The 80784-nt window shown below is 74.6% G+C and carries 67 protein-coding genes and 1 pseudogene; 34 read left to right on the top strand and 34 right to left on the bottom strand.

Annotated features, from left to right (window positions below; translation table 11 throughout):
* Positions 1–42: 42 nt before the first annotated feature.
* Positions 43–312: pseudogene (locus ABWU78_RS09850) on the top strand (hypothetical protein); the annotation flags it as partial.
* Here ABWU78_RS09850 and ABWU78_RS09845 read toward each other — a convergent pair.
* Complete coding sequence (locus tag ABWU78_RS09845; RefSeq protein ID WP_253051738.1) at positions 288–926, bottom strand: response regulator; 639 nt, start codon at positions 924–926, stop codon at positions 288–290. The pseudogene ABWU78_RS09850 and the gene ABWU78_RS09845 sit on opposite strands and share 25 nt — an antisense overlap.
* A 77-nt stretch (positions 927–1003) precedes the next feature.
* Entirely contained in the window at positions 1004–2377 is a 1374-nt protein-coding gene (locus tag ABWU78_RS09840; protein ID WP_439158227.1) for a sensor histidine kinase, read from the bottom strand.
* A gap of 245 nt (positions 2378–2622) precedes the next feature.
* Between ABWU78_RS09840 and ABWU78_RS09835 the strand changes: the two genes are divergently transcribed.
* Together ABWU78_RS09835 and ABWU78_RS09830 are read left to right on the top strand one after the other, a co-directional pair.
* Positions 2623–4479 (top strand): cation:proton antiporter, encoded by a 1857-nt coding sequence (locus ABWU78_RS09835; RefSeq protein ID WP_353707051.1) that lies wholly within the window; start codon positions 2623–2625, stop codon positions 4477–4479.
* 61 nt (positions 4480–4540) lie between these two features.
* Positions 4541–5341, top strand: a complete 801-nt coding sequence (locus tag ABWU78_RS09830) for a MerR family transcriptional regulator (protein WP_253051742.1) — start codon at positions 4541–4543, stop codon at positions 5339–5341.
* A 13-nt stretch (positions 5342–5354) separates the two neighbouring features.
* Here ABWU78_RS09830 and ABWU78_RS09825 read toward each other — a convergent pair whose 3' ends face one another.
* The 3 genes from ABWU78_RS09825 to ABWU78_RS09815 are packed head-to-tail and all read right to left on the bottom strand — an operon-like array spanning position 5355 to position 7290.
* Entirely contained in the window at positions 5355–6086 is a 732-nt protein-coding gene (locus ABWU78_RS09825) for a zf-HC2 domain-containing protein (protein WP_353707052.1), read from the bottom strand.
* Positions 6083–6589: a sigma-70 family RNA polymerase sigma factor gene (locus ABWU78_RS09820; RefSeq protein WP_353707053.1), complete on the bottom strand. Its 507-nt coding sequence runs from the start codon at positions 6587–6589 to the stop codon at positions 6083–6085. The genes ABWU78_RS09825 and ABWU78_RS09820 overlap by 4 nt, the downstream gene beginning before the upstream one ends.
* Before the next feature lie 20 nt (positions 6590–6609).
* A complete protein-coding gene (locus ABWU78_RS09815) occupies positions 6610–7290 on the bottom strand; it encodes a YceI family protein (protein ID WP_353707054.1) in 681 nt (226 codons plus the stop codon).
* A gap of 173 nt (positions 7291–7463) precedes the next feature.
* Here ABWU78_RS09815 and ABWU78_RS09810 point away from each other — a divergent pair, with 173 nt between their 5' ends.
* Entirely contained in the window at positions 7464–8042 is a 579-nt protein-coding gene (locus ABWU78_RS09810) for a COG4315 family predicted lipoprotein (RefSeq protein WP_353707055.1), read from the top strand.
* 105 nt (positions 8043–8147) lie between these two features.
* On the opposite strand, the gene ABWU78_RS09805 is transcribed toward ABWU78_RS09810, so the two are convergent.
* Positions 8148–8930: a deoxyribonuclease IV gene (locus ABWU78_RS09805; protein WP_353707056.1), complete on the bottom strand. Its 783-nt coding sequence runs from the start codon at positions 8928–8930 to the stop codon at positions 8148–8150.
* Between the two features lie 170 nt (positions 8931–9100).
* Here ABWU78_RS09805 and ABWU78_RS09800 point away from each other — a divergent pair, with 170 nt between their 5' ends.
* Positions 9101–10690, top strand: a complete 1590-nt coding sequence (locus ABWU78_RS09800; RefSeq protein ID WP_439158226.1) for a GH39 family glycosyl hydrolase — start codon at positions 9101–9103, stop codon at positions 10688–10690.
* Positions 10691–10781: 91 nt separating this feature from the next.
* The gene (locus ABWU78_RS09795) at positions 10782–11999 is read left to right on the top strand and encodes an ROK family transcriptional regulator (protein WP_439158225.1); all 1218 of its coding nucleotides are present in this window, start codon (positions 10782–10784) and stop codon (positions 11997–11999) included.
* Between the two features lie 23 nt (positions 12000–12022).
* Here the strand turns inward: ABWU78_RS09795 and ABWU78_RS09790 are convergent, their stop codons facing one another.
* The 5 genes from ABWU78_RS09790 to ABWU78_RS09770 all read right to left on the bottom strand — a co-directional run bounded on the left by ABWU78_RS09790 (position 12023) and on the right by ABWU78_RS09770 (position 16919).
* On the bottom strand, positions 12023–13060 hold the full coding sequence (locus tag ABWU78_RS09790) for a hypothetical protein (protein ID WP_439158224.1): 1038 nt from the start codon (positions 13058–13060) through the stop codon (positions 12023–12025).
* Positions 13053–13688, bottom strand: coding sequence for an ABC transporter ATP-binding protein (locus tag ABWU78_RS09785; protein ID WP_087470562.1), 636 nt, complete (start codon positions 13686–13688; stop codon positions 13053–13055). Before ABWU78_RS09785 ends, ABWU78_RS09790 begins: the two co-directional genes overlap by 8 nt.
* A gap of 4 nt (positions 13689–13692) precedes the next feature.
* Positions 13693–14754: a peptidoglycan-binding domain-containing protein gene (locus ABWU78_RS09780; RefSeq protein ID WP_439158223.1), complete on the bottom strand. Its 1062-nt coding sequence runs from the start codon at positions 14752–14754 to the stop codon at positions 13693–13695.
* 32 nt (positions 14755–14786) lie between these two features.
* Positions 14787–15269: a hypothetical protein gene (locus tag ABWU78_RS09775; protein ID WP_439158222.1), complete on the bottom strand. Its 483-nt coding sequence runs from the start codon at positions 15267–15269 to the stop codon at positions 14787–14789.
* 288 nt (positions 15270–15557) lie between these two features.
* Positions 15558–16919: an enolase C-terminal domain-like protein gene (locus ABWU78_RS09770; RefSeq protein ID WP_439158221.1), complete on the bottom strand. Its 1362-nt coding sequence runs from the start codon at positions 16917–16919 to the stop codon at positions 15558–15560.
* Positions 16920–17089: 170 nt separating this feature from the next.
* Here ABWU78_RS09770 and ABWU78_RS09765 point away from each other — a divergent pair, with 170 nt between their 5' ends.
* The 9 genes from ABWU78_RS09765 to ABWU78_RS09725 all read left to right on the top strand — a co-directional run bounded on the left by ABWU78_RS09765 (position 17090) and on the right by ABWU78_RS09725 (position 30576).
* The gene (locus ABWU78_RS09765; RefSeq protein WP_439158220.1) at positions 17090–18502 is read left to right on the top strand and encodes an ABC transporter substrate-binding protein; all 1413 of its coding nucleotides are present in this window, start codon (positions 17090–17092) and stop codon (positions 18500–18502) included.
* Positions 18499–19479, top strand: a complete 981-nt coding sequence (locus ABWU78_RS09760) for a carbohydrate ABC transporter permease (RefSeq protein ID WP_439158219.1) — start codon at positions 18499–18501, stop codon at positions 19477–19479. The genes ABWU78_RS09765 and ABWU78_RS09760 overlap by 4 nt, the downstream gene beginning before the upstream one ends.
* A complete protein-coding gene (locus tag ABWU78_RS09755) occupies positions 19479–20375 on the top strand; it encodes a carbohydrate ABC transporter permease (RefSeq protein WP_439158218.1) in 897 nt (298 codons plus the stop codon). Before ABWU78_RS09760 ends, ABWU78_RS09755 begins: the two co-directional genes overlap by 1 nt.
* 62 nt (positions 20376–20437) lie before the next feature.
* Positions 20438–21403 carry an NAD-dependent epimerase/dehydratase family protein gene (locus ABWU78_RS09750; RefSeq protein WP_353707063.1) on the top strand — a complete coding sequence of 322 codons (966 nt, stop codon included), beginning with the start codon at positions 20438–20440 and terminating at the stop codon, positions 21401–21403.
* 49 nt (positions 21404–21452) lie between these two features.
* Positions 21453–25700, top strand: a complete 4248-nt coding sequence (locus tag ABWU78_RS09745; RefSeq protein WP_439158217.1) for a discoidin domain-containing protein — start codon at positions 21453–21455, stop codon at positions 25698–25700.
* A gap of 112 nt (positions 25701–25812) precedes the next feature.
* Entirely contained in the window at positions 25813–26826 is a 1014-nt protein-coding gene (locus ABWU78_RS09740) for an aldose 1-epimerase family protein (protein WP_439158216.1), read from the top strand.
* Positions 26827–26918: 92 nt separating this feature from the next.
* The gene (locus tag ABWU78_RS09735) at positions 26919–27659 is read left to right on the top strand and encodes a ThuA domain-containing protein (RefSeq protein WP_439158215.1); all 741 of its coding nucleotides are present in this window, start codon (positions 26919–26921) and stop codon (positions 27657–27659) included.
* A complete protein-coding gene (locus tag ABWU78_RS09730) occupies positions 27656–28831 on the top strand; it encodes a Gfo/Idh/MocA family protein (RefSeq protein WP_439158214.1) in 1176 nt (391 codons plus the stop codon). The genes ABWU78_RS09735 and ABWU78_RS09730 overlap by 4 nt, the downstream gene beginning before the upstream one ends.
* Before the next feature lie 59 nt (positions 28832–28890).
* Positions 28891–30576 carry a hypothetical protein gene (locus tag ABWU78_RS09725; RefSeq protein WP_439158213.1) on the top strand — a complete coding sequence of 562 codons (1686 nt, stop codon included), beginning with the start codon at positions 28891–28893 and terminating at the stop codon, positions 30574–30576.
* A 6-nt stretch (positions 30577–30582) separates the two neighbouring features.
* Here the strand turns inward: ABWU78_RS09725 and ABWU78_RS09720 are convergent, their stop codons facing one another.
* The 3 genes from ABWU78_RS09720 to ABWU78_RS09710 all read right to left on the bottom strand — a co-directional run bounded on the left by ABWU78_RS09720 (position 30583) and on the right by ABWU78_RS09710 (position 33564).
* Complete coding sequence (locus ABWU78_RS09720; RefSeq protein WP_253051759.1) at positions 30583–30870, bottom strand: hypothetical protein; 288 nt, start codon at positions 30868–30870, stop codon at positions 30583–30585.
* Between the two features lie 263 nt (positions 30871–31133).
* The gene (locus ABWU78_RS09715; RefSeq protein ID WP_439158212.1) at positions 31134–32267 is read right to left on the bottom strand and encodes an RDD family protein; all 1134 of its coding nucleotides are present in this window, start codon (positions 32265–32267) and stop codon (positions 31134–31136) included.
* Positions 32268–32328: 61 nt separating this feature from the next.
* On the bottom strand, positions 32329–33564 hold the full coding sequence (locus tag ABWU78_RS09710) for an MFS transporter (protein ID WP_439158211.1): 1236 nt from the start codon (positions 33562–33564) through the stop codon (positions 32329–32331).
* 66 nt (positions 33565–33630) lie between these two features.
* On the opposite strand from ABWU78_RS09710, the gene ABWU78_RS09705 reads away from it, so the two are divergent.
* The gene (locus tag ABWU78_RS09705; protein WP_439158210.1) at positions 33631–34038 is read left to right on the top strand and encodes a MerR family transcriptional regulator; all 408 of its coding nucleotides are present in this window, start codon (positions 33631–33633) and stop codon (positions 34036–34038) included.
* A gap of 4 nt (positions 34039–34042) precedes the next feature.
* Here the strand turns inward: ABWU78_RS09705 and ABWU78_RS09700 are convergent, their stop codons facing one another.
* The 4 genes from ABWU78_RS09700 to ABWU78_RS09685 all read right to left on the bottom strand — a co-directional run bounded on the left by ABWU78_RS09700 (position 34043) and on the right by ABWU78_RS09685 (position 37793).
* Entirely contained in the window at positions 34043–34378 is a 336-nt protein-coding gene (locus ABWU78_RS09700) for a YnfA family protein (RefSeq protein ID WP_087470594.1), read from the bottom strand.
* A 391-nt stretch (positions 34379–34769) separates the two neighbouring features.
* A complete protein-coding gene (locus ABWU78_RS09695; RefSeq protein ID WP_253051766.1) occupies positions 34770–35405 on the bottom strand; it encodes a sugar O-acetyltransferase in 636 nt (211 codons plus the stop codon).
* A 126-nt stretch (positions 35406–35531) separates the two neighbouring features.
* Complete coding sequence (locus ABWU78_RS09690; RefSeq protein WP_439158209.1) at positions 35532–36257, bottom strand: HEAT repeat domain-containing protein; 726 nt, start codon at positions 36255–36257, stop codon at positions 35532–35534.
* Positions 36258–36335: 78 nt separating this feature from the next.
* Complete coding sequence (locus ABWU78_RS09685; protein ID WP_353707077.1) at positions 36336–37793, bottom strand: NAD(P)/FAD-dependent oxidoreductase; 1458 nt, start codon at positions 37791–37793, stop codon at positions 36336–36338.
* Positions 37794–37984: 191 nt separating this feature from the next.
* Between ABWU78_RS09685 and ABWU78_RS09680 the strand changes: the two genes are divergently transcribed.
* Positions 37985–38446: an Lrp/AsnC family transcriptional regulator gene (locus ABWU78_RS09680; protein ID WP_253051769.1), complete on the top strand. Its 462-nt coding sequence runs from the start codon at positions 37985–37987 to the stop codon at positions 38444–38446.
* 35 nt (positions 38447–38481) lie between these two features.
* Here ABWU78_RS09680 and ABWU78_RS09675 read toward each other — a convergent pair whose 3' ends face one another.
* A complete protein-coding gene (locus ABWU78_RS09675; protein WP_439158208.1) occupies positions 38482–40035 on the bottom strand; it encodes a class I adenylate-forming enzyme family protein in 1554 nt (517 codons plus the stop codon).
* A gap of 151 nt (positions 40036–40186) precedes the next feature.
* Here ABWU78_RS09675 and ABWU78_RS09670 point away from each other — a divergent pair, with 151 nt between their 5' ends.
* On the top strand, positions 40187–40918 hold the full coding sequence (locus ABWU78_RS09670; protein WP_439158207.1) for a TetR/AcrR family transcriptional regulator: 732 nt from the start codon (positions 40187–40189) through the stop codon (positions 40916–40918).
* Between the two features lie 86 nt (positions 40919–41004).
* A complete protein-coding gene (locus ABWU78_RS09665; RefSeq protein WP_439158206.1) occupies positions 41005–42747 on the top strand; it encodes an acyl-CoA dehydrogenase family protein in 1743 nt (580 codons plus the stop codon).
* Positions 42748–42760: 13 nt separating this feature from the next.
* On the opposite strand, the gene ABWU78_RS09660 is transcribed toward ABWU78_RS09665, so the two are convergent.
* On the bottom strand, positions 42761–43408 hold the full coding sequence (locus tag ABWU78_RS09660; protein ID WP_439158205.1) for a response regulator transcription factor: 648 nt from the start codon (positions 43406–43408) through the stop codon (positions 42761–42763).
* The gene (locus ABWU78_RS09655) at positions 43399–44562 is read right to left on the bottom strand and encodes a sensor histidine kinase (protein ID WP_439158204.1); all 1164 of its coding nucleotides are present in this window, start codon (positions 44560–44562) and stop codon (positions 43399–43401) included. The genes ABWU78_RS09660 and ABWU78_RS09655 overlap by 10 nt, the downstream gene beginning before the upstream one ends.
* 130 nt (positions 44563–44692) lie before the next feature.
* On the opposite strand from ABWU78_RS09655, the gene ABWU78_RS09650 reads away from it, so the two are divergent.
* The 3 genes from ABWU78_RS09650 to ABWU78_RS09640 all read left to right on the top strand — a co-directional run bounded on the left by ABWU78_RS09650 (position 44693) and on the right by ABWU78_RS09640 (position 46514).
* The gene (locus tag ABWU78_RS09650; RefSeq protein ID WP_439158203.1) at positions 44693–45406 is read left to right on the top strand and encodes a DedA family protein; all 714 of its coding nucleotides are present in this window, start codon (positions 44693–44695) and stop codon (positions 45404–45406) included.
* Between the two features lie 20 nt (positions 45407–45426).
* Positions 45427–45867, top strand: a complete 441-nt coding sequence (locus tag ABWU78_RS09645) for a protein-tyrosine phosphatase family protein (protein ID WP_439158202.1) — start codon at positions 45427–45429, stop codon at positions 45865–45867.
* A 71-nt stretch (positions 45868–45938) separates the two neighbouring features.
* Positions 45939–46514 (top strand): DUF4240 domain-containing protein, encoded by a 576-nt coding sequence (locus ABWU78_RS09640; RefSeq protein ID WP_439158201.1) that lies wholly within the window; start codon positions 45939–45941, stop codon positions 46512–46514.
* A 36-nt stretch (positions 46515–46550) separates the two neighbouring features.
* Here ABWU78_RS09640 and ABWU78_RS09635 read toward each other — a convergent pair whose 3' ends face one another.
* Together ABWU78_RS09635 and ABWU78_RS09630 are read right to left on the bottom strand one after the other, a co-directional pair.
* Positions 46551–47939 (bottom strand): FAD-binding oxidoreductase, encoded by a 1389-nt coding sequence (locus ABWU78_RS09635; protein ID WP_439158200.1) that lies wholly within the window; start codon positions 47937–47939, stop codon positions 46551–46553.
* A 116-nt stretch (positions 47940–48055) separates the two neighbouring features.
* A complete protein-coding gene (locus ABWU78_RS09630; protein ID WP_253051787.1) occupies positions 48056–48853 on the bottom strand; it encodes an alpha/beta hydrolase in 798 nt (265 codons plus the stop codon).
* A gap of 172 nt (positions 48854–49025) precedes the next feature.
* On the opposite strand from ABWU78_RS09630, the gene ABWU78_RS09625 reads away from it, so the two are divergent.
* Positions 49026–50084 (top strand): iron-siderophore ABC transporter substrate-binding protein, encoded by a 1059-nt coding sequence (locus ABWU78_RS09625; protein WP_439158199.1) that lies wholly within the window; start codon positions 49026–49028, stop codon positions 50082–50084.
* Between the two features lie 43 nt (positions 50085–50127).
* On the opposite strand, the gene ABWU78_RS09620 is transcribed toward ABWU78_RS09625, so the two are convergent.
* Complete coding sequence (locus tag ABWU78_RS09620) at positions 50128–51144, bottom strand: 5'-3' exonuclease (RefSeq protein ID WP_439158198.1); 1017 nt, start codon at positions 51142–51144, stop codon at positions 50128–50130.
* Between the two features lie 123 nt (positions 51145–51267).
* Here ABWU78_RS09620 and ABWU78_RS09615 point away from each other — a divergent pair, with 123 nt between their 5' ends.
* Complete coding sequence (locus ABWU78_RS09615) at positions 51268–51558, top strand: hypothetical protein (RefSeq protein WP_115943461.1); 291 nt, start codon at positions 51268–51270, stop codon at positions 51556–51558.
* A 12-nt stretch (positions 51559–51570) separates the two neighbouring features.
* Here the strand turns inward: ABWU78_RS09615 and ABWU78_RS09610 are convergent, their stop codons facing one another.
* Together ABWU78_RS09610 and ABWU78_RS09605 are read right to left on the bottom strand one after the other, a co-directional pair.
* Entirely contained in the window at positions 51571–52437 is an 867-nt protein-coding gene (locus ABWU78_RS09610; protein WP_439158197.1) for a lysostaphin resistance A-like protein, read from the bottom strand.
* Between the two features lie 117 nt (positions 52438–52554).
* Complete coding sequence (locus ABWU78_RS09605) at positions 52555–52917, bottom strand: ArsR/SmtB family transcription factor (protein WP_353707089.1); 363 nt, start codon at positions 52915–52917, stop codon at positions 52555–52557.
* Between the two features lie 83 nt (positions 52918–53000).
* On the opposite strand from ABWU78_RS09605, the gene ABWU78_RS09600 reads away from it, so the two are divergent.
* On the top strand, positions 53001–54419 hold the full coding sequence (locus ABWU78_RS09600; RefSeq protein ID WP_439158196.1) for an FAD-dependent oxidoreductase: 1419 nt from the start codon (positions 53001–53003) through the stop codon (positions 54417–54419).
* Between the two features lie 48 nt (positions 54420–54467).
* Here ABWU78_RS09600 and ABWU78_RS09595 read toward each other — a convergent pair whose 3' ends face one another.
* Genes ABWU78_RS09595 through arsB form a run of 3 tightly spaced genes read right to left on the bottom strand, consistent with a single transcriptional unit; the run spans position 54468 to position 57065 of the window.
* On the bottom strand, positions 54468–54905 hold the full coding sequence (locus tag ABWU78_RS09595; protein WP_439158195.1) for an arsenate reductase ArsC: 438 nt from the start codon (positions 54903–54905) through the stop codon (positions 54468–54470).
* Between the two features lie 34 nt (positions 54906–54939).
* On the bottom strand, positions 54940–55941 hold the full coding sequence (locus tag ABWU78_RS09590) for a metalloregulator ArsR/SmtB family transcription factor (RefSeq protein WP_353707092.1): 1002 nt from the start codon (positions 55939–55941) through the stop codon (positions 54940–54942).
* A complete protein-coding gene (gene arsB, locus ABWU78_RS09585; RefSeq protein ID WP_253051804.1) occupies positions 55938–57065 on the bottom strand; it encodes an ACR3 family arsenite efflux transporter in 1128 nt (375 codons plus the stop codon). Before arsB ends, ABWU78_RS09590 begins: the two co-directional genes overlap by 4 nt.
* 160 nt (positions 57066–57225) lie before the next feature.
* Between arsB and ABWU78_RS09580 the strand changes: the two genes are divergently transcribed.
* From ABWU78_RS09580 to ABWU78_RS09570, 3 genes are all read left to right on the top strand, one after another.
* Positions 57226–58695, top strand: a complete 1470-nt coding sequence (locus ABWU78_RS09580; protein ID WP_439158194.1) for a DUF1254 domain-containing protein — start codon at positions 57226–57228, stop codon at positions 58693–58695.
* A 62-nt stretch (positions 58696–58757) separates the two neighbouring features.
* On the top strand, positions 58758–59201 hold the full coding sequence (locus tag ABWU78_RS09575) for an acetyltransferase (protein ID WP_439158193.1): 444 nt from the start codon (positions 58758–58760) through the stop codon (positions 59199–59201).
* 89 nt (positions 59202–59290) lie between these two features.
* A complete protein-coding gene (locus tag ABWU78_RS09570) occupies positions 59291–59668 on the top strand; it encodes a VOC family protein (protein ID WP_439158192.1) in 378 nt (125 codons plus the stop codon).
* Between the two features lie 89 nt (positions 59669–59757).
* On the opposite strand, the gene ABWU78_RS09565 is transcribed toward ABWU78_RS09570, so the two are convergent.
* The 3 genes from ABWU78_RS09565 to ABWU78_RS09555 all read right to left on the bottom strand — a co-directional run bounded on the left by ABWU78_RS09565 (position 59758) and on the right by ABWU78_RS09555 (position 63307).
* Entirely contained in the window at positions 59758–60432 is a 675-nt protein-coding gene (locus ABWU78_RS09565) for a response regulator (RefSeq protein ID WP_439158191.1), read from the bottom strand.
* Complete coding sequence (locus ABWU78_RS09560; protein ID WP_439158190.1) at positions 60429–62441, bottom strand: sensor histidine kinase; 2013 nt, start codon at positions 62439–62441, stop codon at positions 60429–60431. The genes ABWU78_RS09565 and ABWU78_RS09560 overlap by 4 nt, the downstream gene beginning before the upstream one ends.
* Before the next feature lie 170 nt (positions 62442–62611).
* A complete protein-coding gene (locus tag ABWU78_RS09555; protein WP_115941637.1) occupies positions 62612–63307 on the bottom strand; it encodes a hypothetical protein in 696 nt (231 codons plus the stop codon).
* 218 nt (positions 63308–63525) lie between these two features.
* Between ABWU78_RS09555 and ABWU78_RS09550 the strand changes: the two genes are divergently transcribed.
* The 5 genes from ABWU78_RS09550 (at position 63526) to ABWU78_RS09530 (ending at position 77257) form a co-directional block, all read left to right on the top strand.
* The gene (locus tag ABWU78_RS09550) at positions 63526–64608 is read left to right on the top strand and encodes a DUF389 domain-containing protein (protein ID WP_439158189.1); all 1083 of its coding nucleotides are present in this window, start codon (positions 63526–63528) and stop codon (positions 64606–64608) included.
* Between the two features lie 108 nt (positions 64609–64716).
* Positions 64717–66606: an alkyl/aryl-sulfatase gene (locus ABWU78_RS09545; RefSeq protein ID WP_439158188.1), complete on the top strand. Its 1890-nt coding sequence runs from the start codon at positions 64717–64719 to the stop codon at positions 66604–66606.
* Positions 66607–66705: 99 nt separating this feature from the next.
* Positions 66706–68595: an alkyl/aryl-sulfatase gene (locus ABWU78_RS09540; RefSeq protein WP_253051822.1), complete on the top strand. Its 1890-nt coding sequence runs from the start codon at positions 66706–66708 to the stop codon at positions 68593–68595.
* A gap of 228 nt (positions 68596–68823) precedes the next feature.
* The gene (locus tag ABWU78_RS09535) at positions 68824–76773 is read left to right on the top strand and encodes a DUF5979 domain-containing protein (protein ID WP_439158187.1); all 7950 of its coding nucleotides are present in this window, start codon (positions 68824–68826) and stop codon (positions 76771–76773) included.
* Between the two features lie 64 nt (positions 76774–76837).
* Positions 76838–77257, top strand: a complete 420-nt coding sequence (locus tag ABWU78_RS09530) for a phage holin family protein (protein WP_353707103.1) — start codon at positions 76838–76840, stop codon at positions 77255–77257.
* A 42-nt stretch (positions 77258–77299) separates the two neighbouring features.
* Here ABWU78_RS09530 and ABWU78_RS09525 read toward each other — a convergent pair whose 3' ends face one another.
* Positions 77300–77920, bottom strand: coding sequence for a PAS and ANTAR domain-containing protein (locus ABWU78_RS09525; RefSeq protein ID WP_439158186.1), 621 nt, complete (start codon positions 77918–77920; stop codon positions 77300–77302).
* A 353-nt stretch (positions 77921–78273) separates the two neighbouring features.
* Positions 78274–80070 carry a SulP family inorganic anion transporter gene (locus ABWU78_RS09520; protein ID WP_439158185.1) on the bottom strand — a complete coding sequence of 599 codons (1797 nt, stop codon included), beginning with the start codon at positions 80068–80070 and terminating at the stop codon, positions 78274–78276.
* Positions 80071–80256: 186 nt separating this feature from the next.
* Between ABWU78_RS09520 and ABWU78_RS09515 the strand changes: the two genes are divergently transcribed.
* Positions 80257–80754: a DUF1269 domain-containing protein gene (locus tag ABWU78_RS09515; protein ID WP_115941642.1), complete on the top strand. Its 498-nt coding sequence runs from the start codon at positions 80257–80259 to the stop codon at positions 80752–80754.
* The last annotated feature ends 30 nt before the right edge of the window (positions 80755–80784 follow it).

Here is an 80784-nt window from a genome sequence, read left to right as displayed (position 1 = left end):
ACGGCGCGGTCTCCATCGCCATGACCTCCCGCGCACCAGGACTGGATGACGCGCAGCTTCGCGCTCACCTATGCCGGCGTGACCCTCCGGCTGTGGACGACGGCGCTCGTCGTCGTCCAGGCGCTCGCCCTCGGCGACGCGGTCGACCCCGACGTCGCGTTCGATCGCGCGTACGCGCTCGCACCGTTCCTCTCCTGGGTGCCCAACCTCGTCGTCTCCGAGCTGCTCGTCCGACGGCGACGCGCCCGCCGGGGCTCGACGGCGGTCAGGTCGGCGGTCCGGGCCGCTCAGCGCACGAGCCCCGACTCGTAGGCCGCGACGACGAGCTGGACGCGGTCCCGGCAGCCGGTCTTGCGCAGCGACTCCGAGACGTGGGACTTCACCGTCGTCTCCGAGATGAACAGCTCCGCCCCGATCTCAGCGTTGGACAGCCCCCGCGCCACGGCGAGCACGACCTCCCGCTCGCGCGCCGTGAGGTCGTCCACGCCGGGGAACGGGCGGGTCGCGGCGCGTGCCGCGAAGTCACCGACGAGGCGGCGCGTGACGTTCGGTCCGAGCAGCATCGAGCCGTCGGCGACGAGCCGCACCCCCTCCACGAGGCGCGGCGCCGGCACGTCCTTGAGCAGGAACCCGCTCGCCCCGGCGCGCAACGCGTCGTAGACGTACTCGTCGAGGTCGAACGTCGTGAGCACGAGGACGCGCGTGCCCGGGTGCCGCGCCACGAGCTCCCGCGTCGCGCCGAGACCGTCGAGCCGGGGCATGCGCACGTCCACGACGGCGACGTGGGGCTCGACCCGCGCGACGACCTCGAGGAGCTCGTACCCGTCGCCCGCGGACCCGACGACCTCCAGCCCGTCCGCCGCGTCGAGGATCGCGGCGAACCCGTGCCGGACGACGGGCTGGTCGTCCGCGACGACGACGCGCACCGGGGCGTGGGGCGGTCGGGACCCAGGGTCCGCGGCGTCTGCGGACCCTGCGCCGCCCGCCCGGCCCGCGTGCGGGCTCACGCGCTCGCCACCGACGCGGACGCCGCGGGGCTCGCGACCCCGACGAGCAGGATGCGGGCCTCGACCACGAACGTCGCACCGTCGTCGCCCACGCCGGTCGAGAGCGTCCCGCCCAGGGCCTCGACCCGCTCGCGCATCCCGGCGAGGCCGCGCCCCGTGCCGGCCACCCCGCCCGGCTCCCCGCGCTCGACCGGGTTGCTCACCCGCAGCACCGCCGTCCGGTTCCCGTCCCGGCCGACGACGCGCGCGTCGACCACGACCGGCTTCCCCGGCGCGTGGCGTCGCGCGTTGGTCAGCGCCTCCTGCGCCGCGCGGTAGAGCGCGTAGCCCGGGGCCGCGGGCACGGCCTCGAACCCGCCCGTGAGCGTCACGTCCTGGCCTGCCGCCCGCGCCGCCTCGACCAGCCCGACGACGTCCCCCGCCCCCGGCTGGGGCGCCAGGTCGGGCGCGGCGTCCTCGCTGCGCTGGAGCACCGCGAGCACCTGGCGCAGCTCGCCGAGCGCCTCGCGCGCGTCCGTCGCGATGTCGGCGAGCACGGCGCGCGCGGTGTCGTCGAGCCCCGGGTGCACGTACGGCGCCGACTCCGCGCGCACGGCGACGAGCGAGACGTGGTGCGCGACGACGTCGTGCAGGTCGTGCGCCACGCGCGCCCGCTCCGCGGTGACCGCCTGCGCCTCGGCGGCGCGCCGCGTCGCGACGGCCGCACGACGGGCGTCGGCCCGCCACCGTGTCAGGGTCCCCAGGAGCGCTGCGACGGCGACGACGATCGCGACCCAGACCACGTAGACGAGGGACTTCATCGACCGCTCGACGGTCTCGGGAAGGCGGGTGACCGTGCCGTCCTCAGTCGGCATGTCCGTCGAGACCGCCCAGACGGGCCCCACCGGGAGGAAAGCCACCAGACCGATCCACACGAACGCCGTCGCGATCCCGACGGCGATCAGAGCCGGCGCGAGCGCGCGCCGCCAGCCGTCGACGGCGGCCACGGCCGCGACGCACAGCAGCCCGAGCCACCACCCCCACACGAACGCGCCCGTGAACACGACCGTGGCGAAAGGGAGCGTCGTGAGTGCCGTGCCGAGCACCGGGGAGCGCCGGGCGACGAGCACGCCACCGACCACGCACAGGTCGAGCAGCGGGAGCACCAGCCCCGCGCCGAGCAGCACGTCCCCCGTCAGCCACGGGACGTCCCGCCAGAGCGCGGGGCCCATGGAGTAGCCCCACGTCGGTGTCAGGAGCAGGAAGATCCCCACGACGAGCGCGAGGAACCCCGGCAGCGCCCAGGGCTGGAGCCGGACCCACCGGTCCGACGGGGCGGGCGTGGTGGTCGTGGCGGGAGCGTCCTGCGGCCGAGCGGCGACGGCGTTCATGCCGCCGATCCTCGCGCGCCCGACCCGGCGGCGGCCACCGTCCTGAGAAGGACCCGCCGTCGACCATACGCAGGGTGCCGAACCCTGGATCCCTCCCCATGATCGGCCCGCCGTGAGGAGCGACCCCGGGTTCGACGGAGTGGGGTGACGTCGGGCGCAGGGTCCGACGGCGGTCCGGCGGTTAGCGTTGTCCCGTCCCCCCGCGCGCCGACCCGGGCGTGGCGCCGTGGTAGCCGGAGGTGCCGATGGAGTTCCCGTTCAGCCTCACCGAGGAGCAGATCCTCTCGCTCATCGTCGTGGGCACGCTCGCGGTCGTCGCGATCGTCGGCGTGAACATCCTCGCGCCCAAGGCGGGGGTGGCGGCGCCGCTGGTCCTCGTCGCGGTGGGCGTCGCGGTGAGCTTCGTCCCCGCGGTGCCGGAGATCGAGTTCGAGCCCGAGTGGATCCTCGCGGGCATCCTGCCGCCGCTCCTGTACTCCGCGGCGGTCGGGCTGCCGACGATGGACTTCCGGCGGGACTTCACGGCGATCAGCGGGCTCTCCGTGGTCCTCGTCCTGCTCAGCACGGTGCTGCTCGGGTACCTCTTCACCTGGCTGATCCCCGGCATCCCGCTCGCCGCCGGGTTCGCGCTCGGCGCGATCGTCAGCCCGACGGACGCCGTCGCGACGTCGATCGTCAAACGGCTCGGGGCGTCGCCACGCGTCGTCACGCTGCTCGAGGGCGAGAGCCTGCTCAACGACGCCTCCGCGCTCGTGCTCCTGCGGTCGGCGATCGCCGCCATCGCGCTCACGGTGGCCAGCGACGGGGTCGCCCCCGCGTTCTCGCTGTGGGCGGTCGCGGGCGACTTCGTGTTCGCCGTCGTCGTCGCCGTGATCGTGGGGTTCCTCGTCGGGTTCCTCGGCCTCACCGTCCGGCGCCGGCTCGCCAACCCGGCGCTGAGCACCGCCGTCTCGTTCGTCGTGCCGTTCATCGCCTACCTGCCCACCGAGGAGCTCGGCGCGTCGGGCCTCGTCGCGGTCGTGACGGCCGGGCTCGTCACGGGCAACGGTGCCGCCAAGTACCTGCGGCCGCAGCACCGCCTCGCCGAGGAGTCGAACTGGCGCACCGTCGAGCTGCTCCTCGAGGGCACGGTGTTCCTCCTCATGGGCCTGGAGCTGTTCGCCCTCGTCACCGACGTGCAGGAGGCGCAGGGGAGCCTGTGGCGGGCCGTCGGCATCGCGGCGCTCGCGGCGGTCGTCATCCTCGTCGTGCGGTCGGCGTACGTCGCGACGCTCCTGCGGTCCCTCGCGCGCAGGGCACGCCGAGGAGAGTCGCTGCGCGGCGTGATCCAGGGCATGCAGGAGAAGATCGACGCACGGTTCGGTCCGGCCGAGTCGCCCCTCGAGACGTACGAGCCCTCGGGGCGCCACCGCGGCGCCCCCCGGACGGGCGGACCGAAGGAGGTCCCGCAGGCCCGCGTCGGGCGCATCCGCACGTCGTTGCGCCGCCGCGCGGCCGACATCGACTACCTCACGGCCGAGCCGCTCGGGTGGCGCGAGGGCACGCTCCTCGTCTGGGCCGGCATGCGCGGCGTGGTGACGCTGGCCGCGGCACAGACCCTGCCCACCGACACGCCGCAGCGCTCGTTCCTCGTGCTCGTCGCGTTCGGCGTCGCCGCGGGCACGCTCGTCGTCCAGGGCGGGACGCTGCCGTGGGTCGTGCGCCGCCTGGGGCTGGCGGGCGGGTCGACCCGCGCCGACGAGGACCGCGGCGCCGTCCGCGCCGAGCTCGACGCCGCCGCCGTGGCCGTCATCGACGCGCCCGACCTGCGCCGCGACGACGGCACGACGTACGACGGCGACGTCGTCGCCCGCGTGCGGCGCGACGTCGTGCGGGAGCTGGAGAACCGCGACACCGACGCCGCGACGTCGGCCGACCTCTTCGCCCAGTACAAGGAGCTGCGCCTGCGCGCCATCGCCGCGCAGCGGGTGGCGCTGCTCGACGCACGGACCTCCGGCGCGTACAGCTCGCAGGCCCTGCGGCACGCGCTCGACCTGCTGGACGCCGAGCAGATCGACCTCGAGCTGCGCCGCGGACCCTACGTCCCGGGCGACGACGACTGACCGGCCGGGCCGCCGCCCGGTGCTTGCGCCTTCCCCAGGGGAAGGACCTAGCGTCGCGGGCATGGACGAGCACACGACGGGGCAGGTGGCCCGGGCGACGGGGCTGAGCGAGAAGGCGGTCCGCCTGTACGCGGACCGGGGGCTGCTCGCCGCCCGGCGGGCCACCGACGACGGGCCGCGCCTGTTCGACGACGGCCAGGTGGCGCGGGCGCGGCTGGTGCGGCTCCTGCGGGGCGTCGAGCTGTCGCTCGCCGACGTCGGGGAGGTGCTCGGCGCACCGGACGCCGTCGCGGCCTTCGACACGGTGTGGGGCGCGCGGCGGTCCTCGCTCCCGGGGTCGCTCGCGGCCGGGGAGTACGTCCGGTCCGTGCTCGCCGGGGCGCCACGCCTCGACGTGGAGGTGCGCCGGCGCGCGGTGGCGGAACGGCTCGTGCTCGGGACCGTGCGCCGCGCGACCCTTGAGGAGCTCCCGCGCGTGCTCCCGGAGGCGACCGCGGCCGTGTTCGACGTCCTGCGCACGGCCGGCGTGCCGCTCGCCGGGCACCCGTACGTCGAGTACCACGAGCGCGCGACCGAGGGGTTCGCCGCGCGCGTCACCGTGCAGGTCCCCGTGGCCGAGGCCGTGCGGCCACCGCAGGGGTTCGTCCTCACCACGGACGGCCCCCACGACGAGGCGTACGTCGCGCTGACCGCCGCGGAGGTGGAAGACCAGGCCGGGCTCGTCCTGGTCCACGACCACCTGTCGTCGGGGCGCGCCCTCGCCGACGGCGCACCCGCGGGCGACAACCGCGAGATCTACCTGCCCACGTGGGCGACGCGCGGTCCCGGCCCTGTCGTCGAGGTTGCGGTGCCCGTGGCCTGACCCGGTCTCGGGTTCAGACGTCGGCGGCGGCCAGCGCGCCGTCGACCCCCACGACGCCGAGCTCGAGGCGCGCGATCCCGTCGACCGGGACGGCGGACGACGCCCCGAGCCCGTCGGAGCTCCCCGCCTCCGTGGACGACCACGTGGCGACGACCTCCCGGGTGCCGGCGTCGTCCACGAGGACGAGCTGGTACGTCGCGCCGTCCTCCCACTCCCCGACGGGGTACGAGCACGACCAGTCGAGGCGGGTCCCCCACGCGGCCGGGGTGAGCGTGAGGTCGGCGTGCACGTCCGCCGCGCCGACCGGCTCCAGCGCGACCTCCGTCGTCCCGGCCGCGACAGGCGGCGGTGCGTCGTCCGGGCGGGTGACGGCCACGCCGCCCGCGACGCCCGCCACGACCAGCCCGACGGCGGCCGCCCCGAGCAGCGCCCGGCGTCGGACCTGACGACGCCGCGCACCGGCCGCGACGACGGCGAGCGGGACGACGACGCCGTCGTCGGACCCGTTCCCCGTGCCGCTCCGGACGCCCGCGTCGCCCGTGCCGTCCACGAGCGCGTCGGCGTGCTCCGCGGTGAGCATGCCGAGGATCCCGGGCATGCCGGCGAGCTCGCCGACGGCCTCGCGGCACGCGGCGCACGTGGACAGGTGCTGCTCGAACGCGCGGCGGTCGCGCGGGCTCAGCGCGCCCAGCACGTAGGCCGCGTCCCACTCGCGGTACGGGTCCGGGGGAGGGGTGGCGGTCATGACGAGACTCCCTTCTCCTGCAGCGCGAGCCTCAGCGCGCGGAGCGCGTAGTGCATGCGGGACTTGACGGTCCCGGGCGGGACGCCGTGCGCCGACGCCATCTCGGCCACGGAACGCCCGTGGTAGTACGCGTCGACGACGACGGCCCGGTGCTCGGGCGAGAGCGACACGAGCGCGTCCGCGACGAGCCACGCGTCGAGGACGGCCTGCGTCGCGTCCGCCTCGCCGCGGTCGGGCACGTCGGCGCTCGTGAGCTCGCGGCGGTGGTGCGCGCTGCGCAGCTCGTCCACGACGAGGTTGCGCGCGACCGTGAAGAGCCACGCGCGCACCGAGCCCTCCGGCCGTTCGAGCACCTCGGGGTGGCGCCACGCGCGCAGGAGCGTCTCCTGGACCACGTCCTGCGCCTGCGCCGGGTCGTGGGTGAGGCGCGCGACGTAGCGCTCCAGCGCGGGACCGTGCGCGGCGTGGACCGCCCGCAGCAGGTCGTCGGCGTCGGCGCGCACGCGCGGCACCTCCCCGTCCGTCACGACCCGGACGCCGGCACGAGGTCGAGGCCGAACTCGACGCTGCCCGCGTCGTCGACCGTGACGAACCCGAGGCTCGGTGCCTCGACGTCGAAGTCGGAGAACGTGATCGGCACGCTCCCGACGACCTGGACGCCGCCGGCGGTCGTGCCGACCTGCGCCTCGACCGTGACGGCCTGCGTCACGCCGTGGATCGTCAGGTCTCCCGCGAGCTCGACGTCCGCCGAGCCGGTGGGCAGCTGGACGGGGGACGTGAGCGCGAACGTCGCCGTCGGGTAGGTCCCGACCTCGAGCGCGTCGCCTCGGAAGTACGCGTCGCGCGGCGGCTCGTCGGTCGCGACGCTCGCCATGTCGACCTCCACCGTCGCCGCGGTGAGCGTGCCGTCGGCGACGGTGAACGACCCTGTGACCTCGTCGGTCCTGCCGGTGACCGTGACGTCCTCGCCCTGGAGCACCTCGTGGACGCGGTACCCGGCGTAGGAGCCGTCGGCCACGGTCCAGTCGCCCGCGAGGCTCGCCGGGTCGAGCGCGCCCGCGTCGCCCGACGGCGCGTCGAGCGTCGGCTCCTCGGCCGCGGCCCGGTTGGACCAGTCCGCGTACAGGCCGGGGCCGACCACGACCGCGGCACCGCCCAGCACCACGACACCGACCCCCACGAGCACCTTCGTCCTCCTGCGCACGTCCGCTCCTCCCGATCATCCTCCGTCGACCCCGTCACCCAGGGAGACGAGGCAGCCGCCCGATCGGTTCAGTCGAGTCTCGCCGTGCGATCGGATGAACCGCACGGCGAGCCGCGTCGTCGTGAGAGTAGGGGCCGTGCTCGCGACCCCGACCGTCCTCTCGAGGAGTCGACATGCGACGCACCCTGACCACTACCGCCCCGGCCCGGACCGCCCGCGCCGCCCCCGCCGTCGTGCTCGTCGCCGTGCTGGTCGGCGTGCTCGGCGGGTGCTCCGGCGGGGGAGGCGGCCTCTACGGCGGGGGCGGGAGCAGCCCGTCCACGGACTCCGGCACGACGAGCGACGGCGCGACCGGCGACGGCACGGGGTCCGGGCCGGCCCTCGGGACGGCAGACTCCTCGCTCGGCACCATCGTGGTCGACGGACAGGGGATGACCGTCTACTACTACGACAAGGACACGAAGGGCTCCGGGACGAGCGCGTGCGAGGGCGAGTGCGCCGCCGCGTGGCCCGCGGTCCACGCGGCGAGCGCGGAGCCCGAGGTCGAGGGCGTCACGGCGGAGGTCGGCACGATCACCGGCGTCGACGGCGAGCTCCAGGTCACGGTCGACGGCCGCCCCGTCTACACGTACGCGGCCGACCAGGCCGAGGGAGACGTGTCAGGTCAGGGGGTCAACGGCGTCTGGCACGTCGTCGCGCCGGACGGCACCGAGATCATGGACGCGGCCCCCGCCGCCGGGTCGGGCTACTGACCGACGCCCGGTCCTGGCCCGGACGGGCCCCGCGCCGGCCCGGTCACGGGTGGTCGAGCGGCGGCGAGCTCAGGCAGAACGGGTGGCCGTCCGGGTCCGCCGTGGTCAGCCGACCTGCTCGCGCAGCCACGCGACGTCGGTCGGGACGTCGGCGTGCGTCTCGCAGACGACCGACGTTCCGGCCGCCCGGACGACGCCGAGCAGGGCCTCGGGGTCGATCGTGCCCGCCGTGAGGCCGGCGTGGCGGTCGGCGCCCGACCCGGCGGTGTCGCGGCTGTTGTTGAGGTGCACGAGGTCGACGCGGCCGGTGATCGCGCGCACGTCGTCGACCGCCGTCGTGAGGTCGATGCCGCCCGCCCACGCGTGGCACGTGTCGAGGCAGAACCCGACGTTCTCGGCGCCGTCGGCCTGCTGCACGGCAGCCCACAGTCCCTCGATCCGGTCGAGGCGGCGGGCCATCGAGAAGTCGCCCCCGGCGGTGTTCTCGATGTACACGGTGACGTCCGTCTGGAGCGCGTCGATCGCCTTGCGCCAGTTGTCGAACCCCTTCTCCGGGTCCTCCTTCGCGGTGACGTGCCCGCCGTGGACCACGACGCCCGTGGCGCCGACCGCCGCGGCGCCGTCGACGATCTGCTGGAGCAGCTTGCGGCTGGGGATGCGGATGCGGTTGTTGGGGCTCGCGACGTTGATGACGTACGGCGCGTGCACGACGAGCTCGAGGTCCGCCGCCGCGGCCGCGGCCTTCAGCGCCTCCGCGCCGCCGGGAAAGGTGAACTCCGGTCCCTTCCAGGACTGGGGGTCGCCGAGGAAGATCTGGACGACGTCCGCGCCGATGCTCGCTGCCTGCGCGATGACGTCCGACTGGTCGAGGTGGGCTCCGATCCGCATGGGGACCAACCTACGCGGAGCCGCCCACGGGCGCGGAGCGGGCCGGGAGACGGTCGGCCCGGCACCGTCGAGCAGAAAATCCATCAGTTTGATTTATACTCGCTCCCACGGCGCGAGCGCGTCGAGCGCCCGTGCGTCGGCACGTCGCGCGCACCCGACGAGGAGGACGAGTGGCCGAGCCGATCACCCTGCACGCGAGCGCGACGGAGGCGGGGCGACCCCTGACCCACTTCTGGAGCACGGTCGTCGGCGCCGGGCGCGCGAACGAGGGGCTGCGCGCCGACTGGCAGCGCCACCTCGCCGCGGTGCGGTCCGAGTGCGGGTTCGAGTACGTGCGGTTCCACGGCCTCCTGCACGACGACATGTTCGTCTACACCGAGCGCGAGGACGGCACGCCCGTCCTCAACTTCCAGTACGTCGACGCGCTCTTCGACGCGCTGCTCGACGCCGGGGTGCGGCCGTTCGTCGAGCTCGGCTTCAGCCCGCGCGCGCTCGCCCGTGAGACGGAGACCGTGTTCTGGTGGGGCGCGCACGGCGCGCCGCCCGTCGACCTCGACCGGTGGTCGTTCCTCGTGCGCTCGCTCGTCGAGCACTGGGTCGCGCGCTACGGCCTCGCCGAGGTCCGCGAGTGGTACTTCGAGGTCTGGAACGAGGCCAACCTGCGCGGCTTCTTCCGCGGCACGCGCAGCGAGTACCTCACCCTCTACGCCGCGTCGGCCCGGGCCGTGAAGGCGGTCGACGAGCGCCTGCGCGTCGGCGGGCCCGCGACGTCGAACTTCGTGCCCGACGCGCGCTTCGACGGCGAGACCGAGGACTTCCAGGTGCACGAGGCGACGCTCGGGGCCGACCTCGACTCCCTCGACTGGAAGCCCGTGTGGCTCGACGCGTTCCTCGACTTCTGTGAGCGTGAACACCTGCCGGTCGACTTCGTCTCGACCCACCCGTACCCCACCGACTGGGCGCTCGACGAGCACGGTCAGGGCGCGCGCCTGACCCGCGAGGTCGACGCGACCCCCAAGGACCTCGCCCTCCTGCGCCGCCTGGTCGACGCGAGCGCGTTCCCCGACGCCGAGATCCACCTCACCGAGTGGAACTCGTCGTCCTCGCCCCGCGACTTCACGCACGACACCGTGCCCGCCGCCGTCTACGTCGTCCGGTCCGTGCTCCGCTCGATCGGGACCGTCGACTCGCTCGCGTACTGGACGTTCACGGACGTCTTCGAGGAGGGCGGCGCGGGCGACGAGATGTTCCACGGTGGGTTCGGCATGATCACGCTCCAGGGTGTGCCCAAGCCGACGTTCCACGCCTACCGCATGCTGCACGCGCTCGGCGACACCCTCCTCGCGACGGCCGACGACGGCGTCGTGACGCGCCACGACGCGACCGGCCGCGTCACGGCCCTCGTGCACCACTACCCGGCCGAGGTCACGCGCTCGGTCCCCGCCTCGTTCGACGACCGCACCGTCGCCGACGAGACGGAGGCGGCCGGCCCGCCCCGCGACGTCGCGCTCGTCGTCGAGGGCCTGGCGCCCGGCGCCGTCGTCGAGCTCGAGACGCTCGACCCGGAGCACGCCAACCCGGTGGCCGCGTGGCGGGCGATGGGCGCGCCGTCGTCCCCGACGCGCGAGCAGACCGCGCTCCTCGACGCTGCGGCCCGCGACACGCGGCGCGAGTCCGTCGTCGTCCCGGCCGACGGCGTCCTGCGGGTCGAGCGGACGCTCGCCCCGTGGTCGCTCCTCCTCGCCCGTCAGGTCGCGTGAGGGACCGGATCGTGCGCGTCGGTGCGAGGATGTGGCGGGGCGGGCGCCCGGCCCGGTCGTCGTCGACCGGACGCGAGCAAGGAGGCAGGCCGTGACGATCGACCAGGCGGAGCAGCAGGCGGGGGCGCAGTCCGCGGTGCGCCGCGGCACGAACCTGCCGCGCATGGGCGACTTCAACGAGTCGGTCATCCTCGACGCGATCCGGCGCGCGCCGGAGGGGCTGAGCCGCGTCGAGCTCGCCGGAGCGACGGGCCTGTCGGCCCAGACCGTGTCGAACATCTGCCGCCGGCTCCTGGAGGCGGGCCTGGTCGCCGAGGCGGGCAAGAAGAGCGGCCGTGCCGGCAAGCCGCGCACGGTGCTCCAGATCGTGCCCGGCGGCCGGTACGCGCTCGGCGTCCACCTCGACCCGGCGGTCATCACGTACGTCGTGCTCGACCTCGCCGGGCGCGTCGTCCACAGCGTCCGGCGCCCCACGCCCGCCGTCGTGGACCAGGAGTCGACCATCGCCGCGATGGCCGAGACGATCGACGCCGTCATCGACGCGTCCGGCGCCGAGCGGGACCGCATCCTCGGGCTCGGTATCGCCGTGCCGGGACCGATCGACCTCGCGAGCGGGGCCGTCGTCGACCCGCCCCGCCTCGAAGGGTGGGGACGGGTCCCGCTGCGCGACCGCCTCGCCGAGGCGACCGGGCTCCCCGTCCTCATGGACAAGGACGTCATCGCCGCCGCCGTCGCCGAGCGGTGGGCGGGCGCGGCGACCCACTCCGGCAACTTCCTGTTCTTCTACCTCGGCGCCGGGTCGGGCATGGGCGTCGTGGTCGACGACGTCGTGCTGCGCGGCGCGTCCGGCAACGCCGGAGAGGTCGGCGGCCTCGACGCCAACTGCACCACGCGCGCCCTGGTCAACGAGGCGGTCTCCGCGGGCGTGCTCGACGCCGTCCCCGGCCGCGGCCCGAGCGTCGAGGGCGAGCAGCTCGCCCGGCTCGTCGACCTCGCCGCGGCGGGGGAGCGCGGCGCGCAGGTCATCATCGACCGGTGGGCGCGCCGCGTCGGCACGGGCGTCGCCGCCGCCGCGGCACTCCTCGACTCCGAGCTCGTCGTGTTCGGCGGACCCAACTGGCCGCTGCTCTCACGCCGGTTCTTCGCGACGGTCGAGCCGATGATCTCCAGCTCGCCGTTCGTCGACAAGATGCACGACATCCGCGTCGTCAGCACGCACCTCGGCGAGGACGTCGGCGCCGTCGGCGCGGCCTGCCTCGTGCTCGACCAGACCCTCTCGCCCCAGCCCCAGGCTCTCCTCCTCGGCTGAGGGCGAGGTCCGGCCGAACGGGGTCAGCGGTCCTTCGCGAGGTCCGTCGGGCGCCGGACAGCGAGGTCCGCGGTCGCGGCGAGGGTGACGACGGCCCAGGTCCCGGCGAGGACCAGTCCCCACAGGACGGGCGTCGTCGGATCGAGGTACCGGGCGTGGAGCACGACGGCGGCCAGCGTCGTCGCCGTCGCGGCGACGCCCGCGACGAGGAGGGTCTCGAGCGCGACGAGGACGAGGAGAGAGCGTGCGGACGTGCCCGAGAGCCGGTACACGGCGAGCTCGCTCGCGCGCAGCCGGTACGTGACGGCGGTGGTGACGGCGCCCAGGAGACCCAGGAGGACGGGCAGGAAGCGGCTCGGACGGTCGAGGAACGCCTGCACCGGGTCGCTCGTCGCCCGCAGCGCCTCGGTGCCGACCACGGCGTTGCCGCTCACGTGCAGCGAGGCGATCTGGGTCGCGGCGACGTCGTCGAGGGCCACGAGGGGGTCGAGCACGACGACGCAGCGCTCGACCTGGGCGTCGTCGGGTCGGAGGGGCACCGTCAGGGAACGGCCCGTCCCGACCCCCTCGCGCAGGACCGGGGTCCGCGCGGAGTCGAGCGCCTCGTCGCCGACGAGCACGCGCTGGTCCGCGGGCCCGGTCCGGTCGAGCAGGCCCGCGCCGACGAGGGCGTCGACGTCGGCGAGCCCGGGGACGAGGGTGGTCGACGCACGCTGCACGGGGACGTCCGGCCCGACGGGTACGACGAGCGCGCTGCCGCTGGGGACGACCGCTCCCGCGGCCTCGACCCCCGGCGCTCCCGCGAGCGCCTCGCACGACGCACGTGAGACGAGGGCGGGCTGGTCGGGGTTCGCCTGCATGTAGCTGACGACGCCGCGCCCGCGTTCGGCGAGGTCGTCCAGCTCGTCCTGGAGCGACGCGGTCTCGAGCGCGACGAAGGCGGCGGTGCCCGACCCGAGCACGACGGCGAGCGCGACCACGGGAAGCAGCCGTGCCGAGCGACCGAGGGTGTTGCGCAGGGCCTCGCGCGCGAGGTCGGCGACGCGCCAGCCGTCACGCACGGACGACCGCCTCGCGCCGGAGCGGGACGGTCGCGTCGGCGGCGGCGACGAGCACGGGGTCGTGGGTCGCGACGACGATCGTCGCGTGCGACACGAGCCCCGCGAGGATCCGGGCGACGAGCTCGGTGTTGGCGGCGTCCAGGTTGGCCGACGGCTCGTCGGCGAGGATGAGCTCCTTGCCCGACGCGAGGGCGCGCGCGAGCGCGACCCGTTGGAGCTCGCCGCCGGACAGGCGCCGGGCCTGCTCGTCGGCCCGGTCCGCGAGCCCGACCTGGTCGAGCGCGGCGCGCGCGGTGTCCCGGGCCTCTCGTCCGGGGCGGCCCGCCGCGAGCGGCGCGACGAGGACGTTGTCGAGGACCGAGCGGCGCCCCAGCGCGTTGGATCCCTGGGGGACCCAGGCGACGACGCCGGGCGAGGGCGGTCGGGGCGCTCCGTCGATCCCGTGGAGCTCGATCCGTCCGGTCGCGAGCGGCTGGTACCCCGCGACGGCAGCGAGGAGCGACGACTTGCCGCTGCCGGACGGCCCGACGAGCGCGGTGACGCGCGCGGGCTCGAACGTCGCGGTCAGCCCGGCGAACACCGGGACGGGCCCGAACGCGATGGCGGCGTCGATCACGTCCACGCGCACGCCGCTACCCGCACCCTGACGTACCGGTGGCCTGCGTCGCGTCGCGCAGCACGCGGGCGCCGACGAGGTCGGCGTCGACGAGCACCGTCGCGAGCTCGTTCCCGGGTTCCGCGACCTCGAGCCGGCGGGGCTGCGCCGCGGCCGTGGAGCCGTCGCTCAGCAGGACGCACGTCGTGCCGTCGTGGTCCACGCGCACGGCCGTCGAGGGGACGGCACCGCGCTCCGCAGGGTCCTGGAGCGCGAGGATCGCGCCCCGGTAGCGCACGGTCGCGGTCGCCTCGTCGACGACCCGCTCGAGCGTGCCCGCGGCCGCGGCCTCCTCGAGCGCCGCCACGACGCCGTCCAGCTCGGCGCCCTGGGGCGCCGCGCTCGACATCGGTACCTCGACCTCGCCCAGGCGCAGCACGACCGGCTCTCGGGCGAGCCGGCCGAGACCGCCGCCCTCGGCGATCGGGGCCACGGTCAGCGCCTCCACGGGCTGCGAGCCCTCCAGCACCGCGTCGCCCGCCTCGACCCGGTCCCCCAGGCCGACGAGGGGACCGGTGACCGCCGGCACGGCGTCGTCGACCCGCACGACGTACGAGAGGCGGAACTCCCCGTCCCGGGGAACCCCGAGGCGCTCCTGGAGCGCCCGGACCGCCTCGCGCGTCGCCGGGCCGAACCGGTCGTCGACGCCGACCGCGTCCAGGTACCCGAGCGACACGAGGTAGTCCCCGAGCGCGCGCACGTCCGCACCACGGTCACCCGGGCGCAGGTCGCGCCACAGCGGGTCGCCGCGGTACGCGAGCACGTCGACGCCGTCGACGGCGAACAGCGCCTGCCCGGCCACGACGGGACCCGCCTCGGTGAGCGCGGTGACGACTCCCCCCGCGGGAGCACGGACCTCGGGAGCCACGGCGCGCACCGTCGCGACCTCGACCGCGGTCCGTCCGTCGTCGGAACGGGCGCCGACCTCGACGACCGTCGGCGCCGGCACCGCGACGCTCCGCTCCTCCGCCGCGTCGACGAGCGGGAACGCCACGACGACCGCGACCACGGGCACGGCCCACAGCGCCACCAACGGCACCAGGCGCACCCAGCCACGGGACCGGTCGCTCCTCACAGGGCGTCGTACTCCGCGACGCACGACGCCTCGTCCAGCCCGGCGCCGGCCACGGCGCGCTGCGCCTCCGCGAGCGTCGACGGGACGCCTAGCCCGCGCTCCTGCAGGCAGTACCTCAGCGCGTCCAGCAACGACGACTCGTCCTGGTTCGAGGTCTGCCAGACGACGTCGACGAACTTGAAGTCGCGGTCGTAGCAGGTCTTCTCGACGCCGGAGTCGACAGCCTCCGCGGGGATGCCCCCCTGCCACACCACCCCGACGAGCTCGACGTCCCGCAGCTCGTAGCCCTCAGCGCGCAGACACGCTCGAAACCGCTCGAACCCTGCCATGTACTCGTCCTGGGTCACCTCACCGTCCGACAGCGCCTCGCGCTGCTCCGGACCAGCAAGAGAGAGGTCCTCGTCGTCGTTGATCGCGTCGAACTGCGGGACGTCGTCGGAGCCGGTGCCGCCGCAACCGGCCAGCAACAGCGTCCCCACGAGGACTCCGACGAAGGCCCCCGCACGACGGGAGGGGCGCACCATCACACCGCGGCGGGCACCGAGGCCCGCGTCGTTCCGGGACGAGTCACTGCTTCCTCTCAACGTTCGTCGTCGAACATCGGACAGTGGGGCTCAAGGTAGGGGCTCGCACCATATTGCACAACCCCGCAAAACAAAACGTCGAGCTCTCCCGCGGGCGCGACGCAGCGGCCAGAGCCCCGCGCTCGACGTGCGCCGGGCAGTCCGACGGGACCCGGCCTGCGGGCACCGGGTCCCGTCGTCGCGTCAGGCGCGGTGGGCGCTGCCGTCGGTGGCGCGCAGGAGCGCCCAGCGGTCGTGCTCGAGCGGGGCGCCGACGGGGTACTTCCGCGCCGCGGCCTCGTCGAAGTCGACGCCGAGGCCGGGGGCCTCGGGGGCGAGCAGGTGGCCGTCGGTCGGCACGGGGGCGCCGGGGAACACCTCGAGCGTCGCGTCGCGGAAGGTCGCGGCCTCCTGGACGCCGAACGCGGGGGAGGAGATGTTGAGCGCCATGTTGGCCGCCATCCCGACGGGCGTGACGTCGCCCGGCCCGTGCGGCGCGGTGCGCACGCCGAACATCTCGCACACGGCGACGAGCTTCCGCGTGGGCGTGAGCCCGCCGAGCGTGGGGATGCGGAGGCGCGCGAAGTCGATCGACCGGCCCGCGACCAGTGGGAGGTAGGCGCGGGGGTCGTGGTAGAGCTCGCCGACCGCGAGCGGGGTAGTGCCGGCGGCGCGCAGCTCGGGGAAGTGGGCGGCGTCCTCCGGCGCGAGCGCGTCCTCGAGGAAGAACAGGTGGGCCTCCTCGACGGCGCGCACGAACTGCCGCGCCTCGGCGGGGGTCATGCGCTCGTGGGCGTCGTGGAGCAGCTCGACGTCGGGGCCGACGCGGTCGCGCACGTCGGCGAGGATGCCGGGCACGTGGCGCAGGTAGGCGAGCGTGTCCCAGCGGTCGGTGCGGGCCCGACGGCGCGCGGCCTCGGCCTCGTCCCGGGGTGCGGTGCCGTAGGTGTCGCGGCCGGGGACGGCGACCTGGACGCGCACGTGCCGGTAGCCGCGCTCGACGGCGGCGAGGACCTTCTCGGCGACCTCGGCGGCGTCGGCACCGTCGACGTGCGTGTACGCGTCGGCGTAGGCGCGGGCCTTCCCGCCGAGGAGCTGGTGGACGGGGAGGCCGGCGACCTTGCCCTTGAGGTCCCAGAGCGCGACGTCGACCGCTGCGAGGGCGTTGTGCTCGATGGAGCCGCCGCGCCAGTAGCCGCTGTTGAGCAGCAGGCGGTGGAGGTCCTCGATGTCCGAGGGGTCGCGACCCACGAGCATCGGGCCGAGGTACTCGTCGATCACGGTGCGCGTCGCGAGGGGGCGCTGCGGGTCGCTGCCGTCGCCGAGCCCGTAGAGGCCGGGCTGGTCGGTCTCGACCCGCACCACGACGTACGGGCAGCCCTGCGGGCCCGTGAGGAACGTGCGCACCGCGGTGATCCGCAGGCCCTCGTCCCCGGAGCCCGAGCGCTCGGGCGTCCATGGCGCAGGGGCGAGGACCTCCCGGGCGACCTCGCGGACGGCCTCGGATCCCACCTCGGGGAGGTCGGCTCCGGTGCCGTCCGTGCCGGGCTGCTGCGCTGCTGTCATCGGTGACCTCGTTCCGCGGGTTGAGGGACGCGCGGGGCCTTCCGCGCGACGGTGGACGGGCCGGGAACGGGGGTGTCCGGTCGCCGTCGTTGACACTGTACATCGAATTGATTTATGTTTCCGGAACCGCGACGCTGCCCCGGCGTCGCCCGTGGACCGAGAGGCTTCCCGTGAACCGACACCGACGTCGTCCGTTCCCCGCCCGCATCACCGCGACCATCGCCACCTCCGCCCTGCTCGCCGGCGCGCTCGCCGCGTGCAGCGGGCCGGCCGGTGGCGGCGGCAACGGCGGCGGCTCCGGCGAGGGCGACCCCGACAGCCTGACCATGTGGACCTTCAAGCAGTCCCACGTCGAGCCTCTCCAGAACGCCGCGAAGACGTTCGAGGAGGAGACCGGGATCTCGGTCGACGTGCAGGCGTACACCCCCGACGACGCGTTCATCACCAAGGTCCAGGCGGCCGCGCAGACGGGCGACCTGCCCGACGTCATGGAGGTCCACACGCACGGCGACGACTTCACGTTCGGGGGCGCCGGGCTGCTCGAGGACCTGTCCGACGACGTCGACGACGACTGGAGCTCGCGCTTCCTGCCCGCCGTCGCGGAGGACGGGACCGTCACCCCGGCGTACTACGAGCAGTCGCTCGCCGAGGGCTCCAAGACCGCGGGGATCGAGGAGGGGCAGCGGTTCTCCGTGCCCTTCACGATCGGCACGTTCGGCATCGTCTACGCCAACAAGGAGCGCCTCGAGGCGGCGGGGGTCACCGAGGCCCCGAAGACGTGGGAGGAGTTCATCGCGGCGCTCGACGCCGTCAAGAAGACGAACCCCGACGACGGCGGCGTGAGCATCGGCTTCCAGTCGTCCACGACGGGCCTCGAGTGGCTCATGCAGCCGATGGCCTACGGCCAGCTCGGCAAGGACGACTTCGGCGCCCTGTTCGGCCAGGACCCGGCCAAGAACTTCGCGTCGCCCCACGGCGTCGAGGTGCTGGAGACGTACAACCAGATCCAGCCGTACTGGATGCCGGGCACGCAGTCGCTGACGATCGACGACGCGGACATCGCGTTCGCGCAGGGCAAGTCGACGTTCGACATCGGCGGCACGTTCACCCTCGCCTTCCTCGCCCAGAACGGGATGGACGCCGAGAACATCGTCACCTTCCCGGTCCCGGCCCCCGAGGGCGGCGCGATCGACGACCTCCAGCTCGCCCCGTTCGGCCTCACCGGCCTGTCGGTGTCCGCGACCACGGGCAACAAGGACGGCGCGCTCCAGTGGATCAAGTACCTGTCCGAGCAGGACGTGGCGGCCACGTTCGCGAAGGACGCGCTCGACGTCCCGCCCGTCGACCTCGGCGACGACCCGTCCTCGACGGTCGGCCCGGTCCTCGGCGCGATGATCGGCGCGTTCGGCGAGGGCGAGAACGCCTACAACCCGGGTGACACGTCGTACCGCCCCGCGGCGTACGACGCGGCCCAGGTGGGCGACGCCGTCATGGAGCTGACGCCGCTCGCGACGCAGGACGTCGCGACCGTCTCGACGACCGTGGCCACGCTCATCGACACGTTCTGGTCGCAGTCGAAGTGACCACCCCCGCGACGATCGCCGCCGACGCTCCCGCCCACGGGAGCGTCGGCGGCGGCCGGCGCCGCGGCCGGCAGAAGATGCGCTACCGCGGCAAGGAGGTGGCGTGGGGCTACGTCTTCATCGCTCCCGCGCTCCTGCTGTTCCTCGTCATGGGCGTGTACACGCTCTTCTTCGGCGCCCAGCTCTCGTTCGTGCGCTGGAACGGCCTCACGCCCACGTGGGAGTGGGTCGGGCTGAATAACTACGCCGACCTGCTGTGGGCGAGCCCGATCTACGCCCCGGTCGTGCACCGCGCCGCGCTCAACACGCTCGTCGTGATGATCGCCGTGCCGATCCTCATCCTCGCGGTCGCGTTCCCGCTCGCGATCGTGCTCAACCAGGCGCGCCGGTTCGCCGGCGTCCTGCGCTCCGTCTACTTCGTCCCGTACGTCACGGCGGGCATCGCGGTCTACATGGCCTGGCAGTACGTGCTGGAGCCCAACGGCGCGATCAACCTCCTGCTGCGCGCGCTCGGCCTCGGCAGCCTCGCGCAGCCGCAGGGCTGGCTCGGCAACCCGTCGACCGCCCTGCCGACGCTCATCGTCATCATGGTCTGGTCCGGCGTCCCGGTCGCGATGCTCCTCTACCTGACGGGCCTCCAGTCGATCGACGCGTCCGTCCTCGAGGCGGCCCAGCTCGACGGCGCCGGGTGGTGGCGCACCAACTTCTCCGTGGTGCTGCCGCTCCTCAAGGGCACGACCGCCGTCATCATGCTGCTCAACGTGCGCGACGCGCTCCAGGGCTTCCAGATCTTCCTCATCATGACGAACGGCGGCCCGGCCGGTCGTACGAACGTCCTCGGCCTCGAGACGTACGACCTCGCGTTCCAGCAGCAGCTCGCCCCGACCCTCGGCCTCGCGAGCGCGCTCGGCTGGCTCCTGTTCTTCGCCGCGCTCGCCGTCGCGATCGTCAACCAGCGCGTCACGAGGGAGAAGTGATGACCACCGTCGCCGACCGCACGCAGCTCCCCGACGTGCCCGCCCTCACCCCGCGCCGTCGCGGCACCCCCGCTAAGGTGGTCGTCGCGCGCGTCGTGGTGGGCGTGCTCCTCGTGGGGTACGCCGTCGTGAGCCTGTACCCGTTCCTGTGGATGGTCTCGGCCGCGTTCAAGACGCAGCAGGAGATCGTCATGGGCGGGGGAAACCTCATCCCCGCCGAGCCGACGCTGTCGACCCTGGTCGACACGTGGAGCCGGCTGCGCTTCTTCGACTACTTCCTCAACAGCGTCAAGGTGACGGGCCTGACGACGCTCGGCGTCGTCGTCGTGTACTCGGCCGCGTCGTACGCGTTCGCGGTGCTGCGCTTCCCGGGGCGGCAGGCGTTCTTCCGCCTGTTCCTCGTGCTGCTGTTCGTGCCGGGCGTCGTGACGCTCCTGCCGATCGTGCTGCTCGAGAACCAGCTCGGGATCCTCGGCACGCACCTGGGGCTCATCCTGCCGTTCGTCAACGGCACCGCGCCGCTGTCGATCCTGCTGCTGACCAACGCGTTCCAGTCCGTGCCCGGGGAGCTGCGGGACGCCGCGCGGGTCGACGGCGCGGGCGAGCTGCGCATCTTCGCGCGCGTCTACGTGCCGCTCGCGCGGCCCGCGATCATCACGATCGCGCTGCTCACCGCGATCCCCACGTGGAACGAGTACCTGCTGTCGCGGGTGTCGCTCAACGACCCGTCGACGTTCACGCTGCCCATCGCGCTGCAGCAGCTCCAGTCGTCGAACGTCGTCCAGTACAACCAGCTCATGGCGGGCGCGCTGATCGTCGTGATCCCGGTGATCATCCTCTTCCTCGCGACGCAGCGGTACTTCGTCAACGGCCTGGTGGGTGCCGTGAAGGGGTGACCCCGGGGGCCGCTCGGCCCCGACCGCGCAGCACGCACCACCGCACAGATCGGAACCACGCCATGAACTCCACCACGTCCACCGACGCGCCCGCCGGGCCCGCCCTCCTGCCCGGGGCGACGCTCCTCGTCACGGGGGCCGCCGGGGTCATCGGGCGGGTCGCCGTCCCGCGTCTCGCCGCCGCGGGGTACCGCGTCGTCGCGACCGACCGCGCGCCGTTCGACGCGCCGGCCGCCGTCGCGAGCCTCGTCGGCGACACGCGCGACGCGGCCTTCGTCGACTCCGTGCTCCGTGCGGGGCAGGACCAGGACGCGCCCGCGGTCGACGGCGTCGTGCACCTCGCGGCGATCGCGTCGCCGGGCCAGGCGCCCGACGACGAGACGGTCGCCCAGAACGTGCAGGGCGCGTTCTGCGTGCTCGACGGCGCGGGCCGGGCGGGCGTGCGCGTCGCCGTGGCGGCGTCGTCGTTCTCGGCGTACGGCTACCCGTGGGCGGGCCGCCACCTCTCGCCCGCCTACGTCCCGGTCGACGAGGCGCAGGAGTCGGTCGCGGTGGACGCGTACGCGCTGTCGAAGCTGCTGTCCGAGCAGGTGGGGGAGTACGTCACGCGGCGCTACGGCCTGCCGACGACCATGCTGCGCATGCCGTTCGTGGGGTCGGGCGACCGGCTGCGCGAGTGGGTCGACCTCGCCCACCGCGACCCCGGAGCGATCCGGCAGGAGCTGTGGACGTGGCTCGACACGCGCGACGCGGTGGACGTGGTGCGCGCGATCCTCGAGTCGGGCGTCACGGGCCACCACGTGGTCAACGTCGCCGCGCCCGACACGACGAGCGACGTCCCCACGGCCGAGCTCCTCGAACGCTTCCACCCGGGCTCCCGCGTGACGCGGCCCCTCGACGGGTTCGCGTCCGTCATCGACACGACCGCGGTGCGCGAGCTGTTCGGGTTCGTCCCGCGCCACGACTGGCGCACGGGCGACGCGCTCGACCCCGCGACCGAGGCGCCGGCCGAGGGGGTGAGCGCCTGACCCCCTGAGCACGCACGCGTCAGTCAGTCCGAGGACAAGGGTGTTGAGGATGAGCATGCATGCTGGAGCAGGACGGGTCGTCGCCACCGGCGCGGCCCTCGTCATGGCGGTGACGGGGCTCGTGGCCCCGGCCACCGCGAGCCCGGTGGTCGACGTCGACCGCTACCCGGTCGGGGTGGGCGCCGACCTGTCGACGACCCCGCGCACGCACGGGATCGCGGTCGCGACCGCGCCGACGACCGGTGCGCAGGAGACGGGCGAGGAAGGCGGTCGCGCGTTCTGGCGCACCGACGCCGCGGCCGGTGCCGGGCGGATCGCGCTCGACGTCGCGGACGCGTACGTCGGGCGCCTCGCCGATGTGCCCGGGTACCTCGTGGTGGACCACCGCACGGGCGAGCAGGTGGTCGCGACCGCGGCCGACGGCTCGGTGCTCGGTGCGGGCGCGCCGGAGGCGGACGCCGACGGCGACGGCTGGACGTCGACCGTCGTCGCGCTCCCCGCCGGGGCGCTGGAACCGGGGACGCAGGCCGGCGGAGACCCCGAGGTGTCGCTCGCCGCGGCCGACGGCGAGCTCTCCGTCGCGTCCGTGCGCGTCGTCGCGCAGGGCGCGAGCGTGGACCTCGGTCCGACCGTCGCCGAGCGCGGCATCGCGGTGCGCGCGGGCGACGCGACGGCGGGACTCGTCACGGGGACCGCGGACGGGCGCGGGTACTGGCAGACCGGCCGGGCGCAGGGCACGAACTTCGTCTACGCGAACGTCTCGGACGCGTACGCGCTCGACACGCGCGACCGCGTGCTCGTCGACGCGACCGTGCAGCAGGGCGGCGGCGACATGTTCCTCCAGTACGACTCGCCGGGCGACACGATCCCGCACATGTTCAAGCCGTCGCCGCGCCTCGCGCTCGGCACCGACGGCACGTGGGTCTCGCGCTCGTGGCTGCTCGACGACGCGATCCTCACCAACCGCTCCAACGGCTCCGACTTCCGGCTCTCCGTCGAGGGGTCGCCGCAGGACGTGCGGATCGACTCGCTCGCGGTGACCGTCGTCCCGCGCGAGGTGGACCCCGCGATCGCGCTGCGGCGCCTCGTCGAGCGCGCCGACGTCACGTACGCCGCCGCGCGCGAGGGCGAGCGCGACGGCCAGTACCCGGCGGGCTCGCGCGCCGGGCTGCGCGCCGCGATCGACGCGGCCGACGCCGTCGCGCAGGACCCGGACGCGAACGGCGAGGAGGTGGACGCCGCGACGACGGCCCTGGAGGACGCGCTCGAGGACTTCCTCGGGTCGCAGGTCACGACCGACCTCGCGCGCGGCAAGCCCGTGACCGTGAGCTCCGGCGGCCCGGCCGCCGCGGCGACGGACGGCGACCGCGGCACGGCGTGGACCTCCGCGCGCGACGGCGACGCCGAGTGGGTCCAGGTCGACCTGGGCGCCGTCACGGAGATCGACGAGGTGCTGGTGCGGTGGACGCCGGACTACGCGCACGTCTACCGCGTGGAGGTGTCCACGGACGGGGCGACCTACGACGAGGTCGCGAGCGCCGGCGCGATCGACGCGACGGGGGTGCGCACCCGGTTCGAGCCCGTCGAGGCGCGCTACGTCCGCCTCGCGCTCGACGAGCGGGCGACGCAGCGCGCGGCGTTCGCGCTGACGGACCTCGAGGTGCGCCGGGCCCCGGCCGTCCCGGTCGACCCGCGCCTCGTCGAGACCGTGTTCCCGACCGAGGACGTCGTGGTCGCGGACCAGGTGGTCACGGACTTCGGCGCCGACCCCACGGGCGAGGCGGACTCGACCGCGGCGATCCAGGCGGCCCTGTACGCGTGCCAGGACGCGACGGGCGGCACGGTGTGGCTGCCCGCGGGCACGTACCGCGTGACGGGCACGCTGGAGGTGCTCCCGCACTGCACGCTGCGCGGCGCCCACCCCGACCGCGCGATCTCGCCCGACGCCGACCCGCTGGACGGGACGATCGTCGTCGCGGACCTGCCGTCGGGCGACGACGGCCCGAGCCTGTTCCGCGTGGGCGGCAACGCGGGCGTCGTCGGCGTGACGACGTTCTACCCCGGCCAGGACGCGGCGGACCCGGTGCCCTACGGCTTCACGGTCGAGCTCCCGGGCCGTGCGTGGCAGGGCGAGCAGAACTACATGATGAGCAGCGTCGAGCACGTGACGATGCTCAACTCGTACCGCGGCATCGGGATCTCCACGATGGCGCACGACCGCGGCGAGGGCGGGCCGGGCTCGCAGGTGCACGAGATCGCGAACGTGCGCGACGTCGTCGGGACCGCGCTGTTCGAGGGCGTGGTCGCCTACAACGGCGCCGACGTGGGCACGTGGCAGGACGTCACGTTCGACAACGGGGTGTGGTCCGGCGCGGGCGCCGCGTACGACGCCCCGGAGCGCGCGGTCCTCGACGCGTGGACGCGCGAGCACGGCACGGGACTGGTGCTCGGCGACCTGGAGTGGGACGAGTTCTCCGGCGTCTCGGTCGCGGACTATGCGGTCGGCATCCGCATCGTCAAGGGCCAGCGCGCGAGCTTCACCGGCTCGTTCCTCGACACGGAGGTGCGTCGCACGGACGTGGCCGTCCAGGTCGAGGTGTCCGACGACCGCTGGGGCACCGCCTTCGCGGGCGGCACCCTGGAGGGCTCCGAGGCGGCGGTCCGCAACACGTCGGGCGGCTACGTCAAGCTCACGGGCACCGACGTGGCCGGCGCCCTGGAGGGGACGGTCCACGTCCTCGACGGTCCGGACGGCGGCGTGCCCGCACGGCCGGAGCCGGTCCTCGCGCCGCGTCCCGCCGAGCGCCTGGTCGACGTGACGAAGGCGCCCTACGACGTGCCGCGCACCCCAGGCGAGTTCTCCGACGTCGACGTGACGGCGGCGATCCAGGCGGCGCTCGACGACACCGCGGCCGCGGGCGGCGGCGTCGTGTACCTGCCCGCGGGCTGGTACACCGTGCGCGGGCACCTCACGGTCCCCGCGGGCGTGGAGCTGCGCGGCTCGGCGGGCGTCGCGAACCGCGACTCGCTCGAGCTCAGCGGCGGCACGGTGCTCCTCGCGTACGAGGGCGGCGTGGCACCGGCGGCGCCGGGCGAGCCCGACCCGTCGGTCGACGAGACGGCGTTCGTCACCCTCGCGGGCGAGGACGCGGGCCTGCGCGGGCTGCGCGTCTTCCACCCGGAGAACAACCCGGCCGGCCCGGACGGCGTCCGGTCCTACCCGTTCGCCGTGCGCGGCGACGCGCCGGGGGCCTACGTCGTGAACGTCGGCCTGACGAACGCGTGGAACGCGATCGACCTCACCGCCGCGGCGGACGGGTTCCTCGTGCGGCGCGCGGTCGGCCTCTTCCTCTCCGAGGGCGTGCACGTCGGCGCCAACGAGGGCGGCACGGTCGAGAACGTGCTGTCGAACGGCAACGTCATCACGCGCCTCGCGTACGGCCTCCCGGGCTGGGTCGAGGGGGCCGACCTGTTCGGCCAGGTCATCGACCCGGTCGCCCGCGAGCGCGAGGTCCTCGTGCGGGCGACCGGGGCGCAGGACCTCACGGTGCTCAACGCGTTCGCGTACGGCACGCACGACGGCATCGTCGCGAGCGACGGCGCCACCGTGCGGGCGTTCAACCTGGGGACCGACAACCTCGGCCCGGGCGGGCACACGGTCGACGCGGACGCGTCGAGCACGGTGAGCGTAGTCAACCTCATGCGGTTCAACGGCACCACGAGCCGCGGTCCGGTGACGACCGTCAACCCCCTCGCCATCCACATGGCGACGTCGGCGCTCGCGGTCGCGGCGGACGCCGCCGAGGGTGCCGCGGGGACCGTGCGCGTCGAGGGCAACGAGGCGGAGCCGGGCCGGTACGAGACCGGGAGCGCGGTGGCCGTGGTCGCCGAGCCCGCCGACGGGTCGGCGTTCGCCGGCTGGCGCGACGCCTCCGGCGCCGTGGTCTCCCACGACGCGCGGTACGCGTTCGCTCTCGCGGCCGACACGTCGTTCACGGCCGTGTTCGTCGTCGCGCCGACGACCGGCGTCGAGGTCGAGGCGGCCGGGCGGTGCCTCGCGGGCCGCGCGTACGTCGCGGTCCGCGCGCGCAACGGGGGCGAGGACCCGGTGACGGTGCGCCTCGCGACGCCGTTCGGGGAGCGCACGGTCGACGACGTCGCACCGGGGAAGAGCGCTTACCAGTCGTTCGCGACACGGGAGACGGCGGTCGAGGCGGGCGCGGCGCAGGTCACCGTCACCGCGGACGGCGGCGACGTCGTCCTCACGGCGCCGTACGACGCCGTGCGCTGCGGCTGACCCATCCCGGCCGCGCACCCGCGCGGCCGGCACGACGGCGGGGTCCGGGGCGACCCGGACCCCGCCGCGCACGGGCGGGCCCGCAGGAGGCCCGCAGGAGAGGACGCAGGACATGACGGCAGCGGGCGACGAACCCGGGACGATCCACGGGGCGGACCCCAGCGAGGTCCGGCGCCGCGCCGGGTGGCTCGGCCAGGTCGCGCGCGTCGAGCAGCTCGTCGACGCCGACGGCCCGGCCCGCGGGGCGCGCCGCGTGCGCGTCGTGACGGGCGGCGGGCTGGAGCTCGACGTGCTGCCCGACCGCGCGCTCGACCTCGGCCAGGTCACGGTGCACGGCGTCCCGCTCGCCTGGACGGCCCCCGCGGGGCTCGCCGCGCCCGGGCTCTACCAGGGGGACGACTTCGGCACGACGTTCGGCGGCGGCCTGCTCGTCACGTGCGGCCTCGACCACGTCGGGTCACCGACGGTGGACGGCGGGCGCCGGTTCCCGCAGCACGGCCGGCTCACGGCGATCCCGGCGAGCGTCGAGCGTGCGGCCGTCGTCGGGGACGAGGTCGTGGTCGAGGGCGTCGTGCGGCAGGCGTCGCTCCACGAGGAGCACCTCGTGCTCCGGCGCCGGGTCCGCGCGGGCCTCGGGACGACGTCGGTCACCGTCGAGGACACCGTGAGCAACGAGGGGTGGCGCCCCGAGCCGCACCTCGTGCTCTACCACGCGAACCTCGGGTGGCCGCTCGTCTCCGAGTCCGCGGAGCTCGACGTCTCGTCGCAGCACGTCGAGCCCGACGGTCCGGACGCCGTCGGCGACCCCTGGCGCGAGATCACGGCGCCCGCCGAGGGCTACCGCCAGCGCGTGCACCGGCACGACCTCGCGCCCGGGACCGGGCGCGCCGTCGTGACGAACCGCGACCTGGGGCTGCGCCTGACCGTCTCGTTCCCGACCGCGACCCTGCCCGTGCTGTACCAGTGGAAGATGTTCGCCCCCGGGCAGAACGTCCTCGGGCTCGAGCCCATGAACGCGCCTGCGATCGGCGGGCGCGTCGCCGCGCGCGAGGCGGGCGTCCTGCCCGTCCTCGCGCCGGGCGAGTCCGTCTCCTACGCCGTGCGGTTCGAGGTCGAGCGCGTCTGACCGCTGTCCCGTCCCGCACCGCCCCACCCCGGACCCGTCCACCGAGCCCGTCCGCCCGCGCCCCGCGCGAGACCGCCCCAGGAGGCCGTCGCATGACCGACCGCACGTCCCCGCCCACCGCCCTCGTCGTCCGCGGCGGCTGGTCCGGGCACCGACCCGAGGAGACGACCGACCTGTTCGTCCCCTTCCTCAGCGCGCAGGGGTACGTCGTGCGCGTCGAGCCCTCGCCCGCCGTCTACGCCGACGCGCGGACCATGGCGCAGGTCGACCTCGTCGTGCAGAGCGTGACCATGAGCGAGATCGCCGACGAGCAGGTCGCCGGGCTCGTCGCCGCCGTCGAGGCAGGCACGGGGCTCGCGGGCTGGCACGGCGGGATCGTCGACTCCTACCGCGCGAGCAGCGAGTACGCGCACCTCGTCGGCGGGCAGTTCGCGCACCACCCGCGCCGCACCGCCGGGCCGGGCACGCCGCTCGGGCCGCTGCGCGGCGACGAGACGGACAGCTTCGTCACGCACGCCGTGCGCGTCGTCCCGGAGCAGTCAGACCATCCCGTCGTGGCCGGGCTCGACGACTTCGAGATCACCACCGAGCAGTACTGGGTCCTCACCGACGACTACGACGACGTCCTCGCGACGACGACCGTCGAGGCCCGGCCTGAGGACCCCTGGCACGACGCGTCGACCTCGCCCGCCGTCTGGACGCGGCGGTGGGGCGCGGGCCGGGTGTTCGTGTGCACCGTCGGGCACCGGCCCGAGGACCTCGAGCACCCGGCCGTCCGCACGATGGTCGAGCGTGGGATGCTGTGGGCGAGCCGGCAGGAGCACGCGCTGTGACCGCCGAGGCGCGGACGCTCGACGTCTCCACCGGCGCGACCGGTCGTACGGCGGGCGTCGGGATCGTCGGCTGCGGCGCGATCAGCGGTCAGTACCTCGACACGCTGCCCCGGCTCGACGGTCTGCGGCTCGTCGCCGTCGCCGACCTCGATCCGGGTCGCGCGGCAGCCGTCGCGGCGGAGCAGGGCGTGCGGGCCCTCACCGTCGACGCGCTCGTGCGCGACCCCGAGGTCGACGTCGTCCTCAACCTCACCACGCCCGCCGCGCACGAGGAGGTGGCGCTCGCGGCGGTCGCGGCCGGCAAGGACGTGTACGGCGAGAAGCCGCTCGCCGCCGACCGGGCCGCCGCCGCGCGGGTCCTTGTCGCCGCCGACGCCGCGGGCGTGCGCGTCGGGTGCGCGCCCGACACCGTGCTCGGCACGGGGATCCAGACCGCACGCCGCGCCGTCGACGACGGCCTGCTCGGCACGCCGGTCGCGGCGACCGCGACGATGGTCACCGCGGGCCACGAGCGCTGGCACCCCCACCCCGACTTCTACTACCTCCCGGGCGGCGGACCGCTGCTCGACATGGGCCCGTACTACGTCACCGCGCTCGTGCACCTGCTCGGTCCGGTGACGTCCGTGGTCGGCGCGTCGAGCCGGGCGCGCGCCACGCGCACGATCGGCTCGGGTCCGCGCGCGGGCGAGGAGATCCCGGTCGAGGTGGACACGCACGTCACGGGCGTCCTCACGCACGCGTCGGGCGCTCTGTCGACCCTCGTCATGAGCTTCGACGCCCCCGCGAGCCAGGCGCCCCCGATCGAGGTCCACGGCACGCTCGCCTCGCTCCAGGTGCCGGACCCGAACGGGTTCGAGGGCGTCGTCCGGCTCCGGGGCGTCACCGAGGGCGCTGCCGACGCATGGCGCGCGCTCCCCGTGAGCGCGGGGTTCCCCGACGCCGGACGGGGGTACGGCCTCGCGGACCTCGTGGCCACGCCCGACGGCGTCGAGCCGCGCGCGAGCGGCCGGCTCGCCCTGCACGTGCTCGACGTCATGGAGTCGTTGCTCGACGCCGCGCGCACCGGTGCGCGCGTGGAGGTCGGCGCTGCCGCCGACCGCCCGCGCGCCGTCCCGCTCCCGACCGTCCCCGACGACAGGGGGTGGCTCGCCGACGCTCTGCACGAGACGTGACCGCCGTGCCGGCGACGACGACGTCGTACCGGCACCACCAGAGAAACGGACGTGATCACATGAGCTTCACCCGACGTTCCTTCCTCGGCCTGACGGCCGCCGCCGCGGCGACCGCCGCCATCGGCTCCTCCGCCGCCTCCGCCGCCGGCCCGGCCACAGCCGCCCTCCCGGGCGCCGCCGCGGCGGTGAGCCCGCCCGGCGACGTCGTCGGCAAGATCACCGCCGGCTACCAGGGCTGGTTCGCGTGCCGGGGCGACGGCGCCCCCATCGACGCGTGGTGGCACTGGGCCCGCCAGGCCGACCAGGCGCCGTCGACCACCAACACCGTCATCAAGTCGTGGCCCGACGTCCGCGAGTACACGACGACGTACCAGACCGCGTTCCCCGCGCTCGGTGACGGCCGTCCCGCGCACCTCTTCTCGTCGTACGACCAGCAGACGGTCGACACGCACCTGCGGTGGATGGCCGAGAACGGCATCCGCACGGCGGCGCTCCAGCGCTTCGACCCGTTCGGCGGCGAGGGCCCGACCCGCGACGTCATGGCGAGCCGCACACGCACCGCCGCCGAACGGGCAGGCGTCAAGTTCTACGTCATGTACGACGTGAGCGACTGGTACGCGATGCGGAACCAGATCACGCAGGACTGGACGACGAAGATGTCCGCCCACGTCGCCTCGCCCGCGTACGCGCGGCAGAACGGCAAACCCGTGGTGGGCATCTGGGGCTTCGGGTTCGACGACGCCCAGCGTCCGTTCACGCCGCAGGAGTGCCAGGAGGTCGTCGACTGGTTCAAGGCGCAGGGGTGCTACGTCATGGGCGGCGTGCCGACGTGGTGGCGCGAGGGGACCGGAGACTCGCGCCCCGGGTTCGGGGGTGTGTACCGCTCGTTCGACATGATCTCGCCGTGGCTCGTCGGCCGGATCGGGACCGTCGCGGGCGCGGACGACTTCTACGCCCGGGCCACGGTCCCCGACCTCGCCGAGTGCACGCGCCTCGGCATCGACTACCAGCCGTGCGTCCTGCCCGGCGACCTCCAGGAGGGCCAGCGCGCGCACGGCGACTTCCTGTGGCGCCAGTTCTACAACCACGCGCGGGCGGGCGTCGCGAGCGCGTACGTCTCGATGTTCGACGAGTACAACGAGGGCAACCAGATCGCGAAGACGGCCGCGACGGCGGCGGACGTGCCCGCGGGCTCGGGCATGCGGGCCCTCGACGAGGACGGCACGGCGTGCTCCTCGGACTACTACCTGCGCCTCACGAACGACGGCGGCCGCCTGCTCCGCGGCGAGATCGCGCTGACGGCCGTGCGGCCCACACCGCCCGTGGTCGGCGGTGGGCCAGGGCCCGTGACCGGCCTCGTCACCCTGCGGGCGCGCGCGAACGCGCAGTACGTCCAGGCCCGCCAGACCGACGGCGGCACGCTCGTGGCGGCCGGACCGTCGGTCGGCTCGTGGGAACGGTTCCGGCTGGAGGAGCTGGGCGGCGGGGTCGTGGCGCTGCGCGCCGACGTCGACGGTCGCTACGTGTGCGCCGAGGACGCGGGCGCGCAGCCGCTCGTCGCGGATCGCGCCGCCGTGGGCGCGTGGGAACGGTTCCGGCTGGAGGACCTCGGCGGCGGGGCGGTCGCGCTGCGCGCCGAGGTCAACGGCCGCTACGTGTGCGCCGAGGGCGGGGGTGCGCAGCCGCTCGTCGCGAACCGGACGGCCGTCGGGCCGTGGGAGACGTTCGACCTCGTCCGGCTCTGACGCGCCTCACCAGCCGGTGGCGCTGCGGCGGATGACGTCGCGCCGCAGGTCCAGCAGCGCCGCACGGGCACGGCGGCGGCGGTCGGCCGGGTCCACGGTGAGCTCGTCGCCCGGGTTGGCGCGACGCTGCGGCTCCTCGCGGGGGCGCAGGTCCAGCGACATCCCGAGGTCGGTGGTCCGGCGTGCGGCGGTCCGGTGGTCCGTCGCACGATCGCCGGCGGACGCTCGCGTCGACGGAGCGTCGGCGCGGCCAGGGATCGACGGGGCGGAGAAGAGCGGGCGGTTGTCCGGCACGGGAGCCTCCTCGGGGACGGCCGCGAGGGCGGCCGCGGGTCGGGACGGATGCTGGTGCGCCGGGCTCGTGGCCCGGCGCACCTCCATCGTGCGACCGCGACGTTTCACCCGGTCGTCCGAGGCGTTTCGGCAGTGTTGCAGCAAGTCCGCCGCTCCCTGAGACGGCCCGCCCCCGGCGTCGAGCACGACATGGGGGTCGTTATCCGGCGGATAGCGACCCCCATGTCGTGTTCGACAGCGGGTGAGGTCGTGCTCGGGGGCGCTCAGGACGGGCCGCGGCCTCCGCACGAGGCGACCGTCTCGTCCTCGACGACGACCGAGGCCTCCCAGTTCCACGCCGTCGGGAGCGCTGCGACCGTCGCCGCCGGGACGTGGACCGTGTACAGCCCTGCGCCGGCGGCCGTGGGCGGGACGACGTCCCACTCGCCGCTTCCGTCGGCGCGCTGCTCGACCCGGAACGGCGACCGGAACTCGCCCAGTGGGTCGCCCTGCCACGTCTCGAGGCGCAGGACGAGGGCGGCGTCCAACGGTCCGTCGGGCGTGGCGTCCGGGTCGAGGTCGACCGCGAACGACGCGTCGAGGCCCGTCTCGTCGCCGGCCTCGTCGGGGAGCGGGCTCGTCCGGCTCACGCCCCACCGGCTCTCGGTGCCCGGGGTCGACCAGCTGACGACCTGCACCTCGCCGACGGTCAGCGGGGACTCGTCCGACACCTCCGGGGTGCACCTCGCCGTCCACACGTCGCCGCCGGTGTACGACGCCGGACCGAGGACGAAGACGGCGCTCCCCACCGAGAGGACGGTCGCCGCCGCGGTGACGGCGCGCGACGGCGCCGGGCCGCCCAGCCCGGTCCCCGGACCGAGGAACGGCACGGGCGGGCGGACCCGCCGCAGCACGACCGTGCTGCACAGCGAGTCGGCGAACGTCCGGCGCTGCGCGTGCCACAGCGGTCGCAGGAAGCCGATGTACAGGATCGCGTCGAGGAGGTGGGCCAGGTGGCGCAGGACGGTGCGGATCAGCCCGGCGGGCCGGCCGGTCGTGTCGTGCACGACGACGATCCCCACCGTCCGCTTGCCGGGCGTCGCTCCGGTCCACCCCTGGAGGGCGAAGAGCGCGGCCGAGGTGCCGAGAGCCCACCAGGTCCCGCCGGGGACGACGGTGCTCGTCGTCACGCCGACGCTGAACCCCGGGAGCCAGGCCACCTCGTAGGCGGGCCCGACCGCGAGGAACAGCACCGTCGCGACGATCGCCGTGTCGAGCAGCGACGCGACGACGCGGCGGGACCAGCTCGCGTACTCTTCGCGCGTCGGCTCCGGGCCGAGTCCCGGAAGGGCGGGCTCGAGGTCTCCGGCTCCGACGTCGTGCGTCGGCCCCCTGCCGGTCGGGGCGTCGATGGCCACGCGCCGATCCTGGCAGAGACCCCGCCCGGCGGGAAGCCCGCGCCACGCCGTCGAGGAGCGGTCAGCGGAAGGAGTGGCGCCGGCCTGCGACGACGGTCGCCAGGACCGGGACCATGAGGGCGAGCGAGACCCAGGGCAGCCCGGCCGGGCCGGCGACGGCGAGCGCCGCGCCGCCGACCGCGCCGCCGAGCGCGACGGACGTGTTCCACACGGTGACGAGCGCGGACTGCGCGACGTCGGCCCCGTCGCCCGCGGCTCGTGCGGCGGCGGTCGTGTAGAGGGTGCCGGCCCCGCCGAACGCGGCGCCCCACGCGGCGACGGCGAGCACCACGACGACCGTCGACGTCGGCGCGAGGCCGAGCACGAGCATGGCGAGTGCGAAGACCACGACCGACCCCAGGGTGAGGGCGCGCAGCCGCCGGTCGATGAGCGCCCCGACGAGGACGAGGGCGCCGGCGGACGCGGCGCCGAGCACGAGCAGCAGCGCGCTGGTCCGGGGGCCCTGGCCGAGGTGCGCGAGGTGGACCGCGACGTACGTGTACAGCGACGTGTTGGCGAGCACGTTGAGCCCGGTGACCAGCAGCACGGGCCGCAGGCCGGGGCGGGGGAGCACCGCGCGGATCGCGAGCTGCGCGCCGCGTGGGGTGCCCGCGGCGTCGGGCACGCCGAGCCGGACCCAGGCGAGCAGGCCGAGGCCGAGGACCGACAGCACGCCGAAGGTCCACCGCCATCCGACGGCGGCGCCCAGCACCGCGCCCGCGGGCACGCCGAGCGTGAGGGCGAGCGGGCCGCCGGCCATGGCGATCGTCATGGCGCGTCCGACGCGGTCGGCGGGCACGATCCGCCGCACGTACCCGGGCAGGAGCGCCCAGGTGAGCCCCGCGACGAGCCCGGCGGCGAAGCGCGCGACGAGCGTCAGCGCGAACGACGACGACACGGCCGTGACGGTGTTCGCGACGACGAACCCGGCGACGGTCACGAGCAGCAGCGTCCGCCGGTCCCACCGCGCCGTGGCACGCGTGAGCGGGATCGCGGCGACGATCGCCCCGACGGCGAACGCCGTGACGGTCTGCCCGGCGGCCCCCGCCCCGACGCCGAGGTCGGCGGCCATGGCCGGCAGCACGCCCGCGGGGAGGATCTCGGTGAGGAGCGTGAGGAAGCCCGACGCCGCGAGCGCGAGGAGCGCGGCGACGGGCAGGACCCCGGGGCTGCGCTGGTCCCCGGGGCGAGGGGCGCCGGACGGGGCGGCGTCGGGGTCCGGGACGGTGGCGGTGGTGGGTGTGCTCGTCGTGGACATGGGGTTAGCATCGATGTCTGACATTGATGTGAAGGTCAAGCGCGACGACCAGGCGAGGTGGATCACGTGCGGATCGGCGAGCTCTCCCGGCGCACCGGGACCCCGACGCGCCTCCTGCGGTACTACGAGGAGCAGGGGCTGTTCACGCCCGAGCGGGCCGAGAACGGGTACCGGGAGTACGGCGAGCACCTCGTCGACCGCGTGCTCCAGATCCGCGGACTGCTCGAGGTGGGGTTCACGACCAGGATCATCAAGGAGTTCCTGCCCTGCCTCGGCAACGCGCCGGAGATCCACCTGCACAACGCCTACCCGGACAAGATCGCGCTCCTCGAGACGGAGCTCGGCCGCCTGGAGGACCGCATCCGCATCCTCGAGAAGAACCGCGACGCCATCGCCGACTACCTCGAGCGCATCCGCCCGTTCGCTCAGCGCCCCGAGGACCGTCGCCCGGCACGGTCCGCCGTCGGCCTCTGACCGGCTACTCCGGGCGCGGCGCGTACATGATGACGGCGACGCCGGCGAGGCAGAGGAGCGCGCCGACGACGTCCCAGCGGTCCGGTCGGAAGCCGTCCACGACCATGCCCCACGCGAGCGACCCGGCGACGAACACCCCGCCGTACGCGGCGAGGATGCGGCCGAAGTTCGCGTCGGGCTGCAGCGTCGCGACGACGCCGTAGAGCCCGAGCGCGACGACGCCCGCCCCGATCCACAGCCAGCCCCGGTGCTCGCGCAGCCCCTGCCACACGAGCCACGCCCCGCCGATCTCCAGCAGCGCGGCGAGCACGAACAGCGGGATCGAGCGCGCGAGGTCCATGCGCGCCAGCGTAGGCGAGCGCGCGCGCACACCCGTGGGGCCCCTGCCCTGTCGCGGCCGGTGCGGGCCGCCGTGGGTGCTACCGCCGGACCTGCTCCAGCGGCTCCGCGAGGCGCGTGCACTCGCTGCACCGCAGCCGTCGCGCCGTCCGCACCACGGGGTTCCCCACGGAGCTGGAGGGGATCTGGATCCGCACCTCTCGGGTGTGCTCCGCGCACGTGGCTGCGCCGCACTCGCTGCACACGGCCGTCGCGACCCGTCCGTCGCGGGAGGTGGTTCCGCACTCTGCACACTGCATGAGTCCTGCTCTCCGCCGGCGCCGGTGCCGGCTGTTCGGGTGAACGTGTCGTCCAGCGACCCGGGGCGTCGTCGCCCCGGCGCGTGGGGGGCTTCAGTGGGCGGTGGTGGCCTCGGGGGCGGTCGTGATCGCGCGGACGGGTCGGCACGGGTTCCCCACCGCGACGACGCCCGCGGGGACGTCCCGCGTGACCACCGACCCCGCGCCGATGATGCTGTCGTCGCCGATCGTCACGCCGGGCGTGATGGTGACCGAGCCGCCGATCCAGACGTTGCTCCCGATCGTGACGGGCTCGGGCCGCTCCCATCCCTCGCGGCGGCGGACGACGTCCTCGGCGTGGTTCGGCGTGTAGATCGAGCAGCGCGGCCCGATGAGGCAGTCGGGACCGATCGTGACGAGGCCACCGCCGATGACCATGAAGTCGGCGTTGATGAAGGTCCGCGCGCCGATCAGCAGACGGTCGCCGTAGTCGATCGTCAGCGGCGGGCGGAAGTCGATCCCGTCCTCGGCGCCGGGGACGAGTCGGTGGAAGAGGCGGCGCGCCTCGTCGACGTCCTCGAAGTACACGCTCCCGATCCGGGCGCACGTCGCGTGCGCGTCCCGGGTCAGCTCCTGGAGCGCCGGCGACGTGCGGTAGCGCAGCCAACCGCCGGAGAGCAGGCTCCGGAGGTCCTCGTCCGTGGCGGCCAGCTCGGCCATCCTCGTCGTCGGCTCGGTCGTGGTGCTCATCGGACTCCCTCGTCGCGGATTAGTATTTCGATTAAACATATAGGTCCGCGCCACGTGGCGCAAGCCTTGTGGGCAACTGCCGCGCCACCGTCCCTGCCGACGTCCGGGGCGACTCCCGTCGCACGGTCAGGCCGGGCGGTCGAGCACGCGGCGCAGGCGCGCCTTCTTCTCGTTCTCGCGGACGACCCACGCCACGTCCGGGTCCGACGACCCGCGCAGCGCGGCGAACCGCAGCACGCCGGCGGCCGGGTCACCGGCGACGGCGACGCTCCAGCAGTACCCGAGGGCCTGGCGCAGCGTGCGCACGTCGGCGTCGCGGCGTGCGTCCGAGGGGAGCGCGCCGATCGTGGCGGTCGCGGCTGCGCAGGCGTCCAGCGCGGCGGTCGCGGTCGCGGGGTTCCGGAGGAGGCGCGGCTCGCAGATCCCGGCGACCGCCGCGCGGCGGACCAGCGGGTCAGGATCGGTCACCCACGACGACACGAGCGCACGGAGCGCGGCCGGCTCGGCGTCACCGATCCGCTGGAGCGCCATCGCGACGGCCTCGCGGACGCGCCACGACCCGTCCGACGCGCGGGCGCGCAGCAGGCCGGTCGGCGCCGCGCGCGCGTCGGCGGGGGCCTGGACGACGAGCCGGCCCAACCCGCACGTGCCGCAGCAGCGGAGGTACTCGTCGGGGTCGTCGGCGAGGGCGCGCACGAGGTCGTCGGGGGCGACGTCGGCGAACGCGCCCACGAGCTCGAGGTTCGCCCGGGGGCCCGGGAGCCCGGAACCCGCGGTGAGGTACGCCCGCACCGCGGCCGGGTCGTCGTCGAGCGCGCGCAGTGCTGTCCGGTGCTCGTCTCGCACGCTCATGACGACCACGCTAGGACGCGGCGCCCCCGCCGGACAGGGTCTTTCGGCCGGGTCGGCCGGGGTCGGCCGCCGTCGGGCTCAGCGCAGCGGGTCGAACGGGCGGATCTCGTCGGGGGTCTCCCCGGTCGTGACGAGGTGGGCGAGCGCGCGGCCCGTCGCCGGGCCGAGGACGATGCCCCACATGCCGTGGCCGCCCGCGACGTAGACGCCGGGGGTGCGCGTCGCGCCGACGAGCGGGAGACCGTCGGGCGTGACGGGGCGCGACCCGACCCACTCGTCGTGGCGGTCGTCGAGGTCGACGCCCTGGAACAGGTGCCGCACGGACGCGAGGATGGCCTCGATCCGGCGCGGCTGGAGCGGCTCGTCGGGGCCGCGGAACTCCATGGTCCCCGCGATGCGGAACCGCCCCTGGTACGGGGTGCACGCGACGCGGCGCGCGGGCAGGTAGATCGGGGTCTCGACGGGCTCGTCCGTCTTCACGGTGAACGAGTACCCGCGCCCCGCCTGGACGCGCGTGCGCACGCCGAGCGGCGCGGCGAGCGTCGGGAGCCACGCTCCAGTCGCGAGCACGACGGCGTCGCCCCGCAGCACGACCCCTTCCTCGCGCTCGGTGGGGGATCCGGCGCGGCGGGGCTCTGCGGCCTCCGGCCCGACGGCGTCGCTCCGCCCGGTCGTCGCGCCCGCCCGGGCGGCTCCGGACCCGCGCGTCGCGCCGACGAGCGCGGGGTGCGCGGCGGCGTCGGGGTGCACCGCGCGTGCGTAGACGCACGCGCCGAGGCGGCCGGGCTCGACGTCGAGGACCTCGAGCCCGGTGAGGATCCGCCCGCCGCGGGCGCGCACGGAGTCGGCGAGGGCGTGGACGAACGGGCCGGGCTCGAGGAAGCGCTGGCCCTCGAGGGCGTAGACCGTGGAGACGCGGTCGGTGAGCTGGTGCGCGCGCTCGCCGGCCTCGACGCGCCGGACGGGCACGGTCTGGCCGGCCGCGGCGACGTGCTCGAGCTCGCGGAGGAACGGTCGTGCCTCGCGGACGTGCTCGAACGCGACGGTGAACGGCCCGGGCGTGGTCCCGGCCTCGACGCCGTGCCCGAGGCTCCCGCCCGCGGCGAGCTCGTCGAACGCGTCGAGCGCGACGCGATCGATCGGGGTGAGGGCCGCCATCGCGTGGTCCCAGCGGCGCTGCGTCGCGTGCGCCATGAACCGCGCGAAGAACGACCACAAGCGCGGGTCGAAGCGCAGCGGGACGTGCAGCGGCGCGGCGGGGTCGAGGAGGGCGCGCGGCCCGTACGTCCAGAGGGACGGGTCCGCCAGCGGCATCGCCATGCCGGGGGTCAACCACCCGGCGTTGCCCCACGACGACCCGGCGGCGACGCCCTCGCGGTCGACGACGGTGACCTCGACGCCCTGCTCCTGGAGGTGCCAGGCCGTGGCGAGGCCCACCATGCCGGCGCCGACGACGACCGCCGTGCGGGGCGCTCGGCCGGGCGGCGCGGACCGGGCGTCGCGGGTGCGGGGACGGGGACGAGAGGTCGTGCTCACGCCGGGCTCCTTCGACCGACGCCCGCCTCGCGGGTGGCGAGGCGGGCGCGTGGCTGGTGTGCGACGGGATGGTGTCGCACGACACTCAGCGTGGTGGATCCTTCGGCATGCGGCAAGATGTGCCGAAGGATCGTCGTCAAGGCCGGCGGTGATCGACCTGAACTTCGCCGAACCCTCAGAGGAGGCTCCGCATGCCGAAGGATCTTCGACCCGCCGTCTTGGATGACGTCGACCGCCGCATCCTCGACGTCCTCGCGACCGACGCGCGCGCGACGAACGCGGCGATCGCGGCCCGCGTCGGGATCGCCGCGTCGACGTGCCACGCGCGCGTCCGCACCCTCGTGGAGCGCGGCGTGATCCGCGGCTTCCGGGCGGACGTCGACCCGGCGGCCCTCGGCCGCGGGCTCGAGGCGCTCATCGCGATCCGGCTCCAGGCGGGCGCGCGCAAGGGCCTCGAGGCGTTCCGCGACTACCTGCTCACGCTGCCGGACGTCGAGGGCGTCTTCTTCGTCACGGGCGACCGCGACTTCCTCCTGCACGTCGCGGTCGCCGACTCCGACGCCCTGCGCAACCTGGTCTCCAAGACGCTCAGCGTGCGGCCCGAGGTCGCGGGGACCAGCACGACCGTGATCTTCGAGCACGCGCGCCCCTGACCCCGGCTGCGTCGGGGTCGGGGGCGCGCGACGGGTCAGGTCGCGGCGCTCTCGCGGACCCGCGAGCGCAGCACGTGCTTGGTGAGCTTGCCGGAGGGGTTGCGCGGGAGCTCGGTGACGAGCACGACGTCGCGCGGCACCTTGTAGCGCGCGAGCCGGTCGGCGAGGAAGGCGCGCAGCGAGTCGAGCGAGGGCTCTGCGCCGGGAGCGGGGACGACGAACGCGACGACGGTCTCGCCCCAGTCGGCGTGCGGGCGCCCGACGACGGCGACGTCCGCGACCTCGGGCGACCCGCGCAGCGCCTCCTCGACCTCCTGGGAGTAGACGTTCTCGCCGCCCGTGATGATGACGTCCTTGAGCCGGTCGACGATGAAGAGGTACCCGTCCTCGTCGACGCGCACGACGTCGCCGGTGCGGTACCAGTCGCCCACGAGCACGGCCTCGGTCGCCTCGGGGTCGTCGAGGTAGCCGACCATCCGGGTGTCCGACCGCAGCCAGATCTCGCCGGTCCCGCCGGGGCCGACGTCGTTCCCGTCGAGGTCGACGACCCGCACGTCGACGCCGGGCATCCCGGCGTGGCCGATCGAGCCCGCCTTGCGTTCCTGGTCGGCGGGGCCGAGAGCGGTGCCGACCGGCCCCATCTCGCTCATGCCGTAGACCTGGTGCAGCTCGCCCGGGTAGGCGGCGCGGATCGCGCGCACGGTGTCGGCGCCGACGGGCGCGCCGCCGGCGAGCCACAGCCGCGCGCTCGACAGGTCGAACGTCGACAGGTCGATGCCCTGCGCGGCGGCGACCTGGAGCGGCGCGACGTACGCGATGGGCGCGCCGAAGAACGCGGTCGTGCGCTCGGCCGCGACCGTCCGCAGCATCTCGATCGGGTGGTACTCGCGCAGGAGGACCGTCGTCCCGCCGAGGAACACCATCGACAGGAACCAGTTGTTGAGCGGAGACGCGTGCCAGATCGGCATCGCGAGGAGGAACCGGTCGTCGGCGCGCAGCCCGACGGCGGCCGTCGTGTACGCCGCGACCGAGCTCAGCCCGCGGTGGGTGTGCTCGCAGCCCTTGGGGGCCGCCGTCGTGCCGGACGTGTAGAGCACCTGGGCGATCGTGTCCTGGTCGGGCGGGACGCCGTCCCACGCCTCGGCGGTGGCGACGAGCGCGTCGAAGTCGTCGGGCCCCGACGTCCCCGCCGCGTCCTGCCCGACGGCGTCCGTCTCCGTCCACAGCCAGCGCACCGCGGGCGCGGCGGCGGTCACGACGGGGGCCAGGCTCGCGTCCGCGACGCCCAGGACGGCGCCGCTGTGGGCGACGAGCCGCGCGACCTCGGGCGCCTGGAGCTTGTGGTTGACGGGGACGAGCACGGCGCCCGCGCGCCACAGGCCGAACGCCGCGACGACGAAGCCCGGCGTGTTGTAGGTCATGACCGTGACGCGGTCGCCGGGGCGCACGCCGGCGTCCCGGAAGACGGCCGCCGCGCGGCGCGCGGCCGCGTCGAGCTCGGCGTACGAGAGCCGGCGCTCGCCCAGCACGAGCGCCTCCTTGGTCGGGACCTTGCGTGCCGTGCTCTCCAGCATGCTGCCCAGGTGCATGTCGTCCTCCTCGACGTCCTGCTCGGCGTCGTCGTCGACGCCGTCTCGGCGGCCCGGACGGGGACCGGTGCCGCGATGAATTGAATCATGGTTCAATTCTTGGTGGGAAGCCGCGACGAGGCGGCGCACCCTCGACGACGACGGAGGAACCGTGCCCTACCGCGAGACGCCCGCCACGCGGGCCGCCCGCGAGCGCAAGCGCGAGGCGCTGCTCGACGCGGCGCGCACGATCGTCGCCGAGCACGGGTTCGCCGGGGCCAACGTGCAGGCGCTCGCCGCGCGCGCCGGGGTGAGCACGGGCGGCGTCTACTCGTACTTCCCCACCAAGGCCGACCTGCTCGTGGCCGTGTTCCGGCAGGCGGCGGACGTCGAGCTCGACGCCGTGCGCACCGCCGCCGCGGCCCGCCCGGACGATCCCCCGGGCGACCGGACCGTCGCCCGCCTCGGCCGCGCCGTCGACACCTTCGCGCGGCGCGCGCTGCGCGGCCCGACGCTCGCGTGGGCGCTGCTGCTCGAGCCCGTCCACCCGGCCGTCGACGCGGCGCGCCTGGAGTACCGCCGTGCCTACGCCGAGACGTTCGCGGAGGTCGTGCGTGCCGGTGTCGACGCCGGGGAGATCCCCGACCAGGACGTGACGGTCGTCGCGACCGCCCTCGTCGGCGCGATCGGCGAGTCGCTCACCGGTCCGCTCTCCCCGCTCGCGGGTGGCGGCCCGACCGCCTCCGACCGCACGGTTCCGCTCGCGGGTGGCGGCCCGACCGCCTCCGACGGCACGGTCCCGCCCGCGGTGCGGGACGCCGTCGTCGCGACGATCCTGCGCTTCTGCCTGGGCGCCGTCGGCGCCCGGGCGGCGGCCGCCGCTCCTGCGTCAGCCCCCGCCTGACGTCTGCCCGACCCGCCCCGAACCCTCCGGGCGCCGCCCGGCGGCGTCCCGACACCGAGCCACCCGCAGAGCCGCAGGAGGACACCATGACCCCGACCGACACCACCCCGGCCACGCGTCCCGCCGTCGACCCGGCCGACGGCGCGCACCCCGCGCCGCACGTCACGCACCGCGTGACCAACCAGCCGCCGGAGCGCGAGGGGGTCAACGAGTACCTCGACCACCCCGTGCTGCGCGAGGCGGTGCACGCGTACGGCGGGGCGTGGGGCGAGGACCGGCTCGTCGAGGTCGGCGCGCTCGTCGGGACGGGGGACTTCCAGCGCGCGGCCGAGCTCGCGAACGTCCACGAGCCCGTGCTGCGCACGCACGACCGCCGTGGGAACCGCATCGACGAGGTCGAGTACCACCCGGCGTACCACGAGGTGATCGGGGCGGCCGTCGCGCACGGCGCGCACACGAGCGCGTGGGCGGAGCCCGGGCCGGGGGCGAACGTCGTGCGGGGCGCGGCGTTCTCGCTGTTCGCGCAGGTCGAGCCGGGCCACGCGTGCCCGGTCTCCATGACGCACGCGGCGGTGCCGTCGCTGCGGCACGCGCCGTCGCTCGCCGCGGTGTGGGAGCCGCGGCTGCTCTCCCGCGGGTACGACGGCGCCCTCGCGGCCCCGGGGAGCAAGCCCGGCGTGCTCGTCGGCATGGCGATGACGGAGAAGCAGGGCGGCTCGGACGTGCGCGCGAACGCGACGACGGCCGTGCCCGCCGGGGCGGACGGCGCCTTCCTGCTCACGGGGCACAAGTGGTTCTGCTCGGCGCCGATGTCCGACGCGTTCCTCGTGCTCGCCCAGGTACCGGGCGCCTCGGGCGGGACCGCGCGCGACGGCGACGCCGCGCCGTCGTGCTTCCTCGTGCCGCGCGTCCTGGAGGACGGCACGCGCAACGTGTTCCGCATCCAGCGCCTCAAGGAGAAGCTGGGCAACCGGTCGAACGCGTCGTCGGAGATCGAGCTCGACGGCACCGTCGGGTTCCTCGTCGGGGAGCCGGGGCGCGGCGTGCGGACGATCATCGAGATGGTGTCGCGCACGCGGCTGGACTGCGTGCACGGCTCGGCCGCGGGCATGCGCCAGGCGGTCACCGAGGCCCTGTGGCACGCGCGGCACCGCAGCGCGTTCGGCGCGGCGCTCGTGGACCAGCCCGCCATGACCGCGGTGCTCGCCGACCTCGCGCTCGAGTCCGAGGCCGCGACGCTCACGTCGGTGCGCCTCGCCGCCGCGCACGACGGCGAGTCCGAGCACGACCGCGCGTTCCGCCGCCTCGCGACGGCCGTGAGCAAGTACTGGGTGTGCAAGCGCGGGCCGCACCACGCGTACGAGGCGATGGAGTGCCTGGGCGGCAATGGGTACACGGAGGCGTTCCCGCTCGCGCGCCGCTACCGCGAGCAGCCGGTCATGGCGATCTGGGAGGGGTCGGGCAACGTCATCGCGCTCGACGTGCTGCGCGCCATGGGTCGCGAGCCGGAGTCGGTCGCGGCGTTCCAGGCCGAGCTGGGCACGACGGCGGGGGCGCATCCCCTCCTCGACGCGCACGTCGCGCGCACGCGCCGGCTGCTCGCGGAGGTCGCGGGGGCCGACGCCGGGGCGCAGCAGGCGCAGGCCCGTCGCGTCGTGGAGTCGCTCGCCCTCGCGCTCCAGGCGTCGCTCGTGGTGCGGCACGCGCCGTCGGGCACGGCCGACGCGTTCGTCGCGGCGCGCCTCGGCGACGACCGCGGCCACGGTTACGGCGTCCTGCCGCGCGGGACGGACGCGCACGCGATCCTCTCGCGGCACGCGGGCGCGTGAGCAGGGGTCGTCGTCAGCCCTGGAGGTAGTGCAGGACGGCGAGGACACGGCGGCTGTACCCGCCGGCGGCGTCGAGGCCGAGCTTGGTGAAGATCGCGTTGCCGTGCTTCTCGACCGCCGAGAGCGACAGGTGCAGCGCAGCCGCGATCCCGGCGTTCGTCCGGCCCTCGGCCATGAGGCGGAGGACGTCGTGCTCGCGCTCCGTCAGCCGCGAGAGCGGGTCGGCGCGGGAGGTGTCCGCGAAGAGCTGGCGGACGACCTCCGGGTCCACGACGAAGTCGCCGGCCTCGACCCGACGCAGCGCGTCCAGGAGCTCCGAGACCCGCATCACGCGGTCCTTGAGGAGGTAGCCGACCCCCGCGCCGTCGCTCGTGACGAGGTCCCGCGTCGGCTCGGCCTCGACGTACTGCGAGAGGACGAGCACGCCGACCCCGGGGAAGCGGCGCCGCACCTCGATCGCGGCCCGGATGCCCTCGTCCGTGTGCGTCGGGGGCATGCGCACGTCGAGCAGCACGACGTCCGGCGCGGGACGACGCCCGAGCAGGGCGAGGAGCTCGTCGGCGTCGCCGACGGCGGCGTCGACCGTGACGCCCTCGTCCACGAGGAGGGCCCGGAGACCCTCGCGCAGGAGGGCGGAGTCCTCGGCGATCATCACGCGCACGGCAGCACCGCCGTCACCGTGGTCGGCCCGCCGGGAGGGCTGGCCACGTCGAGCGAGCCGCCGAGCGCCGCCGCCCGGGCCGCGAGGCCCGCGAGCCCGCGACCGCCGCGCGGGGACGCGCCACCCCGACCGTCGTCCGTGACGGTGGCCCGCACGACGCCGTCGGCCGAGGTCACGGTGACCGTCGTGCGGGTCGCGCCGGCGTGCTTGGCGACGTTCGCCAGGGCCTCGGCGACGACGTAGTACACGCACGCCTCCACCGCGGGCCCCGGTCGCCCGTCCAGGCGGTAGTCGAGCTCCGCGGACGGGGTCGCCCGCGCCGCCAGGCGTGCCAGGACCGGGCGCAGCCCCCGGGTGTCGAGCGCCGCGGGGTGCACGCGCCAGGCGACGTCGCGCACGCTCGCGAGCACCCGGGACGCCTCGTCGGCGGCGTCGGCGAGGAGACGGTCGCGGACCACGGGGTCGGTGGCTCGTCGGCCGCGGTCGAGCAGCATCCCGAGCGCCACGACCTGCTGCTGGACGCCGTCGTGCAGGTCGCGCTCGACCCGACGGCGTTCCGCCTCGACGGCTGCGACGATGTCCGAGCGCGAGGCGGCGAGCGCCTCGACCTGGGCGAGGAGCTGCGTCCGGTCCTCCTCGCCCAGCAACCGGCTCGCCGCCGCCCGCTCGAGCGCCGCGGAGCCGACGAGTCCCATGAGCGCGAGGTAGAGCAGGATCCCGCCCGGCACGACCGCCGAGAGGACGGTGAGCCCGGTCGTCGGGTCGCTGTCGTCGTCCGCCAGCGCGGGGACCCGCAGGTCGAACGCCCACGACGCCGTCATGAGCACCGCCGCGAACGCCCCGTAGGCGAGCAGGAGGAGGATCCCCGCGCTGAGCAGGCCCACGGCGAGGCGGGCGGCGAGGTAGCGCAGGGGTCGACCGGTGCCGTCCGGAGCGTCGGTGTGCCAGGCGAACCACCGCTCCAGGCGCCGCAGGTGCACGCGCACGGCGGCCCGGACCCGCCCGTCCCGCCAGGCCGCCGTCCGGGCGGACGCGCGGGCGAACGGGGCGGCCACCGCGGCAGCGAGCAGCGTCACCGCGTCCATCGGGACGAGGCAGACCCCCACCACGACGCCGCACGAGGCACGGACGACGGACGGCGCTCGGCTGGGCACGCGACTCACCCTAGCGACGCGACCTGCGACGCGGACTGCGGAAAACCGCACCCCGTGCCGCGGGGAACCGTCGCCGTCCGTGCGCGACACCGCGTTCCGGCGCGGCTCGCGCCTTCCTAGCGTCGTCGGCATGAGCCTCTCCTCGCCGTCCGTCCTCGCGGCCACCGCCTCCGACCCCGGCCCGATCACCCGCCTCACGGACTGGGCGGTGAGCCTGATGGAGTCCCTCGGCGCACCGGGAGCGGGTGTGGCGGTCGCCCTGGAGAACCTCTTCCCGCCGATCCCGAGCGAGGTGATCCTGCCGCTCGCCGGGTTCACGGCCGCCCAGGGGCGTCTCGGTCTGCTCGAGGCGATCCTGTGGACGACGGTCGGCTCCGTCGTCGGGGCGCTCCTCCTCTACGGGCTCGGTGCCGCGCTCGGCGCCGAGCGGCTCCGCGCCGTCGCGGCTCGCCTGCCGCTCGTCCGGGTCGAGGACGTCGACACCGCCGAGGCGTGGTTCGCCCGGTACGGGACGACAGCGGTCCTCGTCGGGCGCGTCGTCCCGATCGTGCGCAGCCTCATCTCGATCCCGGCCGGCGTCGAGCGCATGCCGCTGGGCAGGTTCCTCGTCCTGACGGCGGTCGGCAGCGGCGTCTGGAACACCACGCTCGTCCTGCTCGGCTACGGTCTCGGAGAGCGGTGGCCCCAGATCGAGGCCGCGATCGGGACGTACCAGAAGGGGGTCCTCGCCGTCGTCGCCGTGCTCGCGGTGGCGTACGTCGTCCACCTGCTGGTCCGCCGCGCGCGTGCCGACTCGCCGCCGCAGCCTGGTGGCCCCGCGCCGCGGCGGCACGCGCGGCGCTGAGCACCCCGTCGGAGGAGCGCATGGGTTCGTGGGAACAGGGCGACGGCGTCGTGGAGCTGCCGGACGGGCGTCGGGTGCGGGGCCGCGGGCTGCGGTCCGGGCCGCCCGGGCCGGACGACGTGCCGGAGCTCGGCGTCTACCTCACCGGGACGCCGCCGCCGGCCACGGCATGGGAGTCGCTTTGGGTCCGGTGGCCGGACTTCGCGCTGCCGCGGTCCACGCCGGACGCCGTCGCGGTGCTGCGCGAGGCGTACGAGCGGGCCGCCGACGAGCGCGTGGAGCTCGCGTGCGGCGGCGGGACCGGTCGCACCGGCACGGCGCTCGCGCTCCTCGCGGTGTGGGGCGGCATCCGCCCCGACGACGCCGTCGCCTGGGTCCGCGCGCACTACCGGCCCCGCGCCGTCGAGACGCCGTGGCAGCGCCGCTGGGTGCGGCGCACCGGGGCACGGACGGTCCCGTAGGCCCAGGGCGGGACCGCTGACGTCGCCCGGGCGTCGAGCGTCTGTGGGTGCCCGCCCGTACCGTCCGGTCCATGGATCGAGAGACCTTCTGGGAGATCGTCGACGCCGCGCGCGACCGGGCGGGCGCGGGCGCCGACGACCGCGGCGCGGAGGACGACCCGCTGCCCGGCGCCCTGACCGACCTCCTCGTCGAGCGGCTCACCGCGGACGAGATGCTGGCGTTCGTCGACGTGGCGGGAGACGTGTCCGACGACGCGTACGCGTGGCCGCTGTGGGGTGCCGCGTACCTCGTCGAGGGCGGGTGCAGCGACGACGGCTTCATGGACTTCCGCGACGGGCTCGTCCTCGCCGGCCGGGCGGCGTTCGAGCGCGCCGTGGCGGACCCGGACTCCCTCGCGGACCACCCCGTGGTCGCCGCCATGTCGCGCGGCGGGTCCGCCTGGTTCGGGTACGAGTCGCTGGACTCGCTCGTCGGCGACGCGTGGTCGCGCGCGACCGGCGAGGACGACGAGGCGTACTACGCGGCGCGCGAGCGGACGTCGTCGGGGCCGGCGCGCAGCGAGCCCGCCGGCGAGCAGTGGGACTTCGACGACGACGAGGAGAACGCGCGCCGCCTCCCGCGGCTCACCGCGCTGTTCGCGGTGTGAGACCGCTCCGCGTCGACCGGCAGCGCTGACCCGACGTCACACGCGCCAGGCGAACAGCCCCGCCGGGTCGTAGGCCGACCGCACCGACGCGAGGCGCGCCGCCGTCTCCGGCGACCACGCCCGCGCGAGCGTCTCGTCCGTCCACGGGCCAGGCAGGAAGTTGATGTTGGTCTCCGTCGCGGCCCACGGCTCGGACCACTGCGCGAACGACGCCGCGGCCTCGACCATGTCCGGCACGCGCGGGGGGTTCACGCCGACCAGGCTGAGCAGGAACCCGGCCGTCCGCCCGCCCGCGGCGGACCCGCCGTCCACGTCGCGCGCGCCGGCCGCGCCGAGGTGCCGCAGCTCGGCCGCCACGAACGGCGAGCCGCTGCCGGGCCCGAGGTCCGCGAGGAACCGGTCGAGGAACGCCGCGTCCACCTCGCGCAGGCCGGCGCCGTAGACCCACGACGGGCCGGCGTCCTCGGGGTCGTCGTGGATCGACGCGATGGCGGTCGTCGGGATCTCCCCGACCGCGTCGGCCATGACCGGGGCGAGAGCCCGCAGCGGCGCAGCCAGGCGCTCGCCCTCCGCGGCGTCGCCCGGGTAGGCGAACCGGAGGGCGAGGACCGTGCGGCCGCGCAGGTGCTCGGGGATGAACGGCAGGTCCGGGAGGGCGAGCACCGCGACGGAGGTCGTGACGTCGTCGGGCGCGGTCGCGGTCCAGTCGACCCAGCCGCGCAGCACGTCCTCGACGTGCGGGGCGTCGAACGTGAGCGCCCCCGCGTACAGGGTGCGCAGCGGCGCGAGCTCGACGTCGACGCGCGTCACCACGCCGAGGCCGCCCTTGCCGCCGCGCAGCGCCCAGAACAGGTCCGGCTCGGAGTCCGCGCTCGCCTCGACGACCGAGCCGTCGGCCAGCACGACCCGGAACCCGCGGACCCAGTCCGTCGTGAGCCCGTGGCTGCGCGTCAGCGGGCCGAACCCGCCGCCGAGCGTGTACCCGACCACGCCGACCCCCGTGGACGACCCCGTGACGGGGAGCAGCCCGTGCTCCGCCGCGGCCTCGACCACCGTCTTCCAGCGGGTGCCCGCGGCGATGCGCGCGACGCGGGTCTCCGGGTCGATCTCGACGCCCGCGAGGTCGCTCGTGCCGAGGACGAGGCCGTCCGCGACGGGCGAGGACGCGCCGTGGCCCGTCGCGTGGGCGCGCACGCGCAGCCCGTGGTGGGACGCGAACCGGACCGCCTCCACGACGTCGGCCTCGGTGGCGGCCAGCACCGCGAGGTCGGGGTCGTGCGTGACGAGCGTGCTGTGGGAGGCGACGGCCTCCGCAGCCGTCGGGCCGCCGTCGGGCAGGTCGCCCCGGGCGAGCACGCGACCCGTGACGCGGTCGCGCAGCGCGGCGACGTCGGTGGGCGGAAGAGTGGTGGCAGAGGTGGTCATGGTGGTGGTCCCCTTCGTCGCGGTGTGCGCGTCTCGACGCTAGGTGCGGTCACCCACACGACGACGCGCGAGCACGGTGTGTGACACGTGCCCCGACGGGTAGGGAGGGCGCCGCGTCAGGTTCGTGGCGCCCCCGGCAGCGGCAGCCAGTCGAGGACGTCCTGGATCGTGCGGTCCCAGAAGCCCCACTCGTGGGTCCCGGGCGAGAACTCCGACCGCAGCGCCACGCCGGACTCATCGGCCACGCGCTCGAACGCCCTGTTGCCGTCGACGAGGAAGTCCTCCGTCCCGCACGCGAGGAACAGGTCGGGGAGGTCCGCCGTCCGGCCCTCGGCGGCAGCCCGGCGCAGCAGCGCGAGCAGGTCGTCGTCGGAGCCCGCGATCTCCCGGTCGCCGAACACGCGCTCGATGTCGGGCAGGCGGCGCTCCCGGTACGACTCGTCGGCGAGGTCGAGCACCCCGGACAGGCTCGCCGCCGCCGCGAACCGCTCGGGGTGCCGCAGCGCCCAGCGGAACGCCCCGTACCCGCCCATCGACAGTCCGGCGACGAACGTGTCCTCGCGTCGCGACGACACCCGGAAGAACTGGTCGACCAGGCTCGGCAGCTCCTCCGACAGGAACGTCCAGTACCGGTGCCCGTGCACCTCGTCGGCGTAGAAGCTGCGCTCCACGCGGGGCATGACGACGGCCAGCCCCCGGTCGGCGACGTACCGCTCGATCGACGTCCGGCGCGTCCAGATCGTCTCGTCGTCGCTCATGCCGTGGAGCAGGTAGAGCACCGGGGCGCCCTCGGCGCGGGCGCTCGCGGACCCGGCCATGCCGATCTGGGTCGCCGTGGCCTGCGGGAGCACGACGGTCATCGTCGTGCTCACCTCGAGCACGTCGGAGTAGAAGGAGCAGCGGACGAGGGCCACGGGTCGCCTCCCGGCGGGTCGGATGTGCCGACGGGGGCGCCCGACGGCGCCCCCAGTCTGCCCGCTGTGAGCCATCGCACGGGCCGCACGCTCCGCTCCGGCGATGGATGAGGCTAGCCTTACCTTGCTCAGTCGCCGCGCCGGCGGCGCCACCGTCCCTTGGGAGAGATCCATGCGTCGTCCGACGTCCTCCGCCTCGCGCCGCACCACCGCGGCTGCCCTCCTCGCGCTCGGCGCGCTCGTGCTCGCCGGGTGCTCCGCGGGCGCCGACGACGGCGCCGCCGACGACACGAGCACGACCCCGGCCGCGGGCGGCGCCTTCCCGGTGACGATCGAGAGCGCCCTGGGCGACGCCGTGATCCCCGAGCAGCCCGAGCGGGTCGTGACCTGGGGCTGGTCGACGCAGGACGCGGTCCTCGCGCTCGGGGTCGTGCCCGTCGCGATGCCGCGCAACGACTACGGCGGCGGCGAGGCCGGGATCCTGCCGTGGGACGAGGACGCGATCGAGGAGCTCGGCGGCGAGACCCCGACCCTGCTCTCCGGCTCCGACACGGGCGAGGTCCCGTTCGAGGAGATCGCCGCGGCGCAGCCCGACGTCATCCTCGCGCCCTACTCCGGCATCACGCAGGAGGAGTTCGACCGGCTGTCCGAGGTCGCGCCCGTCGTCGCGTACCCGGACCAGCCGTGGGCGCTGCCGTGGCAGGACCAGCTCGAGATCGTCGGGACGGCGCTCGGCAAGAGCGACGAGGCGGCGGCGCTCCAGTCGGAGACCGACGCGTACGTCACCGCGCTCGCCGACGAGCACCCGGAGCTCGACGGCACGACGTTCGTCTACGCGTCGGCCAACACCCCGGGCACGCTCAACGTCTTCCGGGCGGACGATCCGCGCGTCGACCTGCTCGAGGACATGGGCATGACGCTCAGCCCGAGCGTCGCCGAGCTCGACGCCTCGCCCGACGACGGCACGTACTTCTACGGGCTCAGCGAGGAGCGACTCGGCGAGATCGACACGGACGTGCTCGTCATGTACTTCGGCTCCCAGGACGAGGTCGACGCCTTCACGGCGCTGCCGTCCGTCGGCGCGATGGAGACGGTGCAGCAGGGCCGGTTCGCCCCGATCGTCGGCGAGTCGTTCGTCATGGCGAGCAGCGCCCCGACCGTGCTCTCCATCCCGTGGATGCTCGACCAGTACGTCCCGCAGCTCGCCGAGGCGGCCGCCGCGTCGAAGTGAGCCGTGCGGCCGCGTCGTGCGCGACGCGGCCTCGGCGGCGGGATCAGCCGCCCAGGGCGTCCAGCAGGCGCCGGACGGACGTCCCGAGGCCCCACCGCTCCGTGAGCTCGGCGAGCGTGTCGGGGTCCGCGGGGGCGGTCGGGAGCGCGTCGTGGACCTCCCCGACGGGGGCGTCCGGCGCGACGCGCACGACGAGCGGCGCGACCTCCAGGTAGGAGGCCGCCTCGGTGAGGCGACGGCGCTGGGTCGGTGTCAGGCCGGGGTCGCCCGCCTCGCGCGCCGCGAGCACGCCCGCGAGGTCGCCGAACCTCGCGAGCAGCGCGACCGCCGTCTTCTCCCCGATGCCGGGGACGCCGGGCAGGCCGTCGCTCGGGTCGCCGCGGAGCACCGCCATGTCCGCGTACGCCGCCCCCGTCGGGATCCCGTACCGCTCCGCGAGCCGCGCCTGGTCGACGACGTCGAGGTTCTTCACGCCCTTGGTCGGGTAGAGGACGCGGACGCCCGCTTCGTCGTCGACGAGCTGGAACAGGTCGCGGTCCCCGGTGACGACCTCGACGGCGGCCCGGCCCGACGCGTCCGGCGCGGCGCCCTCGGCCGCGCGCCGCGCGACCTCGCGCGCGGTGAGCGTGCCGATGACGTCGTCGGCCTCGTACCCCGCCGCGCCGACGCGGGCGATCCCCAGCGCCGCGAGCACGTCGACGATCACCGGGATCTGCGCGACGAGCTTCTCCGGGACCTCCTCGACGCCCGTGGTCCCGGGCACCTTCTCGGCGACCCGGTGCGCCTTGTACGACGGGATGGCCTCGACGCGGAACGCCGGGCGCCAGTCCACGTCCCAGCACGCCACGAGGCGCGACGGGCGGCGGTCCGTGACGAGCGTCGCGATCATGTCGAGCAGGCCGCGCACCGCGTTGACCGGCGTGCCGTCCGGGGCCTTGATCGAGTCGGGGACCCCGAAGAACGCGCGGAAGTACAGGCTCGCCGTGTCGAGCAGCATGAGCTCGCCGCCCGCCGTCGCGGGGGTGCTCGAGGGGGCGCCGTCGTCCGTGCTCTGCGTCATGCCGCCATCCTGCCGCACGGCCCCGACACGGGGCCCGCCGTGCCGCCGCGCGCCGCTGCCCTCGCCGTCTGACGGCGCGCGCGGTTCACTGGTGCCGTCGACCGCTACACGGAGGTGAGCGTCATGTCCACGACGGCACGACGAGGAGCCGGCGCGGCTCTCGCCATCGCGGTGATCCTGCTCCTCGGGGCCTGCGCCGCCGGGCCGAACGTCGCCGCGAGCCCCGGCGGCTACGGGTTCTGGTGGGGTCTGTGGCAGGGGATGATCCTGCCGTTCACGTTCATCGTGTCCCTCTTCACCGACACGGTGAGCATCTACGAGGTCGACAACAACGGGAACTGGTACGACGTCGGGTTCATGCTGGGCATCGCCCTGTTCTCCGGGCCGGTGATCGCGCTGCGCGGGCGTCGGTAGGCGGCCCGGGGCTCAGCGCTGCGCCGGTGCCGTCGTCCGTCCGACGCGACCCGAGACGAGGAAGACCGCCAGGATCGCGACGGCGATGAAGAGGATGTTGAAGGTCCCGGCGAACGCGTTGAGCGCGTCGGACCCGGCGTTCGTCCCGTGCGTGTCGACACCGCCCGTCGCGAGGATCGTCGTCGGGTCGGTCGCCGCGTGCAGGAGGATGGCGGGGACGATGCTGCCCGTGACGCGCATCGAGAGGTACATCATGGTGCCGAACCCGAACGCGTAGACCACCGTCGTGCCCACGGTCAGGAGGTTCTGCCCCGAGACCAGGTTCGACGCGTGCAGGAAGCCGAAGAGGATCGACGACAGCACCATCACGGCCTTCTCGCCGTACCCCGCGCGGCGGAGCATCGTGACGGCGACGCCGCGCGTCAGGACCTCCTCGGCGAACCCGATGCACAGGCCGAGCGCGAAGACGGTGAGGATCACCGTGACGTCGTACGACGACCAGCTCGTCGCGACGAGGTGCAGCACGACCGGTACGAGGACGAGGACGACGGCGACCCACATCCACGGCCGCCCCGCGACCGGTTGCGGACCGAACACCTCGCGCCGCCAGCGCATCGTGGACAGGAAGGCGACGAGCAGCAGGCTCATGACGAGGATCGGCAGCAGCAGCCCGAAGAACACGGTGCCGGACGAGTCGAGGAGCTCCTCGCCGCTGCCCGGGCCCAGCCCGCTGACGCCGACGAGCCATCCGAGCCCGAGGTACACCGCGATGTAGAGGACCGCGAAGAGGAAGGCCCGCCACCAGCCGCCCTGGTCCCAGAACCGCTGCCAGCCCGACCGCGGGGTGGCCTGCTCGATCGATCCCGTCACCTCGGTCATGGGTGCTCCTCGCCCGTCGTCGTACGGCCGCCGGCGCCGGCCGATCGGTGCGAACGGCGCGACCGACAGGAGCGAGCGTAGGGACGGAGCCCGCAGGGCGCGCGGCGAACCGCCCCGTCAGCGAGCGGTGGTGTCGGTGAGGGCGGCCGCGAGCCGGTCGAGCGCGCCCGGGACGAGCGAGTAGTACGCCCAGCGGCCGCGCTGCTCGCGGGTGAGCAGACCGGCGTCGACCAGGATCTTGAGGTGGTGGCTGACGGTGGGCTGGGAGAGGCCGACCGGCTCGGTGAGGTCGCACACGCACGCCTCGCTGCCGTCCTGCGCGGCGACGATCGCCAGGAGCTGGACCCGGGTGGGGTCCGCGAGGGCCTTGAAGGTGCGGGCGAGCTCGCGCGCGGCCCCGGGGTCGACGGCCCGGGTGACGGGTCCGCAGCAGCCGGCGCCGTCGCCGACCGGGGTGAGGGTCAGTTCGGTCGTCGTCATGCCACCATCGTCGCACAGATTGACAACCTTCGATGCGTCCTCCACGATGCTCATATCGACAACCTTCAATGCGAGGAGTGGTGATGGTCGAGGTGGTGCGGGACGAGCTCCCGGTCGTGGTGATCGGGGCAGGTCCGGTGGGTCTGGCGGCGGCGGCCCACCTGCTGGAGCGCGGGCTCGAGCCGGTGGTGCTGGAGGCCGGGGACGGCCCTGGCGCCGCGGTGGCGTCGTGGGGCCACGTGCGGCTGTTCTCGCCGTGGCGGTACGACGTCGACCCGGCGGCTCGGCGGCTGCTCGGACCGACGGGGTGGGTCGAGCCGGACCCCGACGCCCTGCCGACCGGCGCGGAGCTCGTCCACCGGTACCTCGCGCCGCTCGCCGCGACGCCTCAGATCGCGCCGCGGCTGCGCACGGGCACGCGGGTGCTCGCGGTCGCACGCGACGGGGCGGACAAGACGCGCTCGCTCGGCCGGGGCCGCCGCGCCTACCGCGTGCGGACCATCGGTGCCGACGGCGTGGTGCGCGACGTGCTGGCCCGCGCCGTGGTCGACGCGTCGGGCACGTTCTCGACGTCGAACCCGCTGGGGGCCTCGGGCCTGCCCGCCGTGGGCGAGGCGGAGTCGGCGGCGTTCGTGACCGGTCCGCTGCCCGACGTGCTCGGCGCCCAGCGTGACCGGTTCGCCGGCCGCGACACGCTCGTCGTCGGGATGGGGCACTCCGCGGCGAACACGCTCCTGAGCCTCGTCGAGCTGTCCGAGTCCGAGCCGGGCACCACGATCACGTGGGCGATCCGCGGCGGGTCGGCGCGGCGCCTGTTCGGCGGCGGCTCCGACGACGAGCTCCCCGCGCGCGGCCTGCTCGGGACGCGCCTGCGGGCCGCCGTGGAGGAGGGGCGGTTGACGCTGCTCACGCGCGTCTCGATCGACCGGCTCGTGCCCGGCGTCGGGACCGTCCAGGTGCTGGGGGCCGCGCGGGACGGGGCGCTGAACCTCGAGGTGCACCAGATCGTCGACGCGACGGGCTTCCGCCCGGACCTCGACATGCTGCGCGAGGTGCGCCTCGACCTGGACCCGGTCGTGGAGGCGCCCGCCGCGCTCGCCCCGCTCATCGACCCGAACCAGCACTCCTGCGGCACCGTGCCCCCGCACGGGGAGAAGGTGCTCGCCCACCCGGACGACGGGTTCTACCTCGCCGGCATGAAGTCCTACGGGCGCGCGCCGACGTTCCTCCTCGCCACGGGCTACGAGCAGGTCCGTTCGATCGCCGCGGCGCTGGCCGGGGACCGGACCGCGGCGGACGCGGTCGAGCTGAACCTGCCCGCGACGGGTGTCTGCTCGAGCGACCTGGCGCTGGAGGCCGACGGCGCGAGCGCGGGCGGGTCGTGCTGCGGCACCGCGCCGGCCGCGCCGCAGCTCGTGACCCTCGGCGTCGGGGCACCTGCCGGAGTCGGGTTCGCGACCGGCGTCGCGCACGGCCGCTCGGGCGACGCGGAGCTCGCCTGAGCGCCCGGCCGCGCGTCGGGTCCGGAGGACCGCCGCGCGGCCGGCTCCTCAGCCGCGCGGCAGGGCGACCGGGGTGACGCCGAGCTCGTCGAGGAGAGTCAGCACGCGGGTGCGGATCTCGTCGCGGATGGGGCGCACGGCGTCGATGCCCTGCCCGGCGGGGTCCTCCAGCGCCCAGTCCTCGTACCGCTTGCCGGGGAAGATCGGGCACGCGTCCCCGCAGCCCATGGTGATGACGACGTCGGACGCCTGGACCGCCTCGGTCGTGAGGACCTTGGGCTGCTCGGCACGGATGTCGATGCCCTCCTCGAGCATGGCGTCGACGGCGACGGGGTTGATCCGGTCGGTCGGGGCCGACCCGGCGGAGCGGACCTCGACGGCCCCGCCGGACAGGGCCCGCAGGTATCCCGCCGCCATCTGGGACCGGCCGGCGTTGTGGACGCAGACGAACAGGGCGGACGGCGTGGGCGGGGTGCTCTCGGTCATGGTGGTCTCCCGGGTGGTGACGGTCAGGCGATGGTCAGGACAGGTCGGGCAGCAGGTCGGCCAGCAGGCGTCGTACCCGCTGGTCGAGGTCGTCGCGGATCGCGGCGACCCCGGCGGGGGACGCCAGGGCGGGGTCGCCGACGAGCCAGTCCTCGTACCGCGTGCCGGGCAGGACGGGGCACACGTCGCCGCATCCCATCGTGACGACGACGTCCGCGGCGCGGACGGCGTCGTCGGTCAACGGCTTGGGGAACGCGTCGTCCGCGGTGATGCCGAGCGCGGTCAGGCTCGCGCGCACGCCGTCGTGGATGTCGGCCGCCGGCGCGGACCCCGCGGAGCGGACGGCGACCCGGTCGCCGGCGTAGTGGCGCAGCAGGGCAGCGGCGAGCTGCGAGCGCCCGGCGTTGGCGACGCAGACGAACAGGACGTGCGGCCGCGCGTCGTCGGCGCGGGTCAGGTCGCTCAGCCGCTGCCGGGCGAACCGTCCCGTGAGGGGCACCAGATGGGCCGAGACCTTCGCCGAGCGGGCCAGGTCGGTGTACGACTCGCGGACCACGCGCTGCACGACGTCGAACCGGACGTCGGCGAAGGCGCCGGCCAGGTCCTCGGCCAGGTGGTCGAGGGCGGCGTCGACGTCGTCGAGGCCCGTGAGTGCGGTCGCGGCGCGCGCCGCGCCGAGCGCCGCCGGGGCGAAGGAGTCCAGCAGCGTCGTGACGGCCGCCCGGTACCCGGGTGCGATGCGGTACCAGACCCAGGTGCCGCGGCGCTCGGAGGTGAGCACCCCCACGTCGCGCAGCACCTTCAGGTGGTGCGACACGGTCGGCTGCGAGACGTCCGTGAGCGCGGCGAGGTCGCACACGCACGCCTCGCCTGCGGCGGAGGTCGCGACGAAGGAGAGCATGCGCAGCCGCAGCGGCTCGGCGAGGGCCTTGAGCGTCGTGGCGACGGCGCCCGCGACCTCGGCCCCGATCGCGTGCGCCTCGACCTGCGGCGCGCAGTCGGCGTCCGCGACGGCCGGCGGCAGGGGGGTGGTCATGACCTCACCTCGTCCAGCTCGGGTGCTCGGGTCGGGGGTGCGGAGGGGTCGACGGCGTACCAGCGGCGCGCGACCCACAGCGAGACGTAGACGAGACCCACCAGGACGGGGACCTCGATGAGGGGGCCCACGACCCCGGCCAGCGCCTGGCCGGAGGTCGCACCGAACGTCGCGATCGCCACGGCGATCGCGAGCTCGAAGTTGTTGCCCGCCGCGGTGAACGCCAGGGTCGTGGTACGGGCGTACCCCAGTCCCAGCGTCTTGCCGACGACGACGCCGACGCCCCACATGGCCGCGAAGTACACCAGCAGCGGCAGTGCGATCCGCGCGACGTCGAGCGGGCGCGAGGTGACGGCCTCGCCCTGGAGGGCGAACAGCAGCACGATCGTGAAGAGCAGCCCGTACAGCGCCCACGGGCCGACGACGGGGAGGAACCGGTCCTCGTACCAGGCCCGCCCCCTGGCGCGCTCCCCGACCAGGCGTGAGGCGAACCCGGCGGCCAGCGGGACGCCGAGGAAGACGAGGACGTTGAGCGCGATCTGCCCCACGGACACGTCCAGACCGTGGGCGTCGAGGCCCAGCCACCCGGGCAGCACCGTGAGGTAGAAGTAGCCGAGCAGGGAGAAGGCGACGACCTGGAACACGGAGTTGATCGCGACCAGCACCGCCGCGGCCTCCCTGTCCCCGCACGCGAGGTCGTTCCAGATCACGACCATGGCGATGCACCGGGCCAGGCCCACGATGATCAGCCCGGTGCGGTACTCGGGCAGGTCGGGCAGGAACGCCCACGCGAGGGCGAACATCAGCGCCGGGCCCACCAGCCAGTTCAGCACCAGCGAGCTCACCAGGAGCTTCTTGTCGCCGGTGACGGCACCCACGCGGTCGTACCGGACCTTGGCCAGCACCGGGTACATCATCACGAGCAGGCCGAGGGCGATCGGGACGGAGATCCCGCCGACCTCCAGCGCGGCGAGCACGTCGGAAAGGGCAGGGACGAACCGGCCCAGGGTCAGCCCGGCAACCATCGCCAGCCCGATCCACAGCGGCAGCCACCGGTCCAGCGTGGACAACCGGCCGCGCGTGGGCGCCGTGGGATCGCTCGCGCGAGGCTCTTGAATTGACATTTGTCTATATTGACACCAGCCAATATAGGCGCGCAAGTCCCGGGTCGGGGTGCCGCGGAACGACGGCAGGGATCACGCGGATCACGTGATGGCGCCGGGAGCGCACGCCGGTTCTGATGGTTGGTGACGGATGCCGACGGTCGGCGCAAGGGAGGACAGCATGGGTATCGACGTCCGGCCCGGGTACAACACCGCGATCCCGGCCCAGATCACCACGCCGGACCGGGTGGCGACGAGCATCGGCGAGCTGCGGTTCGTCGACGGCGTCCCCACGCCCGAGACGGCGACCCGGGTCTTCGACCACCTCGACCTGGTGCGAGGTGTCGAGGCGTTCCTCGGCTGCATCCCGGCCGCCTCGTTGGAGGCGATCCGGCGGGGGCTCGCGGAGGTCGCGGGGGACGCGTGCCACCAGGGCGCGATCGCCGACCGACTGCTCGACTCCGACCCGCTCTTCCTTACCGGCAACACCGACACGGTGTACGCGATCGTCGTGCTCGACGTCGAGCGCGACGGCCCGACGGTCATCGAGGTGCCGCCGGGGTGCGGTCCCGGCACGGTCGACGACGCGTGGTTCCGGTTCGTGGTGGACCTCGGCGCGCCCGGCCCGGACCGGGGCGCCGGCGGCACGTACCTGATCGTGCCGCCGGACTACGACGGCGCGCGGCCCGAGGGCTGGTTCGTCGCTGAGACGCCGAGCGCGGTGAACCTCGTCATCCTGCGCGGGTTCCTCGTCGACGGGCGGCCTGACGCCGCGGTGCGACTGTTCGAGTCGGGCGTCAGGGTCTACCCGCTGTCGCGGCGGGACGATCCGCCGGCGATGGAGTGGGCGTCGTTGTCGGGCGTCACGGTGAACACGGTCCATGCGAACGACTTCTCGTTCTACGAGGAGGTCGCCCACGTGGTGGCCAAGGAGCCGATCGGGGTCGTCGACCCGGAGACGCGCGGGCTGCTCGCCTCGATCGGCATCACCAAGGATGCGCCGTTCGCGCCGGACGACCGGATGCGCCGCATCCTCACCGACGCAGCGGCGGTGGGAAACGCCACGGCGCGCGCCATGGCGTTCCGGTCCCGGGAGCGCGCGTTCTTCCTCTACGAGGACCGCCGCTGGCTGAGCCCGTTCCCGGGCGGCGACTACCGGTTCCTGCGTGACGGCGGTGCCGGCGGCCGCTACCTCGACGCCCGCACCACCTTCTTCTACCTCGCGACGGTGAACACTCCCGCGATGGCGCTGAAGATGGTCGGCAAGGGGTCGCAGTACGCGCTGGCCACCGTGGACGTGGACGACGCGCCCCTCGACGGTGGGAGGGCGTACCGCCTCCGGCTCCCGGCCGACGTGCCGGCCGCGGACTTCTGGTCGGTCGTGGTGTACGACCCTCAGACCCGCTCGGAGCTGCAGACGGGCCAGCCGCTGCCGAGCCGGAACAGCAGGCGCGACGACCTCGTCCACAACGACGACGGCTCGGTGGACATCGTCTTCGGCCCCGAGGAGCCGCGCGAGCTCGCCGCGAACTGGGTCCAGACCGTGCCGGGCAAGGGGTGGTTCGTCCTGCTGCGCCTCTACGGCCCCCTCGAGAGCTGGTTCGACGGCACCTGGCGCCCCGGCGACGTCGAACCGCTGAGCGTCCCCTGACGCCGACGTCTCGACCAGCAATCCGCTTGAACCAGCCAGGTCCGGGGCGGGAGGCTCGTGCCATGGTCGACCTCCCGCTCCGCCCGGCCCGCCCCGACGACACCGGCGCGCTGGTGGACGTGTGGCGCCGTGCCGTCGAGGCCACGCACGACTTCCTTACCCCGGACGACGTGCGTGAGCTGGAGGTCGGCGTGCGCGACGAGTACCTCGCCGCCGTCGACGTGACCGTCGCGGAGCGCGACGGCCGGGTGGCGGGGTTCGTCGGGACGGTGGGGCACCGCGTCGAGATGCTGTTCGTCGACCCGGACCTCCACGGCCAGGGGATCGGGCGCGCGCTGCTGGCCCACGCCGGGCGGGACCACCCCGTGCTCGAGCTGGACGTCAACGAGCAGAACCCGGCCGCGCTCGGCTTCTACCGCGCGCTGGGCTTCGAGGTCACGGGGCGGTCCGCGACCGACGGCCAGGGCCGCCCGTTCCCGCTGCTGCACCTGCGTCGGGAGGCATGACCTCGACGGCGACCGATGAGCGGGCGCGCCCGCGCCGGTCGACCCTGGGGAGAGCGGGCCGTCCGGCCCGCGCGACCCCAGGAGGCGACATGCTCGGCAAGGCGTTCAGCGGGTTCTCGGTCGACGACGTCGCGGCGGCGCGGCACTTCTACGGCGACCTGCTCGGGCTCACGGTCGAGGGCGACGACCTGCTGTGGATCCGGGTGCCCGGCGACTCGGGCGTGCTCGTCTACCCCAAGGGCGACGCGCACGAGCCGGCGTCGTTCACCGTCCTCAACTTCCCGGTCGACGACGTCCCCGGCACCGTGGCGGCCCTGCGGGAGCGCGGCGTCGTGTTCGAGAAGTATGCGGGGACCCCGGTCGAGACGGACGACGACTTCGTGTTCCGCGGCGGCGGCCCGCTCATCGCGTGGTTCACCGACCCGGCGGGCAACGTGCTGTCGGTCATCCAGGACGACGAGGCCTGACGGAGCCGGGCCTCCGAACCACGGCTCTACCTCGCGCGACCGCGCCCCTACCGCGGGGGACCAGGGCTCTACCTCGCGGGACCAGGGCTCTACCTCGCGGTGCCGAGGCCCTCCTCGCGGGCCCGGACGATCGCGGCGGAGCGGTCGCGGACCGCGAGCTTGGTGAGCACGTTCGCGATGTGGTTGCGGACGGTCTTGGGGCTGAGCACCAGGCGGCGCGAGATGGAGGCGTTGTCGAGCCCCGCGGCGACCAGGTCGAGCACCTCGCGCTCGCGGTCGGTGAGCTGCGGGAACGGCACGCGCGCCGCCGCACGTCCGCCCACGACGTACGCCATCGCCCGGTCGGCGACCGAGGGGGAGAGGATCATCGCGCCGTCGGCCACGGCGTGGACGGCGCGCTCGACCTCGGCGGGGCTCGCGGACTTGACGAGGAAGCCGCGCGCCCCGGCGCGGACGGCCGCGACGACGGCGTCGTCGTCCTCGTGCATCGTGACGACGAGCACGCGCGCGGCCGGGCGCGCCCGCACGAGGTCGCGCGTCACGTCCACGCCCGAGCCGTCGCCGAGGTCGAGGTCCATGAGCACGACGTCGGCGCTCTCCCCCGTCTCGGGCGGGTCGCCGCCCGGGTCGAGGCCGAGCAGCGCGCGCGCCTCGGCGGCGGACGCCGCCTGCCCGACGACGCGCACGCCGTCGAACGAGTCGAGCAGCGCCGCCATCCCGAGCCGGAACACGGGGTGGTCGTCCACGACCGCCACCCGGATCACGACGCGTCCTCGCGCGCGAGCGCCCCGGCCGGGACGAGCGGGAGGGTGGCGCGCACGCGCGTGCCCGGGCGCTCGCCGTCGGGCCGTACGGCGGTGACGTCGAGACGCCCGCCGAGCTCGTCCGTGCGCTCGCGCAGCGACCGCGAGCCGACGCCGCGGGTCGCGTCGGGAGCGATCCCGCGCCCGTCGTCCTCGCACGTGACGAGGAGGCAGCGGTCGCCGAGCCGGACGGTCAGCTGGCACTCGTCGGCCCCGGAGTGCCGCGCGGCGTTCACGACGCTCTCGCTCGCGATCGCGTAGGCGGCCGCGGCGACCCGCGGGTCGAGGCCGTCGCACGGGTCGCACCGCACGTCCACCACGAACCCGGCGAGCGCCTGGCGGCCCGCGAGCTCCCCGAGCGCGACCTCGAGCCCGTGCTCGTCGAGCGACGGCGGCAGGAGGCTGCGCGAGAGGGTGCGGACGTCCTCGACGCGCTGGGCCACCTCGGTGCCGAGGGCGTCGAGCACGGCGGCTGCCGCGGCGGGGTCCGTCTCGAGCGTGTTCCGTGCTCCCTGCAGCCCCAGGCGCAGGCCCACGAGCCACGGCCCGACGCCGTCGTGCAGCTCCCGGCGGATGACGCGCCGCTCGGCGAGGCGGGCACGCGTGGTCGCGTCGCGCGCCTCCTCGAGCTCGCGCGCGCCCTGGGCGAGCGCGAGGCCCGCACCGAGCACGGGCAGGAGCTGGTCGAGCGCGTCGCGCGTCCGGGCGTCGAGCCGCTCGCCCGCCCGCGCGACGACGTGGACCCGGCCGAGCACGCGACCGCCGTGCACCACGGGGAGCGAGGCCGTCTGCCCGGTCGGCCGCGACGTCGGCCCGACCCAGGCGGTGCCGGGAAGGTCCTCCGGGGAGCCGGACGCCGTCGGGCGGTCCGGCGTGCGCTCGATCGTCACGCTCTCCAGGCGCAGCGCCTCGCGCACGCCCACCGCGAGGCTCACGACGAGGTCGTCGGCGGTCGACGCCGACGACAGGTGGCGGCCGACGCTCAGCGCGGCACGACCCGGGTCGTTGCCCTCGCCGTAGACGAGCGTGCGGACCCGGCGCCGCAGCCAGGTGTGCAGGGGCTGGACGGCGAGCGCGACGCCGACCGCCGCGACGACCTGCGCGGCGGGGCCGTCGACGACCGTCGTCGCGAGCACGACGACGACCGCGTAGACGACCGCGAGGCCGACGGCCAGCATCGCGGCGACGGTCGCTCGTGAGAGCACGAGGTCGATGCCCCACAGCCGGTTGCGCAGCACGCACACGAGGATGGCCGCGGGGAACAGCGCCTGGCACGCGAGGTGCGTGAGGGGGAGCGCGAGGATGACGTCGGCGCTCGCCCAGGTCCCGAGCAGCGGGAGGAACGACAGCGCCATGAGCGCGGTCCCGAGGGCGAGCAGCCCCAGGCCCCGGCGCTCCTCGACCGGCCCGCGCCGCCACCGCCACGCCGTCGCCGCGGCCGTGACGAGCCCCATGACGACGACGCCGACGATCGCCGGGCGCGGGTCGTCCGCGGGGGCGAGGAAGAAGAAGGCGATGGACGCGATGCCGCCCGCGACGCCGCACCACGCACCCGCGCCGAGCCGGCCACCCCGCACGAACCACGGGACGAGGACGAACAGCCCGACCGTCCCGGGGACCCAGGCCCACCCGTAGGCGTCCGCGAGCGGCGTGAGCGGCGGGAGGCCGGGGTGGGTCGAGGCGTAGCTGCGCCACGCGCCGCCCAGGGCCGCGATCCCGCCGCCGATCCCGGCGAGCGCGACGAGCCAGCCGACGACGTGCGGCCGACGCACGAGGATCACCGCGGCGACGGTCCCGTAGACGAGGGCGACCGTCGCGTCGACGACGACGAACAGCAGGTCGCCCAGCAGCAGCGGCACCCCGGACGTGAGCTGGAGCGCGAGGGCGGACACGCCGAGCACCCAGGCGAGGACGCCGATCGTCCAGCCCGTGCGGGGCATCCCGGCGCGGCCGGGCCCGGGGTCGGCCACGGGCCCACGGTAGGGCCGGGGCACGCGCGGCGAGAAGGGCCCAGGCGGGAGATCACCCGGCCGCGGACGGCGACGAGATCGGCGGTCCGAGCCCAGGTCGGCGGTCCGGACCGCCGACCTCGACCGGACGTGCCGATCTCGCCGCGTGCTGCCGAGCTCGCGCGTCGCGCTCAGCGCCGGTCCCCGAGGGCGAAGCCGAGGGCGGTGACGAGGAGCCAGATCGGCCCGACGAAGCCCGCCATGTACTGCAGCGGCGACAGGCCCGCGAGGAGCGCGATCCCGCCCAGCACGAACCCGACGACGCCGATCCAGCGCGGGGCGGCCGCGTGCCGCAGCGCGGCGACGCCGAGCGCGACGCCCGCGACGCCCGCGCCGACCCACAGCCACGGGATCGTCGCGACCCAGTCGCTGTAGAACGCGCCCGACTCGGGGACGATGAGCGCGGTGTCGCCGAGGCCGAAGAGGAACTGCGTGTCCAGGCCCGAGCCGAGCAGCCCCGCGACCGAGACGAGCACGAGCCCCCAGCCCGCGACGGTCGGCAGGAGCGACCCGGCGGGCGCCTGCGCGTCGAGCCGCCGCTTGAGGCCCGCCGCGAACACGAGCACGAGGAGCGCACACGCGATCGTCGCGGTGTGGAAGAGGATCTGGGTCCCCGTGCGGCCCGCGAGGTCGGCGACGATCGCGTCGGCGTCGCCGGCGGTCTCCTCCCAGTTCACGCCGAGCGCCATCGAGGACTGGATCGAGACGAGCCCCAGGACCCCGGCGACGACGCCGGTCCAGGCCCACGCGCGGGGCGTCGTGCCGCGCGAGCGGCGGGTCGGGTCGCCGGCGAGCGGCGACGGGGCGGTGAGCGAGCTGTCCTGCATGGGACGACCTTCCGTCAGGGCCGCCTGTCCCGCGGCCGGGGCCCGCCACGAGCCGCGACGGTCCCCGCAGCGTCGGCCGGGCGGCGTCCCGGGTCCCAGGGGCAGGCGTCCCGACCTGCCGGGCGGATCCGGGACGCTCCGGTGGCACCCCGCGGCGGGCGACCGTAGCGTCAGGTCGCCCGGTGAGCCGGTCACCGGCCCGAGCGCGGGAGGCGGGGATGACGGTGCCCTCGGACAGCGACCGACGCGGGGCGGTCACCGACCCGACCACGACGACGGCTCCCGCTCCGCCGGGGCGTGTGCTCCGGCTGCTCGTCCCCGCCGCGCAGCGGCGGCCGCTCGTCGACGTCGCCGACCGGCTCGACCTCGACGTCGGCGACGTGCGGGCCAAACGGTCCGCGTTCTGGGCCATGCTCGTGCTCTCCGGCGTGATCGCCGTCGCGGGCGTCGTCACCGACTCCACGGCGACCGTCATCGGCGCGATGATCATCGCCCCGCTGTCGACGCCGATCCTCGGGATCGGGCTGGGCGTCGTCGCCGGCGAGCCGGGCACGATCGGGCGGTCCGTGGCGTACGTCGTCGGCGGCCTCGCACTCGTCGTCGCGATCGGGATGGTCGCGACGCTGGTGCTCCCCGCGACCACCGACGTCCTGTCAAACTCCCAGGTGACGGGTCGGACGTCACCCGGCGTGGGCGACCTCGCCGCCGCCTTCGCGACGGGCTTCGCGGGCGCGATCGCGCTCGCCCGTCGCGACCTCGGCGACGTGCTGCCCGGCATCGCCATCGCGATCTCCCTCGTCCCCCCGCTCGGCGTCGTCGGGGTCTGCCTGGGGGAGGGGCAGCCGTCGCTCGCCGCGGGCGCGCTGCTGCTCTTCGTCTCGAACGCCGTCGCGCTCGTCGTGGCCGCGACCGTCGTCTTCTCCGGTGCCGGCTACCTGCGCGAGGCCCGTGCGGCGCGCGCAGGAGCGTCCGCACCGCGGCATCGGGTCGCGACGGTCGTCGCGGTCGTCGCGGTCCTCGTCGTCGCCGTCCCCATGGTGGCGAACACCGTGCAGGCGGCGCTCGCGGACCTCTGGCTCGGCCAGACGCGCGTCGCCGCGGAGGACTGGTTGTCCGGGACGGACGACGCGTCCGTCGACACCGTGCGGTGGGAGGGGCAGGACCTCGTCGTCGAGGTGCGCAGCCCCGGCGGCCTGCCCGACGTCGCGGTCCTGCAGGACCAGGTGGACGAGCTCGTCCCCTGGGACCCGCAGGTCGTCGTCGTCCACACCGTCGGAGAGCGCGTCGACCCGGCGGGCTGACGCCCCGTCGCGCGCCCGATCGGGGCCCCGCGGTCGCGGCCCGGAGCCGGCTCGGCGGGCGCCTCGTTCCGGATGCAGTCCTCGCGCGCCGCTGCCATGCTCCGAACCATGTCGACTCCGAAGCCAGCGACGCCCGCGATCGTCGCGCAGCACTCCGCCCTCCTCCAGACGCTCCCCTTCTCGGACACGCAGGACTTCGAGGACGCGCGTCGGGGACTGCTCGGCACGCGCGAGCCCAACGCCATCAGGAACGCCGAAGGAACGGTCGTGTGGGACAACGACACGTACGCCTTCATCCAGGGCGACGCGCCAGACACGGCGAACCCGAGCCTGTGGCGTCAGTCGACGCTCAACGCGATCCAGGGCCTGTTCGAGGTGGTCCCGGGCATCTACCAGGTCCGCGGGTTCGACCTCTCGAACGTCACGTTCATCGAGGGGGAGACGGGCGTCCTGGTCCTGGACCCGCTCGTGACGGAGGAGACGGCGGCGGCCGCGCTGGAGCTCTACCGGGAGCACCGCGGCGACCGCCCGGTGACGGGCGTGCTGTACACGCACCCGCACGTGGACCACTTCGGCGGGGTGCGCGGGGTCACCACGCAGGAGGACGTCGACGCCGGGCGGGTCCCGATCATCGCGCCGGCCGAGTTCACGGAGCACGCGGCCTCGGAGAACGTGTACGCGGGCACGGCGATGGCGCGCCGGTCGGCCTACATGTTCGGTGCGGCGCTCGCGCGCGGGCCGCAGGGCGCGCTCGGCACCGGCCTCGCGCAGACCGTCGCGACCGGCAACATCACGCTCATCGCCCCGACGCTGGACATCACCACCACCGGGCAGAGCGAGACGGTCGACGGCGTCCGGATGGTCTTCCAGATGGCCCCCGGCACCGAGGCGCCGGCGGAGTTCCTCGTGTGGTTCCCGGACCACAAGGCGCTGTGCGCGGCCGAGGACGCGACCCACACGCTGCACAACCTGCTCACGCTGCGCGGCGCCCTCGTGCGCGACCCGCACGCGTGGGCCGGCTACCTCACCGAGGCGATCGACCTGTTCGGCGACGAGGTCGAGGTCGTCTTCGCGTCCCACCACTGGCCCACGTGGGGCAACGAGCGGGTCGTGCGGTTCCTCTCGGAGCAGCGCGACCTGTACGCCTACCTGCACGACCAGGCGCTGCGGCTCATCAACAAGGGCTGGACCGGGATCGAGATCGCCGAGGAGCTGAAGCTCCCGCCGGCCCTGGAGAACGCGTGGCACGCGCGCGGCTACTACGGGTCGGTGAGCCACGACCTCAAGGCGATCTACCAGCGCTACATGGGCTGGTACGACGGCAACCCGGCCCACCTGTGGCAGCACCCGCCCGTCGAGCAGGGCAAGCGGTACGTGAAGGCCATGGGCGGCGCGGACGCGGTGGTCGACCTGGCGCGCGCCGCGTTCGACGACGGCGACTTCCGCTGGGCCGCCGAGGTCCTGAGCCACGTCGTGTTCGCCCAGCCCGACCACGCGTCCGCGCGCGAGCTGCTCGCCGACACGTTCGAGCAGCTCGGCTACGGCGCGGAGAACGGGGTGTGGCGCAACATCTACCTCTCCGGCGCGACCGAGCTGCGCGAGGGATCCTTCGGCACGCCCACCGTCTCCGCGTCGGCCGACGTGATCTCGGCGCTCACGCCGGAGATGCTGTTCGACGCGATCGCGATCCAGGTCGACGGGCCGCGTGCGTGGGACGAGAAGCTGTCGATCGACGTCGTCCTGACCGACACCGGGGCGCGCTACCGGCTGCGGCTCTCCAACGGCGCCCTCACCTACTCCGCGGCCCCGCAGAAGGGGGACGCCGACGCCACGCTCACCGCGACGAGCCGTGCGCTGCCCGCGCTCGCGACCGGCGCGGCGACCCCCGAGGGGCTCGCCGCCGCGGGCATCGAGGTCACGGGCGACGCGGGCGTGCTCGCGCGGCTCACCGCCGTCCTCGACCCGGGCGACCCGGACTTCGCCATCGTCACCCCCTGACCCGAACCGGCCGCCCGCGTCGCCCCGTTCCGGACCGGGCGACGAGGGCGCCGTCGTCTCCGGGTGCGGTCCGCGCAGGGCGGTGCCAGGCTCCGAACCATGTCGACTCCGAAGCCCGCGACGCCCGCGATCGTCGCGCAGAACTCCGCCCTCCTCCGGACGCTCCCCTTCTCGGACACCCAGGACTTCGACGACGCGGCGCGCGGCCTGGTCGCGCGGCGCACCCCGAGCGCGGTGACGGCGGACGACGGCCGCGTCGTCTGGGACGACGACACCTACGCGTTCCTCCAGGGCGAGGCGCCGGACACGGTGAACCCGAGCCTGTGGCGGCAGTCGCGGCTCGTCGCCGAGCAGGGGCTGTTCGAGGTCACCGAGGGGATCTACCAGGTCCGCGGGTTCGACCTGTCGAACGTGACGTTCATCGAGGGCACGACCGGCGTGATCGTGCTCGACCCGCTCATCTCGACCGAGACGGCGGCGGCCGCGCTCGCCTTGTACCGCGAGCACCGCGGCGACCGCCCCGTCACGGGGATCATCTACACGCACTCGCACGTCGACCACTTCGGTGGCGTCAAGGGCGTGACGACGCAGGAGGACGTCGACGCGGGGCGCGTCACCGTGCTCGCCCCGGAGGGCTTCACCGAGCACGCGGTCGCGGAGAACGTGTACGCCGGGACGGCGATGGGTCGGCGCGCCGGCTACATGTACGGCGCGGCGCTCGCGCGCGGCCCGCAGGGTCAGGTGGGTGCCGGGCTCGGCCAGACGACGTCGACCGGGACGGTCACGCTCATCCCGCCGACCCTGTCCGTCACCACCACGGGCCAGGAGGAGACGGTCGACGGCGTCCGCATGGTCTTCCAGATGGCGCCGGACACCGAGGCGCCGTCGGAGATGCTCATCTGGTTCCCCGACCGCAGGGCGCTGTGCGCGGCGGAGGACGCGACGCACACGCTGCACAACCTGCTCACGCTGCGCGGTGCCGTGGTCCGCGACCCGCACGTGTGGTCCCACTACCTCACGGAGGCGATCGACCTGTTCGGCCGTGACGTCGAGGTCGTCTTCGCCTCGCACCACTGGCCGACCTGGGGCAACGAGCGCATCGTCGAGTACCTCTCGCTCCAGCGCGACCTCTACGCCTACCTGCACGACCAGACCCTGCGGATGCTGAACCAGGGGTACACCGGGCCCGAGATCGCGGAGCGGATCACCCTGCCCCCGGCGCTCGAGAACGCCTGGCACGCGCGCGGCTACTACGGCTCGGTGAGCCACAACGTCAAGGCGATCTACCAGCGGTACATGGGCTGGTTCGACGGGAACCCGGCGCACCTGTGGGAGCACCCGCCGGTCGAGAAGGCGAAGCGCTACGTGGCCCTCGGCGGGGGCGCCGACGCGGTCGTCACGACGGCGCGCGCGGCGTTCGACGCCGGCGACTTCCGCTGGGTCGCGGAGCTCCTCAACCACGTCGTCTTCGCGGAGCCGGACCACGCCGCGGCGAAGGAGCTGCTCGCCGACACCTACGAGCAGCTCGGCTACGGTGCGGAGAACGGCACCTGGCGCAGCGTCTACCTCTCGGGCGCGACCGAGCTGCGTGACGGACCCTTCGGGACTCCCACGCAGACGGCGGCGCCCGACATCATCGGGAACCTCACGCCGACGATGCTCTTCGACGCCCTCGCGATCCAGGTCGACGGCCCGCGCGCGTGGGACGAGAAGGCGACGATCGACGTCGTGCTCACCGACACCGACGAGCGCTACCGCCTGTGGCTGCGCAACGGGACCCTCACCTACAGCTCGGCTCCCCAGCGCGGAGACGCCGACGCGACCCTCACGACGACCAGCACGGCGCTCCCCGCGCTCGCGACCGGCGCCGCGACCCCGGAGGAGCTCGCCGCCGTGGGCATCGAGGTCGCGGGCGACGCGGGCGTGCTCGCGCGGCTCACCGCCGTCCTCGACCCGGGCGACCCGGACTTCGCCATCGTCACCCCCTGACCCGATCCGGCCGCCCGCGTCGCCCCGTTCCGGACCGGGCGACGCGGGCGCCGTCGTCTCCGGGTGCGGTCCGCACAGGTCTCTCGGTGCCCGCGTCGTCGTGCGGTACCTGGACGGTCGTCCCGTTCGCCGCGACGAAGTGGAAGTCGTGTGTCAAGGTCGTGACGACTACGACGACGAGCGCGCCCGGGCGCGCCGTGGGTGCAGTGGGACCAGAGGGGCGAGGGCATGGCGAACGGGCGGACGGCGAGCAGCACCACGCGGGGCGGGCGGGCGCGTGCCGCACGGCGGACGAGGCGCCTGCGGCGAACGTGGGCGAGCCTGGGGTCGCTCCTCCTCGCCCTGCCGCTCGTGCTCGTGCCGACCGTGCCGGCGGCGGCGGCCACGTGGGGCATCCAGAAGACCGAGCTCAGCACCGGGCCGTACGCGCCCGGCCAGCAGGTCCAGTGGGCCGTCTCCATCTCCTGCTCCGACCCGAACAACACGCCGTGCACGCCGACGACGATGACCGACCCGCTGCCGGACGGCCTCGAGCTGGTCAGCGCGTCCATCCAGAGCGGGGGCGGTGCGACGAACCCGAACCTCGTCGCCGACCCGGACGCGGACACGGTGACCTACACCGCCGACAGCGTGCCGAACGGCGGACAGGTGCAGATCCTCGTCACCGCCCAGGTCTCGGAGGACATCCCGTACGCCGCGAACGGCGTGCCGATCACCAACACGGCGACCGTCGTCTCGGACAACGCCACGCAGAACCAGGCCAGCGACGACATCACGCCCGTGGTCCCGCTCGTCCTCGCCTCCACGACGACGAAGACCATCGAGCCGGAGGGAGCGCTCGCCGCGCCGGGTACCCCCGCGACCATGACCATCGGGTCGACGAACGAGTCGAACGACCCGGTCGACACCCTCGTCGTCCAGGACCCGGTCGACCCGACCGCGACACCCAACCCCTTCACCTACCTCGAGTACGTGAGCACCGGCGACGTCACGATGCCGCCGAACGCCACGCAGGTCACCGAGGAGTACTGGGACGGCGACTCGTGGGAGCCGCTCGACGACAGCGTGGACCCGGCGGCGGTCCAGGGCGTGCGGTACACGTTCAGCGGCGACATCCAGCCGGGCGCCACGGCGAGCATCCCGGTGAACGTCCAGCAGAGCGCCGCCGTCGAGGACCTCACCGACCCCACCACGATCACCAACGACACGTCGTCGTTCGTGACTCATCCCGAGGGCCAGTCCGACCCGACGACGGCGAGCGACACGTACGTCGTCACGCCGCCGAACAACTCCGTGACGGCGTCGAAGAGCTTCTCCCCCGCGACCGTGAGCGCCGGCGACCCGACGACGGTCACGCTCGGTGCGACCAATACGGGGACGCCCGTGACCTCCTTGACCATCACCGAGCCCGCTCCCGGAACCCCGAGCCCGTTCGAGGGCGCCGACCCGATCACCTTCACGGGGTGGGGCACGGACGGCGCGGGCGCCGGGGTGCAGTGGCCCGCGGACGCCGACGCCGCCTCCGTGACGTTCACGTGCGCCGACGGCACGACGACGGACCCGATCCCCGCGACCGCTCCGAACACGCTGCCGGACCCGCCGGGCGGGTGCGAGGTGGTCGGGTTCAGCATCGAGTACACCGGGAACATCGTCACCGGGGCCACGGCGACGGTGCCCTTCACGGCCGACACGGACCCGGACCAGGAGGCCGACGACGTCACGCACCCGAACCAGGTGCAGGCCGACGTCCCGAGCGCGGACCCGGCGACCGCGGACGCGTCCCTGCTGACCCTCGTCGACCGGCTCGCGACGCAGACCACCAAGAACATCTCGCCGTCGACGATCCCGGCCGTTCCGGGCCAGGGCGTCATCGTCCAGCTCCCGACGCAGCTTCTGCCCTTCGGCCCCGAGGGGTCGACGACGAACGCGGACCAGGTCGTGGTCCAGGATCCGACCGACCCGACGAACCCGGACGCCTTCTGGGACCACTTCACGGCGACCGCCGTGCGCTCCACGGACGTGCCGGCCGGCTCCACGCTGACCGTGAACTACTGGGACGGCGACTCGTGGGAGCCCGCTCCCGGATGCGGGCCTTACACCGGCCCGGACACGGTGAGCTGTGATCTCCCCGACGGCGCGCAGGGCGTGCAGTTCGTCTACGACTCGACGGGCGACGGGTTCCCGCCGGGGACGCAGTTCCAGCCGAACTTCGCCGCCGAGTTCACGGGCCCGGAGGGCCTCGACGACCCGGTCGAGAACTGCGGCGCGTCGAGCGCGTCGTCGGGCACCGTGGACGAGACCCCGCTCGCCGCGGGCTGCGACACCGTGGACCCGTACCCCGTGGACGGCAACGGCCCCGGCGACTTCCTCGCGAAGGACTTCCTGGGCGGCGACCCGCCGTCGGTGCTCGCCCGTTCCGACGACGAGGTGACGGCGCAGATCACGTGGTCGACCGGTGGCTTCACCGGCGTCGACCCCCTGGTGATCTCCGACATCCAGAACCCGGAGTCGACGCCGATCGCCGACTCGTTCTACGACGCGTTCGACCTCGTCAGCGTCGACCCGATCGACGGTGCCCTGGACCCGCTGCTCCGGTACGACCAGATCGAGAGCGTCGAGCTCTTCATCGACGGCGCGTGGGTCCCGGCATCGGGCGACCCGTGCCCCGAGGCGTGCGACGGGACCTTCCCCGGCTACACGCTGACGGCCGACGAGCAGGAGTCGGCGACGTCCGTACGCCTGACCTACACCGAGTCCCCCTCGCGCAGCGCGACCCCGGCCGACCCGACGGCACCCGCCGCGGGCGACGGCGTCGCGCGGTCCACGCAGGCCGACGGCCGCCACCTGAACCTCACGTTCCAGACGCGCGACTACCGGCGCAGCGACGACAGCCCCGTGCTCGGCTCGACGCACGGCACGATCTACAACCTGCCCGACGACCCGGGGATGGTGCGGGACACCGCGGAGGGCACGGCCACGTTCGACGGCGACGAGTACACGGACGCCGACTTCGACGACGTCCTCATCATCGACCAGCCGCTGAACGTCACGGTGACGAAGGACTGGACCGGCGGCCCGATCTCCGTGCCGCCGCCCGCCACTCCGGCCGAGTTCTACCCGACCACCACCGTGACCGTCACCGGCACCAACGCGTCCGCGGCGAAGGTGGACCAGCTCCGGCTCGTCGACCCCGCGGACCAGGGCTCGGGCGAGGTGCAGACCGCCGAGGGCACGCACCCCTTCGACACCTTCACCCTCACGGACATCGACCTCACCCCACCAGCGGGCGCGACGTCGACGACCGTGACCCTGACGGACGCGACCGGCGGGACGGCCACCTTCACGGAGGCGCAGGCCGAGGCGCTCCCGGCGTCGGAGCTCCTCATCGTCGTGGGCATCGAGGTCGCGTACGACGGGCTGGTCCTGCCCGGCGCGTCCGGGTCCATGGCGCTCACGCTCCAGCTCCGCGAGACCGACCGGTACACCGGCGAGGCGATCTACGGCGACGACGGCGTGATCGTCGTGGACGAGAACCCGGTGCCCAACGGGTCCGCCGCGACCATCACCGACCCCGGCGGCACCGGCGGGGACGTCCGGCTCGCCAACGACGACGCCGACATGCTCCTCCAGACGGCGTCCATCGAGCTCGCCGTGGAGAAGTCGTTCAGCCCGGCCGCCGTGGTCGAGCCGTTCCACGGTGCGAACCAGTCGGAGACGCCGGTCGTCATGACGCTCACCGGGCAGCCGCTCGGCCCGTCCCGCGCGGTGGAGATGGTGCTGACCGACGACGAGCCGCGGTTCTGGAACCAGTACGACTTCGTCGGGTTCGACCCGAGCGCCGCTCTCGTGACGCCGATCGACCAGGTCCAGGTGGACGCCTTCACGGGGGGTACCTTCACGGGCGACGCGGGCGGCGTCACGGTCACCGGCGGCGGCTGGGAGCTCGGCGAGCCGTCCGGCACGTTCGCCTTGCCCGAGGGCGTCGACCCCGAGGACGTGCAGGGCCTGCGGTTCACGTTCACGCGGGCCGACGGCGCGATCTGGGAGAACCCCGCGACGCCGACGCAGCCGATCCCGATCCAGATCCTGCGTCGCGACGACCTGCGCACGGGCGGCCCGGTGCTGCCCGACCTCGCAGCCAACGCGCCGGCGCCCGGTGAGGCGTCCCCGGGCGTGGCGAGCAACGACGTGCAGGGCACGGTGACCGGGGCCGACCTCGTCGTCGACCCCGAGACCGGAACCACCGGGCCGGTGAGCGCGGAGGACGACGCCGAGGCGTCGATGCTCTACCAGCACGCGACGAACGGTGTCCGGATCGTCAAGGACTTCGACGGGACGGTGACAGGCGGCACCGAGGCACCCGACGCGGTCGTGCCGATGCACATCGCGGTGACCAACACCGGCGACCGAGCGATCGTCGACCCGGTCATCGTCGACGACCCGATGCCGAGCGACCCCGACGGGCCGCAGCTCCGGCTCGCCGACGGCGTCCCCGAGAACTTCTCCTACGCGCTGGAGGACGGGGCGAGGACGCCGGACGACCCGTCGGGCCCGGCCATGCCGACGGACCCCGGCGAGGTGACGGTCGACCAGGAGGGCAACCTCGCGGGGCTGACCTTCACGTTCCCCGAGGGCACCGTGCTCGAGGTCGACCAGACGTACACGATCACCGTGCTCGTGCAGTTCCGCGTCACGCTCGACGCCGGCGCGGTGGTCCACAACACCGCCGGCGTGACCGGTGACCGCCCGTGGGACGAGTGCGTGACCCGGCTGAACGAGGAGAACGGCGCGTGCGAGGCCGACTCCGACGTGACCACGATCCCGGGCGCGGCGATCGCGCAGTCGAAGCTCGTCAAGGCGACGGACGACGACCAGCTCGACGTCATGGTCGATCCGGCCTACGCCGACCCGGCCTACGCGTGCACGCCCGACGCGTCGGGCTTCTACGCGTACCCCTGCACGCCCGTCATCGTGCCCGGGCACGACGAGACCTGGCACATCCGCGTGAACAACGTCGGCAACCTGCCGCTCGACAAGGTCGTGGTCTACGACCGGCTGCCCACACCGGGCGACACCGGCTCCTACGCCACCAGCGAGCCGCGCGACTCCGCGTGGTCCCCGCTGCTCACCAAGGAGTCGCCGCCCTCGGTGGTCAACGCGCCGGCGGGCAGCACGACGACGTTCTACTACACGACCGTCGACGACTACTGCATGGACGACATCGACGACCCGCTGAACGAGCCGCTCTGCCCGACGGACGACCCGACGACCGGCTGGGTCGAGCTCACCGCGGACACGAGCGAGGACACGTACGCGCAGATCACGGCGATCAAGGCCGTGGTCGAGATGGACCCCGACAACCTCTTCCGACCCGGGCAGTTCCTCGCCGTCGAGGGGACGACGACCACGCCGCCCGAGGCCCCCGAGGCCGGGGACCGGTCGATCGCGTGGAACTCCGCCGGCGCGTCCGGCGTCGGGATCGCCCAGAACGGGACGGAGTTCAACATGCTGCCCACCGAGGGCACCAAGGTCGGCGTCGCGACGGCGTCGGGCCCGCTCGCGGTGAACAAGGTCGTCACGGGCGAGGGCGCCGAGAACGCGCCCGACTCGTTCGTGCTGAACGTGCAGTGCACGTCGGCGGTCGGGAGCTGGGTGGAGACGGTGCTCGATCCCATCCCCGTCACGGTCGTGCCGGGAACCCCGACCGTCGTGCCCAACCTGCCGTACGGGGCCGAGTGCACCATCACGGAGGACGGGACGAACGGGCAGACCGAGCTGATCGTGGACACGGTGACGATCGACAGCGAGGACCCCGAGAACCCGACGACGATCACGGCGACCAACCGGTACGACCTGTCGAGCATCGAGATCTCCAAGGAGGTCGTCACCGACGCGGTGGACCAGGAAGGGAACCCGGTGCCGTTCGGCCCGTTCGCGGTCGACGTCGCGTGCACGTTCCTCGGCGAGGACGTCTACGCCGAGGGCTACGACGCCGAGAACCCGATGACCGGCCTCCCGATCGAGGACGGCCAGACGATCGAGCTCACGGACCTGCCCGTCGGCTCGGTCTGCACCGTCACCGAGTCGGGCACGGGCAACGCGTCGTCGGTGACGATCACCGTCGACCAGGGCCTGCCGGGACACCCCGTGACGACCGACGGCCCGGCGACGGACGTCACGCTCACCCCCGACGTGCTCGGGCAGAGCACGAACGACGTCACGCTGACCAACACGTACGACGTCGGGGCGATCGGGCTGCAGAAGGTCGTCGAGGGCGCCGGCGGCCCCGCGTACGGGAGCGGACCGTTCACCGTCACCGTCGTCTGCACGTACGACGACGACGGTGACGGCCCGCTCGCGCCGCGCACCGTCTACGACAGCCAGGTCGTGCTCGGTGGCGCCGGCCCGCTCACCGCACAGATCGCGAACCTGCCGACGGGTGCCGTGTGCGCGATCGAGGAGATCGACGACGGTGGGGCCACCGGCTCCGTCGTCGTCCCCGACACGGTCACGGTCGGCAGCGGTGACGTCGCGAACGTCGTCATCACCAACACGTTCGACCTCGGGACCGTCCAGGTGGACAAGGAGCTCGACGGGCTCGGGGCGCTCTACGGGCCCGGGCCGTTCGAGGTCACGCTGGCCTGCACCTACGGGGTGGACTCGGAGGGCGATCCCGTCACCATCGTCGTCCCCGGCGGTGCCGCGCGGACCTTCGTGCCCGGCCAGCCGGCCGTGTACGAGGACCTGCCCGTCGGGTCCGAGTGCGTGCTCACCGAGACGGACGACTTCGGTGCCACCCACGTGACGATGAGCGTGGACGGCGGCGAGCCCGTGGACGGCACGTCCGTGGACGTCGTCGTGCCGCCTGCCGCCGAGGACGGGTCACCGACCACCACGACCGTCACGGTGACCAACGTGTTCGACACCGCCCCGCTCCTCGTGGAGAAGGTCGTGGACGGCGACGCCGCGGGCTTCGCGCCGTCGATGCCGGACATCCCGCCGCTGCCCGAGCTGCCCGACGAGCCGGTCACGCCCGAGGAGCTCGCCGCCCTCATCGCGCAGCTCGAGGACTTCTACGCGCAGTTCCCGCTCGAGGGCATCCCGTACCGGGCGTCCGTCTCCTGCACGTTCCAGGGCGCCGAGGTCCCGGTCCCGGGAGGCCCCGTGCGGCCGTTCGGGCCGGGCCTGCCGGGCGTCTACTTCGGTCTCCCCGTCGGTGCGGTGTGCACCGTCACCGAGACCGAGACCGGCGGGGCGACGGCGGTCACGGTCGAGCCGAACCCGGTCCAGGTCGAGGAGCGCGTGCTCCCCGGCCCCGCGCAGGTGGTCACCGTGACCAACACCTACGACGCCGGGTCGATCGAGGTCACCAAGGTCGTCGACGGCGACGGCGCCGAGGCGTTCGGTGCCGGGCCGTTCACCGTGAGCGCGGCCTGCACGTTCCTGGGTGAGGCCATCGAGGTGCCCGGCGGTGCCGAGCGCACGATCTCCGGGGGCGAGGTCGCCGTCTACGACGGCCTGCCCGTCGGCGCGGAGTGCGTCGTCACGGAGACGGCGAGCGGCGGCGCCGCCTCGACCACGATCTCCGCGACGGTCGAGGGCGGCGAGCCCGGGGCCGCCACCATCGGTCCGGACCCCGCCCAGGTGATGGTGACGAACACGTTCGACGTCGGCCAGGTCGTCGTCACCAAGGCCCTCGCCGGGCCGGGCGCGTCACAGCACCGGGGCGACGAGTTCGTCGTCTCGCTCGCGTGCACGTGGGACGTCGACGGCGTCGAGACGGACGTCGTGATCCCGGGCGGCGCCGAGCGCACGCTCTCGGCCGACGACGACTGGACCGCCGTCTACGCGCTGGTCCCCCAGGGGGCCGAGTGCACGCTCGCGGAGACCGACGCGGGCGACGCCGAGGCCGTGACGCTCGCCGTCGCGGGGACCGACGTGACGGTCGACCCCGACGACGCGACGCCGACGTCGGACGCGTTCACCGTCCCGACGGGCGACGCCGCCGAGGTCGACGCGACCGTGACCAACGCGTTCCGTGCCACCGGCGGGGGCAGCCTCCCGCCGACCGGCGCGAGCGTCGGCGCGGCCGCGGTGCTCGCGATCCTGCTCACGGGGACCGGCGCGCTGCTGGCCGACGCCCGGCGGCGCGGAACCCGGACCGTGGGCCGCGTCTGACACGCCCCCTGGTCAGGCCGCGCCAGCGGTTGCGGAACCTGACCAGGGGCGGGACCGTTACCGCATGATCCGCTTCCTGCTGAGCTTCGCGATCAACGTGGTCCTCGCCGCCGTGGGCCTCCTCGTCGCCTCGAGCCTGTTCGACGGCGTCACCGTGCACGCCTCGGGCTTCGTCGTCGCGGTGCTGATCTTCGCGGTGGCCCAGGCGATCCTCGCGCCGTTCGTGTTCAACGTGGCGCGCAAGTACGCGTCGGCGATCCTGGGCGGGATCGGCCTCGTGTCGACGTTCCTCGCCCTGTGGGTCGCGACGCTCGTCGGGGACGGCCTGGAGATCTCGGGCGCGTCCACGTGGATCGGCGTGACGGTCGTCGTCTGGCTGATCGGCGCGCTCGGCGGCTGGTTCCTCGGGTGGCTCGTCCTCACGCGCTGGTGGGACCGTCGCCAGGAGCAGAAGCGGATCCGCGAGGCGACGAGCAAGGGCTGACGACGACGGCGCCGCCCGAGGGCGGCGCCGTCGTCCGTGCCGTCAGTGCAGGAGCGCGGCGACGCCGTCCGTGCCGCCCTGCGCCCCCTCGTGCACGACGAGCCGGGCGAGCTCGCGCAGCGGGACGTTGCGGTCGTTGGACGCGCGCCGGAGGCGGGCGAACGCCTCGTCCGGGTGCACGCCGTACGCGAGCGTCACGATGCCCTTGGCCTGCTCGATCGCACCCCGTGTCTCCGCGGCGGCGGCGATGTCGTGCCGGGCGCGCTCCTGGGCCGCGTCCGTGACGGTCCGCGTCACGTCCACGAAGTAGCCGACGAGCTCGGTCACCTCGCCGGTCGCGCGGTCGCGCCGGCCCTGGCCGACCACGACGAGGAAGCGCTCGCCGCCGTGGGCGTCCATGATCCGGTGCACGCTCGAGAACGGCTCGCCGGTGAGCCGTGCCTCGTCGAGGACCTGCCGGACGCGCTCGCGGTCGTCGGGGTGCTTGTGGGCGAGCACGAGGGCCGTCGTCGGGACGACGTCGCCCGGCTCGAAGCCGTGGAGGCGGTACGTCTCGGGGGACCACCACCACACGCCCGTGCTCAGGTCCAGGCGGTACTGGCCGATCTGCTGGTGCGCTCCGCGCGCGAGGGCTTGCTCGATGGCATGGTCGTCCACGGACATGCTGGCCTCCGGGTCTCCGGTGGGTGAGGAGCCAGGTCCAGACTCGACCCTCCGAGCCTACCCCGGTTCTCCCGCCGTGCAGTGGCGGGCGTCGTGGCACCGTCAGGACTGGAGCGCGGAGAGGCCCTTCTGGATCTGGAGCAGCGCGATGACGAGGATCAGCGCCGCGTCGAGAGCGGCCGTGTGCCCGGCGATCCAGTGGCGCACGCGCTCGAGGGACGCCTGGGCGCGGGCGATAGACGAGCACCGCCGCCCAGAGCCCGGCCCGACGAGCAGCCGCAGGACGGGCACCCGCAGGGGCGGGTCGTGGCGCTCGTGGACCGGCAGCGCGTCGAGGACGCTGCCCCACGGCGCTACCTCGCGGCGGCCGAACCGGCGTCGGGGCCCGCGCCGTCGGCGCCCGACGCCCCGGCGCTCTCGGCGGCGATGGCGGCGTCGACGTCGGTGTAGACCCGCGGCCGCTCGGCACGCTCGACGGCGGCGCGCAGCTCGTCGCGGACCTGCCCGACGTTGCGCGCGAGGACGAGCGTCGCCCCGTGGCGGTCGAGGTCGGTCCGCAGCGTGGCGAGCATCTCGGCGGCGTCCACGTCGATGAACGGGACGGTCTCCGTGTCCAGGACGACGAGCCGCGGGGAGGTCGCGGCGGCGAGGTCGCGGACGTGGTTGCGGACGGCGTCGGCGTTGGCGAAGAACAGCCCCGACTCGGGCCGGACCACCAGCACGCCGGGGACGGACGTGCCGCCGTCCTTCTGGAGCACCGCGCGCCGGTCGGCGTCCACCCACACCCCGTGCGCCGAGCGCACGAGGACCGCGACGTGCGGGCGCGACGCGCGCGCGAGGAGCAGGAGCAGCGACAGCACGACGCCGATGACGAGGCCGGGCAGGGTGTCGAAGACGAGCACGCCGGCCGTGGCCGCGGCGGCGGCGTAGAAGTCGTCGCGTGCCGCGTTGCCGTACAGACGCCGCATGGTCGGGGTGCGCAGGCCGTAGAGGCGGCGCAGCGCGCGGACGTCGACGAGCTCGATCACCGCCGCGATGACGACCGCGGCGAGCGTCGCCTCCGGCAGCGACTCGAAGACGGGTGTGAGGAAGAGGAGCGTGAGGACGACGAGGACCGCGGCGGTGAGCCCCGAGACCTGGCTCTTGGCACCCGCCCCGCCGTTGACCGCCGTCTTGGACAGGCTGCCGTTGACGACCATCCCCGACGCGAGGCCCGACCCGAGGTTGGCCGCGCCCATGCCGATCAGCTCGCGGTTGGCGTCGATGTCGTAGCCCTCGCGCGCGGCGTACGTCTTCGCGGCGCCGAGCGCCTCGGCGAAGCCCACGAGCATGACCCCGGCGCACGGCCCGATCAGCGCGGTGTAGTCGGACCAGTCCATGTCCGGGAAACCGAGCGCGGGGAGCCCGGCGTCGATCGGGCCGACGATCTCCACGCCGTCGTCGTCGAGCGAGAACGCGAGGATCGCGACGATCCCGATGAGGACCGCGACGAGCGAGCCGGGGACCCGGGGCGCCCATCGCTTGATCGCGAGGAGCGCGGCGAGCGTCCCCAGCCCCAGCACCACGGTCGGGCCGTTCGCGGTGCCGAGCTCGGTGAGGATCGTCCACGCCTTCTCGAAGAAGTTGCCCTCCCCCTTCTCGACCCCGAGCAGGGCCGGGACCTGGCCGATGATGATGACCAGCGCCATGCCGACGATGAACCCCTTGAGCACGGGCTCGGAGATGAACGACGCGACGAACCCGAGCCGGGCGATCCCCGCGACGAGGCACAGCAGGCCGGTGACGAGCGCGACCCCCGTCGTCAGCGCGGCGTAGAACGCGGCGTCGCCCGGCGCGAACACCGCCACGACCCCGGCCGAGAGCGCGGCCGTCGCGGACATGGGCCCGACGACGAGGTGCCGTGAGCTGCCGAACGCCGCGTAGAGGATCAGCGACGGCGCGGCCGCGTAGAGGCCGACCACGGGCGAGCCGCCCGCGATCGTCGCGTAGGCGAGGGACTCCGGGACGAGGACCGCCCAGACCGTGAGCCCGGCGACGAGGTCGCCCTGGAGCCACGCCTTCTGGTAGCCGCGCAGCGAGCCGAAGAGGAGCGGGGTCCGTGCCCGCGCCCGTCCCCCCGTCGGCACCGAGGGTGCCTGCGAACCCGTCATCGACCGTCCTCCGTCCGTCCGGCGTGCTCCGCGAACGATCATCCCGGGATCGGGACGAACCGCCACCGGGAGCCGGGGGCGTCCGCGCTCCGCGCGCGGAACCCGAGCCCCGGGGATACGTTCGACGCGTCCCGGGGCGCAGCGCCGCGCTCCCGTCGTCGGTACGAACGGAACGAGAGGTCTGACGTGGCAACGCTCACCGTGTGGAAGTTCGACACCCCCGAGGGCGCGCAGCGCGCCGAGGACGCGCTGCTCGCGCTCCAGAAGCAGGAGCTCATCCAGGTCCAGGACGCGGCGATCGTGTCCTGGGAGGAGGGCAAGAAGAAGCCGAAGACGCGGCAGGGCAACAGCACGACGGCGGTCGGGGCGCTCGGCGGCACGTTCTGGGGCCTGCTGTTCGGCCTCCTCTTCTTCGTCCCGCTGCTCGGGGCCGCGATCGGCGCGGCCTCCGGCGCGATCGCCGGCGCGCTGACCGACGTGGGTATCGACGACGACTTCATCGACTCGGTGCGCAGCAAGGTCACGCCGGGCACGTCGGCCCTGTTCGTGCTCACGTCGGGCGCCGTGATCGACCGCGTGCACGACGCGCTCCAGGCCGAGGGCGTGCACGGCGAGCTCATCCAGACGAACCTCTCCGCGGACGAGGAGGCCAAGCTCCGCGCGGCCTTCGACGAGAACGCCTGAGCGGTCCTCCCGGGTGAGGTGCCCGACGGC

It is taken from the genome of Cellulosimicrobium sp. CpK407 (assembly GCF_051844275.1).
GTDB lineage: Bacteria > Actinomycetota > Actinomycetes > Actinomycetales > Cellulomonadaceae > Cellulosimicrobium > Cellulosimicrobium cellulans_G.
The sequence above is the reverse complement of the archived record's forward strand: the minus strand, read 5'-3'. Positions and strand labels throughout refer to the sequence as shown.

What these genes read in the sequence shown, in the direction of transcription:
- ABWU78_RS09840 (WP_439158227.1), bottom strand. Translation starts at nt 2,377, where the DNA reads ATGAACGCCGTCGCCGCTCGGCCGCAGGACGCTCCCGCCACGACCACC.
- ABWU78_RS09835 (WP_353707051.1), top strand. Translation starts at nt 2,623, where the DNA reads ATGGAGTTCCCGTTCAGCCTCACCGAGGAGCAGATCCTCTCGCTCATC.
- ABWU78_RS09830 (WP_253051742.1), top strand. Translation starts at nt 4,541, where the DNA reads ATGGACGAGCACACGACGGGGCAGGTGGCCCGGGCGACGGGGCTGAGC.
- ABWU78_RS09825 (WP_353707052.1), bottom strand. Translation starts at nt 6,086, where the DNA reads ATGACCGCCACCCCTCCCCCGGACCCGTACCGCGAGTGGGACGCGGCC.
- ABWU78_RS09810 (WP_353707055.1), top strand. Translation starts at nt 7,464, where the DNA reads ATGCGACGCACCCTGACCACTACCGCCCCGGCCCGGACCGCCCGCGCC.
- ABWU78_RS09805 (WP_353707056.1), bottom strand. Translation starts at nt 8,930, where the DNA reads ATGCGGATCGGAGCCCACCTCGACCAGTCGGACGTCATCGCGCAGGCA.
- ABWU78_RS09770 (WP_439158221.1), bottom strand. Translation starts at nt 16,919, where the DNA reads ATGACAGCAGCGCAGCAGCCCGGCACGGACGGCACCGGAGCCGACCTC.
- ABWU78_RS09755 (WP_439158218.1), top strand. Translation starts at nt 19,479, where the DNA reads ATGACCACCGTCGCCGACCGCACGCAGCTCCCCGACGTGCCCGCCCTC.
- ABWU78_RS09750 (WP_353707063.1), top strand. Translation starts at nt 20,438, where the DNA reads ATGAACTCCACCACGTCCACCGACGCGCCCGCCGGGCCCGCCCTCCTG.
- ABWU78_RS09745 (WP_439158217.1), top strand. Translation starts at nt 21,453, where the DNA reads ATGAGCATGCATGCTGGAGCAGGACGGGTCGTCGCCACCGGCGCGGCC.
- ABWU78_RS09740 (WP_439158216.1), top strand. Translation starts at nt 25,813, where the DNA reads ATGACGGCAGCGGGCGACGAACCCGGGACGATCCACGGGGCGGACCCC.
- ABWU78_RS09735 (WP_439158215.1), top strand. Translation starts at nt 26,919, where the DNA reads ATGACCGACCGCACGTCCCCGCCCACCGCCCTCGTCGTCCGCGGCGGC.
- ABWU78_RS09725 (WP_439158213.1), top strand. Translation starts at nt 28,891, where the DNA reads ATGAGCTTCACCCGACGTTCCTTCCTCGGCCTGACGGCCGCCGCCGCG.
- ABWU78_RS09710 (WP_439158211.1), bottom strand. Translation starts at nt 33,564, where the DNA reads ATGTCCACGACGAGCACACCCACCACCGCCACCGTCCCGGACCCCGAC.
- ABWU78_RS09700 (WP_087470594.1), bottom strand. Translation starts at nt 34,378, where the DNA reads ATGGACCTCGCGCGCTCGATCCCGCTGTTCGTGCTCGCCGCGCTGCTG.
- ABWU78_RS09695 (WP_253051766.1), bottom strand. Translation starts at nt 35,405, where the DNA reads ATGAGCACCACGACCGAGCCGACGACGAGGATGGCCGAGCTGGCCGCC.
- ABWU78_RS09690 (WP_439158209.1), bottom strand. Translation starts at nt 36,257, where the DNA reads ATGAGCGTGCGAGACGAGCACCGGACAGCACTGCGCGCGCTCGACGAC.
- ABWU78_RS09680 (WP_253051769.1), top strand. Translation starts at nt 37,985, where the DNA reads ATGCCGAAGGATCTTCGACCCGCCGTCTTGGATGACGTCGACCGCCGC.
- ABWU78_RS09675 (WP_439158208.1), bottom strand. Translation starts at nt 40,035, where the DNA reads ATGCACCTGGGCAGCATGCTGGAGAGCACGGCACGCAAGGTCCCGACC.
- ABWU78_RS09665 (WP_439158206.1), top strand. Translation starts at nt 41,005, where the DNA reads ATGACCCCGACCGACACCACCCCGGCCACGCGTCCCGCCGTCGACCCG.
- ABWU78_RS09650 (WP_439158203.1), top strand. Translation starts at nt 44,693, where the DNA reads ATGAGCCTCTCCTCGCCGTCCGTCCTCGCGGCCACCGCCTCCGACCCC.
- ABWU78_RS09645 (WP_439158202.1), top strand. Translation starts at nt 45,427, where the DNA reads ATGGGTTCGTGGGAACAGGGCGACGGCGTCGTGGAGCTGCCGGACGGG.
- ABWU78_RS09640 (WP_439158201.1), top strand. Translation starts at nt 45,939, where the DNA reads ATGGATCGAGAGACCTTCTGGGAGATCGTCGACGCCGCGCGCGACCGG.
- ABWU78_RS09635 (WP_439158200.1), bottom strand. Translation starts at nt 47,939, where the DNA reads ATGACCACCTCTGCCACCACTCTTCCGCCCACCGACGTCGCCGCGCTG.
- ABWU78_RS09625 (WP_439158199.1), top strand. Translation starts at nt 49,026, where the DNA reads ATGCGTCGTCCGACGTCCTCCGCCTCGCGCCGCACCACCGCGGCTGCC.
- ABWU78_RS09620 (WP_439158198.1), bottom strand. Translation starts at nt 51,144, where the DNA reads ATGACGCAGAGCACGGACGACGGCGCCCCCTCGAGCACCCCCGCGACG.
- ABWU78_RS09615 (WP_115943461.1), top strand. Translation starts at nt 51,268, where the DNA reads ATGTCCACGACGGCACGACGAGGAGCCGGCGCGGCTCTCGCCATCGCG.
- ABWU78_RS09610 (WP_439158197.1), bottom strand. Translation starts at nt 52,437, where the DNA reads ATGACCGAGGTGACGGGATCGATCGAGCAGGCCACCCCGCGGTCGGGC.
- ABWU78_RS09605 (WP_353707089.1), bottom strand. Translation starts at nt 52,917, where the DNA reads ATGACGACGACCGAACTGACCCTCACCCCGGTCGGCGACGGCGCCGGC.
- ABWU78_RS09600 (WP_439158196.1), top strand. Translation starts at nt 53,001, where the DNA reads ATGGTCGAGGTGGTGCGGGACGAGCTCCCGGTCGTGGTGATCGGGGCA.
- ABWU78_RS09595 (WP_439158195.1), bottom strand. Translation starts at nt 54,905, where the DNA reads ATGACCGAGAGCACCCCGCCCACGCCGTCCGCCCTGTTCGTCTGCGTC.
- ABWU78_RS09590 (WP_353707092.1), bottom strand. Translation starts at nt 55,941, where the DNA reads ATGACCACCCCCCTGCCGCCGGCCGTCGCGGACGCCGACTGCGCGCCG.
- arsB (WP_253051804.1), bottom strand. Translation starts at nt 57,065, where the DNA reads ATGTCAATTCAAGAGCCTCGCGCGAGCGATCCCACGGCGCCCACGCGC.
- ABWU78_RS09580 (WP_439158194.1), top strand. Translation starts at nt 57,226, where the DNA reads ATGGGTATCGACGTCCGGCCCGGGTACAACACCGCGATCCCGGCCCAG.
- ABWU78_RS09575 (WP_439158193.1), top strand. Translation starts at nt 58,758, where the DNA reads ATGGTCGACCTCCCGCTCCGCCCGGCCCGCCCCGACGACACCGGCGCG.
- ABWU78_RS09570 (WP_439158192.1), top strand. Translation starts at nt 59,291, where the DNA reads ATGCTCGGCAAGGCGTTCAGCGGGTTCTCGGTCGACGACGTCGCGGCG.
- ABWU78_RS09555 (WP_115941637.1), bottom strand. Translation starts at nt 63,307, where the DNA reads ATGCAGGACAGCTCGCTCACCGCCCCGTCGCCGCTCGCCGGCGACCCG.
- ABWU78_RS09550 (WP_439158189.1), top strand. Translation starts at nt 63,526, where the DNA reads ATGACGGTGCCCTCGGACAGCGACCGACGCGGGGCGGTCACCGACCCG.
- ABWU78_RS09545 (WP_439158188.1), top strand. Translation starts at nt 64,717, where the DNA reads ATGTCGACTCCGAAGCCAGCGACGCCCGCGATCGTCGCGCAGCACTCC.
- ABWU78_RS09540 (WP_253051822.1), top strand. Translation starts at nt 66,706, where the DNA reads ATGTCGACTCCGAAGCCCGCGACGCCCGCGATCGTCGCGCAGAACTCC.
- ABWU78_RS09535 (WP_439158187.1), top strand. Translation starts at nt 68,824, where the DNA reads ATGGCGAACGGGCGGACGGCGAGCAGCACCACGCGGGGCGGGCGGGCG.
- ABWU78_RS09530 (WP_353707103.1), top strand. Translation starts at nt 76,838, where the DNA reads ATGATCCGCTTCCTGCTGAGCTTCGCGATCAACGTGGTCCTCGCCGCC.
- ABWU78_RS09525 (WP_439158186.1), bottom strand. Translation starts at nt 77,920, where the DNA reads ATGTCCGTGGACGACCATGCCATCGAGCAAGCCCTCGCGCGCGGAGCG.
- ABWU78_RS09520 (WP_439158185.1), bottom strand. Translation starts at nt 80,070, where the DNA reads ATGACGGGTTCGCAGGCACCCTCGGTGCCGACGGGGGGACGGGCGCGG.